The 114,627-nt window shown below is 67.0% G+C and carries 103 protein-coding genes and 2 tRNA genes (2 of these 105 running past the window's edge); 38 read left to right on the top strand and 67 right to left on the bottom strand.

The features are described from left to right. Positions 1-668 carry the 3' end of a glycosyltransferase family 87 protein gene (locus E6C64_RS16225; RefSeq protein ID WP_233255670.1) on the top strand. 802 nt of this gene lie to the left of the window's left edge, so the window shows 668 of its 1,470 coding nt (coding positions 803-1,470); its start codon lies off the left edge, out of view; it ends in the stop codon at positions 666-668. Between the two features lie 131 nt (positions 669-799). Here E6C64_RS16225 and E6C64_RS16220 read toward each other — a convergent pair whose 3' ends face one another. The 4 genes from E6C64_RS16220 to metG form a co-directional block, all read right to left on the bottom strand. Beyond that, positions 800-1,729 carry a 4-(cytidine 5'-diphospho)-2-C-methyl-D-erythritol kinase gene (locus E6C64_RS16220; protein ID WP_136428642.1) on the bottom strand — a complete coding sequence of 310 codons (930 nt, stop codon included), beginning with the start codon at positions 1,727-1,729 and terminating at the stop codon, positions 800-802. 84 nt (positions 1,730-1,813) lie between these two features. Next, complete coding sequence (gene rsmA, locus E6C64_RS16215) at positions 1,814-2,701, bottom strand: 16S rRNA (adenine(1518)-N(6)/adenine(1519)-N(6))-dimethyltransferase RsmA (RefSeq protein ID WP_136428641.1); 888 nt, start codon at positions 2,699-2,701, stop codon at positions 1,814-1,816. A 24-nt stretch (positions 2,702-2,725) separates the two neighbouring features. Beyond that, complete coding sequence (locus tag E6C64_RS16210; protein ID WP_136428750.1) at positions 2,726-3,724, bottom strand: TatD family hydrolase; 999 nt, start codon at positions 3,722-3,724, stop codon at positions 2,726-2,728. 2 nt (positions 3,725-3,726) lie between these two features. Continuing rightward, positions 3,727-5,322, bottom strand: a complete 1,596-nt coding sequence (metG, locus tag E6C64_RS16205; protein WP_136428640.1) for a methionine--tRNA ligase — start codon at positions 5,320-5,322, stop codon at positions 3,727-3,729. Between the two features lie 337 nt (positions 5,323-5,659). Between metG and E6C64_RS16200 the strand changes: the two genes are divergently transcribed. After that, positions 5,660-6,652: a type IV toxin-antitoxin system AbiEi family antitoxin domain-containing protein gene (locus E6C64_RS16200; RefSeq protein ID WP_136428639.1), complete on the top strand. Its 993-nt coding sequence runs from the start codon at positions 5,660-5,662 to the stop codon at positions 6,650-6,652. Positions 6,653-6,752: 100 nt separating this feature from the next. Here the strand turns inward: E6C64_RS16200 and rsmI are convergent, their stop codons facing one another. Next, on the bottom strand, positions 6,753-7,568 hold the full coding sequence (gene rsmI, locus E6C64_RS16195; protein ID WP_136428638.1) for a 16S rRNA (cytidine(1402)-2'-O)-methyltransferase: 816 nt from the start codon (positions 7,566-7,568) through the stop codon (positions 6,753-6,755). A 148-nt stretch (positions 7,569-7,716) separates the two neighbouring features. On the opposite strand from rsmI, the gene E6C64_RS16190 reads away from it, so the two are divergent. Together E6C64_RS16190 and E6C64_RS16185 are read left to right on the top strand one after the other, a co-directional pair. Then, positions 7,717-9,264 (top strand): dolichyl-phosphate-mannose--protein mannosyltransferase, encoded by a 1,548-nt coding sequence (locus tag E6C64_RS16190; protein ID WP_158437903.1) that lies wholly within the window; start codon positions 7,717-7,719, stop codon positions 9,262-9,264. A gap of 50 nt (positions 9,265-9,314) precedes the next feature. Further along, positions 9,315-10,091, top strand: a complete 777-nt coding sequence (locus E6C64_RS16185; protein WP_233255668.1) for a putative protein N(5)-glutamine methyltransferase — start codon at positions 9,315-9,317, stop codon at positions 10,089-10,091. Positions 10,092-10,094: 3 nt separating this feature from the next. Here E6C64_RS16185 and E6C64_RS16180 read toward each other — a convergent pair whose 3' ends face one another. Next, positions 10,095-10,484: an SIP domain-containing protein gene (locus E6C64_RS16180; protein WP_136428636.1), complete on the bottom strand. Its 390-nt coding sequence runs from the start codon at positions 10,482-10,484 to the stop codon at positions 10,095-10,097. A 147-nt stretch (positions 10,485-10,631) separates the two neighbouring features. Between E6C64_RS16180 and E6C64_RS16175 the strand changes: the two genes are divergently transcribed. Continuing rightward, positions 10,632-11,522: a sulfurtransferase gene (locus E6C64_RS16175; protein ID WP_136428635.1), complete on the top strand. Its 891-nt coding sequence runs from the start codon at positions 10,632-10,634 to the stop codon at positions 11,520-11,522. A 128-nt stretch (positions 11,523-11,650) separates the two neighbouring features. Here the strand turns inward: E6C64_RS16175 and E6C64_RS16170 are convergent, their stop codons facing one another. Further along, the gene (locus E6C64_RS16170; protein WP_136428634.1) at positions 11,651-13,573 is read right to left on the bottom strand and encodes a thioredoxin domain-containing protein; all 1,923 of its coding nucleotides are present in this window, start codon (positions 13,571-13,573) and stop codon (positions 11,651-11,653) included. A 3-nt stretch (positions 13,574-13,576) separates the two neighbouring features. Between E6C64_RS16170 and E6C64_RS19140 the strand changes: the two genes are divergently transcribed. After that, on the top strand, positions 13,577-13,720 hold the full coding sequence (locus E6C64_RS19140; protein ID WP_158437902.1) for a hypothetical protein: 144 nt from the start codon (positions 13,577-13,579) through the stop codon (positions 13,718-13,720). Here E6C64_RS19140 and E6C64_RS16165 read toward each other — a convergent pair. Further along, positions 13,711-14,529 carry a sulfite exporter TauE/SafE family protein gene (locus tag E6C64_RS16165; RefSeq protein WP_233255667.1) on the bottom strand — a complete coding sequence of 273 codons (819 nt, stop codon included), beginning with the start codon at positions 14,527-14,529 and terminating at the stop codon, positions 13,711-13,713. The genes E6C64_RS19140 and E6C64_RS16165 overlap by 10 nt on opposite strands. 97 nt (positions 14,530-14,626) lie before the next feature. After that, a complete protein-coding gene (locus E6C64_RS16160) occupies positions 14,627-15,466 on the bottom strand; it encodes an aldo/keto reductase (RefSeq protein ID WP_136428633.1) in 840 nt (279 codons plus the stop codon). Positions 15,467-15,586: 120 nt separating this feature from the next. On the opposite strand from E6C64_RS16160, the gene E6C64_RS16155 reads away from it, so the two are divergent. Together E6C64_RS16155 and hrpA are read left to right on the top strand one after the other, a co-directional pair. Then, positions 15,587-16,138: a thioredoxin family protein gene (locus E6C64_RS16155; RefSeq protein ID WP_136428632.1), complete on the top strand. Its 552-nt coding sequence runs from the start codon at positions 15,587-15,589 to the stop codon at positions 16,136-16,138. A gap of 274 nt (positions 16,139-16,412) precedes the next feature. Further along, a complete protein-coding gene (gene hrpA / locus E6C64_RS16150; protein WP_136428631.1) occupies positions 16,413-20,327 on the top strand; it encodes an ATP-dependent RNA helicase HrpA in 3,915 nt (1,304 codons plus the stop codon). A gap of 393 nt (positions 20,328-20,720) precedes the next feature. Here the strand turns inward: hrpA and E6C64_RS16145 are convergent, their stop codons facing one another. The 4 genes from E6C64_RS16145 to E6C64_RS16130 all read right to left on the bottom strand — a co-directional run bounded on the left by E6C64_RS16145 (position 20,721) and on the right by E6C64_RS16130 (position 26,697). After that, positions 20,721-21,242: a DUF1697 domain-containing protein gene (locus E6C64_RS16145; protein ID WP_136428630.1), complete on the bottom strand. Its 522-nt coding sequence runs from the start codon at positions 21,240-21,242 to the stop codon at positions 20,721-20,723. Between the two features lie 67 nt (positions 21,243-21,309). Further along, entirely contained in the window at positions 21,310-22,818 is a 1,509-nt protein-coding gene (locus E6C64_RS16140) for a DHA2 family efflux MFS transporter permease subunit (protein ID WP_136428629.1), read from the bottom strand. A 201-nt stretch (positions 22,819-23,019) separates the two neighbouring features. Then, positions 23,020-24,009: a ribonucleotide-diphosphate reductase subunit beta gene (locus E6C64_RS16135; RefSeq protein ID WP_136428628.1), complete on the bottom strand. Its 990-nt coding sequence runs from the start codon at positions 24,007-24,009 to the stop codon at positions 23,020-23,022. Positions 24,010-24,207: 198 nt separating this feature from the next. Further along, the gene (locus tag E6C64_RS16130) at positions 24,208-26,697 is read right to left on the bottom strand and encodes a ribonucleoside-diphosphate reductase subunit alpha (protein WP_136428626.1); all 2,490 of its coding nucleotides are present in this window, start codon (positions 26,695-26,697) and stop codon (positions 24,208-24,210) included. A gap of 440 nt (positions 26,698-27,137) precedes the next feature. On the opposite strand from E6C64_RS16130, the gene E6C64_RS16125 reads away from it, so the two are divergent. After that, positions 27,138-28,346: an MFS transporter gene (locus E6C64_RS16125; protein WP_136428623.1), complete on the top strand. Its 1,209-nt coding sequence runs from the start codon at positions 27,138-27,140 to the stop codon at positions 28,344-28,346. 169 nt (positions 28,347-28,515) lie between these two features. Here the strand turns inward: E6C64_RS16125 and E6C64_RS16120 are convergent, their stop codons facing one another. After that, positions 28,516-29,067 (bottom strand): NADPH-dependent FMN reductase, encoded by a 552-nt coding sequence (locus E6C64_RS16120; RefSeq protein WP_199241061.1) that lies wholly within the window; start codon positions 29,065-29,067, stop codon positions 28,516-28,518. Between the two features lie 240 nt (positions 29,068-29,307). Between E6C64_RS16120 and E6C64_RS16115 the strand changes: the two genes are divergently transcribed. Continuing rightward, positions 29,308-30,153 carry an aldo/keto reductase gene (locus E6C64_RS16115; RefSeq protein ID WP_136428619.1) on the top strand — a complete coding sequence of 282 codons (846 nt, stop codon included), beginning with the start codon at positions 29,308-29,310 and terminating at the stop codon, positions 30,151-30,153. Positions 30,154-30,221: 68 nt separating this feature from the next. Here the strand turns inward: E6C64_RS16115 and E6C64_RS16110 are convergent, their stop codons facing one another. Next, positions 30,222-31,205: an aldo/keto reductase gene (locus E6C64_RS16110; protein ID WP_136428617.1), complete on the bottom strand. Its 984-nt coding sequence runs from the start codon at positions 31,203-31,205 to the stop codon at positions 30,222-30,224. A 376-nt stretch (positions 31,206-31,581) separates the two neighbouring features. On the opposite strand from E6C64_RS16110, the gene E6C64_RS16105 reads away from it, so the two are divergent. After that, positions 31,582-32,529 (top strand): DUF4349 domain-containing protein, encoded by a 948-nt coding sequence (locus E6C64_RS16105; protein ID WP_158437901.1) that lies wholly within the window; start codon positions 31,582-31,584, stop codon positions 32,527-32,529. Positions 32,530-32,546: 17 nt separating this feature from the next. Here the strand turns inward: E6C64_RS16105 and E6C64_RS16100 are convergent, their stop codons facing one another. The 4 genes from E6C64_RS16100 to E6C64_RS16085 form a co-directional block, all read right to left on the bottom strand. Next, positions 32,547-33,422: a hypothetical protein gene (locus E6C64_RS16100; RefSeq protein WP_136428613.1), complete on the bottom strand. Its 876-nt coding sequence runs from the start codon at positions 33,420-33,422 to the stop codon at positions 32,547-32,549. Positions 33,423-33,607: 185 nt separating this feature from the next. Next, positions 33,608-34,021 carry a pilus assembly protein CpaE gene (locus E6C64_RS16095; RefSeq protein WP_136428611.1) on the bottom strand — a complete coding sequence of 138 codons (414 nt, stop codon included), beginning with the start codon at positions 34,019-34,021 and terminating at the stop codon, positions 33,608-33,610. Between the two features lie 145 nt (positions 34,022-34,166). After that, on the bottom strand, positions 34,167-35,711 hold the full coding sequence (locus E6C64_RS16090; RefSeq protein WP_136428609.1) for a catalase: 1,545 nt from the start codon (positions 35,709-35,711) through the stop codon (positions 34,167-34,169). 30 nt (positions 35,712-35,741) lie between these two features. Beyond that, positions 35,742-36,194 carry a Fur family transcriptional regulator gene (locus E6C64_RS16085; RefSeq protein WP_136428607.1) on the bottom strand — a complete coding sequence of 151 codons (453 nt, stop codon included), beginning with the start codon at positions 36,192-36,194 and terminating at the stop codon, positions 35,742-35,744. An 82-nt stretch (positions 36,195-36,276) separates the two neighbouring features. On the opposite strand from E6C64_RS16085, the gene E6C64_RS16080 reads away from it, so the two are divergent. Beyond that, positions 36,277-37,545, top strand: coding sequence for an FAD-binding protein (locus tag E6C64_RS16080; protein WP_136428605.1), 1,269 nt, complete (start codon positions 36,277-36,279; stop codon positions 37,543-37,545). Between the two features lie 68 nt (positions 37,546-37,613). On the opposite strand, the gene E6C64_RS16075 is transcribed toward E6C64_RS16080, so the two are convergent. The 4 genes from E6C64_RS16075 to galU form a co-directional block, all read right to left on the bottom strand. Next, positions 37,614-37,689, bottom strand: a tRNA-Ala gene (locus E6C64_RS16075). A gap of 159 nt (positions 37,690-37,848) precedes the next feature. Further along, complete coding sequence (locus E6C64_RS16070) at positions 37,849-38,814, bottom strand: hypothetical protein (RefSeq protein ID WP_136428603.1); 966 nt, start codon at positions 38,812-38,814, stop codon at positions 37,849-37,851. Positions 38,815-38,934: 120 nt separating this feature from the next. Further along, the gene (locus tag E6C64_RS16065; RefSeq protein ID WP_136428601.1) at positions 38,935-39,585 is read right to left on the bottom strand and encodes a GNAT family N-acetyltransferase; all 651 of its coding nucleotides are present in this window, start codon (positions 39,583-39,585) and stop codon (positions 38,935-38,937) included. 58 nt (positions 39,586-39,643) lie between these two features. Then, positions 39,644-40,549: a UTP--glucose-1-phosphate uridylyltransferase GalU gene (gene galU, locus E6C64_RS16060; protein WP_136428599.1), complete on the bottom strand. Its 906-nt coding sequence runs from the start codon at positions 40,547-40,549 to the stop codon at positions 39,644-39,646. 40 nt (positions 40,550-40,589) lie between these two features. Here galU and E6C64_RS16055 point away from each other — a divergent pair, with 40 nt between their 5' ends. Genes E6C64_RS16055 through mscL form a run of 3 tightly spaced genes read left to right on the top strand, consistent with a single transcriptional unit; the run spans position 40,590 to position 42,076 of the window. Further along, positions 40,590-41,189 carry a 5-formyltetrahydrofolate cyclo-ligase gene (locus E6C64_RS16055; RefSeq protein WP_136428596.1) on the top strand — a complete coding sequence of 200 codons (600 nt, stop codon included), beginning with the start codon at positions 40,590-40,592 and terminating at the stop codon, positions 41,187-41,189. Between the two features lie 33 nt (positions 41,190-41,222). Then, positions 41,223-41,579: an FmdB family zinc ribbon protein gene (locus tag E6C64_RS16050; protein WP_136428594.1), complete on the top strand. Its 357-nt coding sequence runs from the start codon at positions 41,223-41,225 to the stop codon at positions 41,577-41,579. Beyond that, a complete protein-coding gene (mscL, locus tag E6C64_RS16045; RefSeq protein ID WP_233255665.1) occupies positions 41,576-42,076 on the top strand; it encodes a large conductance mechanosensitive channel protein MscL in 501 nt (166 codons plus the stop codon). Before E6C64_RS16050 ends, mscL begins: the two co-directional genes overlap by 4 nt. A 118-nt stretch (positions 42,077-42,194) precedes the next feature. Here mscL and E6C64_RS16040 read toward each other — a convergent pair whose 3' ends face one another. From E6C64_RS16040 to E6C64_RS15990, 11 genes are all read right to left on the bottom strand, one after another. Beyond that, the gene (locus tag E6C64_RS16040) at positions 42,195-42,380 is read right to left on the bottom strand and encodes a hypothetical protein (RefSeq protein WP_136428592.1); all 186 of its coding nucleotides are present in this window, start codon (positions 42,378-42,380) and stop codon (positions 42,195-42,197) included. Between the two features lie 136 nt (positions 42,381-42,516). Continuing rightward, positions 42,517-46,281, bottom strand: coding sequence for an ATP-binding protein (locus E6C64_RS16035; protein ID WP_136428590.1), 3,765 nt, complete (start codon positions 46,279-46,281; stop codon positions 42,517-42,519). A gap of 273 nt (positions 46,282-46,554) precedes the next feature. Beyond that, positions 46,555-46,920 carry an iron chaperone gene (locus E6C64_RS16030; protein WP_136428588.1) on the bottom strand — a complete coding sequence of 122 codons (366 nt, stop codon included), beginning with the start codon at positions 46,918-46,920 and terminating at the stop codon, positions 46,555-46,557. A 73-nt stretch (positions 46,921-46,993) separates the two neighbouring features. Then, a complete protein-coding gene (locus tag E6C64_RS16025) occupies positions 46,994-47,878 on the bottom strand; it encodes an endonuclease domain-containing protein (protein ID WP_233255664.1) in 885 nt (294 codons plus the stop codon). 132 nt (positions 47,879-48,010) lie between these two features. Continuing rightward, complete coding sequence (locus E6C64_RS16020) at positions 48,011-48,400, bottom strand: ACT domain-containing protein (protein ID WP_136428586.1); 390 nt, start codon at positions 48,398-48,400, stop codon at positions 48,011-48,013. Positions 48,401-48,443: 43 nt separating this feature from the next. Further along, positions 48,444-49,583, bottom strand: coding sequence for a hypothetical protein (locus E6C64_RS16015; protein WP_136428585.1), 1,140 nt, complete (start codon positions 49,581-49,583; stop codon positions 48,444-48,446). Next, positions 49,580-50,878 carry a DUF2339 domain-containing protein gene (locus E6C64_RS16010; protein WP_136428583.1) on the bottom strand — a complete coding sequence of 433 codons (1,299 nt, stop codon included), beginning with the start codon at positions 50,876-50,878 and terminating at the stop codon, positions 49,580-49,582. Before E6C64_RS16010 ends, E6C64_RS16015 begins: the two co-directional genes overlap by 4 nt. A 33-nt stretch (positions 50,879-50,911) precedes the next feature. Next, complete coding sequence (locus E6C64_RS16005; protein WP_136428581.1) at positions 50,912-51,634, bottom strand: hypothetical protein; 723 nt, start codon at positions 51,632-51,634, stop codon at positions 50,912-50,914. Positions 51,635-51,666: 32 nt separating this feature from the next. Next, the gene (locus tag E6C64_RS16000; RefSeq protein WP_136428579.1) at positions 51,667-52,017 is read right to left on the bottom strand and encodes an STAS domain-containing protein; all 351 of its coding nucleotides are present in this window, start codon (positions 52,015-52,017) and stop codon (positions 51,667-51,669) included. A 70-nt stretch (positions 52,018-52,087) separates the two neighbouring features. Then, complete coding sequence (locus tag E6C64_RS15995; protein WP_136428577.1) at positions 52,088-52,444, bottom strand: STAS domain-containing protein; 357 nt, start codon at positions 52,442-52,444, stop codon at positions 52,088-52,090. Further along, positions 52,441-54,174, bottom strand: a complete 1,734-nt coding sequence (locus E6C64_RS15990; protein ID WP_136428575.1) for an ATP-binding SpoIIE family protein phosphatase — start codon at positions 54,172-54,174, stop codon at positions 52,441-52,443. The genes E6C64_RS15995 and E6C64_RS15990 overlap by 4 nt, the downstream gene beginning before the upstream one ends. 154 nt (positions 54,175-54,328) lie before the next feature. Here E6C64_RS15990 and E6C64_RS15985 point away from each other — a divergent pair, with 154 nt between their 5' ends. Next, entirely contained in the window at positions 54,329-57,085 is a 2,757-nt protein-coding gene (locus tag E6C64_RS15985) for an ATP-binding protein (protein ID WP_158437900.1), read from the top strand. Positions 57,086-57,109: 24 nt separating this feature from the next. Here E6C64_RS15985 and E6C64_RS15980 read toward each other — a convergent pair whose 3' ends face one another. Further along, positions 57,110-57,397 carry a DUF1905 domain-containing protein gene (locus E6C64_RS15980; RefSeq protein ID WP_136428571.1) on the bottom strand — a complete coding sequence of 96 codons (288 nt, stop codon included), beginning with the start codon at positions 57,395-57,397 and terminating at the stop codon, positions 57,110-57,112. 47 nt (positions 57,398-57,444) lie between these two features. Further along, entirely contained in the window at positions 57,445-58,914 is a 1,470-nt protein-coding gene (locus tag E6C64_RS15975; RefSeq protein WP_136428570.1) for an MFS transporter, read from the bottom strand. 229 nt (positions 58,915-59,143) lie between these two features. On the opposite strand from E6C64_RS15975, the gene E6C64_RS15970 reads away from it, so the two are divergent. Beyond that, positions 59,144-60,265, top strand: a complete 1,122-nt coding sequence (locus E6C64_RS15970; protein ID WP_136428568.1) for a glycosyltransferase — start codon at positions 59,144-59,146, stop codon at positions 60,263-60,265. Between the two features lie 34 nt (positions 60,266-60,299). Here the strand turns inward: E6C64_RS15970 and E6C64_RS15965 are convergent, their stop codons facing one another. Next, entirely contained in the window at positions 60,300-60,731 is a 432-nt protein-coding gene (locus tag E6C64_RS15965) for a DUF2000 domain-containing protein (protein WP_136428567.1), read from the bottom strand. A 51-nt stretch (positions 60,732-60,782) separates the two neighbouring features. Here E6C64_RS15965 and E6C64_RS15960 point away from each other — a divergent pair, with 51 nt between their 5' ends. From E6C64_RS15960 to E6C64_RS15950, 3 genes are all read left to right on the top strand, one after another. Then, positions 60,783-61,586 carry an AraC family transcriptional regulator gene (locus E6C64_RS15960; protein ID WP_233255663.1) on the top strand — a complete coding sequence of 268 codons (804 nt, stop codon included), beginning with the start codon at positions 60,783-60,785 and terminating at the stop codon, positions 61,584-61,586. A gap of 122 nt (positions 61,587-61,708) precedes the next feature. Next, on the top strand, positions 61,709-62,149 hold the full coding sequence (locus tag E6C64_RS15955; protein ID WP_158437899.1) for an SRPBCC family protein: 441 nt from the start codon (positions 61,709-61,711) through the stop codon (positions 62,147-62,149). A gap of 224 nt (positions 62,150-62,373) precedes the next feature. Continuing rightward, complete coding sequence (locus tag E6C64_RS15950; protein WP_199241060.1) at positions 62,374-62,781, top strand: DUF7882 family protein; 408 nt, start codon at positions 62,374-62,376, stop codon at positions 62,779-62,781. Between the two features lie 72 nt (positions 62,782-62,853). Here E6C64_RS15950 and E6C64_RS15945 read toward each other — a convergent pair whose 3' ends face one another. Together E6C64_RS15945 and E6C64_RS15940 are read right to left on the bottom strand one after the other, a co-directional pair. Beyond that, positions 62,854-63,213 (bottom strand): hypothetical protein, encoded by a 360-nt coding sequence (locus E6C64_RS15945; protein ID WP_136428565.1) that lies wholly within the window; start codon positions 63,211-63,213, stop codon positions 62,854-62,856. Beyond that, complete coding sequence (locus E6C64_RS15940; RefSeq protein WP_136428563.1) at positions 63,213-63,500, bottom strand: hypothetical protein; 288 nt, start codon at positions 63,498-63,500, stop codon at positions 63,213-63,215. Before E6C64_RS15940 ends, E6C64_RS15945 begins: the two co-directional genes overlap by 1 nt. A 203-nt stretch (positions 63,501-63,703) precedes the next feature. Here E6C64_RS15940 and E6C64_RS15935 point away from each other — a divergent pair, with 203 nt between their 5' ends. After that, positions 63,704-64,009, top strand: a complete 306-nt coding sequence (locus E6C64_RS15935; protein WP_136428561.1) for a hypothetical protein — start codon at positions 63,704-63,706, stop codon at positions 64,007-64,009. Positions 64,010-64,084: 75 nt separating this feature from the next. Here the strand turns inward: E6C64_RS15935 and E6C64_RS15930 are convergent, their stop codons facing one another. From E6C64_RS15930 to E6C64_RS15920, 3 genes are all read right to left on the bottom strand, one after another. Next, positions 64,085-64,741: a class II aldolase/adducin family protein gene (locus tag E6C64_RS15930; protein ID WP_136428559.1), complete on the bottom strand. Its 657-nt coding sequence runs from the start codon at positions 64,739-64,741 to the stop codon at positions 64,085-64,087. Further along, entirely contained in the window at positions 64,738-65,997 is a 1,260-nt protein-coding gene (gene otnK, locus E6C64_RS15925; RefSeq protein ID WP_136428556.1) for a 3-oxo-tetronate kinase, read from the bottom strand. The genes E6C64_RS15930 and otnK overlap by 4 nt, the downstream gene beginning before the upstream one ends. 310 nt (positions 65,998-66,307) lie before the next feature. Then, positions 66,308-67,024, bottom strand: coding sequence for an MBL fold metallo-hydrolase (locus tag E6C64_RS15920; protein WP_233255662.1), 717 nt, complete (start codon positions 67,022-67,024; stop codon positions 66,308-66,310). A gap of 246 nt (positions 67,025-67,270) precedes the next feature. Between E6C64_RS15920 and E6C64_RS15915 the strand changes: the two genes are divergently transcribed. Continuing rightward, positions 67,271-67,342: transfer RNA gene (locus E6C64_RS15915), tRNA-Arg, on the top strand. A gap of 279 nt (positions 67,343-67,621) precedes the next feature. Further along, positions 67,622-70,039, top strand: coding sequence for a hypothetical protein (locus tag E6C64_RS15910; RefSeq protein ID WP_136428552.1), 2,418 nt, complete (start codon positions 67,622-67,624; stop codon positions 70,037-70,039). Here E6C64_RS15910 and E6C64_RS15905 read toward each other — a convergent pair. The 4 genes from E6C64_RS15905 to E6C64_RS15890 all read right to left on the bottom strand — a co-directional run bounded on the left by E6C64_RS15905 (position 70,015) and on the right by E6C64_RS15890 (position 73,890). Next, positions 70,015-71,127 carry a site-specific integrase gene (locus E6C64_RS15905; protein ID WP_136428550.1) on the bottom strand — a complete coding sequence of 371 codons (1,113 nt, stop codon included), beginning with the start codon at positions 71,125-71,127 and terminating at the stop codon, positions 70,015-70,017. The two genes, E6C64_RS15910 and E6C64_RS15905, sit on opposite strands and share 25 nt — an antisense overlap. Next, positions 71,111-71,788, bottom strand: coding sequence for a helix-turn-helix domain-containing protein (locus E6C64_RS15900; protein ID WP_136428548.1), 678 nt, complete (start codon positions 71,786-71,788; stop codon positions 71,111-71,113). Before E6C64_RS15900 ends, E6C64_RS15905 begins: the two co-directional genes overlap by 17 nt. A gap of 48 nt (positions 71,789-71,836) precedes the next feature. Further along, entirely contained in the window at positions 71,837-72,136 is a 300-nt protein-coding gene (locus tag E6C64_RS15895; protein WP_136428546.1) for a hypothetical protein, read from the bottom strand. Between the two features lie 167 nt (positions 72,137-72,303). Then, positions 72,304-73,890: a relaxase/mobilization nuclease domain-containing protein gene (locus E6C64_RS15890; protein WP_136428544.1), complete on the bottom strand. Its 1,587-nt coding sequence runs from the start codon at positions 73,888-73,890 to the stop codon at positions 72,304-72,306. A 696-nt stretch (positions 73,891-74,586) separates the two neighbouring features. Between E6C64_RS15890 and ligM the strand changes: the two genes are divergently transcribed. The 5 genes from ligM to E6C64_RS15865 all read left to right on the top strand — a co-directional run bounded on the left by ligM (position 74,587) and on the right by E6C64_RS15865 (position 80,694). Next, entirely contained in the window at positions 74,587-76,014 is a 1,428-nt protein-coding gene (ligM, locus tag E6C64_RS15885; protein ID WP_233255661.1) for a vanillate/3-O-methylgallate O-demethylase, read from the top strand. Positions 76,015-76,156: 142 nt separating this feature from the next. Next, on the top strand, positions 76,157-77,266 hold the full coding sequence (locus E6C64_RS15880) for an alcohol dehydrogenase catalytic domain-containing protein (RefSeq protein ID WP_136428542.1): 1,110 nt from the start codon (positions 76,157-76,159) through the stop codon (positions 77,264-77,266). A 30-nt stretch (positions 77,267-77,296) separates the two neighbouring features. Next, positions 77,297-77,824, top strand: coding sequence for a cupin domain-containing protein (locus E6C64_RS15875; RefSeq protein WP_136428540.1), 528 nt, complete (start codon positions 77,297-77,299; stop codon positions 77,822-77,824). Positions 77,825-77,917: 93 nt separating this feature from the next. Next, a complete protein-coding gene (locus tag E6C64_RS15870) occupies positions 77,918-79,705 on the top strand; it encodes an FAD-dependent monooxygenase (protein ID WP_158437898.1) in 1,788 nt (595 codons plus the stop codon). Positions 79,706-79,737: 32 nt separating this feature from the next. Next, positions 79,738-80,694, top strand: a complete 957-nt coding sequence (locus E6C64_RS15865) for a LysR family transcriptional regulator (protein ID WP_136428536.1) — start codon at positions 79,738-79,740, stop codon at positions 80,692-80,694. Between the two features lie 62 nt (positions 80,695-80,756). Here the strand turns inward: E6C64_RS15865 and E6C64_RS15860 are convergent, their stop codons facing one another. Together E6C64_RS15860 and E6C64_RS15855 are read right to left on the bottom strand one after the other, a co-directional pair. Continuing rightward, positions 80,757-82,130, bottom strand: a complete 1,374-nt coding sequence (locus E6C64_RS15860; protein ID WP_136428534.1) for an aminomethyltransferase family protein — start codon at positions 82,128-82,130, stop codon at positions 80,757-80,759. A gap of 359 nt (positions 82,131-82,489) precedes the next feature. After that, complete coding sequence (locus E6C64_RS15855; RefSeq protein WP_158437897.1) at positions 82,490-83,410, bottom strand: LysR substrate-binding domain-containing protein; 921 nt, start codon at positions 83,408-83,410, stop codon at positions 82,490-82,492. Positions 83,411-83,525: 115 nt separating this feature from the next. On the opposite strand from E6C64_RS15855, the gene E6C64_RS15850 reads away from it, so the two are divergent. From E6C64_RS15850 to E6C64_RS15830, 5 genes are all read left to right on the top strand, one after another. Then, positions 83,526-84,911, top strand: a complete 1,386-nt coding sequence (locus tag E6C64_RS15850; RefSeq protein WP_136428530.1) for an aminomethyltransferase family protein — start codon at positions 83,526-83,528, stop codon at positions 84,909-84,911. Between the two features lie 81 nt (positions 84,912-84,992). Then, positions 84,993-85,601 (top strand): GTP cyclohydrolase I, encoded by a 609-nt coding sequence (gene folE / locus E6C64_RS15845; RefSeq protein WP_136428527.1) that lies wholly within the window; start codon positions 84,993-84,995, stop codon positions 85,599-85,601. After that, positions 85,598-86,503, top strand: coding sequence for a formyltetrahydrofolate deformylase (gene purU / locus E6C64_RS15840; protein WP_136428525.1), 906 nt, complete (start codon positions 85,598-85,600; stop codon positions 86,501-86,503). Before folE ends, purU begins: the two co-directional genes overlap by 4 nt. Continuing rightward, on the top strand, positions 86,500-87,360 hold the full coding sequence (locus E6C64_RS15835) for a bifunctional 5,10-methylenetetrahydrofolate dehydrogenase/5,10-methenyltetrahydrofolate cyclohydrolase (protein ID WP_136428523.1): 861 nt from the start codon (positions 86,500-86,502) through the stop codon (positions 87,358-87,360). The genes purU and E6C64_RS15835 overlap by 4 nt, the downstream gene beginning before the upstream one ends. A 7-nt stretch (positions 87,361-87,367) precedes the next feature. Further along, positions 87,368-88,717, top strand: coding sequence for a bifunctional folylpolyglutamate synthase/dihydrofolate synthase (locus E6C64_RS15830; protein ID WP_233255659.1), 1,350 nt, complete (start codon positions 87,368-87,370; stop codon positions 88,715-88,717). 110 nt (positions 88,718-88,827) lie between these two features. Here E6C64_RS15830 and E6C64_RS15825 read toward each other — a convergent pair whose 3' ends face one another. From E6C64_RS15825 to E6C64_RS15770, 12 genes are all read right to left on the bottom strand, one after another. Beyond that, positions 88,828-89,700 carry a methylenetetrahydrofolate reductase gene (locus tag E6C64_RS15825; protein ID WP_136428521.1) on the bottom strand — a complete coding sequence of 291 codons (873 nt, stop codon included), beginning with the start codon at positions 89,698-89,700 and terminating at the stop codon, positions 88,828-88,830. Positions 89,701-89,715: 15 nt separating this feature from the next. After that, positions 89,716-90,870 carry an alcohol dehydrogenase catalytic domain-containing protein gene (locus tag E6C64_RS15820; RefSeq protein WP_136428519.1) on the bottom strand — a complete coding sequence of 385 codons (1,155 nt, stop codon included), beginning with the start codon at positions 90,868-90,870 and terminating at the stop codon, positions 89,716-89,718. Positions 90,871-90,917: 47 nt separating this feature from the next. After that, positions 90,918-91,349, bottom strand: coding sequence for a cupin domain-containing protein (locus E6C64_RS15815; RefSeq protein ID WP_199241058.1), 432 nt, complete (start codon positions 91,347-91,349; stop codon positions 90,918-90,920). Positions 91,350-91,458: 109 nt separating this feature from the next. Then, positions 91,459-92,139 carry a 4-carboxy-4-hydroxy-2-oxoadipate aldolase/oxaloacetate decarboxylase gene (locus E6C64_RS15810; RefSeq protein ID WP_136428514.1) on the bottom strand — a complete coding sequence of 227 codons (681 nt, stop codon included), beginning with the start codon at positions 92,137-92,139 and terminating at the stop codon, positions 91,459-91,461. 11 nt (positions 92,140-92,150) lie between these two features. Beyond that, positions 92,151-93,056: an ABC transporter substrate-binding protein gene (locus E6C64_RS15805; RefSeq protein WP_136428512.1), complete on the bottom strand. Its 906-nt coding sequence runs from the start codon at positions 93,054-93,056 to the stop codon at positions 92,151-92,153. A gap of 34 nt (positions 93,057-93,090) precedes the next feature. After that, entirely contained in the window at positions 93,091-94,140 is a 1,050-nt protein-coding gene (locus E6C64_RS15800; protein WP_136428509.1) for an amidohydrolase family protein, read from the bottom strand. Between the two features lie 152 nt (positions 94,141-94,292). Then, positions 94,293-94,895: a TetR/AcrR family transcriptional regulator gene (locus tag E6C64_RS15795; protein ID WP_136428508.1), complete on the bottom strand. Its 603-nt coding sequence runs from the start codon at positions 94,893-94,895 to the stop codon at positions 94,293-94,295. 111 nt (positions 94,896-95,006) lie between these two features. After that, positions 95,007-96,593, bottom strand: coding sequence for an FAD-binding oxidoreductase (locus E6C64_RS15790; RefSeq protein WP_136428506.1), 1,587 nt, complete (start codon positions 96,591-96,593; stop codon positions 95,007-95,009). A 164-nt stretch (positions 96,594-96,757) separates the two neighbouring features. Next, positions 96,758-98,155 carry an aminomethyltransferase family protein gene (locus tag E6C64_RS15785; protein WP_136428504.1) on the bottom strand — a complete coding sequence of 466 codons (1,398 nt, stop codon included), beginning with the start codon at positions 98,153-98,155 and terminating at the stop codon, positions 96,758-96,760. A gap of 66 nt (positions 98,156-98,221) precedes the next feature. Then, positions 98,222-99,289: an ABC transporter permease gene (locus tag E6C64_RS15780; RefSeq protein WP_136428502.1), complete on the bottom strand. Its 1,068-nt coding sequence runs from the start codon at positions 99,287-99,289 to the stop codon at positions 98,222-98,224. Beyond that, on the bottom strand, positions 99,286-100,854 hold the full coding sequence (locus E6C64_RS15775; protein WP_136428500.1) for a sugar ABC transporter ATP-binding protein: 1,569 nt from the start codon (positions 100,852-100,854) through the stop codon (positions 99,286-99,288). Before E6C64_RS15775 ends, E6C64_RS15780 begins: the two co-directional genes overlap by 4 nt. Positions 100,855-100,857: 3 nt before the next feature. After that, positions 100,858-102,027, bottom strand: a complete 1,170-nt coding sequence (locus E6C64_RS15770) for a sugar ABC transporter substrate-binding protein (protein WP_136428497.1) — start codon at positions 102,025-102,027, stop codon at positions 100,858-100,860. A gap of 212 nt (positions 102,028-102,239) precedes the next feature. Here E6C64_RS15770 and E6C64_RS15765 point away from each other — a divergent pair, with 212 nt between their 5' ends. Together E6C64_RS15765 and E6C64_RS15760 are read left to right on the top strand one after the other, a co-directional pair. After that, entirely contained in the window at positions 102,240-103,757 is a 1,518-nt protein-coding gene (locus E6C64_RS15765) for an anthranilate synthase component I family protein (protein WP_233255657.1), read from the top strand. Between the two features lie 328 nt (positions 103,758-104,085). Next, entirely contained in the window at positions 104,086-104,685 is a 600-nt protein-coding gene (locus tag E6C64_RS15760) for a 5-formyltetrahydrofolate cyclo-ligase (RefSeq protein WP_136428495.1), read from the top strand. Positions 104,686-104,707: 22 nt separating this feature from the next. Here E6C64_RS15760 and E6C64_RS15755 read toward each other — a convergent pair whose 3' ends face one another. After that, positions 104,708-105,361, bottom strand: a complete 654-nt coding sequence (locus E6C64_RS15755; protein ID WP_136428493.1) for a cyclodeaminase/cyclohydrolase family protein — start codon at positions 105,359-105,361, stop codon at positions 104,708-104,710. A 714-nt stretch (positions 105,362-106,075) separates the two neighbouring features. Between E6C64_RS15755 and E6C64_RS15750 the strand changes: the two genes are divergently transcribed. Then, on the top strand, positions 106,076-107,164 hold the full coding sequence (locus tag E6C64_RS15750) for an amidohydrolase family protein (RefSeq protein WP_136428490.1): 1,089 nt from the start codon (positions 106,076-106,078) through the stop codon (positions 107,162-107,164). A gap of 19 nt (positions 107,165-107,183) precedes the next feature. Beyond that, positions 107,184-107,654, top strand: coding sequence for a nucleoside deaminase (locus tag E6C64_RS15745; RefSeq protein ID WP_199241057.1), 471 nt, complete (start codon positions 107,184-107,186; stop codon positions 107,652-107,654). 15 nt (positions 107,655-107,669) lie between these two features. Here the strand turns inward: E6C64_RS15745 and E6C64_RS15740 are convergent, their stop codons facing one another. After that, a complete protein-coding gene (locus E6C64_RS15740) occupies positions 107,670-108,416 on the bottom strand; it encodes a glutamine amidotransferase (protein WP_158437896.1) in 747 nt (248 codons plus the stop codon). A gap of 47 nt (positions 108,417-108,463) precedes the next feature. Beyond that, complete coding sequence (locus E6C64_RS15735) at positions 108,464-109,096, bottom strand: M24 family metallopeptidase (RefSeq protein ID WP_158437895.1); 633 nt, start codon at positions 109,094-109,096, stop codon at positions 108,464-108,466. A gap of 136 nt (positions 109,097-109,232) precedes the next feature. Between E6C64_RS15735 and E6C64_RS15730 the strand changes: the two genes are divergently transcribed. Next, the gene (locus E6C64_RS15730) at positions 109,233-110,255 is read left to right on the top strand and encodes a LacI family DNA-binding transcriptional regulator (protein WP_158437894.1); all 1,023 of its coding nucleotides are present in this window, start codon (positions 109,233-109,235) and stop codon (positions 110,253-110,255) included. A 20-nt stretch (positions 110,256-110,275) separates the two neighbouring features. Here E6C64_RS15730 and E6C64_RS15725 read toward each other — a convergent pair whose 3' ends face one another. The 4 genes in view from E6C64_RS15725 to E6C64_RS15710 are tightly spaced (at most 29 nt apart) and all read right to left on the bottom strand, a layout consistent with a single transcriptional unit that may run on beyond the window. Continuing rightward, the gene (locus tag E6C64_RS15725; RefSeq protein ID WP_136428481.1) at positions 110,276-111,241 is read right to left on the bottom strand and encodes an ABC transporter permease; all 966 of its coding nucleotides are present in this window, start codon (positions 111,239-111,241) and stop codon (positions 110,276-110,278) included. Next, complete coding sequence (locus E6C64_RS15720) at positions 111,238-112,374, bottom strand: ABC transporter permease (protein WP_158437893.1); 1,137 nt, start codon at positions 112,372-112,374, stop codon at positions 111,238-111,240. Before E6C64_RS15720 ends, E6C64_RS15725 begins: the two co-directional genes overlap by 4 nt. Next, positions 112,371-113,897 (bottom strand): ABC transporter ATP-binding protein, encoded by a 1,527-nt coding sequence (locus E6C64_RS15715; RefSeq protein ID WP_136428479.1) that lies wholly within the window; start codon positions 113,895-113,897, stop codon positions 112,371-112,373. Before E6C64_RS15715 ends, E6C64_RS15720 begins: the two co-directional genes overlap by 4 nt. A gap of 29 nt (positions 113,898-113,926) precedes the next feature. Next, positions 113,927-114,627, bottom strand: the 3' portion of a protein-coding gene (locus E6C64_RS15710) for a BMP family lipoprotein (RefSeq protein WP_158437892.1). The gene runs 346 nt beyond the window's last position; 701 of the gene's 1,047 nt are visible here — the last part of the coding sequence; its start codon lies beyond the right edge, outside the window; it ends in the stop codon at positions 113,927-113,929.

Below are 114,627 nucleotides of genomic sequence, written 5' to 3'. Positions count from 1 at the left end.
TCGGCGCCGGCCTCGCGCTCATCGCGACGGCGCTGGTGGCGAGCGGACGACCGTGGCGGGGAGGCATCGCCCTCGGGCTCGCCATCGCGGCGAAGCTCATCCCTGTCATCGCGGCGCCTGCCCTTCTCCGGCGCTCCCCCGTCAAGATCATCGGCGCCGCGATCGTCACCTTTGCCCTGCTCTACGTGCCGTACGTGCTGACGACGGGGCTCAAGGTGATCGGCTACCTGCCCGGCTATCTCAGCGAGGAGGGCTACGAGAACGGAACCCGGTTCGTGCTGATCCCGGGCTGGGTGCCGCCGATGCTCGCTGCTGCGATCGTCGCCGCGGTCCTCGCCGTCACGGCTGGGGTCGTGCTGTGGAAGACACCGCCTTCGAACCCGTGGGTGGGTCAGCTCGTGATGATCGGCGTCACGCTGATCGCTGTCAGCCCGCGCTACGCCTGGTACGCGCTGCTGCTCATCCCGTTCATCGCGATGTCGGGGCGTTGGGAATGGTTCGCCGTGGCGCTCGCGCTCACCTTCCGGCTCGTCACTCCCCCGAATGCCGCCTTCGCGACCGCCCTGATAGTCGCCGCGGTCGTCGTCGCCGTCGGCAGCTGGCTGCGCGCGACGCCGGAGCAGCGGGCCCGACTCCTCCGCCGCAGGCCCGCCGTCCCCTCAGCCTGAGGTCCTCTTTCACGGATCAGGGGATGTTGTATCGATCAGGGGATTGCCCCCGAATTGCGTCGGCTCAGGAGACGAGATGCCCCCTTGACGGCGGGATCCCCTGATCCGTGCAACTGGGACGCGGAGACGACTCAGTCGCTGAGCAGGCGAGCGCCGACGACCGGGCCGGTGACCCGGATCACCTCGAGGCGCGATGCCGAGAGGGCGATCTGCAGCGAGATTGCGCTGTCGAGGTCGGAGACGAGGAAGGCGATGGTCGGACCCGAGCCCGAGATGATGCCCGCCAGGGCGCCGTTGCGCTCACCGATCTCGAGGATGCTTGCCAGCCCCGGCGCGATGTGCAGCGCCGGCGCCTGCAGGTCGTTGTGCAGGCTCTCGGCGAGCATCTGCGCGTCTCCTGCCCGCAGGGCCTGAAGGACGGCCGCGTCGACGGTGGGCTTCGTGGTGGCCGGTGCGATGTCGAGGGCATGGCGTTCGCGGTGCCGGTCGAGCTCCTGGTAGACCCGCGGCGTGCTCATCCCGTACTCCGCGATCACCAGCACCCAGTGGAACTGCCCCTTCGCGAGCGCCGGACTGAGCTGATCTCCCCGCCCCGTGCCGACCGCGGTGCCGCCCATCAGGGCGAACGGGACATCGGCGCCGAGCTTGGCCGCGAGCGCGTGCAGCTCATCTCGTCCGAGGTCGGTTCCCCAGAGGGCGTCGCAGGCCACGAGCGTGGCGGCGGCGTCGGCCGATCCCCCGCCCATGCCGCCGGCGATCGGCACGCGCTTGGTGATCTCGAGGTGTACTCCGCCGCGATATCCGGCCTTGCGGGCCAAGAGCCGCGCCGCTTTGATGGCGATGTTCGAGCCGTCGGTCTCGAGCGCCGACGTATCGATCGGGCCGTCGAAGCTCACCGAGAAGTCAGGAGCGCTGAACGCATGCACCTCTTCGCAGAGCGAGACGGCCTGATATGCGGTCGCGACGTCGTGATAGCCGTCGTCGAGGAGGCTGCCGACGCGCATGAACACGTTGACCTTGCCCGGCGCCTTCGCGCGCACCGGCGATCCCGGGGTGCCCATGGATCCAACCTAGACGACCTTGAGGACCTCCCGATCACACCTCAGGAGTCGCCCGAGGGCGCGCACAGGAACTGAAGCACCGGGTCAGGCGGCCGGCAGGTCGCGCACGGCGCGGGCGATGGCGACGAACTCGTCGAGGGTGAGCTCTTCCCCTCGCCGAGTCTCTGCGACGCCTGCCCTGGTGAGGGCCGCAATTGCCCGATCGCTGCCGCCGAGGGCCTGGCCGAGGGCACCGCGCAGCATCTTGCGGCGCTGCTGGAATGCGGCGTCGATCAGCCCGAAGGTCTCGCGACGCAGCGCCTCGTCTCCCGGCTGCCGATCGGCGAGCTCGAAGCCGACGAGCACCGAATCCACGTTCGGCACGGGCCAGAAGACCTGCCTGCTCACAGTTCCCGCGATGCGGAAGGCGCCGTACCAGGCCGCCTTGATGCTCGGCGATCCGTAGATCTTCGATCCGGGGCCCGCAGCGATGCGCTGGCCGACCTCGGCCTGCACCATCACGACTCCCGACCGGATGGTCGGGAAGTGCTCGAGGAAGTGCAGGAGAACGGGCACCGAGACGTTGTAGGGCAGGTTGGCGACGAGTCGGACAGGCACCCCGGGCAGCTCGCGCACCTCGAGGGCGTCCGCCTGCATCACGGTCAGGCCGCCGACCCGGTCACCGGCGATCGACTCCACCGTCCGCGGCAGCTGGGCGGCGAGTCGGTCGTCGATCTCGACGGCGATGACATCTGCGCCCACCTCGAGCAGGCCGAGCGTCAAGGATCCGAGCCCGGGGCCGATCTCGACGACCTGCTCGCGTGCCTGCACGCCCGCGATCCGCACGATCCGACGGACCGTGTTGGGGTCGATGACGAAGTTCTGACCGAGCTTCTTCGTCGGCTGGACTCCGAGGAGCTCGGCGAGATCACGGATCTCGGCGGGTCCGAGCAGACCGGAGGTGGGCTGCTCGCCATCGCTGGGGGCGTTCACGCGAGGCCTTCGGGACGTGACAACTCAGGCCAGCTTGGGTGCATCGCCCGAGTCGGGCCGAGACGGATCGTTCGGCACCGGCGGATCGTCGTTCCACGAGCCATAGACCAGCTCGGTGTTCGAGGAGATCTGCGCGGCCAGGATCGAGGGATCGCTCCCAAGGTAGCCGGCCATGGCACGCAAGGTGTGCGGGATCAGGTAGGGGGCGTTCGGCCGTCCGCGCAGCGGCTCGGGTGTGAGGAACGGTGCATCGGTCTCGATCAGGATCTGCGATCGGGGCAGGATCTCGAGGGCCTCCCGCAGATTGTGCGCGTTCTTGAACGTCACGGTGCCGGCGAAGGAGGCGTACCAGCCGTTCTCGGCGATCGTTCGGGCGAGGCCGGCGCCGCCGGAGAAGCAGTGGAAGACCGTCTTCTCGGGAGCTCCGACGCGCTTCAGGGTCGCGAGCACCTCGTCATGGGCGTCGCGGTCGTGGATCTGCAGCGCGATCCCATTGGCCTTGGCGATCGCGATGTGCGCTTCGAAGCTCGCGTATTGGGCTCCGCGGCCGGCCGCTTCCGTGCGGAAGAAGTCGAGTCCGGTCTCCCCCACGGCGCGCACGCGCGGGCGGGCGGCGAGTTCCGCGATCTCGGCGAGCGCGTCGTCCAGCTCGCCCGCCTCGGCGTAGCGCGGCGCCTCGTTGGGATGGATGGCGACAGCCGCCAGCATCCTCGGCTCGATGGCCGCGATCTCGGCCGACCAGCGGCTGGTCTCGAGGTCGACCCCCACCTGGACGACTCCACGCACGCCGACGCTGGACGCCCGGTCGAGCTGCTCCTGGTAGGTCAGCTCGGGGAACGCGTCGGGGTGGCCGCGGCCCGCCTCGGGCGATGGATCGAGGTGCGTGTGGTTGTCGTAGACGCCGACGGTGAGCGCCTCGGGCAGTGGCGGGTATTGGGCCTTCGGCTTCTGCTGGTTGGACTGCTCGGGGTTCGACTGCTCGGGGTTCGACTGCTCGGAGTTCGACTGCTGCGGGCTGGACATGCTCACGCCGCGGCGCCGCCGCCGACCTCCTGCTCGATGCGCGGGAAGAGCGCCTCGAGCGGGGTGGCCTGGGAGCCGACCGGCAGCACGTTCCATTCGCCTGCCTCGCGGATGGGCTGATCGGCCAGAGCGCCGAGCCCCGCCTCCGCCCCGAGCGCGGTCCAGAGCTTGGCGGTGGCGGTCGGGATCACCGGATTGAGGAGGACCGCGAGCGCGCGCAATCCGTCTGCCGCCGTGTAGAGCACGGTCTGCAGACGCTCACGCGTGGCGGGATCCTTGGCCAGCACCCACGGCTCCTGGGTGGTGATGTAGCCGTTGAGCTCTTCGACGATGGTCCAGATGGCGCCGATTGCCTCGTGGATGGCGAAGCGCTCGATGGCCGCGTCGGCAGCGGCGGCCGCGGTCGCGGCGGTCTGCTGGATGCCGAGGTCGGCCTCGCTGGGCTCGCCCGGCTGGGGCAGGACGCCGTCGAAGTAGCGGTTGATCATGGCGATCACGCGGGAGGCGAGGTTGCCGAATCCGTTGGCGAGCTCGGCCTGATAGCGGGCCGAGAGGTCCTCCCAGCTGAACGATCCGTCCTGGCCGAAGGAGATCGCGCGCAGGAAGTAGTAGCGGAACGCATCCGATCCGAACACGTCGGTGATCTGGTTCGGGGCGATGCCGGTCAGCTTGGACTTGGACATCTTCTCGCCGCCGACGAGCAGCCAGCCGTGGGCGTAGACGTGCTTGGGCGGCTCGACTCCCGCGGCCATGAGCATGGCGGGCCAGATGACCGCGTGGAAGCGGAGGATGTCCTTGCCGACGATGTGCACGGCCGGCCAGCGGCGGGCGAACTCCTCCTCGTCGCGGGCGTAGCCGACGGCCGTGGCGTAGTTGAGCAGCGCATCGAACCAGACGTAGACGACGTGCTCGGGATCCCACGGGACCTGGATGCCCCAATCGAAGGTCGAACGGGAGATCGACAGGTCGTCGAGACCGCCCTTGACGAAGGCGATGACCTCGTTGCGGGCGCTCTCGGGCTGCACGAAATCGGGCCGCTCCTCGTAGAGGGCGAGCAGGCGGTCCTGGAACTCGCTCATCTTGAAGAAGTAGTTGCGCTCCTGCAGCAGCTCGACGGGCCGGGAGTGGATGGCGCAGACCTGCTGGCCCTCGAACGGACCCGTGCCCTCGACGAGCTCGCTCGGCTGCTTGTACTCCTCGCAGCCGACGCAGTAGAAGCCCTCGTAGTCGCCGGTGTAGATGTAGCCGGTGTCATGCAGCTTCTGCAGGAACGCCTGCGCGCTGACCTCGTGCCGCTCCTGCGTGGTGCGGATGAAGTCGTCGTTGGCGATGTTCAGGGTGTCCAGCAGCGGCAGCCACGAGCTCTCGACGAGGCGATCGGCCCACTCCTTGGGCGTCATCCCACCCGCCGCCGCGGTGCGCAGCATCTTCTGGCCGTGCTCGTCGGTGCCGGTCAGCATCCAGGTGTCGTCGCCGGCCTGGCGGTGCCACCGGGCAAGCACGTCGACGGCCACCTCGGTGTAGCCGTGCCCGATGTGCGGCACGTCGCTCGGGTAGAAGATCGGCGTGGTGACGTAGAAGGGCGCGCCGGAAACCATGCCGACCATCCTAATTCCGCCGGACCACCCCGGAATCCCGCATTACACCGGTCCGATGGATGCGGTGGATGCCGGCCGGTCCACGCGGGCGATCGGCTCGGCCACCTTTCGGAAAGGCTCGGCCACCTTTAGCTCCTGACGGCCACCTTTGGCTTTGGTTCGGCCACCCTTCCTACCGTGGGCCCGGTTTCCTTTCCGTGCCGACGGTAGGAAAGGTGGCCGAGCGGATTGCTGGCCCGCCGCGGCGCAGTTCCCAACAGGCGGTCTGCGGGCGGACTTGTCCACAGATGCGGGACCGGCGCTTCCGGGCGCTTGCGTTTCCGGGATCCTTCGGTGCATGCTCGCCCCTCTCGACATCGCATCGCTGCAGCTCGACGGAGTCATGCTGACCCGGGATCTCGAAGCTTTGGGTATCCACCCGACTCGAGTGGCCGAGCTGGTGCGTTCGGGATCGCTGATTCGCATCAGGCGCGGAGCGTACGTCCGCGCATCAGCCTGGGCCTCCGCGTCACGAGACGAGCAGCATCGAATGCTTGTCCGAGCGACCGATGGATTGCATTCAAGGCGGCTCGTTTTCTCCCACTATGCGGCGGCTGCCCTGCATGGTCTGCCATTGATCGGTGCGTGGCCGCAGCGAGTCCACGTTCTGGACTCGGCTGCAGCGGGTGGCAGCTCGATGCCGGGGCTCTTCGTGCACCGAACCACCGCGCCGCGCTCCGTCGAGACGATCGGCTCGCTCACGGTGACAAGCATCGATCGCACCTTGGTGGATATCGGGATCACGGCATCGCACCTCGTCGCCGTCACGATGATGGACTTCGCGCTTCATAGCGGGCTCGCCACCACCGAAACCCTTCTCGAAGAACTCGCCTACGTCTCACCCGGCCGGGGTGGAAAGAAAGCCGCGTCCGCGATCTACTTCGCTGACGGCCGGTCGGAGAGCGTCGGCGAATCGCTGAGTCGAGTGCGAATGCAGCAGCTCGGCTTCGAGCCTCCTGACCTGCAGGTTCGATTCCGTGATCAGCAGGGGCTCAACGCGGTGGTCGACTTCGCGTGGGACGCCGGCCGAGTGGTCGGCGAGTTCGATGGACGCGAGAAGTATCTGAACCCGAAGCTCACCAGAGGTCGTAGCGCAGATCTTGTCGTCCTCGACGAGAAGGCCCGCGAAGACCGCATCCGAACGCAGGTAGACCGTTTCATTCGGTGGGGGTGGGAGATGGCGTTCGATGCATCTCGCTTCGGCCCTTTTCTCGAGAGGAATGGCGTTCCGCGTCGGCGCACGGCCACCTTTCCTACCGTCGGCCAGGTTTCCAAAGGTGGCCGACGGTAGGAAAGGTGGCCGACCGGGGCAGAAAGGTGGCCCGGGATACGAAAGGTGGCCAAGCCGTGGGAAAGGGTGGCCAAGCGGCAGCGGGCGGGTCCGGGGCGGGTCAGCGGGCGCGGAGGGCGGCTTCGTAGAGGTCACGGCGCGAGAGGCCCGTCGAGGCGGCGACCTCGGTCGCGGCGTCCTTCACCCGGGCGCCTGCCGACATGAGGGCGATCACCTGGGCGATCCCGTCGTCCAGGGAGACGACCACCGGGGCGGCGCCCTCGACGACGACGCAGATCTCGCCGCGCGCGCCATCGGCGAACCGCTCCGCGAGCTCCGCCGCAGTGCCGCGGACGACCTCCTCGTAGAGCTTGGTGAGCTCCCGACAGACGACCACCCGCCTGCTCGCGCCGAATGTCGCAGCAAGGTCCGCCAGGAAGTCGCCGATCCGCTGCGGCGACTCGAAGAACACGAGCGTGCGCGGCTCAGCGGCCAGCCCGCCGAGGAAGGAGCGACGCTCCCCCGGCTTGCGGGGCGGGAAGCCCTCGAAGGCGAAGCGGTCCGTCGGGAGCCCCGACACGGCGAGCGCCATCAGCACGGCCGAGGGGCCAGGCAGCGCGGTGACCCGCACGCCAGCCTCGACGCACGCGGCCACCAGGCGATACCCCGGATCGGACACGGTCGGCATCCCGGCATCGCTGACGACCAGCACATCGGAGGCGGCCGCGAGCGGCACGAGCTCCGCGATCCGGTCCCGCTCGTTGTGGTCGTTGAGCGATATCAGTCGCGGACGGTTCTCGACGGCGAGGCCCTGCAGCAGACGATGCACCACCCGGGTGTCCTCCGCCGCGACGACGGTCGCCGACGACAGCGCCTCGACCAGCCTCCGGGTTGCGTCGCCGAGATTGCCGATGGGCGTTGCGGCGAGCACGAGCATGCGGTCATCCTCCCATCCGGCGCCGAGCGACTCCCCACCCGACGAACAGCCGCGCCAGCCACGGGCGTCCGGATCGAGAACCTGCTCCGCATCCCGCGCCCCGCCGAGGCGCGGAGGATGCACGAGGGCGGCGACCTATCATGGGGCGGTGCCGAGCCTCTCCGCGACCGCCCGGCTGCGGCTGTGGACGTGGGGCGCCCCGATCGGCGTCACCCTGCTCGCCCTGATCCTCCGTCTGCAGAATCTCGGCACCCCGTCGAGCCTGATGTTCGACGAGACCTTCTACGTGAAGGACGCCTGGACGCTGGCCAATCTCGGCTACGAGGGCCAGTGGCCGAAGGGCTACTCGGACGACACCTTCAACGCGGGCGACCCCTGGGGCTACACGACAGATCCCCAGTACGTCGCCCATCCCCCGCTCGGCAAATGGCTCATCGCGATCGGCATGGCGCTGTTCGGCCCGTCGAACACCTTCGGCTGGCGCTTCTCGGTCGCGATAGCGGGCACGATCGCGGTCCTGCTGCTCTTCTTCATCGCCAAGCGCCTGTTCCACAGCCCGCTGCTCGCGACCATCGCCGCCGGCTTCTTCGCCATCGACGGGCACGCGATCGTGCTGTCCCGGCTGTCGCTGCTCGACAACTTCCTCATGCTCTTCGGCCTCCTGGGATTCGGCGCGATCCTGCTCGACCGCGAATCCCGCGAGCGTCGGCTCGACACGTGGTTCATGCTGCGCCCGCACCCCGTCGACTCGCCACATCCGCCGATCTTCGGTCCCGCCCTTCTATGGCGGCCGTGGCTCATCGCAGCAGGCCTCGCCTTCGGCCTGATGTCCGGGGTGAAATGGTCGGGCATCTACTACCTCGTGGGCTTCCTCGCCTACGTCGTCATCACCGACTACCTCGCTCGACGAAGCCGCGGCATCCGCTACTCCCTCATCGGTGGGATCCGTACCATCCCAGTCGCCCTCGTCTCAACCGTGCCGATCGCGCTCGCCGCCTACCTGGCCACGTTCTCCGGCTGGTTCCTCAGCACCAACGGATACGACCGCAACTGGATCGCAAAGGGCGGCGAACGCTGGACGGGTCTGACGGCCTGGGTGCCCGACGCGATCCAGAACCTCTGGCACTGGCATGCCTCGATCTATGCGTTCCACACCGGTCTGAGCGTCACCCACCCCTACGCCACCCCGGCGATCCTCTGGCCTCTGCTCGCTCGACCGACGCAGATCTACTACCGGGGAAGCGCAACGGGCCAGAACGGCTGCCAGTTCAACTACTGCGCCGAGATCGTCTGGTCGATCGCCAACCCGATCCTCTGGTGGGCATCGGTCGCCTGCGCGCTGTTCCTCGTCTACCTGCTGTTCCGACGCCGGGACTGGCGGATCGGCCTCATCCTCGCTGGCATCGGCGCCGGCTACCTGCCGTGGCTGGCCTACCCGACGCGCACGATGTTCCAGTTCTACGCGATCGTCTTCGAGCCCTACCTCTTCCTTGCGGCCGTCTACGTGATCGGCTTGCTGCTCGGTCTCGTCGGGCCGCAGCCTGCGCCGGAGCGCGCCCCGATCTACCGACGGATCGTGATCGTCTTCCTGATCCTCGTCGTGGCGGTCAGCGCGTTCTTCTACCCGATGTGGACCGGCATGCAGGTGCCGTTCTGGTTCTGGCAGATTCACGTCTGGTCGCCCACCTGGGTCTAGCGCTGCCCATCAGAGGCACCGTCCGGGGCCGGTCGCGCTAGCGTTCGGAGGTGGACATCGTCGAGCGACTGCGCGCCGCCGGCTGCGTCTTCGCCGAAGACGAGGCGGCCCTGCTGACCGATGCAGCGACGGATTCCGATGACCTCGAACGGATGATCCTCAGTCGAGTGGCGGGTCTCCCCCTCGAGCAGATCGTCGGCTGGGCGGAGTTCGGCGGGCTGCGGATCCTGGTCGACCCCGGCGTCTTCGTGCCGCGGCGCAGGACGGAGATCCTCGCGAACGAGGCGCTGACCTGGACTCGCTCCGGCTCGGTCGTGCTCGACCTCTGCTGCGGCACCGGAGCGGTAGGGGCGGTCCTCGCCGCACGGGTGCCAGGCATCGAGCTCTACGCGTCGGAGCTCGACGCACCCGCGGTCGAGAACGCCCGCCGCAATCTCGAGCCGATCGGCGGATCGGTCTTCGCCGGCGACCTCTTCGGGGCTCTACCCGGCTCGCTGCGCGGTCGGATCGACGTTCTCGTCGTCAACGCCCCCTACGTTCCGACCGCGGCGATCGCTCTGATGCCCCCCGAGGCGCGCGACTGGGAGCCGAGCGTCGCCCTCGACGGAGGAGCGGACGGCCTCGATGTGCATCGCCGCGTTGCCGCCGAGGCGGCCGGGTGGCTGGCTGAAACGGGAATCCTGCTCATCGAGACCAGTCGGCTGCAGGCCCCGACGACCGCTCAGATCTTCGAGACGCGCGGATTCGACACCCGGATCGTGCACGACGACGAGATCGACGGCACGGCCGTTCTCGTCACACGCGGACGAGCAGCCGATGAGGAATGACGCTCAGTAGCCGCCGGAGTGCGCCGCGTCGAGGGAGCGACTGAGGCGTCGGTCCATCGCCGTCACGTTCTGGTTGTCGGAGCAGCCGAGCCAGGTGACGAAGACCCGCGAGCTGCGCTCGACGTCGTCGGGCATCCATTCGGCCATCCATGCCGCGCACGCGCTGACCACGGTGTCTCCGACCAGACCGAAGGGGTCGTGCGGAAGCCGGACGACGTGCACGCGACGGGGAGCTTCGAGCGCACCGTCCCACTCATCCTCGGTGGCCTCGACCATGACCTGGCCGTAGGCGTTCGCCGGAAGCCCGCTGAGCAGAAGCGCGATGGCGTCGAGATCGGACGCGTCACCGGCGATGAAGACATGCAGCGCGGGATCGGGAATGGAGCGGGTCACCTGAACAGCTTAGGTGCGCCTTACCTAATACGCGAGCCCCGATCCTGTCAGTTCGCCCTGATCCGGGAGGACGGAAGCTCGAGGACACGCCCGCCGGGGTCTCGCCGCCTCACCGCTTCGGGCACATGCCCGGCCTAGCCTGTGCGCGTGGACTACTCATCTGCGGCTTCTCCCACCACCCGAACCCGCTCACCGATGGTGGCGACGAGCTGGCTCGCCGATCGCCTGACGGCGACCGGCTTGGTCCTCGTCGACGCCTCCGTGCTGCCGCCGATCCCTGGAGGGGACGGCTATCCGCTCAGCGGGCGCGGCGACTACTTCGTCGAAGGGCACATCCCCGGCGCGGTCTTCGCCGACATGATCAAAGTCTTCAGCGACCAGGACGGCGAGTATCCCTTCCACGCCCCCGGAGTCGACGCCTTCGAGGACGCGGCCGGATCGCTCGGCATCGACAACTCGTCCACCGTGGTGATCTACGACAATCAGCAGGGCCAGTGGGCGGCTCGGCTCTGGTGGCTGTTCCGGACCTTCGGATATGACCGGGTCGGCGTCCTCGACGGCGGGATCACCAAGTGGCGCTCCGAGAACCGCCCGATCCAGACGGGTTACGTCGCCCCGATCGACGCGACCTTCGTCGCCAGCCCCCGGCCCGATCTGTGGGCGGATCGCGCCTACCTCGAGGCCATCGTCGCCGGCGAGCTGGAGGCGGCGCTCGTGTGCGGGTTGCCGCGCGACGAGTACCTCGGTGCCACCGGGGGCCGCAGTCGCGGTGGACACATCCCCGGCAGCATCAGCGCCCCGAACGCGGACATGATCGACCCCGAGACGAACGAGCTGATCTCCTCCCCCGAGCTGACGAAGATGCTGAGCGGCGCCCTCCCCTACGACCGGGTCGTCGTCTACTGCGGGGGCGGCATCGCGTCTGCTCTCGACGCGCTGGCGCTCACGATGCTCGGCCACCGCAACGTCGCCATCTACGACAACTCGATGATGGAGTGGGCGACGCACGACGACCTACCGCTGGTGAGCGTCGGCTGAAGCCCTGCCGACGCCGCCGCGGGCACGCTGGCGTACCGACGGTCACCTTTAGTGCGCTGTGGGCCAGCTTTCCTACCGTCGGCCACCTTTATAAACCGTGCCGTTGGTAGGAAGGGTGGCCGAGCAGCTCAGGCCAGGGCCGCCTTCAGCGCCTCGGGATCGGTGATCGGCAGCAGGCAGCTGAAGTGCTCGCAGAGGTAGGCGGTGGCCGATCCTTCCACCCGCGTGCGCTCGGCGAAGACCTCGAAGCCGGATTCGGCGAAAGCACGGGCCTGATCGGTAGTCACGACGGCGACGAGGTCGATGCCCTGCGCCGACCTCGCAAGCGCGCCGAGCTCTGACCCGTCGCGCTCAGATCGGTCCATCTCCGATCCGCCTGTGTCTGATCCGTCCCGATGCACCGCGTCGTCGATGACGATGAGTTGGCGCAGCGGCGAGCGCGCCCGGGTGATCGCCTCGAGCGCACCGCCCATGGAGATCGATCGGGCTGCCGCGATCGGGGCCAGCACGGCCAGCGCCGTCTCCGCGGCCGTCCGGTAGGAGTCCTGGCCCGTGAGGGCATACAGCGTGAGGGAGCTGGAAGCCAGCTGACTCGTGCCGGACGGGTACGCGCCCTCGCTCGGGTCGATCGGCAGGAGCAGCCCCTGCCCGGCGAGCGTCGGATCACCCCCTCCAGGGATGTCGAAGACGGCGATCCCGGAGCCGGCCGCGAGGGTGGTGTCGACGAGCTCTCGAGCGATGATCGCGTAGCGCACCTCCCCCGTCGCGAGGCTGAGGTCGAGCAGCCCTCGCGCGAGCATGCCGTAGTCCTCGAGCGACGCGACCGCCGTGGAGCGCCGGCCGTCGAGCGAGGCGCGCAGCAGCTGCTCCCCCGAGCGATGCTCGGTCAGCACGAAGTCCGCCGCAGTGCGCGCGGCTCGCAGCCAGTCGGGGCGGTCGAGCAGCGAGCCGGCGATGGCCAGAGCGCCGATGGCGAGTCCGTTCCAGCCCGTCAGCACCTTCCCGTCCACCGCGGGGGGCACGAGGCCCTGTCGATCGGGCGCGGATCGCTGGTAGTAGCCGCCCTCGCTCCGCTGCCCGTCGATCGTGCTCTCGGAGTCCTGCGCCGAGCCGAAGGCTCCCCCTTCTCGGCGAAGGGTGGACAGCAGGAACCGGACGATCCCCTCGGCGACCCCTGCATCGCCTCGATGGGCGTACGCGGCGAGCAGGCCCGCGTTGTCGTAGAGCATCCGCTCGTAGTGCGGATCGGTCCAGTCGCGCCGGGTGGCGTAGCGGAAGAAGCCGCCCTCGACCGGATCGCGGAGGTCGGACGCCGCCATCTGATCCAGGGTGCGTTGGACGAGCGCACCTGTCTCCTGGGCGAGCGCCTGAGGCAGCAGGCCCGAACCTGCGAGCCACTGGGCGAACCGGAGCGCGGGCGCGACCGGGAACTTGGGGGCCGCTCCGAAGCCCCCGAACCGACGGTCCTCGTAGCCCAGAAGCTCGACCGCGATGGACTCGAGATCGACCCCGGCCAGGGCGGCGTCCGTCGACCCCGGGTCGACAGCGGTGAGCGGGGCCGCGATCGCGCGAGCGAGCTGGCCGGCGGTGTCCTGCACCTCGGTCCGTCGCTCCGTCCAGGCATCCGTCACCGCATCGAGCACCTGCCGGAACGACGGCTGACCCGGGTGCGGCACGGGCGGCGAGTAGGTTCCCGCATAGAACGCCTGTCCGTCCGGCGTCGCGAAGACAGTCAGCGGCCAGCCGAGCTGATCCGTGAAGGCAGCAGCCGCGGCGAGATAGCTCGCATCCACCTCCGGATGCTCCTCGCGGTCGACCTTGATGGGCACGAAACGCGAGTTCAGCTCGGCGGCCAGCGCCGGATCGCTGAACGACTCGCGCGCCATCACGTGGCACCAGTGGCAGGTGGAGTAGCCGATCGAGATGAGAACCGGCACGTCGCGGCGTCGCGCTTCGGCGAACGGGGCATCACCCCATGGCCACCAGTCGACCGGATTGTCCGCGTGGCTCAGCAGGTAGGGGCTGACTGCCTCCGCGAGTCGATTGGGCATGTCGTGTTCCTCCTGGATCAGGTCGAGTCGGATCAGGTCTCACTCGATCAGACCTGGCTGGATCAGACCTGGCTGGATCAGACCTGGCTGGATCAGACCTGGATCGAGTCAGGCCTGACGGGATCAGCCGGACCGGATCAGGCCTGAGCGATCGGTTGCCGCTTCGCCGCTCGCTGGAGTCGGATGGCCCGGAGGGCGAGCTGGGTCGAGCTGATAAGCAGCAGTATGCCGAACAGCACCGCCGACAGGCGAGCGGGCATGGCGAGTGCGACGAGCACGCCGACATACGAGATTGCGGTTGCGGCGACGCCGACCACCAGGGCCGCCCGCAGGTCGACGAGGCCGGCGCGACTGTTCGAGACCGTGCCGACCGTGCTGGACGCGATCATCGCGACGAGGGAGGTCCCCTTGGCGACCAGGTCACCCGCGCCGAACCCCGCCACCAGGACGGGAACCATGATCACGCCGCCGCCGACTCCGAACAGGCCAGAGCAGATGCCGGTGACGACTCCGACGAGCACCAGCAGCGCGAACGTCAGGACGTTCTGGTCGACTTCTCCCCCGCGGTCGGCCCCGCCGAAGATCAGCCGAAGGGCGATGATCACGAGCAGGACCACGAACCCCCACCGCAGCACGGAGAGCGGCAGCCGACGGAGAAGACGGGTCCCGATGAGGGCGCCGGGCACCGTGCCGATGGCCAGAGCGAGCGCGGCGAGCAGATCGACCTCGCCGTGGATGAGGTAGCCGATCGACCCCACGACGACCGACGGCACGATGGCCGCCAGCGAGGTGGCGGACGCCCGACGCTGATCCATTCCGGTCAGCCAGATGAGCAGGGGGACCATGACGATCCCGCCGCCCACTCCGAACGATCCGGAGAGGAATCCACCGATCAGGCCGACCACGACGAATGCGATCCACTCGCGCCGAGTTCGTACGGGCGTAGGTGTGGTCACCAGCCCACGCTATCGGGCCGATCTCATGTGCACGTTTCCGGCATCACGTGCACGATGTTTCGCGCACATGGGGCCGGAACGTACACATCGAGCGGGGCTAGCGGCCGGTGAAGGTGGCGGGGTCGGGGCCGACGCGGGTGCCGGCGTCCAGGGCGTCGAAGACGGCCAGCTCGTCCGCGGTGAGCGAGAAGTCGAGGATGTCGAAGTTCTCGGCCTGGCGCTCGGCGCTGTTGGACTTCGGGAAGATGATCCGCCCCTGGTCGAGGTGCCAGCGGAGCGTGACCTGAGCGGGAGTCTTGCCGTACTTCGCCGCGATGGCCGCCACGTCGTCACGGTCCACGATCTGGCCGGAGGCCAGCGGCGACCACGCCTCGATCTCGATGCCGTGCGCCTTCGCGAACTCGACCACGTCGCGCTGCTGGAGCTCGGGATGGAGCTCGATCTGATCGACGGCGGGAACGGTGCCCGTCTCATCGAACAGGCGCTGGAGATGCTCGGGCAGGAAGTTGGAGACGCCGATGGCCTTCGCACGGCCCGAAGCGGCGATCTCCTCGAGTGCCTTCCACGCCTCGAGGTAGAGGTCGCTCCCGGCGACTGGCCAGTGGATGAGGTAGAGGTCGACGTACTCCGTGCCGAGCTTCTCGAGGCTCGAGTCGAAGGCGGCGAGCGCCTTGTCTCGGCTGTGCTCGGAGTTCCAGAGCTTCGTGGTGATCCAGAGGTCGCCGCGATCGATGCCGCTGGCGGCGATCGCCTGGCCGACGCCCTTCTCGTTGCCGTAGATCGCAGCCGTGTCGAGGTGGCGGTAGCCCACCTCGAGGGCGCTGCCCACGACGTCGGAGGTCTTGTCGGGCTCGACCTGGAAGACGCCGAAGCCGAGCTGCGGGATGGCCGTGCCGTTGTTGAGCGTGACGGTGGGGACTGCAGAAGTGGTCGTCATCCCTCCAGCCTGGCACCGCGGGGCTGGGAGCGAAGCTGGGAACCGCTTCCGAAGATCAGGGCGTGCGGGGAACTACCGGGCGGCTTTGATACCGTCGCCGCCGAAGAGAGAAGGCACACGATGACCCTGAACATCGGCAATCGCCCCCCGAGTTTCAGTCTCCCCGCGGCCGGGGGTGGGCACGCGCTCTTCGAACCCGGCGACGGGATCACCGTGGTGGTGTTCACCTGCAACCACTGTCCGTACGCCCGTGCCTGGCACGAGCGCATCCAGAAGGTCGCCCAGGACTACACCGGACGCGTGACCGTGCTCCAGATCAACTCCAACGACTCGAGCCGCCAGCCGCTCGACTCCTTCGAGTCGATGGAAGCGCGAGAGGCGGGCGGCGACTTCTCCTCCCCCTACCTCCGCGATGAGGACCAGTCGGTGGCGAAGGCGTGGGACGCGATGGTCACCCCCGATGTCTTCATCATCGATGCTGAGGGCGAGCTCGCCTACCACGGCGCCCCCGACGGCTCATACGACGACGACTCCGCCAACGCAGAGTGGATCAGGTCGGCACTCGACGACCTGATCGCCGGTCGCCGGGTGGCCGAGCCGGTCACCAGCCCCAAGGGCTGCGGCATCAAGTGGAAGCAGGCGAGCGGCCTCACCATCGGAAGCCGCCCGTAGACCAGCGAGGGGCCTCGATACGCGCCCTAGCGGGCGCTACTCGACCAACGAGCGCGACCCGTTCGTGGAGTAGGCCATGTCAAGGCCCTCGATCGCAGACGGCTCCTCGACCGATGGGTTTTGCGGGCTCCCCGATCACTATGCGCATTTCGCTGGTCGAGGAGGCGCGCCAGCGCCGTCTCGAGACCGGCGGCACACGGCAGCCGGTCTCGAGATGGCCGCAGACGGCCTCCTCGACCAACGGGCTGATGGCCTCGGTAGAATCGGGGTTCCCATGTCGACCGACGAGCTGCAGATCAGCTACCCGCCCGATCTGCCCGTCAGTCAGGTGCGCGGCGAGATCGCCGAGCAGATCCGCGACCACCAGGTCGTCATCGTCGCCGGCGAGACCGGCTCGGGCAAGACCACGCAGCTGCCGAAGATCGCGCTGGAGCTCGGCCGCACCAGCATCGCGCACACCCAGCCTCGCCGGATCGCCGCCCGCACGATCGCCGAGCGGATCGCCGACGAGCTGAACGTCGAGCTCGGCACCCTCGTCGGCTACCAGGTCCGGTTCACCGACAAGGCCAGTGAATCCACCCGGATCAAGTTGATGACGGACGGGATCCTCCTCAACGAGCTCACCCGCGATCCACTGCTGCGGCGCTACGACACGATCATCATCGACGAGGCGCACGAGCGCAGCCTCACCATCGACTTCCTGATCGGCTACCTGCGCCAGCTGCTGCCGAAGCGCCCGGACCTCAAGGTGATCATCACCTCGGCGACGATCGACCCGGGCAGCTTCGCAGCGCACTTCGCCGCACCCGACGGCACGCCGGCGCCCATCGTCGAGGTGTCCGGACGCACCTTCCCGGTCGAGATCCGCTATCGCCCGCTCGCACCCGACAAGGATCCGGACAGCGACGCGCCGTCCCCCGAGCCCCGGGATCTGCTCGAGGCCATCGGCGCCGCTCTCGACGAGCTGGCCGGGCAGGCGCCCGGCGACGTCCTCGTCTTCCTGTCCGGAGAGAACGAGATCCGCGATGCGCAGGACGCGCTCAGCGGTCGGAGCGGCACCGAGATCGTGCCCCTGTACGGCCGGCTCTCCGCCGCCGACCAGCATCGGGTCTTCGAGACGAAGCGCCCGCCGGGCGTCCGCCGACGGGTCGTGCTCGCGACGAACGTCGCCGAGACCAGCCTCACGGTCCCCGGCATCAAGTACGTTATCGATGCCGGCACCGCCCGGATCTCGCGCTACGGCGCTCGATCCAAGGTGCAGCGCCTGCCGATCGAGCCGATCTCGCAGGCCTCCGCCAACCAGCGGTCCGGCCGCGCCGGGCGCACCAGCGACGGCATCGCCATCCGCCTCTACAGCGAGGAGGATTACGGCAAGCGGCCCGCGTTCACCGATCCCGAGATCCTGCGCACCGGCCTCGCCGCGGTCATCCTCCAGATGCTCACCCTCGGGCTGGGCGACATGGCGGACTTCCCCTTCCTCCAGCCGCCCGATGCCCGCGGCATCAAGGACGGCTTCGAGCTGCTCCGGGAGATCGGCGCCGTCACGGCCGCCGGCTCCGTCACCAAGACCGGACGCGACCTCTCCCGCCTGCCGCTCGATCCGCGCTTCGGCCGGATGGTCGTCGAGTCGAAGAAGCACGGGGTCTCCCGAGAGGTGCTGGCCATCGTCTCGGGCCTCAGCATCCAGGATCCGCGGGAGCGCCCGCTCGAGCGCCGAGCCCAGGCGGACGAGAAGCACGCCAGGTTCGCCGACCCGACGAGCGACTTCCTCTCCATCCTCAACCTCTGGAACCACCTCGAGGAGAAGCAGAAGGAGCTGTCCTCGAGCGCATTCCGGAGGCTCTGCAAGGCCGAGTTCCTCAACTACCTGCGGGTGCGCGAGTGGGCGGATGTCTACAGCCAGCTGCGCAGGACCGCCAAGCCGCTCGGCCTGACGATCGGCGAGCCGAAGGCCGACCCCGACGGCGTGCACCGCTCGGTGCTGGCCGGCCTGCTGTCCCAGCTCGGCGTGCTCGACGAGCGCACCGCTCCCCCGCGAGGGACGAATGCGCGCACGCCCGGGGCCAAGCCGCCGCCTGGGCGCCGGCCCAGCGCCGAGTACATCGGCGCTCGCCAGGTCAAGTTCGCGGTGTTCCCCGGATCCGCGCTCGCGAAGAAGGCTCCGACGGCGGTCATGGCTGCCGAGCTGGTCGAGACCTCGCGGCTCTTCGCCCGCACGGTCGCGGCGATCGACCCGGCCTGGGCCGAGCAGCTGGCCGGCGATCTGGTGAAGCGCTCGACCAGCGAGCCGCACTGGGAGGCCAAGCAGGGCGCGGCCGTCGGCTGGGAACGGGTGACCCTGTACGGAGTCCCGCTCGTCGCTCGCCGCCGGATCCAATGGACGCGGATCGACCGCGGCTTCTCCCGGGAGCTGTTCATCCGACATGCACTCGTCGACGGCGAATGGCCGCCGCATCTCGACCGCAGCCGCGACCGCGCCTTCGACTTCGAGCGGGCCAACCTCCGGCTGCGACGCGAGCTCGAAGCGCTCGAGGAGCGATCCCGTCGACGGGACATCCTTGCCGACGATGAGGCGCTCGTGGACTTCTTCGATGAGCGGATCCCGGAGAGCGTCGCCACCGTCCGCGAGTTCGAGACGTGGTGGGCCCAGGCGCGCACGCGCACGCCGAACCTGCTCACCCTGCGGTCGGCCGACCTGCTCGACGAGCCCGCGCAGCAGGACACGACGGCCTATCCGGCCGAATGGCGGCAGCAGGATCAGACCCTCAAGCTCCGCTACCGCTTCGAGCCCGGCAGCGACGATGACGGCGTGACCATTCAGGTGCCCCTCGCGGTCCTCCCCCAGCTCGAGCCGACCGGCTTCGACTGGCAGGTCCCCGGATTCAGGGCAGAACTGGTGACGGCTCTGATCCGGACCCTGCCGAAGGCGATCCGGCGCACGGTGGTCCCCGCTGCTGACTGGGCCGAGCGGCTGCTCGCAGAGCTGCCGGCGGAACCGGACGGAGAGCTGCTCGTCGATCGACTGGCCGCCGCCATCCGACGCAGCACGGGCGCGGTGGTGTCCGGCAGCGATTTCGAACTGGAGCGGGTGCCCCCGCATCTCCGGCCGACGTTTGCAGTGATCGATGACAACGGCCGTCGGGTCGGAGGCGGCAAGGAGCTGACGGCCCTCAAGCTGCAGTTCGCCGCCGCCGCCCGCGACAGCGTCGCCCGAGTGTTCCGTACCACGTCCACGCCGACGAAGGGTGCGACGACGGGTGCGTCGGTCCCCTCCGCCCCAACCGCGCCGGGCGCCGCTGCTCCGGGCAGCGCCTCGGCGCTCGAGCGCGATGGGTTGATCGCCTGGGACTTCGAGAGCCTGCCGCAGAGCGTCGACGTCGAGAGGCGCGGCGGACGGATCCGCGCATATCCCGCACTCGTCGACACGGGCGCCGCGGTCGCCATCCGGCTGGAGAGCTCCCCCGAGTCTCAGGCGGCAGCGCATCGTGCCGGCATCCGGCGTCTGCTCGGTCTCGCCGTTCCCTCCCCGGTCTCGTATCTGCAGGAGCACCTCACATCCGCGGAGAAGCTCACGCTCGCCGCGAGTCCCTATCGGAGCGCTCGCGAACTCATCGACGACGCATTCGCCGCTGTGCTCGACCATCGGATCAGGCGTCATTCGGCGGACGGGCTGGTTTGGACCCGGACCGACTTCGAGACGGTCCGGGACGACGTCTCCGCCCACGTGGTGGATGACCTCTTCGCCGCCGTCGCCCTCGTGGCGGGCATCCTCACTGCCGCGCGCGGAGTGGAGAGCGCGATCCGTGGGGCCACCACCCTGGCGCTGATCGGACCGCTCGGAGACGTGCGCGAGCAGCTCGGCGGCCTTGTCTTCCCGGGGTTCATCAGCACCATCGGGCTCGGTCGGCTGCCGCGCCTTCCGGTGTATCTGGCGGGGATGACGCACCGTGTCCAGAAGCTGCTGGAGAACCCCGGTCGCGACCGGGTCTGGCAGAACGAGGTGCGCACCGCGCAGGATCGCTATCTCGCTGCAGGCGGCACGATCCCGCTGGCGCGCGACGCGGACCCCCGACTCGTCGAACCCCGCTGGATGCTCGAAGAGCTGCGGCTCAGCCTCTTCGCCCAGCAGCTGCGCACGACAGGTCCCGTCTCACTGCAGCGGATCCTCAAGGCCCTTCCGCCGGTCTGAGCACAGTGCGGCTGGGCTTCGACACGCACCTTCGGCGCGGCTCAGCCACCGAAGTAGGTCCACACCCGCCCCGGTAGCTGAGCCGGGCGTTCCGCGCCCGTGTCGAAGCCCACCATTCGCATCAGGGCTTCGACACGCGTCTCCGGCGCGGCTCAGCCACCGAGGTAGGTCCGCACCCGCCCCGGTAGCTGAGCCGGGCGTTCCGCGCCCGTGTCGAAGCCCACCATTCGCATCAGGGCTTCGACACGCACCTCCGGCGCGGCTCAGCCACCGAAGTAGATCCGCACCCGACCCGGTGGCTGAGCCGGGCGTTCCGCGCCCGTGTCGAAGCCCACCATGCGCATCAGGGCTTCGACACGCACCTCCGGCGCGGCTCAACCGCCGGACGGAGAGCTACGCCGCGGCGAGGATCTTGCGCAGGGTTCGCAGGTTGCGCGTCGTGACCACGTCGTCCTTCTGACTCCTGGCGAGCAGCTTGCCGAAGGGCGAATCGAGGGTCTGCCCCTTCGCGACGGTCCAGAAGAGCACCTCTCCGACGCGCTGGATCCGATCCGCGTCGTCTGCCGGGGCCGCTTCGGCGAGGTCGTCGAGCACCCGGGACGTCGAGCCGAACACGACGTAGGGCTGCTGATCGTCCGACTCCTCGAACGGGAACGCGTCGACCGCGATCCGGACCGTATCGATCGGGACCACGATGACGCGTGCCGAGTAGCCGAAGCGCTCGGAGAGCAGCCGCTCGAGATCGCCGGTGACGTCGGCCGACGAGCCGGGACTGTCGAAGACGACATTGCCAGAGGCCAGGACAGTGCGCACGTCGCCATGGCCGGCCGACTCCAGGGCGCTGCGAAGATCGGCCATCGCGATCCGGTTTCCCGAGCCAACATTGATGCCTCGGAGGAGCGCCGCGTATCGCATCCCCCTACGATCGCACGATGCCCGCCGGCTGAACCAGCGACGGGCGTCGAGCGGGACGAGAAGACCTCTAGTGGGTCATCGCCATGTCGGGAGCGTTCACCGGACGCTTCACGAAGAGCCCGGTCACGATCGCGACCATCGAGATGCAGGCACCGACGATGAAGGCGTAATGCGTGCCCGCCGCTGCCTGGGCCGCCGCGTCACCGCCGTCGAGCTCGACACCGGAGCCGGCGATGGAGAGGACGGTGACGAACAGCGCCGCTCCTGCCGCGCCGGCGACCTGCTGCACCGTGCCGATGATGGCGCTGCCGTGAGAGTAGAGGTGCGGCTCGACCGATCCGAGCCCCGAGGTGAAGAGGGGCGTGAAGGTGAACGCCAGTCCGGCGCTGAGCAGCAGGTAGACCGCACCGATGTACAGCGGCGACGCCGCGTCGCCGGCGAACGCCAGCAGCCAGAGCGACCCGCTGACCGCGATCGTGCCGGGCAGCAGCAGCGGCTTGGGGCCGAAACGGTCGAACAGCCGTCCGACGATGGGCCCGAGCACTCCCATCAGCAGCCCGCCCGGCAGCACCAGCAGGCCGGTGACGAGCGGCTCGAGGCCGAGGGCGCTCTGCAGGTAGATGGGCAGCAGGATGATCGTGCCGAAGAGGGCGCTCATGCTGATCGCCATCGTGATGACGGTGGCGGTGAAGGTGCGTGAGCGGAACGTGCGCAGATCGAGCAGCGCGCGGTCGCGACGCTCGAGCCGCTTCTGCCGGAACACGAATCCGGCCAGTGCGAGCGCTCCGACGACGGCAGGGACCCAGGCGGGGAGGACCGCTTCGCTGCCCGATTCGCCCAGCGACGACAGGCCGTAGACCAGGCCGCCGAAGCCGAGGATCGCCAGCGGGATGGAGACGACGTCGATGGGGGCTGCCGTGCGGTCGCCGATGCTGACGACCAGGATCAGCCCGAGGATCAGAGTCGCCACCGCGATGGGCAGCACGATCCAGAAGATGAAGCGCCAGCTCAGCGAGTTGAGGATGAGCCCCGAGATCGTCGGTCCGACGGCGGGCGCCACGGAGATCACGATGGAGATGTTGCCCATCATCCGACCGCGGCTGGACGGCGGGACGAGCGTCATGACCGTCGTCATGAGCAGCGGCAGCATGATGGCCGTTCCGCTGGCCTGAACCACCCGGGCGAGCAGGAGCACCGGAAAGCCCGGCGCGAGCGCCGCGATGAGGGTTCCGCCGCTGAACAGCGACATGGCGACCCCGAAGAGGACCCGGGTGGGGAATCTCTGGATGAGGTATCCGCTGATCGGGATGACCACCGCCATGGTGAGCAGGAACGCCGTCGTCAGCCACTGGCCGACGCTCGCCTCGATGCCGAGATCCTGCATGACGCGGGGCAGGGCGACGCCCATGATCGTCTCGTTGAGGAAGACCACGAAGGTCGCGACGAGCAGCAGGCTGATGAGCGTGCGCGAACGCACACTGAGGCGGCCGTCGAGCGCACCCCGGTCCGCGTCGTTTGCCGCACTCTGAGCTGCCGAGTCGGCGCCGGTCCGGGTATCGGGAATTGTTTCGGTCATGCGGGGCATCCGATCGTTTCGAGAAGGAACGCGAAATGAACGCCGGAACTTCATCGACCGACTCGTCAAGCGTATGGCTGGCCACCGACATCCGTCGGGGCGGTTTCGGCCCACCGCAAGGTGAGCGCTTCATGGGGGAACAGCAGGAAGGGGCACTGCATTCCCGGAGACCCGGAACTGCAGCGCCCCTCTCGAGTGCAGCTACGCGCGGGCGGTGGCCTGCGCGTTGACCTCGTACGAGGTGTTGGTCGACTCGAAGAAGTTGACCAGCTGGAGGGTGTCGTTGGCGGTCGCCATCCACTTGGCCGGGTTGGAGACGTTGTACTCGGGGTCGAAGCCGAGCTCCTCGAGCCGACGGTCGGCCAGGTACTTCACGTACTGGTTGATGTAGTTCGCGTTGAGGCCGAGGATGCCGCCGGGCAGCAGGTCGTGGTTGTACTGCTCCTCCATGGCGACCGCGTCGGTGATCATCTTCTTGATCTCCGCGGCGAACTCCTCGGTCTGCAGATCCTCGTTCTCCTCGAGCACGGTGAGGATGAGGTTGATCCCGAACTTGAGGTGCAGGCTCTCATCGCGCACGATCCAGTCGACGAGCGAGCCGAAGTTGCGCAGCAGGTTCCGCTGACGGAACGACAGCGCGACCATGAAGCCCGAGTAGAACCAGATGCCCTCGAGGATGATGTTGTAGGCGACGAGGTTGCGGACGAAGTCCTTCTTGCCCGCGGTGGTCGAGATGTCGAGCTGCTGCTCGGTCATCCGGCGGATGAATCCGACCTCGAACTCCTCCTTCGCGCGCATCGACGGCACGTCGACGTGGGAGGCGTAGGCCTCTTCGCGGTCGATCGGGAAGGTCTCGAGCACGTACTCGAAGGACATGCAGTGGTTGGCCTCCTCCCACATCTGCTTCGCGAGGTAGAGGTGCGCCTCGGGAGCGTTGAGGTAGGGGTAGACGCCGAACGCGAGCGCCTTGTTCACGAGCAGCTCGCTCGGGTTGAAGTAGCTCATCAGGAACGTGATCGCGTGACGCTCCTCGTCGGTCATCCGCTTGAAGTCGGCGATGTCCTCGCCCAGCTGGATCTCGTTCGGGAACCAGGTGTTGGCCACTGCCTGCTCGTAGAGGTCCATCGCCCACTTGTAGCGGACGGGCTTGAGGAGGAGTCCTTCTTGAATGCCTGTGCCGAGGATGCCCATGGTGTCTGCTCGTTTCTGGTCTGAGGTGGTCCGCGCCGCTCGATCGGCCGCGCTCCGGGTCGTTCCGGGTGAAGTCTGTGCCCCGCCTTCTGGAGTACTCCCCCTACCTGGTTCAACGCCCAGGGAGGCGGGATAGTTCCGGTCTACGGGGTCGGGAACACCCCGCGCGAGGACTCTCGCGCGGGGTGTTCCCGGTTGCTACGCGTTCTCCTTGCTGACGCCGCCGAAGCCGAAGCCACGACGAGCGGGAGCGGTGGCGACCTGGGCGGGCGCCGCCGAGGACGACGTGTTCCCGGCAGGAGCCGCCGAGCCGAAGCCGCGCTTCTGCCCGTCGCCGATGCCCTCGGACTTGTTGACCTTGACCGTGGACTGCTCGGCCGTGTGACGCGGCTTCATGTGCAGGTAGTAGGTCGTCTTCACGCCGCGCTCCCAGGCCGCGAAGTAGATGTCCATCATGTCGCCGAGGTCACGCGTCTCGAGATACATGTTGCGGCTGATCGCCTGGTCGATCCACTTCTGCGCACGGGCCGCGACCTCGAGGAAGGCGTACGGCGAGAGCTGGAAGCTCGTCTTGTACACGGCCTTGATAGAGTCGGGGATCGCGTCGATGCCCTGGATGTCTCCCTGGCTGCGCAGGATCGGCTCCCGCACGCGCTCCCAGAGACCGAGGCCCTGGAGGTCGCTGACCAGATTGCGGTTGACCTCGAGGAACTTGCCCGACGAGGTCGAGCGGCTGAAGATCTGCGAGAACTGCGGGTCGAGGCCAGGCGTGGTGCCGGCGACGAGGCCGATCGACGCCGTGGGGGCGATGGCCATCAGGGTGGCGTTGCGCATGCCGCCCTTGACCTTCTCCCGCAGGGCGTCCCAGTCGAGGCGCGTGGTGCGGTTCACCTTGATGGGCGTTCCGCGGTCCGCCTCGGTGAGCGCGATCGAGTCGAGCGGCACCATGCCCTGCGACCAGCGCGAGCCCGGGAAGTTGGCGTAGGCGCCGCGGCTCTGCGCGAGGTCGGCCGACTCGTCGATCGCCGCGTAGGAGACGTGCTCCATGATCTCGTCGATCAGGTCGTAGGCCGCTTCGCTCTCGTACGAGATGCCGAGCTTCTCCACGACGTCGGTGAAGCCCATGACACCCAGGCCGATCGCGCGGTTCTGCTGGTTGGAGAAGTCCGCCTCGTTCACGCTCGAGAGCGTGATGTCGATGAGGTTGTCCAGCTGACGGACGGCCAGTCGGGCGCTGCGGTCGACCTGCGCCCAGTCGAAGCCGAGCGTTCCGTCTTCGGCCTCGATGAGGTGGCGGGACAGGTTGATCGAGGCCAGGTTGCAGACGGAGACGTTGTCGCGGTCCTGCGGCAGGCAGATCTCGGTGCAGAGGTTGGAGAGATGGATGGTGCCCGTGTTGTTGTTCAGCGCACGGTTGTTGATCGTGTCCTTCCAGGTCAGCCACGGGTGGCTGGTGGTCTGCAGGGCGACGAGGATCGACTTGAACTGCTCACGGGCCTTGATCCGCTTGAACATGTTCATCTCGCCGGCCTCGGCCTTGGCGACGTACTCCTCGTAGCGGGCGCTGAACGCCTTGCCGTAGAGCTCGCCGAGGTCTTGGACCTCGAGCGGGTCGAAGAGGTACCAGTCCTGGTCGTTCTGGACGCGCTTCATGAACTCGTCGGAGATCCAGACGGCCGTGTTGGCGGTGCGGGTGCGGCGGTAGGGGTCGCCGGAGTTGGCACGCAGGTCGAGGAACTCGGGGAAGTCGAGGTGCCAGTTCTCCATGTAGAAGCAGAGGGCGCCGAACTTCTTGCCGCCGCGGCTGACGGCGCGGAGGATCGAGTCGATCGTGTGCATGAACGGGATCGGGCCCGTCGAGGTGGTGTTGTTCGATCGGATGGGCGATCCCTGCGCCCGCAGCTTGCTGACCGACAGGCCGATGCCGCCGGTGCCCTTGGTGAGCCACATGACATCGCGCGTGGTCTTCGCGATGTGCTCGATGTCGTCCTGCATCTCCATGACGAAGCAGTTGGACAGCTGCGGGAACTTGGTGCCCGCGTTGACGAGGGTGCTTCCGGCGGCCAGGTAGTCGAGGCGGCTCATGCTCTCGTAGAACTCGATGGCCGCCGAGGTGGCGTCGGCCTCGTTGAGCGACAGGCCCATGGCGATGCGCATCCAGAAGTACTGGGGCACCTCGAGCGGGTCGTTGTTGCGGGCCTTGATGCCGTAGCGGTTGTTCAGCGTGACGACGCCGATGTACTTGAGCAGCTCGTCGTGGGCCGGCTCGAGGGCGGCGCTCAAGCGGTCGAGGTCGAACAGGTCGGTGAGGCGCGGGTCGAGGAGGTCCTCGGCGACGCCGCGCTCGACGTATCCGCGGAACTTCTCCGCGTGCAGGGCCTTCAGCTCGTCGGCGGTCTCGTAGTCGCCGAGCACGCGCTTGTAGATGGTCTTGAGCAGCAGACGGGCGGCGACCGTGTCGAAGGCCGGGTCGTCCTTGACGTTCTGCAGGGCGACCTGGATGACTGCCTCGTCGAGCTGCTGGGTGGTGATGCCGTCGAAGAGCGTCAGCTCGAGCTCTGAGGCGATCTGGGTGACCCAGGTGATGTTCTCGTCGAGACCGGCGCTCGCACGCTCGATCGCGAGGTTGATCTTGTTGGCGTCATAGGGCTCGCGGCCCCCGTTGCGCTTCACGACGGTTATTGCCATGGTGCCTCCAAAAGACGGGTCGACGAAACGACCTCGGACGACTCCCCCACGAAGCCGTTGCGATGCTGACGGTGGTGCTGATGTTGATGCGCCCGCACTCGATTCACGAGCCGGGATACTCCACGATGCTGCTCAGCCGGTTTTCCATCCGGCTGCCTGTTCAGGACTCGTCTCCGGATGCCGGGCCACCCGAAGGCCGGCACCCGGAAGACGATTCCGATCGATCGAAAACCTGGGCATTCCGAGCCACCCGAAGACCGGAAGACCGTGCGGTTGTTCGACCAGGAATCACTATATATGGGGTCTGATCCATTTCCATCCCCTAGGTGTAGTGGCGTGTCGTGCACATCGTGTGCATAACCGACCGGATTTATCCACACCGTAGGCCACACCCCAGACACTTGCTGGCCCCTAGACTTCAGAGGCTGTGAGTAGGTCCTGTGAGTAGCTACGGAGAACTCCTCCGCACCCCCGGCGTGTCGCGGATCATGGCCGCGCAGCTCACGGCGCGGCTGCCCAGCGGCATGCTCTCGCTGGGTCTGCTGCTGCACATCGAGCGCACGACCGGCTCATACGGAGCGGCCGGACTGGTCCTCGCCGCGCTCAGCGTCGGACAGGCCATCTCCGGTCCTGCGACCAGCCGGCTGATGGTCGAACTGGGCCTCCGGCGCGTGCTGCTGACCAGCACCATCCTCTGCAGCATCTTCGTCACCACGATCGTCCTGGCGGAGCTGCCGGTCTTCGGGTACATGGCGGTGGCGTTCCTCTCGGGCCTCACCTTCCCGCCGGTCTCGTCGGCCGTGCGCACCATCTACCCGAAGATGGTGAACTCGCGTCAGCTCACCCCGCTGTTCTCCCTCGACGCAGCCCTCCAGGAGCTGATCTGGATCGGTGGACCGGTCCTGGTGACGTTCATCTCCACACAGATCAGCACCGTGCTCGGCATCCTCGTGTCGGTGGCCCTCCTGATCGGCGGCGGCATCTGGTTCATCTCCTCGCCGGAGGTCGGACGCGTGCGCATCCCGCGCAGCAAGCGCCGCTTCGGCGTGGTGCTGACCCGACCGACGGTGCTGCTCGCGACCGTGATCGGCTTCCTGCTGATCGGCTCGTGCGCGGCCATCGAGACCTCGGTGGTCGCGACCTTCGGAGACGGCGACGCGTCGGCCGGCATCGTGCTGGCCATCTGGTCGGTCGGCTCCCTGGCGGGCGGACTGCTCTTCGGGCACGTGCCGATCGGGCCGTGGGCGCTGTTCCGCCGGCTGCTGATCGTCACCGTCGGACTCGGCGCCGCGGCCTTCGCCTTCGGCTTCTGGTGGATCGCCCTCACCCTGGTGGTCTCGGGGCTCGGCCTGGCACCCGCGCTGGCGGTGCTGTCGACGATCACCTCGGCGACCGTGAAGTTCAGCGACACCGCCGAGGCCTACGGCTGGGTGAACACGGGCCAGCTGATCGGCGCGGCGCTGGGCTCTGCTCTCGCCGGCGTGATCATCGATCAGAACGGCTCGCAGGGCGGCTTCCTCGTGGCCGTCGGGCTCGTGGCCGCATGCCTGGGCGTCGCCGCGATCGGGTCGCGCTGGTCCCCCGATCTGCGCAACCGCGACGCGGGCCCGATCCCGGACACCGCGCCGGTCCCCGTCCAGCCCAGCTGACCAGCGCCGCCCAGCGAGCTCGGCCCGCTGGCTCCACTCGGCCACCTTTCGCCCGCGCTCGGCCACCTTTGGGTGCCTTCGGCCACCTTTCGAAGGGTGGCCGAACGGACCTCACGGTGGCCGACGGAATCGAAAGGTGGCCGAACGCGCCCCGGGCAGGGCCGAGCGCTCAGCCGCGGAGGGGCTTGAGCGCCTCCGACAGGGCGATGGCCTCGGCGACGGCGACCTCGAGCCGGGTGCGGTGGGTCTCTGTGGGCTCGAAGACGCCCTCGTCGTTGATGTGGTTGGTCGGGAAGTTGATCTCCGGGTTGGTGACCGTCGGAACCAGCCCGACTCCGACCAGAGCCGGCTGGAGTAGCACGACGCCCCGGGTGCCGGCGGAGACGCCGCCGTAGCTCACCGTCACTACTGCCTTGCGCTTCCACTCGTGGTGCAGGAAGTCGAGCGCGTTCTTGATCACCGGCGAGAAGCTGTGGTTGTACTCGGGAACGACGATCACGAATGCGTCCGCCGCAGCCACCCGCTCGCTCCACGCGATGGTGTGCGGCTTGGTGTAGCTGCGCAGGATGGGGTGGTTGGGCTCGTCCATGAACGGCAGAGCCACCTCTGCGAGATCGGCGAGATCGACCTCGACTCCCGCAGTCGCTTCCAGCTCGCTCACGACCCAGGCGCCGATCGGCAGACCGACCCGGCCCGGTCGAACGCTTCCGATGATGACCATGATGCGCGTCATATGCCGCGAGTTCCCTTCGTCGCGGCCTGACGGCCGACGGAATGCTGCGGCGACACCGACACAGGCAGGGCGCGATGCCCTGTCACGCCAACCGTGATCGGACGGGCCGTATTCCTACAGTCGGCCGCGACTGCCGGGTCGCCGATCCGCGGGACCCGACCACCCAGACCCCACCGCCTAAATCCCGCCGCCCGGATCTCACCGGATCGGCTCGGAGATAATCGGACGATGGTCGCTCCCACCCTCTCCCCCGTCCTCCCCCTGCTCGACGGCAACTCGATCCCCCAGCTCGGGCTCGGGGTCTACAAGGTGTCGGACGCCGATGCGGCCACCGCGATCGGACACGCGCTGGAGGTCGGCTACCGACACGTCGACACCGCGTCGCTCTATGAGAACGAAGCGGCCGTGGGTGCCGCGATCCGCTCATCCGACGTGCCTCGGGGCGAGCTGTTCGTGACCACCAAGGTCGGCAACGGCGATCACGGCTACGACGCCGCCCGGCGCGCCTTCGATGTCAGCCTCGGCAAGCTCGGCCTGGACTACGTCGACCTCTATCTCATCCACTGGCCGGTGCCCAGTCAGGATCTGTACGTCGAGACCTGGCGGGCCCTGCAGGCCATCAAGGCCTCAGGCCGTGCGCGTTCGATCGGCGTCTCGAACTTCGCTACCCATCACATCGACCGGCTGATCGCGGACGGCGGAGAGCTTCCCGTGCTCAACCAGGTCGAGCTGCACCCGTGGCTGCCTCAGGCCGACCTGCGGGCGTACGACGCGGAGCACGGCATCCTCACCGAGGCGTGGTCACCGCTCGCCCGTGGTCGGATCCTGGGCGATCCATCCACCGAGACGACCGTCCTCGACGACCTCGCCGAGAAGCACGGCCGCTCCCCCGCGCAGATCGTGATCCGCTGGCACGTCCAGCTCGGCAACGTCGTCATCCCCAAGTCGGTCACCCCCTCGAGGATCGAGGAGAACTTCGCTGTGTTCGACTTCGAGCTGGATGACGACGATCTCGCCGCGATCGCGACCCTCGAGACGGGTGTGCGCACCGGCCGCGACCCCGACGACGACTGAGACGGACCGCGAGTTGCCCAGTTCTGCCGCCTGGAGCGCTCCGCAGGCGGCAGAACTGGGCAGCTCACCTACCAGCGCGGGTGGACGCTCTCGCGGAAGTACTCGTCGTAGATGCGCGTGACGCCCGCGCGGAAGTCCTCGCCCAGATCCGCGAGCTCGCCGGCTGCCGCATTCGACTGCGCCTGCGCGACGCTGCGCGCGCCGGGGATGACCGTGCTGACGCCATCCAGCTGAGCGATCCAGGCGAGCGCCGCCTGGGCGGGTGTGGCGCCCTCGGGAACGAGATCCGCGAAGGCGTGGGCCGCCTCCACGCCCTTCTCGAACGGCACGCCCGAGAACGTCTCGCCGACGTCGAACGCCTCGCCCGAGCGGTTGTAGGTGCGGTGGTCGTCCGCCGCGAACGTGGTCTCGCGGGTGTACTTCCCGCTCAATAGGCCCGACGCGAGCGGCACGCGGGCGATGATGCCGACACCGGCCGCCTGCGCCGCCGGCAGAACCTCGTCGAGGGGCTTGAGCCGGAAGGCGTTGAGGATGATCTGGACCGACGCAGTGCCGGGTCGGGCGATGGCGGACAGCGCCTGGCTCGTCTCCTCGACGCTGACGCCGTAGGCCGCGATCGCACCGTCGGCCACGAGGGTGTCCAGAGCGTCGTAGACGGCGTCCGAATCGATCACCTCGGTCGGAGGGCAGTGCAGCTGGACGAGGTCGAGCGTGTCGACCTTCAGGTTGGCGCGCGACCGGTCGGTCCATGCCCGGAAGTTCGCCAGCGTGTAGTTCTCCGCGAGCTGCGGCATCCGCCGCCCCATCTTGGTCGCCACGGTGATGCCATGGCCGGGGTTGGCGGCGAGATACTCGCCGATGAAGCTCTCGCTGCGGCCGTCGCCATAGACATCCGCGGTGTCGAAGAAGGTGACGCCCGCCTCCACGGCTGCGTCGAGCACGGCGTTCGCCTCTGCGGCATCCACGTCACCCCAGTCGGCGCCGAGCTGCCAGGTGCCGAGTCCGATCACGGAGACGGATCGGCCGGTGCGGCCGAGAGTGCGGTGATCCATGGAGCCTCCTTTTCGTTCTGCGCCGCCGGTGGGTCGGCGGCGTTCCGGGCACAGAAAAGCCGCCCGGCGACTCCATTGTCCCGCGTACCCGAATACGCATCGGACAAGAGTCGAGCCGGACGGCCCGCCGAAGCTGAATGCTTCAGCTCGAAGTGTGGATAAGTTCTGCGAACCCCCCAAACGGGGGCTCGGTTTCCACCGTAACCCCGGTCGTCTCAGCCGGTCCTCGTCTCTCAGGATCCTCACGGACAATGCGGACGAAACACCCGATCTGGCCACGGAACGGTAACGATCACGGCCTTTCCCAGCGCGCGATGGCGGTCGGATCTACCGTCATGCCATGCGCGATCGACGAGGTTCCGCGATAGGCGGATCAGTGGCACTTCTCCTCACCGCACTGCTTCTCAGCGGCTGTGCGATGAACCAGAGCGGAGCGAGCGACACCGGCTCCGGGTCGTCCGGAAGCGGAGTCGCCCCCGGCCTGGCCGAGCCAGGCGTCGCGGTTCCCGCCGAGGGCGACGCAGCGGGTGCATCCGACTCCGCCGTGCGCGACGTGGTCACCACCGGGTCGCTGCAGCTGGTCGTCGACGATCCGATCCGATCCGCGGACGACGTGAGCGCGCTCGTCCTGGCGACGGGCGGGCGCCTCGACTCCATCTCCCAGTACCCGAAGAGCGACTACCGGCCCGCGAGCGCGACTCTGCTCGCCCGGATCCCCGAGGACAGGCTCGACCAGGCGCTGCTCGACCTCAAGGGGCTCGGCACCGTCCAGTCCCTCTCCACCGATTCGACCGACGTCACGCAGCAGACCACTGACTACGAGGTGCGGATCGCCACCCTCCAGGCCGCTGTCGATCGTCTGCGGGCTCTGCTCTCCACCGCGACGGATACATCGGACCTCATCGAGATCGAGACGGCGCTGACCAGCCGGGAGGGCGATCTCGAGAGCCTCAAGGCGCAGCGCGACTCGCTCGCCGAGCAAGTGGCCTTCGCGACCATCTCGATCACGCTGTCGACCCCGGCCGAGGTCGGCACTGCGGCGCCGGGCACCTTCCTCGACGGGCTGCTCGCCGGCTTCAACTCGCTCATGCTGACGCTCGCGGGTCTGCTGATCGCGTTCGGAGCCGCGCTGCCCTGGCTGGTGTTCCTCGCCATCGTCGCCGCGATAGTGCTGCTGATCGTCCGCTTCACCCGGCGCCGGCGCCGGGTACGTCTCGCGGCGGCGCGAGCCGCGGCTGACGCTGCGGCCGTCCGGCGCGAACCGGTGGCCGCGAGTGCGGGCGGCTCGGCGGATGCGGACACGACCGGCGGAACGACGCCGTAGTCGAGTGGGCGACGACCTCAGATGGAGTGGCGGGAGCCGATCTTGCGGCGGCGCAGGACCACGGAGAACGCGGCGCAGCCGATGCTGATGGCCGACATGCCCACCACGATCGCGAGCATGCCCGTGTCATTCGGCGAGACGATCGGCGATCCGGTCGCAGACGCCTGGTCCGAGAGCAGCACAGGGCTGGGGTCGATGCTGACCGGGAGCTGCGAGCGCGTCTCCTTGATGGCATCCGACGCTGCCTCGGTCTGAACCTCGGTGAGCGCGGGAGGGGTCGCGACGGCAGCCGCGATGGAGACGGGTGCCGTTGTGATGGCGCCGCTCGCGGAGGTCGTCGTGGTGCGCGATGTCGACCCACTGCTGCTGGAGTTCGAGGTCGAACCTCCGGAGGTGGATCCGCTGGTGGATCCATTGCTGGTCGAGGCGCCGGATGAACCGCTGCCTGCGGTGCCGCCCGACGTTGCGGGCTGGGACGCCTGCGGCTGGGTGGGAGCAGACGTTGTGGGCGCTTCGGACGGCGCTTCTGAAGGAGCGGTCGACGGAGACTCACTCGGAGCAGCTGATGGCTCGGTGGTCACCGGAGGCTCGGGATTGGTCGGCTCTGTGGTCGGTGGCTGAGAAGCTGGGTAGGTCGTGAACTCGACGAGCCCTGTGTCCGTCGCGCAGGTGGCGGTTCCGCCCGCCAGGACCCACTCCGAGTAGTCGACGACGTTGTCGGGTGAGCTCCCATTGTTCCCGTCGAGTGCAGCGAACTGCGAAGCGTCCGCTGACGTAATGACTGCCGCCGCCGCCCCACAGGTGTCGGCGATCGCGGGCGCGGAGACGGCGAGCGCCATCCCGCTGCCCACCAGGACCGCGAACGTCAGTCCCCCGACTGTTCTCCCCCGCATGCGTGATCGCCTCTCTCAGTGCCCCCTGGCGCATCGACCGTGCTGAGCAGTCGGATCCGCCATCCTCCCCTCATGATCCCCCGTTCGGGGGTGGACCCGCCAGTCCGACCCGCTGTCCGCTTCCGATGGGGGCGTGGAACGGCGGATTCGGGGTCAGCAGAGCGACCGCGGCGGGCTTCTCAGCGTCAGCTCGAGCTGGCCGACACCAGCTGCAGCAGCGCGCGGCCGTAGGCGTCATCCGCCGTGGAGGCCGTGAATTCACGATCGGTCCCCTGGAACACGATGGAGACCGTGTACTCGGCGTCGATCCCGTCACCGATCCGGAGACTGCGGAAGGTGCCGCGCAGCATCGCCCGCAGCTGGTCCTCGCGAGGCAGCCAGAGCGCGTCGTCCACGCCCACCGAGTCGAGCGCCCATTCGGTCGTGCCGTTGAAGCCGAGCACCGTTCCGGATGGGAAGGTGTGCGCTTCGACCGTCATCTCGCTGACGGTGTAGACGTCGAGCATCTCGGCCTGGTCGACGAGGAATCGGTCGCCCGACTCGGGAGTCCAGCGCAGCCCGGACGCTCGCAGCTCTCTTGCGAGCGGCACGGAGATCATCCGCTCATTATGCGCGCCCCACCTCCGCGCCCCACCCTGCTCGCCCACCAGACCAAATCAAGGAGTTTCTCGCCCGAAGGCCCTCCGATCCGCATGACTGCGTCGGCGGGAGGCGGCAACTCCTTGATTCGGTCGGTGTGCGTGGCTAGACGGTCAGCGCGACGTCGCTCTCGGACTCGCGGTTGAGACCGGCCGCGTTCGGCGGCGCAGCCGCTGCGTCGAGCTCACGAGTCGCCAACAGCGCCTCGACCCGCTCGCCCAGGTTCTGGTCGACGTTCTTCCAGTACTGGATCGCGCGCGCCTTGATCTCGGGGATCGTGACCTGGCCGACGTGCCCGGCGATGTTGTTCACCAGTCGCTCACGAGCTGCGTCGTCGAGCACCTCGCGGACGAGGGTGCCGGCCTGGCCGAAGTCGTCGTCCTCGGCGTGCAGGGTTGCTGCAGTCCGCTGCAGCTCGCCGTCGCTCTCCCAGCCGCCGGTGTCGCCGGCGGCCTCAGCGGACGCGGCCGGCCCGCCGAACGAGTTCGGGGCGTACACCGGGGTCGACGCCGCATTGAACGAATATCGGGCCGCACCGTCCTTGGAGTAGGAGTTCACAGGAGCGGCGTGAGGTGCGTTCACCGGCAGCTGGGCATGGTTCGTGCCCACCCGGTAGCGGTGCGCGTCCGCATAGCTGAAGATGCGGGCGAGCAGCATCTTGTCCGGGCTAGCGGCGATGCCGGGCACGAAGTTCGACGGGGCGAAGGTCGCCTGCTCGATCTCGGCGAAGTAGTTCGCCGGGTTGCGGTTGAGGGTCAGCGTGCCGACCTTGTGCAGCGGGTAGTCCCCGTGCGGCCAGACCTTGGTCAGGTCGAACGGATTGAACCGGTAGGTGGCCGCATCCGCGTAGGGCATGATCTGCACCGACAGGGTCCAGCTCGGGAAGTCGCCGCGGTCGATCGCCTCGCCGAGGTCGCGGATGTGGAAGTCCGCGTCCTCGCCGGCGATCTGGTTGGCCTGCTCCTGGGACAGGATCTCGATGCCCTGGTTGGTCTTGAAGTGGTACTTGACCCAGAACCGCTCGCCGGCGGCGTTGATCCACTGGTAGGTGTGCGATCCGAAGCCGTCCATGTGCCGCCATGATGCGGGCAGGCCGCGGTCCCCCATCAGCCAGGTGACCTGGTGCGCCGACTCGGGCGAAAGCGACCAGAAGTCCCACTGCATGTCGTTGTTGCGCAGATGGGATCCGGGCAGCCGCTTCTGCGAGTGGATGAAGTCGGGGAACTTGATGCCGTCGCGGATGAAGAAGATCGGGGTGTTGTTGCCGACGAGGTCGTAGTTGCCCTCGGTCGTGTAGAACTTCAGCGCGAAGCCGCGCGGATCGCGCCAGGTGTCAGGGCTGCCCTGCTCGCCGGCCACGGTCGAGAAGCGGGCGAGGGTCTCGGTGACCACGCCGGGCTGGAAGAGCGCGGCCCGCGTGTAGGCGGACACGTCTTCGGTGACCTCGAGGGTTCCGAAGGCTCCGCCGCCCTTCGCGTGCACGATGCGCTCGGGCACCTTCTCGCGGTTGAACTGGGCGAGCTTCTCGACCAGGTAGTGGTCATGCAGGGCGATGGGGCCATCCGCGCCGACGCTCTGCGAGTGGGCGTCGCTGGCGACGGGTGCACCGGAGTTGGTCGTGGTGGGTGGGTTCGTGGTCGTGTCGGTCATGCGTCCCTATCCGGTCGTTTTCGGTTCGTCCTACGTGGATCGCTCGACCCGTTCCGCCGCCTGGCATGCCGGGCACAGTCCCCAGAAGGTGACCTCCGCGGTCTGGATCCGCCATGCCTGTGCCGATCCGCCGCCTGCATCCGAGGGATGCAGGCAGGGCGCGGAGCCTGCCACGCAATCCACGTCGCCGACGGCGCCGCAGGCGCTGCAGATGACGTGATGGTGGTTGTCCCCGACGCGCCGCTCGTACAGCGCGGGCGAGCCCGCCGGCTCGATGCGGCGGAGGATCCCCGCCTCGGTCAGAGCTGCGAGCACGACGTACACCGATTGCACGGTGATGTCGGGCTGCTGCTCCTGGACGGCGCGGTGGATGCTCTCGGTGTCGGCGTGCGAGCGCGAGTCGAGCGCTGTGAGCACCGCGATCCGCTGGCTCGTCACGCGCAGACCTGCTGCGCGGAGGAGGTCCTGCGGATCGGTGCTCACCCGTTCAGCTAATCAGTAGTTATGAATCATTCATAATCAGCCGTGCATCCCGCGCTCGTCGCCGCCGATTAGGTTGGGCCTCATGACGGACTCCACGAGCGATGCTGGATCGAACTGGGCGGGCACCCACCGGTATGGGGCCGCGGCGCTGCATCGTCCGACGACGATCGGCGAGGCGCAGGCTCTGGTGGCGGGCGCGACGCGCATCCGCGCCCTCGGATCGCGCCACTCGTTCAACGACCTCGCCGACACGGACGGCGTATTGATCAGCCTCGCGGAGCTCGAAGACGAGCCGCTGATCGACGCAGAGGCATCGACCGTGACCGTGACCGGCGGCACCAGCTACGGTGAGCTCGCCGTCTTCCTCGAGCAGCGCGGCTGGGCCCTGCACAACATGGGCTCGCTCCCCCACATCTCCATCGCCGGAGCGACCGCCACCGGAACGCACGGCTCAGGCGATCGCAACGGGAGCCTCTCCTCCGCCGTCGTCGCCGTCGAGCGGATCGGAGCCGACGGCGATCTCGTGCGGCTCAGCGATCGGGATCCGGACTTCGCCGGAGCCGTCATCGCTCTCGGTGCGATCGGCGTCGTCACCCGGCTGACGCTGCGGATCCAGCCCAGCTACCAGGTGCGACAGGACGTCTTCGTCGACCTGCCGTGGTCGACCGCGCGTGCCGAGCTGGACGCCATCATGGCCAGCGCCTACAGCGTGAGCCTGTTCACCGACTGGCGTGAGAGCGCCGTGCAGCAGGTCTGGGTCAAGACGCGGATCGGCGAGGCGGAGCCGGATCCCGGGTCGGGATTCTTCGGGGCCGCCTCCGCGGGCGAGAAGGTGATGTCGCCGGCGGACGAGGGGCATGACAACACCACGACCCAGGGCGGACTGCCGGGGCCGTGGTCCGAGCGCCTCCCCCACTTCCGGCTGGATGCGACGCCGAGCAACGGCGATGAGATCCAGACCGAGTACTTCGTGGATCGCACCCGCGCCATCGAGGCCGTGACCGCCGTGCATGGGCTGCGGGAGCTGCTGCAGCCGCACCTGCTGATCAGCGAGCTGCGATCCGTGGCGGGCGACTCGCAGTGGCTGAGCCCGACCCGCGGTGCTGCCAGCCTGGCCATCCACTTCACCTGGAAGAACCATCCGACCGAGGTCCGCGCCCTGCTGCCCACCCTCGAGGCGGCGCTCGCGCCCTTCGATGCCCGCCCGCACTGGGGCAAGTGGTTCGCGTTGGCTGCTGACGACGTCGTGCCGAAGTATCCGCACCTTGCGGCCTTCCGGAACCTGGCCGACCGGATGGATCCAACGGGCAAGTTCCGCAACGCCTACCTGCAGCGCGTCCTCGGGTTGTAAGCGGCCCCTCATCGGAACATCCGCCCGACAAAAGAAATGGCATCGCCGAGGGGCGATGCCATTTCACTTGGTGGACCTAAGGGGATTCGAACCCCTGACCTCCTCGATGCGAACGAGGCGCGCTACCAACTGCGCCATAGGCCCAAGTGCCCGTCAACGATATCAGGAACGGAACCCGCTCCCCGCCCGCCGACACCCCGGGGTCATCTCAACGATGCGCTTCGGACAAAACGCTCTGGCACCCGATCGCTTTTTGTCCGCACGACCGCGCGGTGTCCGCATTACCGCGTCGTGCCGAACTGCTCAGACGGCGCGACGGCGGCGCAGCACGTCGTTGAGGTCCGTGATGCCCGGCGAGGTCTCGCCGATGTGCCCCATGGCCGCGTAGCCGGATCCGTCGGAGGATTCGGAGGCCGCAGGCGCTGCTGCCTTCTGCTCGCGCTTCGTGGAGAGCTGAGTCACCTCGGGCTCGGCGAGCGCGGCACGGAGCAGCTCATCCGCCTCGGCGGCCGCGGCCGCCTCCGCACGCACCCGCGAGAAGTCGATGCCCGGGGCGTCCTCGCGGTGAGACAGATAGAGCGGCTTCGGCAGCGGGACGGGCGTCCAGGTCGGACGCTCCGGGTCACTGCGCTGCCAGTCGGTGAAGCTCTGCACAGGCGGCGCCACCGTGATCGTGCGGTCGACCTCCTGGGTCGCGCGGCGCGCTGCGGCGACCGTGGCGATCCGCTGGAGCATGCCGAGCGCGCCGAATCCGACGACGACGGACGCCACGAGAGCGATCCATGAACCTGTCGTCAGCACCTCGGTCGCCCCGAAGACCGCGCCGACGATGGCGGCGACGAGGACCACGGTGGACATCAGGCGGGTGCGACGAAGTCGAGAAGCTGCGATTGCGGAGACGGCGGCGGCCTTCTTGATGGGCTCGCGCAGCTCGGCGTCCTTGACCGTCGTCCGCTTCGACTGGCGCTTGCGCGAGAGCTCGCGGGACGCTGCCGCATCGTTGGATCGGGAGACGGACTCGGCCTTCCGCGCGGACTGCCGGAGCGCCCGGTGCTGCTCGGCGACGCTCTTGGCGGTGGCCTCGGCGCGGACCTCATCCGGGATCTCGGCCGTCTCGGCGAGGATCCGGAGGGTCTGCTGCAGGCGTACCGCGTTGCGCTCGGTGGCCATGTACTGCCGCCGGCGGAGCCACGTCGGCATGAGGTAGACGAGCCAGAGCGCTGCAGCGATCGCGATGATCACTCCCCCGCCGACGCCTTCAACTCCCATGTCCCCAAAGGTAGGGGCGTGCGATCCGCGGACCTCGGAAGCGTGGGGCGTGTCCGCCACAAAGTTCCTCGAACTTTGAGGTAAAGGGCACTCCCGACGGCGGAACTGGTGAGAGGCGGTTCAGCGGGGCGGGAACTGCGTGCGGGCCGCCTCGCGGTCGCTCTCCGGAATCTGCGCGTTCTCAGCGGGCACCCGTCCGCCGGCCCAGCGCTCGAGCACGCCCTCGTCCAGCTCCTCCGCCACCAGGGCGAAGCAGAAGTGGTCGCGCCAGTCGCCGTTGATGTGGATGAAGCGCCGCCGCAAGCCCTCATACCGGAAGCCGAGCTTCTCGACCACCCGCAGCGACTTGGCGTTCTCGGGTCGGATGCAGATCTCCATCCGATGCAGTCCGAGCTGCTGGAAGCAGTAGTCCGTCGCCAGCGCCACGGAGGTGGGCGTCGCGCCGGAACCGGCGAAGCGCTCAGCGATCCAGTAGCCGATGGATGCGGACGAGGTGGAGCCGTAGGCGATCCCTGAGACGTTGAGCTGACCGGCGAACTGGTCGTCCACCTCGATGGCGAACGGGAGGCCCTGGCCCGTGCGCGCATTGCCCTGGAGCGCACGGATGGACGCTCGGGTGTCGAAGCTGATCGGGCCCCGCGGGTTCGTGGCCTCCCACTCCCGCAGCCAGCCGCGGTTCTCGATCAGCTCGCGCTCCATCGGCCGCGCATCGCGCAGACGGATGGGTCGGATCGTCGTCCGCCCGGAGCGAAGGGTGGGAATGATCGCCACGTGCGGACGGTCCTCTTCTACTGGGAGTTCTGCGTGACCGGCCTGAGCGGAACGCGCGCTACTTGACGGGCGCGGACAGTGACGCCACGAAGTCCATCAGCCACGGGCGGAGCTCGGGGCCGAGGTCGTCGCGGTCGCACGCCAGCTGCACGATCGCCTTGATGTAGTCGATCTTGTCGCCGGTGTCGTAGCGCCGTCCACGGAAGACAACACCGTAGACGCCGCCCGTCCAGTCAGGAGCCACGGCGAGCCGCTGCAGCGCGTCGGTCAGCTGGATCTCGCCGCCCTTGCCGGGAGCGGTGGTCTCGAGCACGTCGAAGACCTCGGGCCGCAGGACGTAGCGACCGATGATGGCGTAGTTGGACGGCGCGGTCTCAGCGGACGGCTTCTCCACGAGGCCGGTGATGCGCACGACATCCTCCTCGTCGGTGAGCTCCACCGCGGCGGCACCGTAGAGGTGGATCTGCGAGGGGTCGACCTCCATGAGCGCCACGACGGAGGTGCGACGGGCCTGCTGGACCTCGATCATCCGCGACAGCAGCGGGTCGCGCGCGTCGATCAGGTCGTCGCCGAGGAGAACCGCGAATGGCTCGCGGCCGACGTGCATCTTGGCCTGGAGCACCGCGTGGCCGAGCCCCTTCGGGTCGCCCTGACGGGTGTAGTGGAGGTCGGCGAGGCCGGTCGACTCCTGCACGCGCTGGAGCTTGGCGAGGTCGCCCTTCGCCTCGAGGGTGGCCTCGAGCTCGGCGACGCGGTCGAAGTGGTTCTCGAGCGCGTACTTGTTGCGACCGGTGACCATGAGCACATCGTTGAGGCCTGCGGCGACCGCCTCCTCCACCACGTACTGGATGGCGGGCTTGTCGACGACCGGCAGCATCTCCTTGGGCATCGCTTTGGTTGCCGGGAGGAATCGGGTGCCGAGACCGGCGGCAGGGATGACCGCTTTAGTGATGTGGTAAGCCATGGTGGCAAGGCTACCGGCCGGGAAAGCCTAAAATCATGCCATGCCGACCGATCCGACCCACCAAAAGAGGGCACTTCGGGCTGAGTTGCGGGAGCGTCGGCGCAATCTGACCAGCACGGAACGGGCCGCCGCCAGCGAGGGCTTCACCGAGCAGCTGATCCAGCTCGTGGGCAGCCTGGGGGCCACCTCGGTCTCGGCCTACCTGTCGTCGAGCGACGAGCCCGACACCCGCCCGTTCCTGCATTGGGCGCTCGCGAACGACATCCGCGCCCTCCTGCCCATCTCCCGGGTCGACGGGCTGCTCGACTGGACTCTTGCGGACGAGGAGACGGAGGAGGAGGTCGACGCGTTCGGCATGCCGTCCCTCGCCGGCGAGGTGCTCAGTCCGATGGCGATCAACGACGTCGGCCTGATCATCGTGCCCGCCGCCGCCGTCGATGGGCGCGGAACCCGGATGGGATGGGGCCGGGGGTACTTCGACAAGACACTGGGATCGATGGAGAAGTGCCCGCCGGTGTACGCGGTAGTCTTCGACAGCGAGTTGCTCGCTGACGTTCCCCGTGAGCGCCACGACCAGCCGGTGGACGGCGCCGTCACTCCGACGCGGACCGTCCGCTTCGCACCGGTGCGTCGCGGCTGAATCCCGCTCGCTCCCCTTCTCGAGAGACGTCTCATGCCGACCTACTCCTACAAGTGTCCGACGTGCGGAAACGCCTTCGACATCGTCCAGTCCTTCTCGGATGACGCTCTGACCGTGTGCGACGTCTGCGGCGGCTCGCTCCGCAAGGTCTTCTCGCCCATCGGTGTCTCGTTCAACGGATCGGGCTTCTACCGGACCGACTCCCGTCCCGCACCCAAGTCCGAGGGGTCGTCGTCGACGTCCTCCTCCGGCTCCGGCGATTCGGGGTCCAGCTCGGGCTCGGGCTCGAAGTCGTCCGAGTCGGGCGGCTCCGGATCCTCGGGCACCAGCACCACATCCACGTCCACGCCGGCGGCCAAGCCCGCATCGACCTCGGGAGCATCCTCATGAGCGACGAGAAGGGCGGGATCCTGCGCGGCTTCCGCGAGTTCATCCTGCGCGGCAACGTCATCGATCTGGCCGTCGCCGTCGTCATCGGCACGGCGTTCACCGCCATCGTGACCGCGATCGTCACGTTCATCATCACTCCACTCATCGGGGCGATCTTCAACGCGGAGAGCCTGAGCACCGCGCTGGTCGTGAACATTCCGACGACCAGCGGCGGCACGGCCAAGATCATGTTCGGCGCCGCGCTCGCAGCGGTGCTCAACTTCCTGATCGTCGCGGCGGTCGTCTACTTCGCGATCGTCCTGCCCGTCAACCACTTCGCCAAGCTGGCGTTCGCCAAGCAGAAGGCGGTTCCCGAGGCCACCCCCGAGCACCTGCCGCCGACCTCGGAGGAGCTGCTCACAGAGATCCGCGACCTTCTCGCGGCCCAGGCGGACTCGAACCTCCGCTCGACCGCGGGCAAGCACGGCACCGGCGCGATCACCCTCCCCAAGGTCTGACCCGCTCGGGCCCGCCCGGCCACCTTTGGACGCGACTCGGCCACCTTTGGACACCTTCGGCCACCCTTCGAAAGGTGGCCGAACGTCCCGAAAGGTGGCCGTCGGCGTGCGCGTCGACTCAGTAGTGCGGGGGCTTGTCCGCCTTGAGTCGGTCGTCGTTCGGACCGGGCGTATCGCCCCAGCGTCGCTCGTCGTCCTCTGAGGAGAGAACCGGGCGGACCGCCTGCGGCGTCGGATCGGATCCCGGCACGGGCGGGGTGGTCACCCGACGCGGAACCCGGGGACGGCGCGGCTGATCGGTCATGACCTGACGACCCTACCGGCGCCATCCGATCCGAGCCCGGCGAGCAAGCGGACGAACTGCCCACTTCTGCCGCGTGGATCGCACATCAGGCGGCAGAACTGGGCAGTTCGGCCCTGAAACCCGGAGGTGAAGGGGCTCAGTCGCCGTCGATGACGGGGATCGCCTGCGTGTGCGGCTCGAGGTGCCGGGCTCCCAGCGCGACGGCGATCTTGAGTGCGACGGATTCGGGGTCCGCGAAGAGCTCGAAGCTGTGCACGCGCAGGTAGTGCCAGCCGAGGCGCTTGAGCATCTCGGGACGCAGCCGCAGCGATTCGCGCAGGCTCAGCTCCGCGACGGTGGCGTCGGTCTCGATCGCGATCGCACGGCCTTCATACGACGCGACGAGCCCGAGGGTTCCGCGGTAGTTGAGCGCCGTCGTGAGGCCGAGGGCGTCGAGTCGGCGGGACAGGTCCACCAGCATCGCGTCGGCGTGCTCGATGTCGGAGGGATGCTCGGCGATCCGCTCTTCCGCGTCCTCCAGCAGCTCCCCCAGCGCCAGGACGCCGTGCGACATCCGATCGGCTGAGATGTCTCCGGGGCGGAAGCAGGAGAGCACCACGAGGGAGCGACGGGCGCGGGTGACGGCAGACGCGAGCAGACGCTCGCCGCCCGGCTTGCCCAGCGCGCCGAAGTTGGAGAGCATCCGACCGTGCGGGGTGCGCCCGTAGCCGACAGAGAAGATGACCCGGTCGCGGCTGAGCGCCACCGCCTGCTCGAGAGTGGTGACGAGGAACGGCTCCGCCTGCTCGCGCAGGAAGAAGTCGGTGACCTCCATCCGCTTCGCGACGGCGCGCAGCACGGCCGCCTGCACGCGAACGGCGTGCTTCTGCGATGCGGTGACGACGAGCAGCGATTCGCGCGGACGGGTGAGCGCATGCTCGATGACGAGCTCGACGACTCGGGCGACCTCGACGTCGACGCTCTCGACGGCGCCGGTCTCGGGGTCGGGCATGCCGTGACCGTCCTCGATGAACTCGAGGACGAGGCTGCCCCGGCCGAGGAACGTCCCCGCCCATGGCGTCGAGGAGATCTTGCCGCCGTAGAAGCGGCGGTTGACCAGCTCGGCGAGGTCCTGACCGCCGGCCCGGTAGCTGCGGGTGAGCTCGAGCGTCGGCAGCATCTCCCCCAGTCGGGCCAGCGCGGAATCCGCGTGACGCGCGTCGAGTTCGACGCTGTCCACGTACTCGTTGACGTGCGGCGCGGTCAGGTCCTCGACGGCGATGCTGAAGTTGTCGGGAGTCTCGGCGACCGGGTCGCCGAAGACGACCGTCTGCCGCGCACGGCGGATGCCGCCGAGGCTCTCGGCCACGCTGACGGCACCCGCGTCGAGAAGGAAGACGGCGTCGAACGGGATCTCATCCGAGATGGCGTGCACGTCGTAGGGCGACGCCAGCCAGACCGGTGCGACGAGTCGGGACAGGTGCGGCGCCGACGCGTAGAGCGATCCGGCATCGGCGTGCTCGCTGCGCAGCAGGTTCTTGAGTGCGGTCGCCTCATCGGGCCAGTCGACGATCCCGAGCTTCCACGCCTCGGCGAGAGCCCAGGCCAGAGCCGGAGCGGCGCCGGCGGCGTGCGCCTCGTCGACGAGGCGGAAGTCCGCCTCGAGCCGATCGAGCACTCGGGTGTTGCCGCCGAGCAGCGCGCGGTCCTCGCCCAGCATCCGCTCGAGCACCGAGCTCCACCAGGTCAGCTCGAGCTCGATGCCGACGCGGTCCTCGGAGACGTGCCGGCGAGAGAGGTCCTCGAGCAGCGGATCGAGGTCGAGGTTGCGCAGGTTGCCCATGAGCGAGGTGCGCTCCTGCAGGTTCTTGAGCACCTCGGAGTCGGCGGCGAGCGACTTCAGCTTGGCGATCAGCATGCCGATCGGGATGGTCAGCAGGGACTGGCCGGTGGCCGTCAGTCCCAGCGGCTCATCGAGCGACTCGAGATCCGCGGCCACGCGCTGGTAGGCGACTTGGACGTCGCCGATGCCGACGGGGATCTCGGGCGTGACGCCCGCGGTGACGAAGCGCTGGTAGAGCATGCGCTGCTGCTGGATACGCACGAGCGACTCGTGCAGATCGGGCACGTGCACGCCGGGACGCACGTATTCGCGAGCCAGCTTCTTGAGCCGCCGACGGTTGCCGCCGGTCATCGCCTCGGCGTCGCGGCGCGATCCGGTGGCCGCGATGAGCTCGCCGAGCGAGCGGTCGAAGACGACGGGCTGGAAGCGGTCGAGCGTCTCGCGGATGTCGAGCAGCAGGCGCAGGTAGATCCCCAGCTCCTGGATGCTCTCGAACGGCCGCAGGCGGGTCTTGCCGACGAGCTCGTTGGCGCGTTCGAGCAGGCGCGGCAGCTCGGATTCGTTGAGGTGCCGCGCGGTCTGATGCGCGTTCTGCGCGGCGACCGAGGTGGCGAAGTCGGCGCCGTACCAGGGCGAGTCACCCGGTCCGTAGCGGAACTCGCCCAGGCTGGCCGCGCGGATCAGGGTCTCTGCGGCAGCATCGCGGTCGCGGGCCAGGGCCTCGATCGCGCGAGGCGTGAGCCGCGAGGTGGTCTGCGGAGGGTTCTCCATCAGCGACAGGCGGGCGAGCTCGGCCAGGGCGTCGAGCGCGCTCACCCCGAGCACGGGGTCGCGGCGGGCGAGCGCCCCGCGGTAGTCGAGCAGCACGGACCGGAGCCGGACCAGGGCGTCGTCGACCTCGGCGATGTTGGTCTGGGTGGCCTTCTCGTTGCGGCTGATCGCCTGGATGACGTCGCGGCGGACTGTGCGCGGCGAGATCGCGATGCCCTGGAGTCCGATCTCGGCCAGGCGCGTGCTGACCGCGCGCAGGCTGGATCCGCGGGGGCTGACCACGAGCACGCGCTTGTGCTGGGCGACAAGGCAGCCGAGCGCGTTGACGATCGTCTGCGTGCCACCGGTCCCCGGCAGCGTCTTGACGACGACGGAGTTGCCTGCGGCGATCTGGGCGACCACGTTCTCCTGCTCGGAGTCCGCGTCGAGCAGCAGGGTGTCGCTTGCGGGAGGCCGCTGATCCTGGTGGATGGGGTCGGCCGCGACGAAGGCCTCGCCGATCGACCAGCGCGCGGTCGGGTTGCCGGCGAGCGCGTCGAGCACGGGGTGCTCGAGCTTCTTCGCATCCGCCAGCATCTTGGGCGACACCTCGGCGAACGAGGAGGCGACCAGGCGCGGCTGCACGTTGAACCAGGCGAGCTGGCTCGTGAGCGCGCGCAGCCGATCGATGACCGCCTGCGGCTTGAACGATCCACCCGAGGTCGCAAGCGAGACGAACTCGTTCGCGTCGAGGGTCACGCCGAACTGCTCGCGGAGCGTGCGCGCCAAGGCGGGGTTGAGATACGGGGCACCCTTGAGGCGCAGCTCGAAGTCGCGGCCGTAGCGGCGGAGCGCCATCGGCCGGAGCAGGATCGGAGCCCGGTACTCCTTCTTCTCGTGCTTCCACTCGGCGATGCCGATGCCGAGCTGGATGGAGTCGACGCCGCGGGTCGCGCTCAGCTCGACGCCCTTGGCGGTGATGTTCGAGGCGGCGACGGATGCGCTGCGGAAGGCGAGATCGTCGCGGATCAGGCTGGAGAGCAGGGTCGTCTTGCCGGTGATGAACTGCGCGAGGCCGCCGGGGTGGGTGGTGCTCAGCTCGATCCGCACGCGGGGAGAATCGACGAAGTGCAGCAGCGGCGACGGTCCGCCTAGGGCGGCGATCTGCTCGCGCCAGGTCTCCCAGACGGGCTCCGCGACGTTCACGGACGGCACTCGTCCATCCCCTGTGCTCACCGAGACGGGAGAGGTCGAGTTGCTCTGCGGGTGCACGGGAACGGTATCCGCGAGGTTCACCTCGTCACCCAGTCGTCGATCTGCACGCCACACAGTGCAAGAGTATGAGGCGGCGAACGGGAACGCCGGGAGGCCGGCGCGAGTTTCGCGATGTCGCAGGAACGCCGCCGAGCCGCTCGGGCCCGAACAGCTGGTTCGGCGCGCGGCGGTGCGGTTCAAGGGTGCGACATCCCGGTGCGATCCGAGTTCGCATCTCTCGGCGGGTCGGGAAGTCTGGGCTCATGGTTGAGAGTTCGTCCGCCGAGCCGGCTGCGTTCTCGGCTGCGCTTCCGGTCGCGTCGCCGTGGTACGGATCCGTCTGGATCGCTAGTCCGCTGTCTCCTGACCGCGCATCGCGACGATTGCCGCCGCCACCCGGGCGATCAGGTCGTAGTCGATCGGCGTGCTGTGCGGAAAGTTGACCGAGTCCTTGGCCACGCGGAACGGCGCGATCTCGCTCTCCAGCGGCTCAGCCAGGGTGGGAACCGGGTACAGGCCGATGTGCTTCTTCCAGCCGGCGAAGTGGATGGCGTACCGCCCGCCGAGCATCACCGCAGGGATCGCGTAGCGGACCTTCTCCTCACCACCGGGCACGGCCGAGTGGATGGCCGAGCGCACCTTCTGCAGCCGCTCCTGCACCTCGGGAGGAAACCCGGCGATGTACTCGTCCACGGTTGCCGCCGCCTGCGTCATCCCACCATCCTGCCGCGCTCGCGCGAGTTGACAGTAGTGGTGGGTGCAGCGTCCTCAGAACCCACCACTACTGTCAACTCACGTCGCCCAGGGCCTCCCTGACTCGTGCGATCAGCTTTCCCGGGCGCGCCAACAGGCGCTTGTCGACGCGGATCACCCTCCAGCCCGCGGCCATGATGATGTCCAGTCGGTCGACGTCGATGGCGAACTGTCGGTCGTCGGTGCGGTGCTGCTCCCCGTCGTACTCGACGACCACGCGGGCCGATCGGTAGACGAGATCGCCGTGGAAGGGTCCCGACCGTGTCTGGATGACTCCATTCACTTCAGGCTCGCCAAGACCCGCACGCATCAGGACTAGACGAAGGATGGTCTCTTGCGCGGAATCGGTGCCCGGACGAAGCTCGGTTAGGGCGCTTCGAAGGCGAGATGCGCCCCGTTGACCCGCCACTGCGTCGACCGCTCGGGTGAGCTGATCCAGAGTCGCTCGTGGCGACTTGCGGGCAAGCAGACCGTCGCCCATCACGATGAGTTCCCCGATCGGCAGCGTGGCACCGAGAGCGATCCAGGTGTCGATGGGCGCACTCACCCGCATCGATCCACTGGACACGATGGTCGGCACACTGTCGGCGCGATGACCGACGATCCCCTCAACCCGCGGTGCTCGCTGCGGCTTCACCGAGGTGACGTGAAGGACGTCTTCCTGGAACCCACGCGGCATGCGCATCCGGAAGAGGGCTGCCGCCGTGGTGTGGCTGAAGAACTGGTCCCCGCGCAGCAACGGCTCGTACGCGCGTGCGCGCTCCAGCGTGGTCTTCGGCGCAGCGATGACACGGACACCTCGGTGAGGTGCTGCCAAGTCCTTCGCCCGCAGACGCGAGCGCGATGCTCCCAGTTCTGCTGCTGCGCGCACCAGGAAAGCTGGACCTGCATCCTCGGGGAGATCGGACTTCTGCGACACGCGCACATTGTGGGCGTGCCGATCACCCTGTGCGGATTACTCACAGCCCAATGGAGTTACCCACAAGCTCGGCGTTCGTGAGTTGACAGTTGTGGCGGGTGAGAACGGGCTCCACCCACCACAACTGTCAACTCACCGGCGGAGGGCGCGGAGGACCTCCACGGCGTCCTCCGCGCGGAGTTCCGGAACCAGGATGTGGTCGTGGAAGTGTCCGGCGAGCACGTTGCAGCTGATCCCCGCGTCGGTGAGGGCACGGGAGAAGGCAGCGGTGAGGCCGACTCCCTCGAGGGCGGTGTGGACGTCGAGGGTGATCCAGGCGAGCGTGAGCTCGTAGGCGAGGCCGCGGTCGTCGGCATCTTGACGGCGCAGGACGACTGTCGTCCCCTCGGCCTCCGCAATGGTTGCCAGCGAGGGAAGCTCACGCGCAGCGGCGGGATCCACCGTGACGTAGACGACCGATTCCGGCCGGAGCTCCACCTCGAGCGAGGCGAGGATGGCGTCGAGGTCGGTGAGTCCGCTCATCCGCGCAGTCTGCCACGGGCGATGCGGGCGTCGACAGGTCCAGTCATCCCGAAGCGTCCCGGCGCATCCACAGTCCGACGGCGCTCGGCTGGAGGGCCTGTTCGACCGCGTCGACCAGCTCGTCGCCGGCGAGATGCGGGTTCGAGCCGCTGCGCAGCCGGTCCCCGAATGCCTCCACCACCCGGACCGCGTCGTACTGCGCGCGGTTGAAGCGTCGATCGATGAAGTGCTGCACCCGCCGGAGGACGGGCAGGAAGATCCCGGCAGCCACCAGGGTCGCCGATGCGATTCCGACGGCGGGCAGGCTCGGGATGACGGCCGTCGCCGACACCACCACCAGGGAGTAGGCGCCGACGACCAGTGCGGTGACGATCGCGTACGAGGCAGTCCGCGAGATGATCCGGTCGATCGCGTAGAGCCGGTAGCGCAGCACGGCGATCGCGATCGCGATCGGCAGGGCGACCAGAATAGCGGCGATGGCGATCTGGACGAGGACGCTCTCGAAGTAGAAGGCGAACGCGAACGGACCGATCAGCGCGAGGAACGCAGCGCAGAACAGCACCCATTTGAGCTGCTGGCGCTCGAGCAGTCCACCCCGGCGGTAGCGGACCGCGAGGGACGCGATGGCGGCGACCAGGCCCACGACGAGCCCGACCTCGCCGACGCTGAAGGCGAGATCAGCCCATGGCCCTGGGGTGGCGATCGGGTTGACCTCCGTGCTGCCCGTCCGGGTCGTCGTGCGGCTGAAGGTCGAACTGACGACGCTCAGCAGAATCGCGCCCACGGTGATCCAGAACACCGCCCTCCAACGACGGGATGGCAGCCTCCCCGACGGAAAGAGCATCAGCAGGACAGGAATCAAGCCGATGCCGACGTAGGTCAAGGACGCCGACGCCCAACCGGCGACGTCCGAACCGGGCAGCCCGCTGTGTCTCCCCCAGCCTTCGAGCGCCTCGCCGATGCCGCCTTCGAGCCCGATGGCCAACATGAGCCAGCCGATCGGGTTGCCGCGGACGCGAACGGCCACCACGGTTCCGGCGATCGCCATCGACGCGGGGAGGAAGGAGTAGGCGATGGTGTCCCAGACCGCCTCGCCGATGGACAGCGGCACGCTTGCGATGGTGATGAGGAGGGCGACGACGCCGGCGACGACGGGGAGCACCCGCCGACGACCCGCCTTCATGAGGCGTTCACGCTCCGGGGCGGGCTGCTGTGGTCGGCGACCCAGAGCCCCATGGACGAGGGCTGCAGGCTCCTTTCGACCGCAACGCCGAGGTCGGCGGCCGCGGTGTGCGGATCGGCTCCGTTGCGGAGGCGCTCGCCGAAGGCGTGCACCACCTTCTGCGCGTCGTAGCGGGCTCTGTCGAACCGCCGATCCACGATCCGCTGTACCAGCCGAAGCACCGGCAGGAAGAGGGCGGCAGCCGCGAGGGTGGCGAGCGCGACGGAGACGGAGGGCAGATCCGGCAGCACCGCCGTGATGCCGACGACCACCAATGCGTACGTGCCGATCACGACCAGCGTCACGATGGCGTAGGACGCGGTGCGGGAGATGATCCGGTCGATGTCGTACAGGTGGTAGCGGAGGACGGCGATCGCCACGGCGACGGGGATGAGCGCGTAGCCCAGCAGAATCCAGGTCTGGAGGGCCTCAAAACCCGGCAGCCAGGAGAGCAGCAGAACGGTGATCGCGAGTGCGACCGCCCAGAACACCCACCGGAGCTGTGCTGACCTCACCGCGTCCGCTCGTCGGTAGCGGACGAAGAGGGAGACCAGTGAGCCCACGAGGCTGATGAAGAGAGTGACGAACCCGCCGCCGATCAGGGCTTCGACGAGTTCTGAACCCTCGACGCGCGTGGGGTTGGGGAAGCCCGGGGACACCTCGTCGCTGATGGTGGCGAAGACGCTCGAGCTCAGCACGAGCGCGAACACCGTGAACCAGGAGAACCAGCGCCACCGCGGGGACGGCAGGTGTCCGTCGGGGAAGCGCAGCGGGATCTGGGTGAGCAGCAGCCCCACGGGCGGGATCCATGTCCAGGTGTCCTCCCGGTCGTGCCCGTACCAGAAGAGCCAGGTGGCAACACGGGGGGCGCTCGTCTGAATGGACTGGCCGAGCAAGTCGATGGGTGCACCGCTGCAGAAGATTCCCGGCACCGCGAGCAGCAGCCAGCCGAGCGGATTGGACGGGCGCTTCCAGGCGAGGAGCCACCCCACGGCGATGAGGATCCCCAGCATGACGATGAACGGGATGCCGTCGATGCCGAAGCCCGCAGCCCGGATGCCGACGATCGCCGTGATCACGAACGCGGCGAGGATGAGCGCGGCCACCACATGCGCCAGCCAACGGGGACCCGTCCTGCCCTCCCGCTCGGAATTCGGGTCCACCTGGCGCCGTGCGAGCCGCCCGGACTCCGTGGATCCTTCGGACCGGGACGGGGTGGTCGACGCGGTCCCATCGACCGTCAGCTCAGCAGTCACGACGAGATCCCTTCCCGATCGAGCGTTCGGCGTTCACGGGGTGACCCGGGCGGATCGGCGTGACCGGGCCGGCGCGGACACCGTGTGCCAGACGGTGCGGATGGCGCTGTTGTTGCGCACGTTGCGCCAGTTCTTCCAGATCCGTCCGCCGTCCACGCAGATGGTCTCGGAGCTGACCGCCACGTCCTGCACGCCATGGGCGGCGGCCAGGTTGGTCAGGGTGCCGGGCCAGAAGACGTCCTCGGCCCGCTTGGCGACGGGCCACATCAGCTCGAAGAGCGGATCGGAGGTGCGCAGCAGCATCCGGATGTTCGCGACGGTCCCGCCGCTCTCGTCCAGGTCACCCGAGAAGGTGATCATCGCGGCGAACATGTGCCCTTCAGGAGTGAGGAAGGAGAAGGAGGTCGCGTCGGCGTAGAGCACCATGATGCCCGTCGTGACACCGCCGGCCGTCAGCGGTGCCACATCGCCAGGCTGTATCGAGGTGACCGAGCCGTGGAATCTGCCAGTCTTGGGCCAGAAGTCGCCGAATCGCGCCCGCCAGTCGGCGACCAGCTGCTCGGGCGTCACCGCCGATCCGAGATCGACCGAGTAGGTCCGCTGCCAGAGCCGGCCGAAGCCCTGTTGAGGTCCGGCGATCCGCTTCCCCTGGATGTTGTAGCCGTGCTTCTGCTGCGCGTCCGCCACGGTGAGCCGGTCGACCTTCGCCGCCCAGAAGGCGGCATCCCGTGGCCTGCTGTCGTCCTGCTGACTCATCGTCGTCTCCTCGCGATCTCGGCTGGTGCAGGTCAGCGCGCGGCGAGCGCGGATTCGGCGGTGTCGTGCAGGGTGATCGCCTCGTCGAGCCGGGTCAGCTCGAAGATCTGCCGGTAGTGGTCGGTCAGCCCGATCGCGGCCAGGCGCTGCTGCCGTCGCTGGCCCCGCACGAGCAGCGTGACGAGCATGCCGATGCCGCCGCTGTTCATGTACTCCATCTCGGAGAAGTCGAGAACGATCAGCTTGGCGCCCGTATCCGACGCCTTCTCATGGGCGGACATGAGGGCCTGCTCGCAGGCGGCGGTGACGTCGCCGGCGATCACGATCCGGGCGGCACCCGGCCCGAGGGATGCGACCGTCATGGTCGCGGCGGAGACTGCCATCGCGTGCTCTCCTTGCGTATAGGTGCTGAGGGATGTGTAGAGAAGGGGAAGAAGGGGGAAGACGAGCGGCCTAATGCGCGGCTTGTTCGAGCTCCACGTCCTCCACCGGCTCGATCGGCTCGACGATCTCGATGAAGTCGCTGAGCCTCGTGATCTCGAAGATGTGGCGGTAGTGGGCGGTCAGACCTGCCGCCCGGAGCGGGCGCTTCTTGGCGCGGGCCTTGGCGAGGAGTCCGACGATCAGGGCGATCCCGGTCGAGTTGATGTATTCGACCTGCCCGAAGTCGAGCTCGATGATGCTGGCGCTGCTGGCCGCTGCCGCGGTGTAGGACTGGTCGAGCACTCCCCCTGCCTCCCGGTCTATCCGGCCGAGCAGGTGGATGACGACGACGACGCCTCGGGTGCCGAGTGCGAACTGCAGGCTCATGATTCGCTTCCTGTCGGGTCGGTGAGCGGGGTCGCTCCGGAAGTCGTCTGGGGCGTCGGTCCGGCGGCTGCGTGGTCGCTGGTGTGCATGACGAGGCGGACGATGTGCCGGTCGCCTTCGGTGAGCTCCTCCGCGCGATCGGTGAGGTTCTCGACGAGGAACAGGCCCCAACCGCGCGAGGTCTGGAGTCCGGCGAGCTTGAGGTCGATGTCGGGGATGTCGGCGTCGCGCTGCATGCCGCGTCCGTAGTCGCCGATCTCGACCGTCACTGATTCGGCGGTGCGCCGCACGGTGACGGAGATGTCGAGGCTGGCGTCGCCGCGGTTGCCGTGCTCTATGGCGTTCATCGCGGTCTCGCTGACCGCCGTCTTGAGCGCATCCAATCGGGCCTTCGGCAGCAGCCCATCGACGATCGCGGCGACCCGATCCATCACGTCGCGCTCGTTGCCCGGCTCGCTCGGCACGGTGAACGAGACTGTGTCCCGGTGTCCGCCCGACTGCCCGCGATGCAGGGTGACGAGTGTGATGTCGTCCTCCTGCTCGACACCGGCCGAGAACGTGTTGAGGGCGAGCACGCTGCGGTCCACCAGGTCGTCACCCGAGGTCGCCTCTCCGACGAGTTCGGCGGTGCGTCCGAAGCCGAACATCTCCCCGGCCGCGCTGTGCTGCTCGGTGATGCCATCGCTGTAGAGCAGCACGATGTCGCCGGGCTCGATCACCGTCTCGTGCTCGTCGTATGCGCTTCCGGGCATGAGACCGAGCGGCATCCCGCGAGCCTGGAGCTGCAGGACCTCGCCGTCTCGGCGGACGTAGGGCAGGTTGTGGCCGGCGTTGGCGAAGCGGGTGCGGCCCGTGTCGAGGTCTATGACGAGGACCAGGCAGGTGACGAACATGTTCATCGGGATCTGCGGGATGAGCAGCTCGTTGACACGGCGCAGCACCTCGCCGGGAGACGAGGAGAGGTCGGCGGCCGAACGGAGCAGGGCGTAGGTGCTCGCCATCACGAGCGCGGCGGGTACTCCCTTATCGGTGACGTCGCCGACGACGACCATCACCTCGCCGTTCGCGAGCGCGATGAGGTCGTAGAAGTCCCCGCCGACTGTCCGGGCCGGGCGGTAGAAGGCGGCGAGGTGCCAGCCGCGCAGCTCAGGCAGCTCGGAGGGCAGGAACTGCTGCTGGATCAGCTGAGCGACGTGCAGCTCCTGCTCGATCCGCTCGCGCTCGCGGGCCTCCTTCTCCTGGGCGCGCATCAGCTGCCCGAGGCGCAGCGCGGGCGCCGCGTACCGGGCGAGGCTGTCGAGCAATCCCCGATCCGTGCGCGAATAGGTGCGCTCCGAGAGTCGAGGTCCGAGGGCGAGCAGCCCGACCAGCTCGCCGCTGGTGACGAACGGGACGACCATCTGCACGCCCTGCTCCTTCATCCGCACGACTGCGGGCGAGTAGGCGGGGAGTGCGGCGATCTCGAGCGGGCCGGGAGCGGACTGGAGGAAGAGCAGCAGAGGGTCGGACGGATCGATCTGGACGTCGATCACCGCGGCGCGGGTATCTGCGGCGGGGACGGCGCGGCGTGCCGCACCCTTGGTGGCCGTCTTCGAGGCGGTCTTGGCGGCACGGCGATCGGCCCGACGTCGGGCTCGCGACATCGCGCGCTGCCCGACCGGAGGCTCTGCGGGTTCGGAGTTCACCACGGCGTCCGGCGACTCAGGCTCTGCCCGAAGCGTGTCCGTCATGATTCCTCCTCGTCCGTCCGCGTGGTCTGCGACCGGTGGTGCAACGATGATCCCTCGCCGGTCGTTCCGAAAGCGTTACGGCAGAGGTCGATTTCGACGATTCGGAACGCGTATCCTCCGATCACCCGTTACGGCGAAGTCGGAGGTGGCCAGGATGCTCGAGCTGCGCCTGTTCGGCCCGCCCCGGGTGCGTCTCGACGGCACGGATCTGCGATTCGATACGCGGAAGGCCGTGGCACTGTTGGCCTTCCTTGCGGTCTCGGATCGGGAGCACGCACGCGACTCGATCGCCGCGATGCTCTGGCCGGAACTGGAGCGCGGACGAGCGCGCGCCGTGCTCCGTCGCACACTGTCGGTCGCGACGGCGGTCGGCCCTGCGCTGAGGATCGGACCGGACGGGATCGGGCTCGATGCCGACGATCTGAGCTGCGATGTCCGACGGTTCCGCGAGCTGGCGGCGGACTCCGACCCGTCCTCATGGCGCGAAGCCGCGACCATCGCCGCCGACGGATTCCTCGAGGGCTTCTCGTTGCGGGACAGCCCGCCGTTCGAGGACTGGCAGCTCGCCACATCGGAGGGTCTGCGCGACACCCTCTCCCAGGTGCTCGCACGTCTGGTGGCCGACGCGGTCACCCAGGGTGAACTGCCCACCGCGTTGGAGCACGCTCGGCACCGCACGAGGGTGGACCCGCTGTCGGAACCGGCGCATTCCGACCTGATCCGGGTGACCGCGTGGACGGGCGATCGGCCGGGCGCGCTCTCCGCCTACCGTGCCCTCGTCCGCTTACTCGACGCCGAGCTCGGGGTGCCGCCGCTGCCCGAGACGCTGGCGCTGCAGGAGGATATCCGCGGCGATCGGCTGACGCCGCCTGCACTCCCCCGGCCTTCGGCGACGAGGGCCGCGCGGCCATCCGGTTCTGGCTGGATCGCCGACGCTCCGGTCCCAGCGGTCGGCACCGGAGCCCGACTGGTCGGCCGGGCCGTCGAGCTCGCCGCGTTCGAGAGAGCCTGGTCGCATGCCGCGAACGTCGGCCGATGCCTCGGATTGGTAGGTGAGCCCGGGATGGGCAAGTCGACGATCCTCCGTGCCGCATCCGCGACCGTGAAGGCGCAGAGCTTTCCCACCCTGCATATCGAAGGCCGGATCTCTGAACAGCCGCTCGCCTATTCAGCCGCCATCGACCTCATCCGGGGCATGCTGACCCTCCGCCCCGACCTGCCCCAAAAGCTCGGAGCGGCGGGCGAACCCCTCGCGGCACTTGCCGCAGAGTTCGACGGCGCCGGCGCCATCCGCGGCCCCGGCGATCTGCACCGGGTCCACGAGGCGGTCCGCACCGCGATCGAGGCGTGCGTCGACGGCCGCCTGCTCATCACCGTCGACGACGCCCACCTGCTCGATGGCCCGTCGGCAGCGCTGCTTGCCTACGTCGTGCGCCGACCGCCACCGGGTGTCCTGGTGCTCGCGACCTGGACGAGCGGAGCCGGCGGAGCGATGCTCCCCGAAGCGGTGATCGAGCAGGGCGAGGCCATCGCGCTGGGACCGCTCAGTCTCGATGCGGTCGCAGAACTGACCGCCGGAACGGGGCTCGACCCGGCCGAGGTGCTCCGCCGCACCCGCGGCCTCCCCCTGCTCGTCCGCGAATACGGCACATCAGGCGGCGATCTGGAGGTTGACGCGGATGCGCTCGCAGCCGCGCGGGCGGTGGTCGCCGCCCGCTACGACTCGGCCCCCACGATCACACGACAGCTCCTCGCGGCGGCCGCGATCATCGGAACGGTCGCCGATCCTGAGCTCATCCGACTCGCCAGCGGCCGGGACGAGGCCGAAGCCGTCGATGCGATCGAAGACGCCATCGAGCGCGGACTGCTCGTCGAGCGCTCCGACCGGTCGGGCTACGACCTGCCGCACGAGCTGGCCCGTGAGGTGGCGCTCGCGCATCTCTCCCTTGCCCGCTCCCGACTGCTGCACGGCCGGATCGCCGAAGTCCTCGCCCGCCGCCACGCGGTCGACCCGCTGACCTCGCCGGCGGGTGCCGTCGCCCGCCATCTCACGGAGGCGGGCCGAGACGAGGATGCGGGTCGCTGGTTCCTGCGGGCCGCGAAGGAGTCGTCCCGGCTGCTGGCGCACAGCGAGGAGCTCCTGCAGCTCGAGACCGCGCTCGCTCTCGGACAGCGGGGCCCCGATGTGCAGCTCGCGATCGGGCGCACGCGGATCCGGCTGGGACGGTACCGCGATGCGCTCGTCTCCCTCGACCAGGCGGCAGCCCTGGCCGAGGGCGACCCCGTTCTGCAGGCCGAGGTCGAGCACACCATCGCGAGCGTGCACGACCGGTTGGGCGACTGGGATCTCGCGCACGCCCACCTCGACGCTGCCCTTCCGCTCGCGCAGACGGCGCAGCGCGCCCGCATCCTCGCCGACCTTGCCCTGGTCAGCCACCGTCAAGGCCGGCCGATCGATGCCGAGGCAGCGGCGCGGGAGGCCGCCCGAATCGCCGGCGAGACCGACGACCGCATCGCGATCGCTCGGGCGGACAACGTCCTCGGAGTGCTGGCGGCGTCGCGAGGGGATCGAAACGCGGCAGGCGAGCATCTCGCGTCGGCGATCACGGGAGCGAGGGCAATCGCCGACCTCGACCTGCTGATCGCCGCCCTCAACAACTCCTCTCGGGCACTTCAGACGAGCGGCGAGCAGGGCGCCGCTCTCGATGCCGCGCGGGAGGCCGTCGATCTCGCCGAGCGGCAGGGTGATCGGCACCGGCTCGCCGCGCTGCACTCCCACGTCGCGGATCTCCTGCACGAAGCGGGCCGCGAGGCCGAAGCACTGGACGAGCTGAAGCTGTCCGCCGCGGCCTTCGCCGACATCCAGGGGTCGGACGCCCGCCCGGAGGTGTGGACGCTTTCCGAGTGGTGAGAGAGGAGACGACCAGCGCGGTCATCAGGCGCCGACGGTCAGCTCGACATCCACGACGTCGTCCAGATCGAGCCCCTCGGCCACCTGGACCCACTTCTTGATCGGCACGATGTAGCCGCCGTCCTTCGGCCAGAGCGACGTCGTCCACTCGCTGCCGCCCACGCGCACGGTGACGGGGATCATCCCCCAGCCGTAGGTGACGGCCGAGGAGATGTCCTTGATCACCTCGCAGGCGTCGGCGGGAACGCTCACGAAGTGCCAGGGTGCCGGACCACGCCAGAACCAGAGCTCGCCCGCGAACGCGAATTCCATGTCGACAGATTAGGACCCGTGCAGCGCCGCACCGGCACGGATGGACGTCAGCCCTCGGCGCCCTCCGGCCGTCCCTTCTTCGGGAAGAAGAGGCTGAGCACGATGAACCCCACCAGCAGGCCGCCGAGCACATAGAGGACCGCCCGGTAGCTCTCCGCTGCCGAGCCGTCCGCGATCGTGTTGAAGAAGAGGGAGCCGAGGATGGCGACGCCGACCGCGGCGCCGATCGACTGGACCGCGGTGAGCACGCCGGACGCCGATCCGACCTCGTGATCGTCGACGGCGCCGAGGATCACGGTGAACAGGGCCGCGATGACGACACCCGACCCGATGCCCGACAGCACGACGCCGGGCACGATCTGCCAGATCGAGAAGGAGCCGCCGTCGCCGAGCTCGAACCAGAGCAGGACCGCTCCGGCCAGCTGCACGAGCGGTCCGAGCTGCAGCACCGTGCGGCCGAGGCGCTCTGCGAGGACCGCGCCGCTGACCGCACCGCCGATGGCCGACCCGATCGCGAGCGGCAGGTTGCCGAGACCCGCCTCGCCCGCGGTGAACTGATGTCCGACCTGCAGGAAGAGGGTGAGGATGAGCTGGTTGCCCACGAGCCCCGCGAAGAAGATCGCGATGCCGCCGAGCCCGAGCGTGTAAGCGGGCTTGCGGAACAGGCTCGGCGTGATGAGTGGGATGCCGCCGCGCGCCGACAGTGCGCGCTGCTGGAACACGAACACCGTGAAGCCGATCACCGATGCCGCGATGCACAGCCAGGTCCAGAGCGGCCAGCCCAGCGACTGCCCGTAGTTGAGCGGCAGCACGAGCAGCACAGAGGCGATGGCCACGATGGCGGCGCCGACGAGATCGACGGTGATGGCGCGGTTGCCCGGCTTGCGCGGGATGATCCGCCACGCCACCACCAGGGCCGCGATGCCGATGGGCAGGTTGACGAGGAAGACGCTCCTCCAGCCGAGGCCGGCGATGTCCGCCTGGATGAGCGCACCGCCGAGGATCGGGCCGATGATGCCGCCGAGTCCGTAGACCGGCCCGAAGATGCCGAACGCCGCTGCGAGCTCGCGGCCCGACAGGTTCTCGCGCATCAGCCCGAGCCCCTGCGGCAGCAGGATGGCCCCCGCGAAACCCTGCACGAGACGGAGCGCGATCAGCACGCCGATGGTGGGCGCGAGCGCGCAGAGCAGCGAGGCGACCGTGAAGCCGGCAAGACCCAGCAGGAACATCCGACGGCGCCCGAAGCGGTCGCCGAGACGGCCGCCCAGGATGAGGCCGGCGCCGAGGGTCAGCGCGTAGCCGCCGATGACCCACTGCAATCCGATGGGCGTGGAGCCGAGCGACGCCTCGAGCGAGGGACCGGCGACGTTGACGATGGTGCCGTCGAGCAGGTCCATGATCTCGGCGGCGAGCATCACTGCCACGATGAGCCACCGCCAGCGGTAGCCGCCCGGCGCACCCTGCGTGCTGGGACCGTCCGGACGGGTGCTGACGGAGTCGGCAGAGGACGAGGACATGAGTGCTCCTTGGATGGATACGCAGCAAGGCAAGCCCGTCGACGACGGGCTGCGACTGGCTCGTCCGAGGACGAGTGTGTACTCCAAGCAGGAGGCGAGCCGGCGACGGACAATCCCGAATGCCGGCTCTTAAGTCGGGGAAAGATTACACGGCGGCGCCAGCGATGCGGTCGTGCGCCGACGAGCGCGTCGCTCGCGCTGGGCCCGTGCATCGGGCCAGGATCGATCCATGCCGACGTCCCTTCTCTTCGCGACCTGGGACGGCGGCGGCAACGTCGCCCCGCTGCTCGCCATCGCGGCCGAGGCGCAGCGGCGGGGCGCGACGGTCCGCGTGATGGGGCATGCCGGTCAGCGCGGTGCGGTCGAGGCGGCCGGGCTGCGCTTCGAGCCCTACGCGAATGCGAAGCCGTGGTCCGTCACCGCTCCCAGATCGGGTCTCAGCGCAGATCTCGGCTATGCGGCGGTGTTCGCGGATCGCGGGATCGGACGCGATCTCATCGCGTCGCTGACGCGCGAGCCGGCGGACCGGGTCGTGGTGGACGGCCTGCTGGTCGGCGCGCTCTCCGCTCTGCGCCGCAGACGAGTCCGGTACACGATCCTCGTGCACACCCTCAGGTCGGTCATGTTCCGCAGCCTGACCAGCGGTCCGCTCGGGCTGGTGATGACCCTCAGGGGCCACAATCCGCGCTCCCTCTATCGGCGGGCGGATGCGGAACTGATCGTCACCGAGCAGTCGCTCGATCCCGGATCGGGTCGCGTTCCACGCACGGCGCACTACACCGGCGCGATCCTGCCGTCCATCGGCCGGCTCCGACCGGACGAGGTCGACCCCATCGTGCTCGTCAGCCTCAGCACCACCTACGTCGCCGGCCAGGCCGAGCTGCTGCAGCGGATCATCGAGGCCCTCGCCCCGCGTCCCGTGCGCACCGTCGTCACCACCGGTCCGGCGGTCGATCCCGCGGCGCTCACCGTCTCGGAGAACGCGGTGGTCCGCGCCTACATCCCACACACCGAGGCGCTCCCCCGCACCTCCGTGGTGATCGGACACGGCGGGCACGCCACGACCATGCTCGCGCTTGCTCACGGGGTGCCCATGCTGATCCTGCCGACGAACCTGTCGTTCGATCAGCCGACGATCGCGCACGTGGTGGCAGCCAACAGGCTGGGGCGCTCGCTGCCGAAGCGCGCGTCGGTCGAGCAGATCCGCGCCGCCTTCGAAGACGTCCTCGGCAGCACGGAGTACCGAGAGAATGCGCAGCAGCTCGGTGCTCGGATGCGCGCAGGAGACGGACTTACGGCGGCGGTGGATCTGCTTCTCGACGACGATCGGGACGACGACGAGAGCGACTGAGCAGCACGGCTGACGACGGCACAGTCGACACCGGCTACGCGTGCATGCGCGCGCCCTTCATCGCCTTGTCGACCGCATTCTTGGGCCCGTGCACCCCGATCCCGACGAGGTCGAGCGATGCCGTCGGGACCGCGGCGACGGCGGCCCGGTTGTCGCGGTCGTTGCCCGTCGCGAACAGCTGAGCGGTGAAGATCGACGTGGACAGCTGACGTCCGATCGCCCGACCATGAGCAAGGCGGAGCAGTTCCGCGTCGCCGACGAGCACGAGGACTGGCTGGATCATCATCCGCAGGTACTCCTGCCCATCGGCATCCAGATACGGCTCCCCGATCAGCTCGGGATGCGCGCCGGCGATCCCCGTCATCAGGAAGGCGGTGACATTCAGCTCCTGCCAGGGCGGCAGATCCTCACGGAGGAGCACCGCCGTCTTGGTGTCGAAGCGGATGGGGTCGAGGGCGTCGGTCATCTCCTCACTCTCGCCCGGCCGCCCGCCCCTGTCTTGTACGTTTGACGCACCGTGGAGTCGACACGCATCACCGCCTGGAAGCCCGAGGTGCCGGGCATCGGCGAGGTGCTGCACGCGAGTCACCGTGACCACGCCTACCCGATGCACAGCCACGATGCGTGGACTCTGCTGCTCGTCGACCGCGGCAACGTGGTCTACGACCTGGGGCGCTCACGACACGCGACGGAGCGGGGCGTTCTCACCGTGCTTCCCCCGGATGTCTCGCACGATGGTCGCGGAACGACGGAGACCGGGTATCGCAAGCGGGTGCTCTATCTCGAGCGAGGCACCCTCGACGAGCGGCTGATCGGTCGCGCCGTCGACATGCCTGCGCTTCAGGACGCTCGGCTGTTCGAGCGGATGGACGCACTCCATGCGGCACTCGCTCGACGGTCCGATCCCCTCGAGGCCGAGAGTCGGCTCGCGCTCATCCTCGGCCGGATCCGCGCCCGCCTCAGCGGTGGATCCGCGCCAGTCGCCTCGGCCGCCCCCAACGTCCGTCTCGCCGAAGGACTGCGCGAGCTGCTCGACTCCCGCATCGAGACGGGTGTCTCGCTCCATGAGGCCGCGGAGCTCCTGAAGACCAGCTCGGATCGCCTGGTGCGCTCGTTCGTCGGGTCGTTCGGCGTCGCACCGCACAGCTATCTGACCGGTCGTCGGGTCGAGCTCGCGCGTCGTCATCTGCTTGACGGACGGCCGGCGGCGGAGGCTGCAGCCCTTGCCGGGTTCTATGACCAGTCGCATCTCACCCGACACTTCAAGCGGCTGATCGGGGTGCCGCCGGCCACCTTCGCCCGAGCACGCCCGGCGTCCTGACTGCGCCGCGCCTCCGGTCGAGCACCACCTTCCGGATCCGCCAGAACCAATCGGCCACGCTGGACGTCCGCGACCCGCCGACGGCGTCGACGCGCACCCGCTCGGTCCCCCAGAATCGAACCGTGGGGCACACGAGTGAGGACTTCGACAGCGTGCGCGTCTCGATCGTCGTACGGGCTGGCGCGGCCGCAGTATGGCGCGGGCTCACCGACGGCCGCGAGGACTGGTGGCCCGACCTCGAGTTCGATGCCGCCGTCGGCGCCGACCTGAAGGAGTCGTGGGACGAGGACGACGGACCGCACCACGCCGCCGGCCGGGTGACGGAGGTGGTCCCCCGCGAGCTGCTCGCCTTCGAGTGGACCGAGGCCGATTGGCCGAACCACCTGCACGTGCGCATCGAGCTCGACGACCACGACGACCTGACGGAGATCGTCGTCACCGAGACCGGCTTCGAGGCGATCGTGGCGCATCCCGACCTGCGGCACGCGCATGAGGAGAGCTGGCACTTCCACCTGGAGAACCTGCGAGACGCTCTTCGTTTCGCTCCGACCTCACACGACTAGGACGGTGGGGGCGCCGAAAAGCGCTGACCGCGGCCCCAGATGTCAAGCCCCCTTCGTCGAATTTGCTCCACGGCCTACAGTGATGAGTGATTCTGTCGGACCGAACGCAGCCCTCCCAGACCCCGAAGACAGCTGTTCGAGACGACGCACGGGAATTCGATGCACGTCCGGGGTTTCATCACACCCGGCCGGTTCGGCGGGCAGCCGAAGCAGAGGTTGATCCGATGGGTTCGTTGAGATACGACGGAGTTGTCGTGCACGTCGACGACCGCACTCTTTCGCATTTGCAGATCGTGATCGTCAACAAGCTGCGCCGCAATCAGAGCTTCCTGATGTCGTGGAAGGACTCGCCCGAGGTCGGCGACGGCCGAAGCAGCATCTGGCTGCACCCGCAGATGCTGCTGCACTTCAAGTTCGAGGGCAGCAAGGCTCCGACGATCAACGAGGAGTGGCTGAAGACCCTCGCCGAGTCGGCGGACAGCTCGCGTGGGCTCATCGTCACGAGCGAGCTCGGCGGCCTGCGCTCGCTGACCTTCACCGAGAAGGGCCGCGCCGAGACGACCCTCACGCAGACTCCGACGGAGCCGCGGCAGAGACACCACGAGCAGGGCGCCCCCTCGAACCACCACTAGGTTGAGGGCCGCGGCCTAGTCGGCTGATCCGCACCTCGGATTCGCAGGACTGACGTTGCTCGCGTCCAGAGGTCAGCGCCCGTCGAGAATCGCCGTCGGCTGGTCGAAATCGGGGAAATCACTCGGATCGTGCAGGTCCGTCGAGACGATCACGGGCGGAACATCGATCAGCGCCATCTGGCGACGCATGTACTCGACGACGGCTGCATTATCGGGCTCTTCCATGACGGTGGTGGCGGTCTCCGACATCAGACTCGTGCTCGAATCCAACAGCATGTCCGTGTTCACGTCGTTGCCGTCGGTTCCGATGGCGCGCATCTCCACCGAATCCGCGCGTCCTGCATTGGTCAAAGCAGCTGCATAGTCCACAAGCACCTGGGCGGCTTCGTCGCCCATCAGCAATGACTTGTCGCCGAACGTGATGTGTCGCATCAGATTCCTCCCGTGCCCGTCGGCCGCAGCTCGGGCAGCTCGGGCTCGTCCTCGACGCAGTACCGCTCGAGGTAGTGCACGGCCGCGACCAGATCACTGAACTCGGCCGTCTGTCCTGGCTCCTGGACCGCGATGGCTTCGAAGCGATCTTCGGCCCTCTGCACGAACCCGACGACGGCCATCCCATCGGCCTCACGTCGACGGAGGTCGCTCACCCGCCATTCCGTCTCAGAGAGCTCGAGGACGACCACGTCGTCGTCCGTCCACTCGCCGAACTTGATTCGCATGCCGGGTCCCATCCTCGCCACTTCTCGTGTGCTGGTACTCGATGCTAAGAAGGGGCTGACCAGAGCTAAAGGTCTTGACCCGAGGCGAGTGAAGGTGATACCCGCCACTCTGGCCATGCCCATGGGGCGACATTCGTCAAGCCCCTCCCCGCAGGAAAGTCACCGTGTTCCCATGGCGTATCGACAGCTTCAGGGAGCAGCGGATGGGCAGGATATTCGGCCGGCTCGAGATCGTGGCGGTGTCTTCGACGACATGGCACGTCTCGCAGTGCGGCATGGACGACGAGCTGGTGACATCGATCGGCGCAGTGACTGCACTGGGCTCACCACCGACGGGCGATCTCTTCGAGGTGATCGCCTTCGCTCGGCCGCTCGATCGGTGGTACCGCAGCTCCTTCAGCACGGCGGTCGCGGATCTGCTGTCCGCTCAGCCCGTGGAGCTGCTTGCGCCGGCACCCGTCGAGAATCTGAACCCGGCGCCTGAACGCCACCTGCGACTGGTCGGCTGACCGGACCTGTCCGTGCGCGCCTCGCTCATGTCGAGGTCGGCGAGTTGATGTCCGCGAACCAGGCACGCCTGGCCATCAGACGCTCCAGGGGGTTCCCCACCTCTCGCTGAGCGCCGTCACATCCGCTTCCGGAAGCAGCCTGCGTTCGTGACCTGAAGTGAGCAGCACGATCCGGCAGACCTCTTCGAGCTCGACCGCGGCGTCGACCGCCCGGCCCGCATCGACCGCGCTGGTGATCTGTCCGTGGTTCGCGAGCAGGGCGGCGTGGAACGGGAACTCGAGAGCGGCGACGAGCTCCGCCAGCTCGGGACTGCCAGGCACCCGGAACGGGATGAGCGGGGTCTGGCCGACTCGCATCACGAAATAGGGAGTGAGCGGCGGGATCGCGCTCTGCGCGCTCCACGGCTCGAGGCAGGAGACCGCGACGGCCTGCGGTGAGTGCACGTGCACGACGGCGGTGTGCGTCGGGTTCTTCCGGTAGAACGCGAGGTGCAGCGAGACCTCCTTGGAGGCCTTGGGGCCGCTGAGGTGGGCGCCGTCGATGGTCAGCTCGGCCACGTCGCCGGACCCGAATCGACCCAGCTCGGCACCTGTGCCTGACGCGTAGACGCGGTCGCCTGCCCGGATGCTGATGTTGCCGCTCGATCCGGGGCTGATGCCGGCTGCCGCGACCCGCGCAGCGGTGTCGACGAGCAGGCTGCCCGGGTCCAGTGTGTCGGTGAGTGTCGTCATACGAGTGCCTCCCATGCGCCGATGAACATGTCATCGGCGCCGAAGTTGCCGGATTTGAGCGCGAGCGCGATGGAGACGTCGCTCGCAGTGGTGGACAGCGACCAGCAGACGCCCGGGGCGATCTGCGGTCCGATGAGCAGCTGGCGGCAGCCGAGTGCGGTGGCGACGGCCCCCGAGGTCTCGCCTCCGGCGACGATGACGCGGCGGACCGCGAGTCGCTCGACGGCCTGGACCACGATCTGGGACAGCGCCGCTTCGACGGCCTCAGCCGGCGTGAGCCCCGCCGGACCTTCTGCCGCGTCCCGCAGATCGGCGAGCGATCCGACCGAGTAGATGATCGGGATGGCGTCCGCGTCGAGATGATCGAGCCAGGCGAGCACCTCATCGACGACGGCCTGCGGCTCGTCCTGCAGCCGCTCGACGTCGAGCTTGTGGCCCGCGGCACCCGCGGCGAGCGCCGTTGCGATCTGCACGCGGGTCTTCGATGACGCGCTTCCGCAGACCACGAGCCGACGCCCCTCGGGGGCGTCGAATTCTTGAGTCGACGGATCATGCGGCCCGCTCATGCCGAAGGCGAGCCCGGCGCTGCCAGAGAGCAGGCGCCAGTCGGCGGTGGCGGCCTGGATCGTCTGCAGGTCGTCGTTGGTGAGCGCGTCGACCACGAGGTAGGAGGCCTGTCCCCCGGCGCTCGCCGCTTCAAGCGCCTTGCGGAGCCCGTCCACTCCCCCACGCACCGCCTGCAGTCCGACCTCAGCGATGGACCGCTTCGTCTGCGGTCCGAGGATGCGCGCGATCCGCGACTCTGTCATCGGGGTGAGCGGATGGTGGCGCATGGATGACTCGCTGAGCAGGTCGCCGCCGACATAGAGGGTGCCGTCCCGGACCGTGCGGTGGTTGTCGGGGAAAGCCGGGACCACGACGGTGCGGGTCTCGCCGAGCTCCTCGAGCACGGCGTCGAGCACCGGGCCGATGTTGCCCTGCGGGGTGGAGTCGAAGGTGGAGCAGTACTTGACGAAGTACTGCTGGGGTTCGAGAGCGCTGAGCGCGCGGATGGAGTCGAGCGAGTCGCCCACCGCCTCGGCCACTGGGGCCGTCCGCGACTTGAGGGCGACGATCACGGCGTCGAGGTCCTGGGAACCCGTCGGAACGGCGGAGGCGCCCAGCACGACGGCGACTCGAAGGCCGCGCTCGCGGAGGGAGGTCGCGAGGTCGGTGGCGCCGGTGAAGTCATCGGCGATCGCAGCCAGTCGCAACACCCACTGCTCCTCTTCGAGATGGCGAGCGCACCCGCGACGTCCCTCGATTCCACCACACGACTCGCCCCCGCCGGTGGCTGAGCCGGTCGCAGCGACCGCGTCGAAGCCCGCCCGCAAACCGCTCCCCCTCCCCCGGTGGCTGAGCCGGTCACCCAGCGACCAAGTCGAAGACCGCCCGCAAACCGCTCCCCCTCCCCCGGTGGCTGAGCCGGTCGTCCAGCGACCGCGTCGAAGCCCGCTGATCCCTCGGCGGCTGAGCCGGTCGCGAAGCGGCCGTGTCGAAGCCCGACCGAGCTGCCCTCCGCTCCCGTCAGCTCGCGCCGACCTGCTCCGCCACCCTCACGGCGGCACGAATGCCGTACGGCCACTCAGCACCGTGCCCCGGCAGCACGATCTGCGCCTCCGTTTCGGCGAGCACGCGCAGACTCGCGAGAGCCAGCCGACTGTCCGCGGTCGCTGCACCGGAGACGATCTGCGCTCCCTCACCGCCGGTGTAGGGGTTGAAGGTGACGAGCGCATCGCCGCAGAGCAGGACCGACGATTCGCGCAGGAGGAACGCGCACGACCCATAGGTGTGGCCCGGCACCGCCACCACCTCGGGATGCCCGGGCACATCGAGCACCATCCCCGGCTGCATCATCCGCAGCCCGGTCACCCCTTCCACGCGCAGCGCTCCGGCTCGTGTCATCGCGCCGAGTGGCCGGAGGGCGCGCGGATGAGCGATCGGATAGATGAGGCGGGGGTTCTCGTGTGCGTACCGGTAGGGGTGCGCCGCGATGTAGTGATCGTCCGCGTGCGCCCAGATCGGGAGGTTCCACTCCTGCTGCGCGCGGGCCGCGAAGCCCAGATGATCGAAGTGCGCGTGGGTGAGGATGAGCGCAGCGACGTCCTTCGGAGTGCGCCCGATCGCGTCGAGGGCCTTCGCCACGAGTGGCCAGGTGCGCGGATGGGCGGCATCCACGATCGTGACGCGCTCCTCCTCTTCGAGGAGGTAGCAGTTCACGAAGCCGTGTTCCAGGCGATGCACGCCTGGGGCGACGTTCCGGATCAGTCGCCCCCTCATCGGTCGTCCGCCGCGGCGGTATGACGGTGGCCCGTTGACGACAATTTCATGAGACGGCATCTCCTCCCTGCCCACACGCGAGGCCGGGTAATCGACGCTACGAGGCATGGGCGATGAGCACGAGCGGCTTGACGCGCCACGTCCAGTGCCGTATCTGCGACGGCGTCAGCCAGCTCTGAACGACCCGCACCCTCTAAACTGAGCCCGCCAGCCTCTGTAGCTCAATGGAAGAGCAGTTCCGTCCTAAGGAAACGGTTGGGGGTTCGAGTCCCTCCAGGGGCACCGCGTTTACGCCGTAAAATCCCTGATCAAAAGCCCATTGATTCAATGACGACGTATGAATCAGGGCGTTCTGCCCACATTTTGCCCACACTTCGAAACGTTTTCGGGTGATCAGGGGCAACCTTATGTTGACGGCATGATCGAGGAGACGCCTCCCCCGACCGTGGCGACGCGGCGGTTGCGACCTTCTGCTCCACATCTGATGCAGCTGACCGCACCGTCGGGGGTTCAAGGTAGAACTAGCCAGACGTTTTGTCAGAGCATCCGTAGGAGTCCACGATGGCCGCCGAACCGCCCCTCACCCGTGCTGAGCTTGCGGCTAAGTATCCCGACGAGGCCTGGCGAAGAAAGCTGCTCGATGTCCTAGATCTGGTGTCGCTTCTCCGCAACAGCATCATCGATAAGTCCTACAGACCATCCGAAGAACTAAACGCTGCAGTGGTCCTTTCGAAGTCTGGAGTCGTGGTCAGCCGCAGACTGACGACGCAAGAGAATGTCAACGCAAAAGACGCACACGTTCTCGCGCTTCTGGGGCTTGTCCATGTGGACCCGCTCATTGACATCGATGGTTTGGATCTCCCACGCCTCGAACGCGCCATCTCCAACGAGATCATCGCAGGCGCCCTGCGCTATCCGATGACCCTAGGACGCGAGCTCTACGACCGGGCGGCCGAGCTCTTCCCGGAGGAACGCGACTACCTCAACCACATCGACACAATGCGTCTCATGGACGGAATGGACCAAGGTGTCTTCCAGGCTGGTCATTACCTTGTTGGCCCGTACGGCATCCGCAGATTGCCGTTCGCGCGCGCGATGGGACCAACCACGAGTGTCCCCCTGCAGCACTGCGCAGATATGGGTTGCGGGGTCGTGCATCGAGTCCAACTGACAACCAGCATCGAAGCCGGCGTCAACCGATGTCGCCGCGACCTGTCTAAAGTATTGCAGGCCATATCGGACGAACCATCCGCCTGGAACGGGTTTATTTCGGACATCATCGAGGATGATTTCAATTCTTATGAGGTCGACGAGTCCGCAACCATCGAATATATCCTCGGCGATTGCTTTAGTAATGCCGAACTGGCCAGTTTGTGCATCCATGCCGCAGACACGCTCGAAGGGAAATTCCAAGCCAACGCTACGGAACTCGGCCTGAAGGGCAAGGCAAAGACTTTCGTTGACAGCCTTTCGCGCGCACAGACCCTGCAACTCCTTATGATGAGTAGCGATCAAGACTTGGCAACTCTCATAGACTCGGCGGTCCGTGACGGGATCATCGCTGTGCCCGCCGACGAGATACGGCGCCCAAAGGTTAACGGTCGCGTGAGTTCTGGTGCCTGGCGACTTCGTTCGCAGCTGAGCCGCCTCGGCATTCGCGCCTTGAGCCACGACAAAGATTTGCCTCAGCTTCGGCTTTCGGCGCTTGCTCGCGCTCTTTTCGATCCTGACTCCATCGAGGACATGGAGGAGTTGGCATGGATCCTGCGGGGAATCACCGGCGATAATGCCCAGTCGCGGTTGGAGGAATTCCTTCGGACCTCGGACCCAAGGGTCACGATTGAGACTCTGATACTCGCGCGTCGAGCGAACGCAACGAAGGTTTGCGCTGATCTGGGGATCGACCTCCAGCAAGACAACTCGACGTTGCGGGACTCGATCTTGTGGAAGCTTGGGTTCCCGCTTCCAAGATCCCTCGACATCCGCGATGAGTACTGGCGCCTGCACGGCACCCTGGAAGGGCTTGCAAAGACGGCGTCGGTCGATCTCACCAGCACGGCTGAGGGCCTTCGGCAAGCCTCGTCCGACTACTTCGTTTCTCTTGAGAGGTTCCTATTTGATTCCCTCTGCTTCGCAACCTGGGGACTCGTTGAGGACCACTACTCCGCCGAGAACCCTTTCGTGTACTTCGAGCAAAGTGCCCGAGAATTTGCGATCAGAGTTTTAAATGAGTCGATCGATCGGGAAGAAGACCTCAATTCCTTGACCGCAGAACCTACGCTGAGCATCGTCGTCGAAGGGTTTATGCGGTTATCGAAGCTTCTACAGAGACTTCAAGGGAAAGATGAAGAACTGCTCCGCGTATCAACAGCGTCTCCGAAGTGGGCAGAAAAGACCAGTCTTCAGCGGTTCCCATTCAGACACCTTCATCCCTTCCTCGATTTACTTCCCCTGTCGCAGTCAGCAATCATCGAGACCCTCGCCGAGGTTGGTTCGGATCTGAACGACTCCGGCATCATGACCGCCCGCAATGGACTTCTGCATGCGAAACAGCGGATCCCCACCGTCGGTGAGGTGGAAGAAGCAATGCGGAAAGCTCGCACGGCTCTCGACCGACTGGAAAGTATCGGGTGCGTTCGCAACACCTTCGCTGTCACTTCGACCCAGATAAACGCGTGGGGTGGCGCGACGACTGTCTTGGCGTCGAATGGACGAACAATCAGCTTTTCCTCCCCTTCTTCCTTTGAGTGGGCAAAGTTGCCGAGCCTCAACCGCCCTCACTATTTGATGCAGGGCGCCGTTTTCGCGGCCCCGAATGAAATGTTGCGGTTTTCCGAGGGGTTCGCGTCGGAGTACCAGACGTACTGGTCGAAGTTCCCGGTAAGGCCCGAACCCGGGAATCGCGTGGTGTCTACCCAATCCGAATCCCTGGCGGCGTCAGAGGAGACCGGGACTCACTCGGCAGTCCGAGCGGGATGACGCGCCAAGCCAAGTTTCGCGATGTCGAGCGCCGCAGCGACGGCATCCAGGTCGTCATCGAAGAGATCCGCGTAGGTATCGAGCGTCATCGCCGCCGAAGCGTGACCGAGCATCCGCTGCACCGCCTTCACGTTCGCCCCAGCGGAAATCGCCAGCGAAGCAGCCGTGTGCCGTAGGTCGTGCAACGTCAGCATCTCCGGAAACGTCAGATCCTGCAAACAAGAGCGCTTTCGCGCTCCCGCGAACCATCCGTCGCGAGGCGTAGGAGTCGGCTGATACTCCTCGCCGTCACCGAAGAGCAGGTGATTGCGCCCCTTCCCCGCTGCAAGCAGCGCAAGTGGTTCAGCTAGGAACGCGGGGAACGGAACGCTGCGCGCCTCGTGACTCTTTGGCGTTCCGGGGATGATCGTGCCGCGCACGTTTACGGCGTTTGCCTGCACGAGCACGCGACGGCGTCGAAGGTCGAGGCTCTTGACCCGTAGGCCGACAGCTTCACCCCATCGCAGCCCCGTGTAGGCGAGGAAAAGGATCAGCGTCCCGTTGTCGCGGGATTCGTCCGCGAGCAGCTGGACCTGCTCATGACTGAGGTAGTGACGCTCCTTCCCCGACTTGCGAGGGAGGTTCGCACCACGTGCGGGGTTGAAGGGAAGACGTCGATCGCGGACCGCGACGTCGATGATTCCAGCCAGGACGCCGAACGCTCGGATGGTGACTGAAGCGCTCCGACGTGCGGCAAGGTTGCTCACCCACGTCTGCACCTCGCTGTGCTTGATATCGCCGAGCCGGCGATTGCCCCAGACCGGCTGCACATGGATGCGCCACGCGACCTCGATGACTGCCTGCGAGCTGGGCTTCAGATGTTGTTGCGACGCCATCCACACGACGCCGAGCGCATCGATCGTCACGCGTGACTCGCTCGCGTCGATGTACTGTCCAGTCGCCTTGGTGACCTCCGTCGACGCCAGGAAGATCTCCGCTTCACGCTTGGTCCGGAAGCCGCGCTTGTCGGTCTGCGAGTGATCCGGCTTGCGGTACCGAACCCGATATCGCTTGCCGGCAGTCGTGGCGTAGCTACTGATCGTTCCCATGGTCGGGTACCTCGATTCCTGCGTTGCGGAGCATGCCGATCGTCATGCGGAGGCGGTTCTCAAGCAGTCGGAGTTCCTCACGGGTGTCCTCACCGGACCTCGTGCGCAGATGAATGAGGTGGCCTCGGACGTTGGCGATCGCGAGTGTGTCCAGATCATCCAGATACGCATCCACCAGGCGCAGCACCTGATCCACACGCACGGACGACGGCAGCCGCGGCGTGATGTTTGCCTGGCCATGGAGCCGGTGAGTAACAGCGGCGGCGGTCGACCCGCGGGCATACGGCGCGTCGCCAGTGTCCTCGTGCTGTCGCTCGAACGGCTTCTCCAGATCGACAAGCAGAGCGGCCGGCGGGATCTGGAGTGCGAAGCAGATGGCCATGAACTGGCGGACCGTGAGGTCCTCGCGGCGTCCGCTTTCGATGCTGGCGATGATTGAGCGGCTGACCTCTCCCCCGGTGTGGTTGGAGAGCTGTTGCGCACTCCACCGGTTGAGCTTTCGGTAGTGGTGGATGCGGGAGCCGAGTCCGGGCATCGGCAGTTGTGTCATGGCCAGACGGTGGATCGATTGGAAGTGCTCCTCCAGCTCAACTTCTGGCACCGTTCCTTGCACCGGACCATGATCTCTGGGCAGCTCCGGCCGACTCGCCTTGATCTCCATTTCGGTGGATAACTCACCCCGATCGGACGGAGCGAGGTCGACCAGCCCCTATATCCGGTCGAGGATCTGGTGGATCTCGCGGCTGAGCCGCATGTACGTCGGGTAGATCTGGTCGACCTCAGGCGGCAGTCGCTTCTCCGCGTTCGCGAACCGGGCGCACGCATTCGTGAAGGCCGCCAGGTTCCGCAACGGGATCAGGATCATCGACAGCTCCATCCGAGCTCGCCGCTGGTCCTCCGTCAGCGTCGAGGCCGGCGCCATGCTCGTCTCCCAGAGGAAGCGGGCGACCGTCATCTCGTATTTGTCCGCGAGGGCCTGCAGTGCTGCGTCCTCCTCGAGAGTCAGCATCACGACATGGCGGTGAGTCCGAGGCGTCGAAGAGTTCGGACGGCGTCGAGGAGCAGGCATCGGACCTCCGTGAGATGGCAGTTGCCTGCCATCGTCGAGGAGAGACCCGCGCGTGCACGACCGATCTGTGCATTCGAGACACAACCGACCGCTACTTGGCTCGACGCTTAGAGTCCGTAGCCCCGTGTCGACTTGTCGACACGGTCCCTCGCGCGTCGCGCGACCTCATCGTCCGACCACGAGCGCCTGATCGGATTGCCCGATCTCACCGGCCTATTCAGCGATTCAGCAACGGCCTCGTGGAAGTCCGACGCAGCCACCTGAATGGCCCGTATCTCATCTCGCAGAGCAACGACATGCGTCCGCATCGTGTCAGCGAGCTGCTTCGCGCGCTGCGCCTCACCAGCAGCCCGGTGCGCCTCGAGGATCGCAACCACAGCACGTCCCATCTGTTGGATGAGTGCGGCGTCGGCGGCAGCCTGGCTCATCTTCGGATCCGCCAAGGCGAGCAGCGACGCAACCGAGGACAGCGAGTGCAGCTTGAAGGACGGCGACTTCACCTCATGAGCCGGCAGATGTGCGCTCTTCGCGAGCGACCGCGCCGTGGCAGCGAGCTTGCCGGGTGTCGGCTCGAGCTTCGTGGACCAGGCAGCGAAGACGCCAGCTATTTCTCGGGCGGCCAGAGACCAGGCCACGCGGTCGTCGACGGGGATTGCCTTGAGCTGCTGTGCCAGCTTCGCGACCTCCGTAGCAAGCTCCCGCCGATCCGTTGCAAACGGGCGCTTGCTCTGTTGACCAGACTGGGACGAGCCGTAGCGCCAGGGGTTGCGGAACGCGCTTTGCCACTCCTCCACAGCGGCGGCGGCCGCCTCTAACGAATCCGTCCATCCGTCACGCAACCGTGGAAGCGTCAAGTCCCGGGCGAGACGACCTCCTCCGTACCAAACCGGCCGATCACCCTTGGCCGGACGCAGCGCTACCGAGTACCCGGCGACGACGTCATCACGACCGGCAGCAAAACGCGGTCGAATCAGAACACCCTGGCCGCTCATCCGCTGGAGGAAGTCGGCCTCAGTCGTCGACGCTGCCGCGGCGCCGCGAACCAGTCGCTCGAGCCGATGCGAATCCACCTCAACGGCGCCAGAACGCTCGGCCCGCGCTCGCTCCCCCGGCTTCACGCCGCGCTCCCCCAGGCCGTTCTCCCGCGACTCGAGAACCTGCAGCCCGTACCTCGTCTCGAGATCCCGAGCAGCGTTCTTAGCCTTCCGAAAGTCGTTGTGCGTGGACGCCTTCGTGCCGTCCTCACGGACGAGGGAGACGGCGATGTGGATGTGATCGTTGCCGTTCGACGACACCCCGTGACGGATCGCCACCCACCGGCACGGTGCCTCGCCGGAGGTCTCGCTGAAGCCCATTGCGTCGACGAAGTCGTCTGCGATCGCCGCCCACTTCTCATCCGACAGCTGCCCCTCCTCCGCACGCAGCGAGAGGGAGGCATGCCACACAGACGCGGGCACCCGGGCCCTGATCGGCTCGCCGCCATCGGGATCCTGCACAGTCACCAGACGCGTGACCTCGGTACCGAACGCCTTACGCGGCTGGTCAAGCTCTTCAGCTATCGCGAGGGCAGTTGAGCGATCTAGTACGCCGTGACCGAAGTACGTGACGGTGGCTTCGTCGCCTGTGACGAGGTGCTGTTCTTCGTGCTCGTCCTTGCGTCCGTCGCCGGCGAGGTAGACGAGCAGGCCGGCCATCTTGGCGCCGCGAGTGATGTTCGGAATCACTGCCGTCACCGCCTCTGCCCAGCGCAGCGACCGCGAACGCGGCCACACATCAAGTGTGGACAGGACCGCCCCGGCGGGCCAAGGTTACGTGCCCTAAACCTATAGCTTGCTCCGCTTCCCGACCCCGGCAGAGGCCCTCCGACGGGGTCGAGCTCGAAGCGCATCCTCAGGGCGGATCGTCCTTCGGCCGAAGGACTTATTGGCAACTTCGTTGCGTTTCGGCTTCGGAGTGTGTTCGTCGTGCTCGCTCCGGCAAGGGCGCTTCGCGTCGCTACGCGATGCCGACCAAACCCATGTCGGCACCCTTGCCTGCGCTGTGCGCGGCGAAGGCTTCAACTTCTGCCGAAAAGCAATTCAGTTGAGTCGACCCCCGTCTAGCCGGGGTGTCAATTTCCGAGCCATGGCAGGCCCAGCGCACCCAACGCGCGAACCTCGGTTACGAGAATCGGCCAGTCATCACCCACTATCCCTCCTGCACTGTCGCCCGGTGCGCCCTACTCATCAGTGCGAGCAGTTGTCCCGGACCGTCGACGCGCGTTCAAGTTTTTGCCCTCTACGCGTCTAATTCGGGTGAACCGAATTTGCCGGTCGACTTTGCCCGCTTTTCCATCGATACGTCTCGGAGCAGGATGACCACGGATGCCGAGAGCAGCCGACTTCCCACCGATGGAGATGGAACCCATGTCAGATATTCATCAGAGTCTGGAGCACAAGCTCAGCGCCAGCGGGAACACCGTTGAACTCTTGCGCAACCTCCCCGTAGGGAGCTCGGTATTTCCGGTTGTTCCTTCGGAGTTCTCGAACTGGCGTGACGAGCAACTCGCTGTCCGGAACGCGGCGGTCCTACTGGATCAGTCGCACCACATGGTGAGCCTGTTCATCGAAGGTCCGGACGCACTTCGCCTGCTGTCGGGTCTCGCCGTCAACAGCTTCGCGGGGTTCGCCGTCGATAAGGCAAAGCAGTTAGTCGTATGCAACTACGACGGCATGCTCATCGGTGACGGGATCCTGTTCCACCTCGCGGAGAACGAATACTCCTATGTCGGGAACCCCGCCGCGGCCAATTGGATCCGATTCCACGCAGATACAGGCGACTACGACGTCACGATCGAGGTCGAAGATCGCTCTCCTTCCGACCTGCGCAACGCCAACGTGTCGCGTCGCTATTACCGCTACGAGATCCAGGGCCCCCTCGCCAAAGACGTCATCGAGAAGCTCACCGGAGCCCCCTTTCCGGAGATCCGGCTCTTCAACATGGGGACCGTCACCGTTGAAGGGCGGGAAGTACGGGCTCTTCGTCACGGCATGGCGGGGGCGCCGGGTCTCGAGCTGTTCGGGCCGTACGAGGATCGCGAACAGATTCGTCTTGCCATCCTCGCTGCGGGCGAGGAATTCGGCCTTCGTCAGGTTGGCTCGCGTGCCTATCCGACGCTCGCCCTCGAATCCGCGTGGATGGGCTGGCCCCTTCCTGCTGTCTACTCCGGGGAAAGCATGAAGGCGTATCGCGAATGGCTGCCATCCAGCGGCTACGAGGGGTCGTTCGCCACCCTCGGCGGCAGCTTCCTGTCCGAAAACATCGAGGACTACTACGTAACGCCCTATGAGCTGGGCTACGGCGCCTTCATCAAATTCGACCACGAATTCATCGGGCGGGATGCGCTCGAGCGCATGGCCGACCAGACACACCGCCGTAAGGTCACCCTCGCCTGGAACAGGCACGACGTCGCCAAGGTGTTCGCGTCCCTGTTCGACCCTGACACCATTCCGTTCAAGCACATCGAGCTGCCGCGCGCGAACTACACCTCGGTCAGCTTCGACCGGGTCACACTGGGCGACCGCACTGTGGGCTTCTCCTCCTCGAGCGGATACACCCACAATGAGCGATCCATGCTGTCCATGGCGGTCATCGAAGCTGATGTTCCGATCGGCGAAGAGGTAGTCCTCCTCTGGGGCGAGGAGAACGGCGGTACAGCGAAAACGTCGGTTGAGCGGCACCAACAAACGACGATCCGCGCCATCGTCAGCCCGGCACCGTACTCGAAGGTCGCCCGCGAGGATTACGCGAACACCGGCTGGCGCACTGCGGCGCGCTAGCGGCGCGCATCCGCTAAGCCGGCATACCGGCGATCGCACCTCGCGTGGCGCCATGGCGAGTGCCGGAGCATGCCTGCGACGAGCCGACCATGCAGAACGGATCTTGAGCTCTACCCATCCATCCCATCAGAGAGGCTCACCGATGAGCACAATGAAGGCAGCTCGGCTTCACGAGATTGCAACCCCCTTCCAGATCGACACCGTCCCGATCCCCGAAGTGACCGGCCTGGACGTCCTCGTCCGCGTGAGGGCCTGTGGCGTGGTCCCCAACCTGAAGAACGTCACGCACCACTACCCCGAATGGTTCCCGTACCTGCCGCTTCCGGAGCTCCCAGCGATATTCGGCCTGGACCCGGCCGGTGAGATCGCCGCAGTCGGCCCCGACGTCACCGCGCTTGCCGTCGGTCAGCGCGTCTATGTAAACCCGGCGCGCGGCTGCGGCAGCTGCAGCAAGTGCCGAATGGGCAATCTGGTCGATTGTGCAGCATTCACGTTTGGCGGCTATTTCGGATTCGGTCCCGGCTCCCAGGCCGTCTTCCGCCGATACCCGGACGGCGGATTCGCCGAATACATGATCGCCCCTGCACATGCGATCGCACCGTTGACCTCCGCAGTGTCCTACGAGGACGCCAGCCATTTCGGCTACCTGGGCACGAGCTACGCGGCACTGCGACGCGGCGGCGCCGGCCCTGACACGGTGGCCCTGGTCAACGGCGCAACCGGCACTCTCGGTGTCGGCGCCGTGCTCTGCGCACTTGCGATGGGCGTGCCCAAGATCCTGGCAGTGGCCCGCAATCACGAGCTGCTCGACCGCCTCGCCGCGCTCAGCCCTGGACGCATCGCGACCCATTCCACCGAGGACGGCTCGACCCAGGAGTGGGCTCGCGCCCAGACCGGCGGGGCAGGACCGAATCTGATCATCGAAGCGCTCGGCCCCGGGACGCCCCCGTCGGTGACCCTCGATGCCTTCTACTCGATTGCACGTGGCGGCACCATCGTGACGATCGGCGGGATGGATCAAAACCTCGAGCTCAGCCCCATCTGGCTAATGGTCAATCAGCTCAGCTACCTCGGCAGCGCGTGGGTGACCACCGCGCAGTGCGAGGAGATGGCGGGAATGGTGCAGGCCGGGACGCTCGACCTGTCCGTGTACGACCACGTCCGCTTCGACCTCGAGCACGTCAACGACGCGGTCGAGGCCGCGCGCTCCCGTGAGCAGGGCGGCTTCACCAACGTCGTCGTCACCGTCTAAGCAACCGCACCAACGATAGGAACAGAGCCAATGAGCCAACGCATCGTCGCCGTCGAACAAGACGGCAAGTCCACCACCGACCCGCAAGTCAGTCCTTCCCGCGTCATATCTCTTCAGCACACTCCTGGGTTCTCCACCTCGGTGCTCTGGGCCACGGATCCGACCGTCACGCCGGCTGTGCTCGGCGAGGATGCGGCCCTCGCGGTTGAGTCTCTGCATCCTGCGCCGGGCGGTACCGTATTCATGACGATCACCTTCCCTCCCGACACCGTCTACTTCTCCGAAAGCTACGACCCTGCCCGCGCGGGTGCCGAGTACGCCGAGAACGCTCCGGGGATCGCCGAACGGATGGAGCTGGACGCGCCCGGCTTCCATCGCACGGATACCGTCGATTACGTCATCGTGCTCGACGGAGAGGTGATCCTCGAGACCGATCTCGGCGAGACCGTTCTGAGGCAGCATGACTTCGTCGTCCAGAACGCGACGCGGCACGCCTGGCGCAATCGCACCGACAGGCCCGCCACCATCGCGGTCATGTTGATCGGAACCCATTCCTGAGGCACCCTCGCGACGGGTGCTGCTGACTACCTCCGCGGCGCCCGTCGCCAACCACCGATCGGACGCACGACGTCCGAGGGAGAGATGCGTGCAATGTTGCACAACCCGCGATCCGAAGCTGAGCTGCGCGAGTTCGACGCCGACGTCATCGTCGTCGGAACAGGACCAATGGGCGCGACGACCGCACTCGCCCTCGCCACCTACGGCATCACCGTTCTCGCGGTGGGCCGAGCCAATTGGCTCGCTGACTCGCCGCGAGCCCATGTCACCAACCTCCGCACTATGGAGGTTCTGCGCAGCCTCGGACTCGAGCACGAGGTGCTCCGGCAGGCGACGCCATGGGAGCTGATGGGCGACACCACATTCACGACCAGCCTTGAGGGCCCCGAGATCGCACGGATCTCGAGCTACGGGCTGGGGGATGATCGATTCGGGGAGTTCCGCGCGGCCAGCCCCTGCCAGATGGCCGATCTGCCGCAACCGCTGCTGGAGCCGATCCTCGTTAACGCGGCCGCACGACGCGGCGCGGTCTTCACCTTTAACACCCTCTATCACTCGAGCGTCCAAGACGACGAGGGGGTAACGGTAGTCCTGGAAAACCGCCTTACCGGCCAGCGCTACGAGCGCAGGGCGCGCTACCTGGTGGGGGCCGACGGCGCCCGATCACAAGTGGCCGAGGATGCCGGAATTCCGCTTGAGGGAGTCCTGCGCCGCGCCGGCACGGTCTACGCGCAGTTCTCCGGCGATCTCTCCCGGTACATGACTTACCGCCACAGTGTGCTGACCTGGATCGTCAACGAGGCGGCAGCGGTGGGCGAGATCGGGCTCGGTCTACTGCGCGCGATCCGCCCCTGGGACCGTTGGATCGCCGGTTGGGGGTTCGACATCGACGCCGGTGAGCCCGATCTGAGCGTTCAGGCTGCGACCGCGCGGATCAAAGCCTATGTGGGCGACCCCGACTTCGAGCCTGAGGTCACGGCAGTGAATCCCTGGTATGTCAACGAGGCGTGGGCGTCGAGCTATTCGAACGGTCGAATTTTCTGCGGGGGCGACGCGGTGCATCGTCATCCGCCCTCGAACGGGCTCGGGTCGAACACCTGCGTTCAGGACGCATTCAACCTCGCGTGGAAGCTCGCATACGTGCTGAGAGGCTGGGCTGACGCCCGGCTGCTGTCCAGCTATAGCGAGGAGCGAGTGCCAGTGGGAAAGCACGTCGTCACCCGTGCGAACCAGTCCCGCCGCGAGTACGCGCCGCTGCAGGCCGCGCTCGCGGCTACCGCGCCCGGCGGCCCGGCGCGATACCAGAAGCTGAGCGCCCCGACCGACGAGGGCGTTCGGGCGCGTGCGGACCTCTCCGCCGTGCTGCAGCTCAAGGAGAACGAATACAACGCCCTCGGAATCGAGGTCAACCAGCGCTACAGGTCCTCGGCGATCATCCTGGGCGACGAGCCCGCCGAGGTCTGGGCGCGAGATCCAGAGATCTACGCTCAGCACACCACACGGCCGGGTGCGAAGCTTCCCCACGCCTGGCTGGTCGATGCGAGCGGGCGTCGCATCTCCACCCTCGATCTCATAGGCGATGGGGTGTTCACGCTGTTGACCGGCCTTTCAGGCGCCGTGTGGACAGAGGCCGTAGAAGCCTTGAACATCCCATACCTGAGAGCTGTGGTAGTCGGCGCACCCGCCGCGCAGGACCTCTATTTTTCTTGGATGCGTATGCGTGAAGTCGAGGAGGATGGCGCCGTGCTCGTCCGCCCCGACGGTTACGTGGCGTGGCGGTCGGCGTCGGCGCGCGGGATCCCACTCGCGGAGCTGACGTCCCAACTGACCGCCGTGCTATCGACGTTGCTTGAACGCCCGCTTCCCACCGACGGGAGATAGACGCGCGCCCCCGAGTGCGCGAGTCTCATCCCATGAGCGATCTTCCGTGGTCTTCGAGCGTGGCGACTCCTCCGTTCACGCTCCGTCAGCTCGCCTACTTGGTCGCCGCCGCGGAGGCCGGAACGATCGTGGGCGCAGCCGAGCTGGTCCACGTCTCCCCCTCAGCGATGTCAGATGCGATCACCGAGTTGGAGAGACTGGTCGGAGAGCGTCTCTGCGTGCGTCGTAAGGCCCAGGGCCTCACTCTCACGAGCGCGGGCGTTCGCGCCGTCGCCGACGCCCGCCTGCTCCTCCGCGGAGCCCACGAGCTCTACGCGGCGTTGCACACCTCCACGGATGCGCTCGTCGGCCCGTTGGCCATCGGGTGCTTCCCCACTCTCGCACCGACGGTGCTGCCCCCACTCCTGAGCGATTTCGGGGCATCCCACCCCCGCCTGGACATCGAAGTCATCGAGGCCGACCAGGATCACCTGGTCGAGCTGCTGGATTCGGGGCGGATCGATGTCGCGTTCGTCTACGACGTTCGTCTGCCAGGGCGAGTGAAGCGTACGACGCTCTTCGCGTTGCCCCCGCACGTCCTACTGCCGGCCAATCACCCGCGAGCCACCGACCCAGTGGTTCGTCTGAAAGACTTGATCGACGAGGACTTCATCATGCTCGACGCTCCCCCGTCGCGGGAGAACGTGCTGACTACCTTCGCTGCGCAGGGCCTCACCCCCCGCATCCGCCACCGCACCGGAAATCCCGAGGTCGTTCGCTCCCTGGTCGGGCGCGGGTTGGGCTATGGCATGCTGATCCAGCGGCATTCGGACTTCTCCGACGCCAAGGGATTCCCGCTGGTGATGAAGGATGTATCGCCCCCGATTCCCCCGGTCGCCGTGGATGTGATCTGGTCGGCCGACCTCATGCCCACCCCTCGCGCTGAGGCGGTCATAGCCTTTGCGAAGGCCGCGAACTGGCCACTGCCAGCGCCAGTGCCGGTCTCTTGACGAGAGAACGCCGGACGATTAGTGCCCCGGATCGCTGGATCCGAGGCACTAATCGCCAGAGTTCATGCCTTTGTCTTGATGACCTTCTCGAAGTAGGGACTTGGCGCCACGCGTACCCGAATCTGCTTGACTGCGTGGTTGTCGACAGTGGCGCGCTGCGAGTCCGGCTCACCCCAGTCGAGCACCAGCTCGGTGCCCGGCTCGGCCTGGTCGATGTCCACAAGGGCGAGGGAGAGCACGTGGCGAGCGTTGGGCGAATAAGAGGACCACTGCGAGACGCCAACAGGCTTGCCGTTGAGCCGCACGAGGTCTGACTGCCAAGTCGAGTACATGGGCAGCGGGAAACCGACGTAGCGGCTCGGAGTATCTCCGAAGAGCGCTGACGCGGCAACGGCAGCGACGTCGTCATCGTGCCACTCGAGCGTGACCTTTGTGCGTCGGCGGTTGTCCGCTTTAGCTCGCAAGCCCTCCTTGCCGACGAAGTCTCGATCCCAGTCGATCAGACCGCCGTATCCGACTTCGATCGGATCAACGTAGTAGTCCTCGATCCGGTCGGAAACAAGGCTCCCGCCTAGGGACCCGATCGACTCGAGGTGATATGGGCTCAGCCACTCGCGATAGGGCCGCGTATCCTCGCCTGCGTAGATCGCCGGCAGCGGCATGGCCATCCAACCCGACTCCTGGGCACTGAGCGGGTAGGCGTTCGCGCCGACCTTGAACAATCCGTACTTCACACCGGCCTCTTCAACAGCGGCGCGTACCGCCTGCTGCGAGTCCCATGGGCCGTAGATCTCGAAGCCCGGTGTGCCGGCCATGCCGTGGCGTAGCGCCCGAACCGTCTGTCCGGCGATCTGGAACTCACCGATGCCGAAGAACTTGATGTCCGGGAGTGTTCCGTTGGACACCTCCTGGACGAGTGGGAGCGCGTTCGGCCCCTGCAGCTGAAAGCGGAAGACATCACGAGGCGCCTCGAGCACCGTCCAGCTCGGGTTTATCTCTACGGTGACGTTCAGCGAGGTGGACAGCGACTGGAAGAGCAGCCAGTCGCTGGCGAACGGGGCTCCGACGATCCGGAAGAAGTCCTCCGACTCACGGAACACGATCGCGTCGGCAAGCAGGTTGCCATCGGGCGCAGCGAGGACAATCTGCTTGCCTTTGAGCGGAGGGAATTTGCTGTAGTTGTTGACGGAGAACTGAGAGAGGAACTGGATGGCCTCTGGACCCCGGACGTGCAGCTCGAACATGTGGTACGACTGCTCGAGCAGCGCCACGCTCTGCTTCCAGGAGCGTCCCTCGTCACGGAAGTTGGTGAATTCCGTCGGGATGCCCGGGAAGATGTATGGGCCGAGATTGGAGCTGCGAAGCAGTCGAACCGGGCCCCCCGCCTTCTCGATGAGAGTTTCGAGGGTGGTGACTTCCGTGGCAGTAGCTGCCATGACAATTCCTTTCTCTGGTCGGCGACCGCGACCGGTCGCTTCAGGATGATGTGCGTGCCCTGCATCCGAGCCGGCCGTTCCGCCCCGGAATGGTGATGACGTTCAGAGCGTCATTTCGCGCAACTCAGCACGCGAAATAGACCGGCGAGGATGCCCCACTCCGAATGATCGCTCGTCTAATCGGACCAGTCCGACACATGACGTTCCTCCACATTCCGCGACATCGTCGTCTCATGCAGACATCCACGTCTGCATGTGGTCAGAGCTCCATTCGCCAACTGAAATACCGAATGGACTTTACGTACCACGTAGTACATCGATCAGTTCGATGGTTGTCAACATCTACCTCGGAAGGTAGATCACCCTCCTGGGCCGTGAGGGTTACTTGACCCGAGGAGGAACTCGCGCAGGGTCATGTACTTCGCGGTTCGAGGCGCCCCATGCGGGCGCGCCAGCCCGACGACCGCGGACGGCACATCGCCCGCGAGCTCGATGATCGCCACCGCATGCCCGTCGTAGGTGAGTTGAGATGCAGGACGCTGAATCAAGACCGAGTACCCCAGCCCGCGTCCGACGAGGCATCGGGCCAGCTCGTAGTTCGTCGTGGAGTGCCGGACGGCGGGAGGAAGACCCATCGACTTGAAGATGTACTCGGTGTTCTCCTGACTGGGCTGGAGGTCCAGCTGAATCAGCGGCTCCCCCGCCAACTCGCTCAGCTGGATCGGCCCCTTGCCTGCGAGTGGATGCCTTTCAGACACGATGACGTACGGCCGATACTCGTGCAATGGATCGAACTCGAGCTGCGTGGACACATCGACGCCATACATCACTGCGGCATCGAGGCGCCCCTGCAGCAGCCCGTCTTGCAGCTCAGGAGCCGTCGCCTCGGCTACAAATTCGAGGTCGAGGCCGGGGTGCTCGCGCCGAAAGCCATCCATGACGCCGGGCAGGAAGAAGGGCGACAGGGTGGAGAAGCAGCCGATCGCGAACCGTCCCATGAGCTCCGCCGAGTCCTGCGACGCATCAGCGGCAAGGGCATCCGCGGTAGCGAGCAGCTGCCGCGCCTGGGCGAGCAGTCGTGCGCCAGCTGGGGCAATCGTCACACCTCGGCCCTTGCGGCGGACGAACAGCTGCTGACCGAGATGACGCTCCAATTCGCTTAGCGAGAGGGCCAGAGCGGCCGCGCTGAGATGGCAGCGTGCGGCGGCCGCGGTCAGCGATCCCTCACTCGCAATCGCGTCGAAGTGCTCGAGCTGGCGAAGCGTGAATGATAGAGACACTAACAAGCCCTCCTTGTCTTGGACGCTAAGAAAACACGTTTTACATCAGACTAAGGGACGGGGACACTGATCGAGGGTCGAGCAGTCGGTCCATCCATTCAAGGAGGAATAGAACATGGCCAGCACCCTCGAAGAGGCGATCGCCGAGTCGGGCAGCGCTCATACGCTCCTCTGGGAATCGCAGAGCCCGCCAATCGTGAGCACGCCTGTTACCCCGGAGTTCACCAATTGGCGCGACGAACAGCTCGCCTGGCGCAAGACCGCAGTGCTGTTCGATCAGTCGCACCACATGGCAGACCTGAACATCAAGGGCCCGGACGCTCTGCAGCTCATCCGCGATACCGCCGTGAACAGCACCGTGAACTTCCCGATTGACAGCGCCAAGCAGTACGTCGCCGCGAACGCGGAAGGGCAGCTGATCGGGGACAACATCCTTTTCCGCTACGAAGAGGAGGAGTTCCAAGCGGTCGGCATCCCGCCGACCATCAGCTGGCTGCAGTATCACGCGGAGACAGGCGGATACGACGTCGAGATATCCCGCGACAACCCGTCCTACGCCCGCGTCGGCGGAGGCGACCCCGTCTCCTACCGTTACGAGGTGCAGGGGCCCGGAGCCTTCGACGTCATCCGCGAAGCGCTCGGCGAGGAGCCGCCCACCGTCAAGTTCTTCCACGGTGCGCGCTTCACGATCGCCGGCAAGACCGTGCGCGCGCTGCGTCACGGAATGGCAGGCGAGCCGGGCTTCGAGTTCGTCGGCCCCTGGGCGGACCGGGATGCTGTCGTCGACGCTCTGCTCGAGGCAGGCAAGAAGCACGGCCTCACCCGGGTGGGCGGCCGCGCCTACCTCACCAACTCGCTGGAGTCCGGCTGGATGCCGCGTCCGCTTCCCGCGTTCTACTCCGGCGCGAGCACCGAGGGCTTCCGCAACTGGCTCGCTGCCTCCGATGTCGACGCGACCGTCTCGCTGGGCGGGAGCTTCTACTCGGAGAACATCGAGGACTACTTCCTCTCGCCCTACGATGCGGGCTACGGCCGGATCACCAAGTTCGATCACGACTTCATCGGCCGCGACGCCCTCGAGAAGCAGGTTGCGAACGGGCGATCGACTGCGCGTCGCAAGGTCACGCTGGCCTGGAACGGCGAGGACACCGAGAAGGCCTTCGGCTCGATGTTCCATGACGGGGTCGGGGCGAAGTTCATCAACCTGCCGATCGCCCACTACGCGACCTATCACTACGACCGGGTCGAGTCCACCGCCGGCGAGCTTGCCGGTCTGTCGCTGCACACCGGCTACTCGGCCAACTACCGGTCGATGCTGTCCATCGCGACTGTCGACGAGTCGGTCGCCGAGCCGGGCACCGAGGTCACCGTCGTGTGGGGCGAACCCACTCCGTCGTCGAAGGTGGCGGTCGAGGATCACGTGCAGTACAAGATCCGCGCGACCGTCAACCCGGCGCCGATCGACACCAACGCCCGCACCGCATACCGCAACAACAACTGACGCGTCGAACAGACGCTCGATCGTTTCCGGGCTGTCGACTCCGCGTGAGTCGGCGGCCCGGAAACGGCCGGATGGATATCAATGGACGCCGATCGAGTTCGCGATGCGGTCAGGGAACTGATGCTGGCCTTGGGCGAGGATCCGGCCGAGCCACGCCTGGTCGCCACTCCCGCTCGATCGGCAACGGCCTGGGTCGAGCTGCTCTCCGGCAGCGATGAGGATCCGGTCGCCCCGATGTCGGGGATCGCGGCAGAAGAGGGCTTCGGAGAACAGGTCATCGCACTTCGGGACATCGCCTTCCGATCCGTCTGTGAGCATCACCTGCTGCCGTTCGACGGGGTGGCCCACCTCATGTATCGCTCGAGCGGGCCGGTATCAGGGCTCGGCTCTTTCATCCGCAGCATCGACGTCCTCTCCTCGCGACTGCAGCTCCAGGAGCGGCTGACCGACCAGATCGCCGACGCCATCGTCGAGGCGATCGCGCCCATCGGCCTCGTGGTGGTCCTCGTCGCCAGGCACGGCTGCGTGTCGGATCGCGGGGCCAGAAGCATCGCTGCCCGGACCACGACCATCGCGTCACGCGGGAGCTTTTCCGGCCGCGAAGAGGCGGCCGCAGCATCGCTGCTGCTCGCACCTCACTCGCCCGGGACCCCTATCAATACGACCAGCCGCAGTAAGGAAGATGCATGAGCTTGACCCAGTCCGGAACAGCACCCACGACGGCCGGCAGCAGCGCGCACGATCGCCGTGCACGGCTCATCGTCACCGGCGCCGACCAGCCAGGGATCGTGGCGGCGGTCTCGCTGATCCTCCGGGAGATCGGTGCGAACATCGTCTCCCTCGACCAGTTCTCCACCGACGCCGAAGGCGGCCGCTTCTTCCAGCGGACCGTGTTCGACCTCACCCACCTCAACGCTCGCCGCCCCGCTCTTGAGGCCACGCTCAACGAAAGACTCTCGAGCCGATTCGGTCTCGCTTGGACGCTCACTCCGGCGGGAACGCCCAAGCGGGTGGCGATCTTCGCCTCGAAGTCGGATCACTGCCTGCTCGAACTGCTCTGGCGCCACCGCCGCGGTGAACTGGAGATGGATATCGCAATGGTGGTCTCCAACCACCCCGACCTCGCGAACGACGTCCGCCAGTTCGGCATCCCCTTCATCCACGTGCCCGTTAGCGGCGATAAGAAGGAGGCGGAACAGCAGCACCTTCGGCTCCTCAAAGGCAATGTCGACCTGGTGGTGCTCGCTCGCTATATGCAGATCATCTCCGACGACTTCCTGCAGGACGTCGGCGTCCCCGTCATCAACATCCATCACTCGTTCCTGCCCGCCTTTATCGGCGCAGGCCCGTACCAGAAGGCGAAGGAGCGAGGGGTCAAGCTCATCGGCGCCACCGCCCATTACGTCACAAAGGACCTCGACGAGGGCCCGATCATCGAGCAGGACATCGTGCGCGTCTCGCACGTGCAGACCGCCGCGGACTTGGCACGTCAAGGCGCCGACGTCGAGCGCGCCGTCCTCGCCCGAGCGGTCCAGTGGCATTGCGAGGATCGGGTCGTGCGCGACGGCAACAGCACCGTGGTGTTCCGATGATGGCCCAGATCCTCGACGGGACCGCCATCGCGCGAGCGCTACGCACACGGGTCGCCTCGGAAGTCGCGGACTTCGTCGGCACCACGGGGATCGTCCCTGGGCTAGCCACGGTGCTCGTCGGGGAAGACCCCGCCAGCCAGGTGTACGTGCGCAATAAGCGGCAGTCCGCCGTGGCTGCCGGAATTCGGGATCTGCATCGACACGTCGATGCAGATGTCGACCAGGAGACCATCGCGGCGATTATCACCGAGCTCGCGCACAACGACGCGGTGTCAGGCATCCTGCTGCAGCTCCCTCTGCCCGGACGCCTCGACAGCAAGCGCCTCATCAACCTCATCCCCCCGATGAAGGATGTCGATGGGCTCACGACGCTGAGCGCAGGGCTTCTGGCGCGGAGCGAGCCAGGACTGAGACCGTGCACGCCTAGCGGGATCATGTCCCTGATCGACGCGACCGGGATCGACCTCGATGGAGCCGACGCGGTCGTCATCGGTCGGTCCGAGCTGGTCGGCGGGCCGATGGCCCGCATGCTCCTCGATCGCAACACGACCGTGACGACAGCACACTCCCACACGCGGGACCTCGCCGCAGTCACGATGTCCGCCGACGTTCTGGTCGTGGCCGCCGGTGTCCCAGGTCTGATCGGTGCGGAGCACGTGAAGTCGGGCGCCGTGGTGATCGATGTCGGCATCCACCACTCCGAGAACGGCTTGGTCGGCGATGTGCGCTTCGATGAGGCGAGCAAGTACGCCGGCTGGATCACCCCGGTGCCCGGTGGGGTGGGGCCCATGACGATTGCGACGCTCCTCGAGAACACCCTCATTGCGGCGCGCATGCAGGCCGCACGACCTGTCTGAGCTCGACGTGCGCAGCGATCTCGACTCGCGAGGAGTGTTCGCCGCTCTGCTGGAGCGGATCGGGGAGGCTCAGCCCGAACCTCGGCTGAGCGCGACGCGGCGCGCGCTGGAGCTGCTCGGCGATCCACAGAAGCGCTTCCCGTTCATCCACGTCACGGGCACGAATGGCAAGACGAGCACCAGCCGGATGGCAGCCGACCTGCTTCGCCGACACGGCCTGCATGTAGGACTCTTCACGAGTCCGCACCTCGCGCGATACGCCGAGCGCATCGCCATCGACGGTCGCCCCGCTCCTGACAAGACGCTCGGCGAAGCCTGGGATCGGGTGCGCCCGGTGATCGAGCGCGTGGACGCGGAGTTGCAGGCGGGGGCGATGGCGCCGCTGACCTTCTTCGAGGCTCTCACTGCGCTGATGTTCCAGGTCTTCTCCGACTGTGAAGTCGATGCCGCGGTGATCGAGGTCGGCATGGGCGGGGAATGGGATTCGACCAACGTGGGCGATGGACGGGTGGCGGTGATCGCCCCGATCGCACTCGACCACACGCGACAGCTCGGGTCGACCCTGTCGCAGATCGCTCACACGAAGAGCGGGATCATCAAGCCCGGCTCGATCACAGTCACGGCGGTGCAGGCGGAGGCCGCCCACGCGGTGATCGCTGCGACGGCAGAGTCGGTCGGATCGCAGTTGCTCGTCGCAGGCCGCGACTTCGATGGCGCCCCGGTCAGGCATGCGGACAGCGGGCAGGTTGTCACCCTCCGCAGAAGCGACGGCACGATCCTTCCGAATCTGGAGCTGAGTCTCCTCGGCGCTCATCAGTCCTGCAACGCGGCGCTTGCCGTCGCGGCCGTGGACGCGCTGCTCGGCTCCGGCGTTCTGCAGGAGGAGACCGTGAGGGATGCCTTAGCTGCGGCCAGCTCCCCCGGTCGGCTCCAGATCGTCGGTCGTGATCCGTTGATCATCGTCGACGCAGCCCACAACCCTGCCGGCGCTGACTCGCTCAACGAAGCTCTTCGTAACTGGCCTGGCGTCGCCGAGTTTGTCATCGTCCTCGGCGTGCTCGAGGACAAGGATGCCCGCGGCATCATTCGCGCCCTGTCCCCAATGGCGTCGGCGTTCTACGTCACCAGCTCCCCCTCCTCGCGGGCGCTGCCGCACGGCGCACTCTTACGACTTGTACGTGAGATCTCGCCCGCCATCTCCGTGCATGACGCGTCGAATCCTGTAGACGCGGTCGGGGCTGCCACAGCCTGGGCGCGCGCCCGCATGCACGCCGCGGTGGTCGTCACCGGCTCCATCACCCTGATCGGCGACATGGTGCCCGGGCTAAGCCAGACCTCGGCGGCTATACGGCCCTGAACCGCACGGGCTCTGGCCGATCCTTCTTGCCCTTACCGGTCCTCCAACGCTGTATCGACCCTGCGGCGCCGGTCATCCGGCGCCGCAGGGAATCTCAGTGCCAAACGGAGTTAGTGTCGGCCGGTCAGGTAGTCGCGTGCCCACTCCGCGGTGGAAAGCAGACCGCCGAAGGTATAGAAGTGCAGCTTGACGTCGCCCGCATTCTCGCGTGTAGCAAGCAGCGCGGCCAGATCAGTCACGAACCGGTCAGGCCCGGCCGTACCCATCAGATTGGTCAAGGAAAAGCCGTATTTCTTCACGATGAGGGCGTTCGCGCCGATGCCGAACCGTCCCGCGAAGGAAATCAGCCGCTTGATGCCGGCAGGCCCGGGCGTGCCGATGCGGATCGAGTGGTCGATGCCTCGCGCGCGGACAGCATCGATCCAGGCGATTACCGGATCGGTGTCGAAGGAGAACTGGGTGAGGATGACGCCATCGAGACCCTGCTCCTTGAGCGCGGACGCCTTGTCCTCAAGATGGCTCCACAGCACGTCGGTCGGAATATCCGGGTGCCCTTCTGGATAGCCGGCGATCGAGACCTCGCGGACCCCGTACTTCTGCAGCAGGCCGGTGCGGATCACGGTAAGTGCGTCCGGGTAGGGTCCGAGCGGCTCGGCGGGGTCGCCGCCGACGACGAACACATGCTCCGTAGCGCCGACCTCCTGCAAACGGCCGAGGAACTCCTCGAGCTGCTCCTGCGACGCCAAACGACGCGCAGAGATATGCGGCACTGGAGTAAACCCGAAGTCCTTGACCGCCTTAGATGCGGCCACGCGCATGTCGAGATCCTCGTTGCCGAGGAAGGTGACGTTGATCTTGGTGCCGGCAGGAATGGCGCCTCGGGCGGCCTCCAGACCAGGGACATCCTTTCCCGTCATCTCGAGCGAAAAGCTCTCGAGCAGGACGGCGGATTCTGGGTTCGCAGCGGGTGCGGTCTTGGCCATGTTCGTTCCTGTCTTTCAGATTTCGACGAGGTAGCTGGTGAAGCCGCCCTCGCCACTGGTGACGCCGTTGATTGCTTCGTTGATCTGTTCGAAGGGCCATGCCTTCGGAGTCAGGATGGACATGTCGATGACGCCGTGGCGGATCATGTCGACGAGCTCCATGCTTTCGGCCGAGGTGAACCAGGCGGAGCCGACGATCTCGCGGGACTCGTCCATCAGCCACTTGACGTCGAGGCCGAGCTCGCCTGCGGTCCCGCCGACATTGACGATCTTGCCGCCGCGGCGCACGCCGAGCATCGCGTCCTTGAAGTCGTCGAGTGAGGCGACAGCGCCGAGTGCATCGATCATGAAGTCAGCGCCCAGTCCGTCGGTGCGGGAGGCGACCCACTCGGCAGTGCTGCCCGAGAGGTTGGAGAAGGTCTCGATCCGGTTCGGCGCGAGTGCCTTCAACCGCTCCAGAAGGGGGATGCCACGAGCCACCGCCAAGATGCGTGATATGCCGAGAGCGAGGGCGAGCATTGTGATGCCGACGCCGAGAGTGCCGGAGGCACCGTTCACGATGAGCGTCTTGCCTGCGAGGGGGCCGAGCTTCTTCACCGCCCCGTACGCGGTGCCCAGGTAACCGAGGCGAGTCGCCTGGCGGAAGTCGAGGTTGTCGGAGATCTTCACTATGGATGCCTGAGGGGCCTTCATGAATTCGCAGAAGCCGCCGTGCGGGTAGCGCTCGAACATCTCGAGGCTCTTCTGGTTGAAGCCGAAGTAGCCGGCGAACGTCCAATAGTCGCAACTCTGCGGCCGCCCCGAGGTGCAGGCGTGGCAGGCACCGCAGGATCGCGATGGGTTGACGTACACACGATCCCCTGGCTTGATGCCGATGACCTGCTCTCCCACCTCGGCGACGACGCCGACGGGGTCGAGTCCGAAGATGGCGGGGCGCGGGGGAAGCGGTTCGTGGGGATACCAGGTCTCCCAATTAGCCAACACGTTGGCCAGATTCGGCACCATTCCGCACGCTCTGACCTCGACGATGACGTCCGTGCCGGTCGCGGTAGGGCGCTCGATCTCTTCGATCACCATGGGATCGCCCACCTGATGCAGCCGTGCGGCGCGCATGGTGCGTGGTGCTCGGTCGGTGGCACTGGGCGACTGGTCGTGGACGGGAACGGTCATTGACATAGGAGGTCTTTCGGTCGAAGTCGGCTGCAGATGGTGACTGGTCATCGGGGGGTCGCTCCGATGAGGACGAAGCACATGGTCGCTGGGCGGTCGCCGTTGTTGCGCCACGCGTGGCGGGTTCCGGTCTGGATCACAACGTCTCCGGTTCGCAGATGTGCGGTCTCGTCGTCGAGTTCCAGCCAGATCTCCCCGTCGAGGACGATGTCGTAGTCGATGGTCTCCGTCTGATGCTTACCCGGAGCGTCGGGCTCGAAACTCGCAGCGAAGTCGGGAGCGAAGTCGAACTGCTCAGCTCCTGCAGCCGGGCCGTCGAAATCGGCAGACATGAAGACGCTGTCCGGCGGGAAGGTCACGATGACGAGCGACGTCTCCCCCGGGGCGGGCACCAGTCGCCCGCGCGACGGAGCGGTCTCCCCATCTGCGGTGGCGAGGGCCGCTGGCGCGGCCGTGAGATGCAGCACAGACGTCGTCATTCCAGGTATCGACGCATAGTGATGACTATTAGGCGTCGGGCCATCGGACACGAAGACGGACCTGCCGTCGCGGACGCCAGTCACGACGCGGCGAGGAACGTAGGGGTAGTCAAGCGCGCTCATAGCTCATTCCCTTTCTCTCCAGTCCGGTGCGCAGGGCGGGGCTGATGTCGAGACTCGACTGCCCTGCGGCGTAGAGCCCTCTCTTGTGCTCCTCGTCCTCCGCTCGTGCGCGGGCCGCCGCGAGGACGGTGGCAGCCGCGGCACGCGGCACGACGCAGACGCCGTCGTCATCCGCGACGACGACATCGCCGGGGCGGATCACACGGTCGCCGCATACGACCGGCACCTGGACATCGGCGAGTGTCTCCTTGACGGTGCCCTGCGCGCTGATGGTCTTGCTCCATACCGGAAAGCCCAGCTGCCGCAGCACGACGATGTCCCGTACGCCTGCATCGATGACGATGCCGCGGATGCCGCGGGCGATCGCGGAGGTGGCGAGAAGATCGCCGAAGTAGCCGTCGTCGCACGGAGAGGTCGGGGTGACGATGAGGATGTCGCCGGGACGCGCGTGCTCGAGCGCGACGTGAATCATCCAGTTGTCGCCGGGCGGCACCTCGCAGGTGAGCGCGGTACCCGAGATGGACGCACCGGTCTGGCGGGCTGCCAGGCGCGGACTGAGCAGTCCCGAGCGTCCCTGCGCCTCATGGGTCGTGGCGACCCCCAGCGCCGCGAACGCTGCAGCCATCTCAGGATCGGTCCGCGGAGCATCGACGACGACGCGTGCCATGGCCAGGCCCCTCAGCCGATCTCGGTGAAGCGCGGATCGAAGACACCGGCGGCGGCCGCGCGCTGGTCGGGTGACATCAGGCCGGCCTCGATCATGACGTCGATGTTCACGGTGAGCGCATCCGCAGATACCCGCAGGCCCGCCGGCCACATGCCGAGGTCCCGGGTGTACTCGAAACCGCGGCGGGCGAGCTCCGGATCGTCAGGGGTCGTCACCCGCTGGTAGATGGGTACGGAGACGCCATCGTTCGCGGGATCGTTGACGAAGTCGTGCGCTTCGGAAAGAGCGGCGACAAGGCGTCCGACCGTGTCGCCGTTGTCGTCGAGCCACGGCGCGCTGCCGATGACGCCCGCGAAAACGATCTCGGGCAGGGTGTCGGCGACTTCGCCCAGAATCTCGTAGCCTGCGCGCTCGGCGAGGAAGTTCCACGGGGCCGGCTGTGGGGCTGCGTCGATCTCATCGTTCTGCAGGGCAGCCCAGCGTCCCGTGTGCACACCTGCGAAGACGAAGTCATAATCGGCGGGGTAGTGCAGCCCGACGGCCGCGAGCATGCGCCGGGTGTACATCGAGGTTCCCTCGGTCAGCGAGGAGGTGCCGATTCGCTTGCCTCGCAGCGACACGAGCTCGGTGATGCCGGGCCGGGCGACGAGAGACATCGGCAGCCGCTCGGAGTTCGAGGCGATCACCCTGAGCGATCCACCGGCGAGATAGTCCGCGATGGCGCCCTCCGGCGGGGTGATGGCGAGGTCGGCGCTGCCGTCGCGGACCGCCGATGTCGCCTTCTCCACAGAGCCGAGGCGCAGGAGCTCGACATTCAGTCCCCGCGCAGCGAAGAGCCCCCGTTCCTCGGCCACGAAGACGGGCAGCCAGTTGAACCCCTGGGCTCCGCCTGCGAATCGCAGTGTGGTGGCGGTCATGAATCACTCCTTGAGATCGTGGGCTGCATCATGCTCAGCGTCCCTGGGCCGCAAGCAGGGCATCCAACCGGGGGTAGACGCGCCGGGCGTTGCTCGCGAGCACCCGTTCGCGGGTGGCGTCGTCGAGCTCGAGTCCGTCGATGTAGCGCAGGGTGTCATCGAAGTGATGACCGGTCTCCGGGTCGATGGATTTGACCGCCCCCAGCAGCTCGGATCCGAAAAGGATGTTGGCGTCGTCGATGACCTGGAAGAGCAGGTCGATGCCGGGCTGGTGGTAGACGCAGGTGTCGAAGAAGACGTTCTGCATCAGATGCTCGGCCAGCGGAGGCTTCTGCAGAGCAATGCCGAGGCCGCGGAAGCGTCCCCAGTGATACGGGGCCGCTCCCCCGCCGTGTGGGATCACAAGGCGAAGGCGCGGGTGGCGCGCGAAGAGGTCGCCCTCGAGGAGCTGCATGAAGGCGATCGTGTCCGCGGCGAGATAGTGAGCGCCGGTGGTGTGCACTCCGGGGACGCACGAGCCGGACACATGGATCATCGCCGGCACGTCGAGGCGCTCCATCGCGTCCCACAGAGGATCCCACCAGACGTCCGTGAGAGGCGGCGAGTCCCATCGTCCGCCGGACGGGTCGGGGTTGAGGTTGCAGCCGACGAAGCCGGCTTCCACGCACCTCTCGAGCTCGGCGATGACCGGCGCGAGATCGCCATCTACAGTCTGTGGGAGCTGGCAGACGCCGACGAAGTTCTCGGGGAAGAGCGCGCAGATCCGCGCGATCGTGTCGTTGGAAAGGCGCGCCCAGGCGTCAGCCGTGTCCTGTCCGGGAACGTGGTGGCCCATGCCTGACGCGCGCGGCGACAGGATCGTCACATCGGTCCCTCGCTCGCGCTGCAGGCGGAGCTGATTGTCGTTGATGATGGCGCGCAGCTCGACATCGGGGATGCCGGGGAAGTCGTCGGTCAGCGTGTGGCCCGACTCGGCCCGCTCGACCTGCAGCCGACGGTAGTCCTGGAAGGCGGCGGGTTCAGTGGTGAAGTGGCCGTGGCAGTCGATGACGAGACCGCGCCCGCTCCGCTGTCGAGTTGCCACATCTCCTCCATTGCAGACGTTCGGGCCTGCGGCGAGCTGTGGTGAGCGACAGTGCCCGGGATGAGTGCGAAACCACTCGTGAATCCCAACAGGTTTCTAGATACCCGACAGTATCCCTAAAGAGGATGCTCGTCAATCAATGGAGCGAAGTATCAGTTCTCGGAGCGCGGCTCATTCGCCACGACGAACGCAGCGAGGATCTGCCGCACCATCTGGCCAGCCGAGTTGGCTTCCAGGAACACGGAGATTCCGCCGTAGGTGAGGTCAAGGACGATGCCACCGAGATCAACGGGATCGACGCTGGGAGTTTCGCCGGGGAAAAGACGGCTGATCAGGAGGGCGCCTACATCGTGCCATTGCTCGATGAAGGGATGGCGCTGGGCGTCGGTAAGCGAGCCATCCCGGCGCGCGCGTCGCAGGAACTCGATCGCGATGAGCCCCCATTTCAATTCCGCCGCTCGAGCGTCACTCCAACGCGCGACCGCGTCGAGGAGGGCGTCCACATCCTCGAGGCCCTCCATCGCCTCGGTGAGGTCGGTGACATCGCGTCCGGCGTGGCTGGCAAGCAGATGGTCGAGCACGTCCTCTTTGGAGGAGAAGTTGGAGTAGAAAGCTCCCTTCGAGTACCCGGCGGCGTCGGCGATCCTGTCCACGGACGCCCCGTCGTAGCCGTCGCGGGCGACGACATCACCGGCCGCCTGTAGCAGCCTCTCGCGGGTGACCGCCTGACTCTCGTCGCGCGTCAAACGTGCCATGAGTGCTCAACCCCCGCTTCGGCCGGTGTTCGCCGAGTCACCGGTGGCGACTCCAGGCATCCCCAGATTATTGCGCCGCGCCGTCCGTCGACGAACCGTCCCGCTTCTCGGCTAGGCGTCATCCGCTCGACCGTCCTCGCGATATGCCCCCGGCCAGATGCCGTGCCGACCGGGAGAGAGGATGCCGTTGGGGTCCACCGCATCCTTGATGCGCTCGACGAATCGTCGGTAGGCGTGCCCGTTGAATGAGTGCTGGGATGCCGCCGTATCCATGTACAGAAGGTGCGGCCGGCCGTCGCCGTAACCGAGTCGGCCAAGCGACTCCTGCATCCGGCGCCCAAGTTCGAACGCTCCCCGCGCCACCGCCTCGTCGGTCTTGTCGTAGCGGATGCCAGCGATGGCGACAGCGGTGCGTTCACCGGTGACCATGATCCCCACACCGAAGTTCAGGCCCCCCTCGGCATAGAGACGTCGCAGTTCCTCGACCACCATCCGGATCTCGACGCCGCGCAGCGGAACGACCGGTGAGACGTCTACGTGGGCGATATGCGCCGGGGTGCTCTCGATCGCCTTGAGGGTGGGGATGCCGATGCCGATCTGCGCCGCGGAGCCGACGATCGTCGAGTAATCGTCCTTCGTATAGGTGGTGACCGGCTGCATGCGGCCACTCGGCACCGCCGCCCAGGCGGCTTCGATTCTGCGCAGGCGATACGCCACGAGTTCGGGGTCTCCCCATATATAGGAGCGCACCGCCCACGCGCCGACTCCCAGCCGTGCGCCGATCTCCTGAAGCTCGGCCGCAGTGAAAGGCACTGGTCCCGCTTGAACGGGAGCATCCAGAAGCATGTGCGCCGCACGGAGCGTGGAGTAGATCGACGGCACCCCTTCCAGGTGGCCGGCGAGACGCAGCTCACGGATGGTATCGACCGCGATCTCGAGGTCCGCATCGTCGTCGACGATGAGAGTGAGGGGCGCGTATGCATCCGGCAGGCGCTTCAGCCACACGCCCATCCGAGTGACGATGCCGAGATTTGACTGAACGAACAGCGCATCCAGAGAGGGACCGAGGCTGCGCTTGTAGAGGTGCCATGAGGTGCTCTCCGGAATGGCGCCCTGCCCGGTCCTCAGCAGGTCGCCGTCCGGCAGCACGACTTCGAAGCCGGTCGGCATCAGATAGTCAGCACCGTAATGCTGGTAGGTGTGCCCTCCATCCATGGAGTTGCCGATGATGGATCCCCAGCTGAGGTCGGGGCACGGCGTCATCAGGGAGTAGCCGCGCTCTCTCACCGCATCGTGCAGGTCCTGCCAGGTGACGCCCGGCTCGACGACGGCGTAGGCGAGCTCGTCGTTGATCTCCAGCACGCGATTCATCCGCTGGAAGCCGAGCTGGATAGAGCCTCGCACCCGCGGGGACGCTCCACCATGCCCCAGGTTGCGGCCCTGACTGTGCGGCCAGAGTGGAATGCCATGCTCGTTCGCGATTCGAACTATCTCGCGTACCTGCTCGGTGCTCGTCGGCTGAACCACGGCCGCTGCGGCGTACGTCTCGTCTCCTGGGATCCAGTAGTCGTCTTTGAATTCGTCGACCTTGGTGCGCTCGACATGAACGGCCTCCACGCCGACTGCGGCCTGAAGCTGCGCGAGCACGCGATCGGTCAGGCCGGGCAGGTCGACTGCCACATCATTGGCAACGCTCATCGGAGTGCCTTCCTCGCCTCGACTGCGAGGCCGCTATCGATGGAATGCCAGATCTGACATACCGATCGGTTTCTCAATCGTAGATCGAATATTGGGGTGACGCGTCGAGATGATCCCGGCGTGCGGAGGGCAGGCCATGGTGGCCCGCCCTCCGATCCGCTTCGTTAGACGCTTGCGGGCACCTGAGCCGCTCGCTTGATGACCTTGTCGAAGTATGGGGTCGGAGCCACCGTCACCCGAATCTCTCGCAGCTCATTGCGGCCCACGTTGTCGCGCCGGCTGTCGGGTTCGCCCCACATGAGGGTCAGTTCGGTTCCGGGAGTCGCAAGCTCTCGATCCAGGATGCCGTGCGAGAGGATGTGGCCGGCGTTGGCGGAGAAGGACATGTACTGCGAGAAGCCGATGGTCTGGCCGCCGCTCTGCACGGCGTCAGCAGCCCAGGTCGCGTACATCGGCGAGGGAAGCGCGATGAACTGGGCGGGATGTTGCGAATCGAACAACGACGACTGGATCGTCGCCGCCACGTCCTCGTCATTCCAGACCAGGGTCACCTTCTCCCTCTTCTGATTGTCGGCCTTCTCCCGGAGGGCGTCACGTCCGACGAAGCTGCGGTCCCAATCCACCAGTCGTCCGTAGCCGGCTTCGATCGGGTCGACGTAGTAGTCCTCGATCCGGTCGGAGAGCAGGCTTCCTCCAAGCGACCCCATGGACTCGAGCGAGAATGCCGACGTCGCCTGGCGGTAGGACTTGAGCTCCTCTCCGTGGTAGATCGCCGGGAGGGGAAGAGGAAGCCACCCCGACTCCTGGGCCGTAGTCGCGTAGGCGGACGCTCCTACAGTGCGGAGCCCGTACTTCGCGCCAGCCTCTGCAAATGCCGCGCGAACCGCCTGCTGGTCGTCCCATGGACCATAGATCTCGAAGCCGGGAGTGCCTGCCATCCCATGGCGCAGCGCGCGGACGCTTTTGCCTGCAATGGTGACGTCGGCGATCGAGAAGAAGCCGACGTCAGGAAGGGTTCCCTCGACGAGCTCCCTCACGAGCTCGAGCGCGAACGGCCCCTGGATCTGGAAGCGGAACACGTCCCGAGGCGCTTCGACCACTGACCAGTTGTGGTTGAGCTCTGCGGTGACGTCATAATCGCTCTCATTCGCCCGGTATTGCACCCAATCGTGAGCGAACGGGGCCCCGACGATGCGGAAGAAGTCATCGTCTTCATGGAACAGGATCGCGTCACCGATCAGGAACCCGTCGGGGCTCGCGAGGACGACCTGCTTCGCACGACCGACACGGAACGGGTCGAATCGATTAACCGCTATCTCGGAGAGGAACGGGATGACGTCTTTGCCCCGAAGCTGCAGCTCGCTCATGTGATAGGACTGCTCGAGCAGTGCGACGCTGTCCTTCCACGCCCGTACCTCGTCGCGCCAGTTCGTGAACTCGGCGGCGATACCTGGGAATACGTAGGGGCCAAGCTGGCCCGGCCCGCGGAGCAGCTGCACCGGGCTCCCGGCCGCTTGGATTCGGTCCTCCAGCGTGGGGCCGAAGGGTGTGGCGTCTGACATGCGGTTACCTCTCTCATCTGTGCGCTGTCGCACACGTTGTCACGCGGGACTGCTGTCCGCGAGGGTTCAATGGGCCGGAGTTCGCTCTTCAACGGGTGACTGCTCGGGTTTTTCCGGTGCCGAGGTTCGTCGGCGCGGGAGCCAGCGGCGGATCATCGAAGCGCGTCCGGCCACACGCTCCCATTGCGACAAGCCGACGGCAGCGAGAAGCGCAACGCCGTTAAAGAGATCGCTGATCCAGGGTGGCGATCCGATGAGCTGGAGGCCCTTGATACCTGTGGCCAGCACATAGACGGCGAGCACCGTGCCCCAGACATTGAAACGGCCGCCACGGAACTGGGTCGATCCCAAGAACACGGCCGTGAGCGCAGGGAGCAGCAGTCCCGGCCCGACAGTCGGTTCGCCGGTGTTCAGTCGCGAAGTCAGCAGTACCCCTGCGACAGCGGCGATGAAACCGCCAGCGACCAGTGCACCGATTTTCAGGCGGACCACATCGACGCCCGCCAAGCGGGACCCTTCTGGGTTGTATCCAGCTGCGTACATGCGACGGCCGACCGAGGTCCTTTCGAGCACGTACCAGGCGATAAGCGCGACGACGACCATGACGTAGGTGGGCACGGTGATGCCGAAGAAACTCCCTGTCGCGATGCCACGAAAACCGTCTTGCAACCCGATGATCTGCTTGCTCGAAGACATCCAAGCCAGCCCGGCCAGGAGGATCGAACTCAATCCGAGGGTCGCTATGAATGAATCGATGCGCCCCTTCGTGATGATCAGACCCGACACCAGGCCGATCAGCGCTCCCGCCAGCAGTGTCAGCGGGATCGCGGTCATGAATGGCATGCCGAGCTTCACCTGGAGCACGGCTACGAGAATGCCGGCGAAGCCGATCTCGGCGCCGATGGCCAGATTGAACGAGCCCGTGACGAGGGGGATCATTACCGCGATCGCCGCGATGACCGTGATGGATTGGGCGTCGAGAAGAGTTCGCCACACTCCCTGCTGAAGGAAGGTGCGCGGCGTCACGATCGAGAAGATGGCGAAGATCGCGATGAAGATGTAGATCGCGGAGATGTTTCGGAAGGACAGCCGATTCAGCCATTTGGCCCGGGTAGTCATATCGACGGAACTCATCGGTGCTCTCCATCTCGTGCGGTTCTGGGGTTGGTACTCGGTGATACGGAGTCTGCGAGGCCGTAGCCGTGACGAACGAGATCGGTCTCCGTCAGCTGTGCACCAGTGAGCTCGGCGACAGCGACTCCGTCACGCATGACGATCACGCGGTCGCAGAGACGCACGAGCTCTTTGGCGTCCGAGGAGCACACCAGCACGGCAGCCCCTCGCTGAGCGGCGCCGTCGATCTCCGCGTAGATCGCCTGCTTCGCGCCGATGTCGACGCCCTGCGTCGGCTCCTCGAGGATGAGCACGCGCGGATCGTTCCGCAGCCACTTCGCGAAGACGATTTTCTGCTGATTGCCGCCGCTGAACTGTGCGAACGCCTGCTCCACGCGGGCAGGGCGCACGTCGTAGCGATCGAGGAGATCGTGGCTCAGGCGCAGTTCGGCGCGCACACGGATCGAGCCGAATGGACCGGTCACCGCGCGCAGGTCGGGAAGGGTGATGTTCTCTCGGGCGCTCATCGAGCGGATGCCCCCGAAGCGCACGCGATCGCCCGGTACGAATGCGAGCCCTCGCCGCACGCTCTCGCCCGGGCTCCGCGCGCTGTACTCATGGCCGGCGATGTCGAAACGCTCCGCCGTGGAGGGCAGCGATCCGAAGACGAGCGAGGGCAGGATGTCACGGCCGGAGCCAAGCACTCCCGCCACGCCCACTACCTCTCCTGCGCGGATGCCGATGTCGATTCTGCGCACACCGACCCCCGACAGGCCTCGGATATCGACCATCTGCTCACCTCGTTGCAACGTCCGCACCGGCGCCACGGACTCCTCCGCGCTCGCTCCCGTGACGAACTCGACGAGTGCGTCGTGGTCCAGGCCTGCGCCGGCGACGTCGGCCACAACGCGTCCGTCGCGAAGCACCACCACTCGATCGGCTATCTCGAGCACCTCATCCAGCCGATGCGAGATGAACACGACTCCTGCGCCGTCCGCCGCGACGCGGCGCATTGCGCTGAACAGGACGTCCACTTCGCTCGCGTGCAGGGCCTCCGACGGCTCGTCCAAGATCAACACGTTGCGTGGATGCACCCAGCCGTCGAGCGCGCGGGCGATCGCCACGATCGCGCGCTGCGCTGGAGCGAGGCGCCCCACGGGGATGCCGATGTCGAACGCTTCACCGAAGCGGGCGATCAGGGAGAGCGCGTGCGACCGCTCCGCCCGTCCTCGCGTGGGCGCAAAGCCGTGCACACCCGGGACAGCGCCGAGACCGAGGTTTTCGACGGTGCTCAGCTCGGCCACGAGCCCCAGGTCCTGGTGAATGATGTGCAGCCTTGCAGCCTGATCGCCGACTCCGTCGAATTCCACGCTGCCCTGATCCGCGGTGTACACCCCGGCCAAGATCTTCACCAACGTGGACTTGCCAGAGCCGTTGTGCCCGACCAGAGCGACGATCTCGCCGCCCTGCACCCGCAGCGACACATCGTCCAGGGCGCGTAGCCCGGGGAAGTCCTTCACGATGCCGGCCGCCTGCATCAGGGGCTGCGCCTCAGCTGCCTCTGATGCAGGCGGCGTGATGGTCATGGACTACTTGCCCCATAGCGTCGCGAAGTCGGACGCCATGTCCGGGTAGGCGACGAAGCCCTGGGGATAGTCGCCCGCCGTCGACTTCGTGAGGACACGCGAGATCGCCTTGACCCAAGGCTTCCAGTCGTCGTAGACGACGTCCATGCCCTGAGCCCGCCGGAGGCCCTCGTCGAGCATGAACCAGGTGTACTCGTTGTAGTCCACAGCGAATCCAGCGGCCTGCAGCCCGCTGGCGATCTGCTCAACGTTCGGCGGAAGAGACGACTGGCCCATTCCAGGGACGTCGATGCCCGCGAGGTCCATCTTGCCCTTGAGACCGATCTGGATCTGATCCGCCACCGTGATGAAGAAGTCCGTCTCAGGGTGGGCCTGCAGGTCGCTTACGACCGCATCGCCGGCGGTCGTGTCCATGGTGGTGACAGGGATGTCCACCGTGCGAAGCGTGCAGTCCGGGCAGGCGTCCGCGAGATAGGTCTTTGCCGCATCCAGCTGGATGGCGGAGAAGGACAACTCGGGGATGTTGTAAAAGACGAAGTTTTTGCCCGTTCCACATGTCAGTGCGATGGCGGCCGCGCCGAGCACCTGGCCATTGATCTTCGATGCGCCAAGTCCCGACTGCGAGTCGAGGAGACCGAACTGATCGGCGTTGCTCGACCCGGCGTAGACGATGGTCGTGCCGGCTGCCTTGAGGGCGTCGAGCTGGCTTTGGAAGAACGTAGCGTCGACAGCGGCCGCGATCAGGATGTCGGGTGCGTTCTCGACAACCGTGCTCACCGCCGAGTTGATGCTCTGCGCGTCGAGGCCGGTGTCCACGCGAGACAGCTGCACACCGGCCGTGGTCGCGGCCTGCTCGAGTGACGAGTAGATGATGGCGGATACAGCGGATCCGTTGTCGAGGTAAGCGACAGTCGTCGAAGGATCGATCGGCTCAGCCAGAGGCTCGGTGACGGGTAGCCCGTCGGACTCCTCCTCGAAGTAGGAGATGTAGTCGTTCGCCGAGGCGTAGTCGACGCCGTCGCGAGGATCGACGGCACATTTTCCGTCAGCGTCGGGGTAGGTGACCCCATCGGTCGAACCGCCACCGTCACCGGTGTCCGAGCTGCAGCCGGTGAGACCCACGACGAGGGTCATCACCGCCGCCAGCAGTACGCCATTTCGAAAGGTGCGCATGGGTTGCCTCCGGTGACTTCGTTGTCGGGCGCGGAACTTCTCTGTCCGCTCGGTTGTCCGGTTCGGTTCAAGATACCGATTGGACTCCGTATACCGAGCAGTATCCCCTCGGCCTACACTGCTGTCAACCCGCCGACTTGGTGCGGTGTGTCGGATGCGCTCGAGCGCAAGCTCCGTTCGACGAGCGCGGCGGAAGGACGGAGGCACAGCGGATGTCAATCGACTCACATGACTCCGCAGTCGCACTGCTCGCTGAGGTCCAATCCGTGGCGACCTCGCCCCGCGTCTCGCGAGTGATCGAAGCTTGGGTCGACCCTGAGATCGCCTTCGTTGAGCTGCTGGCGAAGGAAGAGAACGCGGCGTGGCTCGATGCCGGAATCAATGTGAGAGAGGGGTGGAGCTATCTCTGCATGACCGGATCGTCGGCCTACACGCTGGTCGGCACTCCGAGCGTCAAGCAGGTCGCCATCGCGCATCTCGCGACCGCACGATCGGCGCGTGTCACGGGCTCAATCCTCGAGGCCCTCGAGTCCGTTACTCTTCCCACCCAACTCGACGAGGATAGAGCGAGCGACGAATCGTTCAGCACGGATCGGTTCGATCTGGGCTGGGTGGGCTGGGTTGGTTTTGAATCCGGAGCATCGGCGATCGGCGTGGACTTCGCAGATTCCACGCGACCCGACTCCGCGATGCTGTTCGTCGATCGACTCGTCGCGTTCGATCACGACCGGGGTCGAATGGTCCTCTCCACCTTCTCGGCAAGCGGTTCGGGATGGCTGGATCATATGGAGCGGCAACTGAGGAGACTGGTCGGCGCGGTCGCACTCCCCCTGGACACCGACGACTCCACGCTCGCCATCGGCGAGCTGCGGCATACCCCCAGCGCTTACCGGTCGATGATTCTCGAGTGCCAGTCGCGCATCGCTGCCGGTGACGCCTATCAGCTCTGCTTGACGAATCAGATCGCCGTCAAGACCAGAGCGGACCCGACGACCGTCTACCGACGGCTGCGGCGCACGAATCCGACGCCTCGCGGAGGGCTGATCAAAATCGCCGGTCTCGCACTGGCGAGCTCGAGTCCCGAGCTCTTCCTCGGGGTGCGCACCGACGGCCTCATCGAGACGCGACCGATCAAGGGCACCCGTCCACGCAGCGCGGCATCCGATGTCGACGCACTGCTGCGCCGTCAGCTTCTTGAGAGCGAAAAGGAACGCGCCGAAAACGTCATGATCGTCGATCTCATGCGTAACGATCTGAGTCGCGTCGCCGTCCTGGGATCCGTCCAGGTCCCGCACCTCTTCACGGTCGAGCCGTATGCGAATGTGTTCCAGCTCGTCAGCACCGTGACGGCCCGTCTGGCCCCGGGTGTTTCTCCGATGACGGTCGTGCGGTCAGCCTTCCCGGCGGGGTCGATGTCGGGTGCTCCCAAGTTCAGCGCCATGACAATCCTCGCGGGCCTCGAGCGTGGACCGCGGGGCGCGTATGCGGGCGCCTTCGGATACATCGGAATTGGTGGAAGCATCCGACTTTCAATGACGATCCGCACTGTCGTCATCGATCGCGCTCACGAGGTGGCGACGATCGGCACCGGGGGCGGAATCACTATCCTGTCCGACCCCGATGAGGAGATCGCCGAGATGCTTCTCAAGCCGGCGCCTGTGCTGACCGCTCTCGGAGCAAGACTCGACATCCCTATCTGGACCGCCGCCGGAAATGACTTCTTCCGTTAGCTCGGCCGAATCGAGGCACGGCTCAGGCGGGTCCGGATTGAGCGGCGGAGCGAACGCGCGCAGGATCTCGACCTCATCGACTTCGATCACCAGCCGAGGTGCGACCCGGCAGCTGACGATTTCTCACCCGTAGCATTCGGGCGGGTCTTTGTGCTGAATCCGTAGCTCGAACTCGCCCCTGACCTGAAGCTAATCAGCCACGGCCACATCGGGGACCGCATTCCAGCGTTGCACCGAGCAACCCAATAAGAAACCTGACCTGCTTAGAGATAACAGGCACGACAAACCGAGGACAATCGCTTTGCGAGGACCTGGAGGTCGACTGCGGATGAATGATGACTTGGTAACGAAGCAACTACTGAGAACGGATATCCGCGCGCGACGAGAGGCTCGCCGCTTCGAGCAGCGAGAGCTCGAGGCGCAAGGGTTCGCGAATCAACTCGCAAGGCTTACGCCGTCGGATCGGCCCACAACCGTTGCGTGCTACCTTTCCATGCCGAATGAGCCGGGCACACGCCCCTACCTCACCTGGGCACGGAGCGCCGGCGTCGCAGTTTTAGTTCCCGTGAGCAGAGCAGACGGGTTGATGGACTGGGTGGAAGTCCGCGGACAACCGGAAGTTGAGGGACTGTTTGGCATCTTCGAGCTGAGCGGCGACCGTCGCGGACCAGCAGCAGTCGCCGACGCCGACCTGGTCATCGTGCCAGCGGCTGCAGTCGATAGAACTGGAATGCGTTTGGGTTGGGGGCGCGGCTACTTCGACCGGGCGCTGGCCACTTTGCAGCACCGCGATCACGTGTACGCCCTGATCCACGACGACGAACTGCTCGATCGAGTTCCCAGCGAGAGCCATGATCTCCCGGTGCGCGGCGCCGTCACGCCACTGCGGACAGTCCAACTTCCGGAGAAGCCGATCCCGAATCCCTAGGCAACACCCCAGCGAGAGCGCTTTACTCGGTTTCGAGAGTCGGGGCCACCCTCCCGTCCAGCCCTGTCGTGATCGCGTCGATCTGAGTCAGCGCCGCGTCGAACTCCAGCACCAGACCCCACAGCTGAGGGTGACCATTCCGCACCTCGGCCAAGTCCTCTCCGGCAGAGGTGAGAGATGCCAGATCGAAGCTCACATTGGTCCGCGCCCCGACGATCGCCGCGCGGAGGGCACCGAAAGCGACGGCCACATCGGCGATGAGGGCTGGGTTGCCATGGGCACCAAGCCAATGCAGATCGGCCACTGCACTCATCGCCGATCTTCCCAACTCTGCAGATACACCTGCCGCGTCAACCGAAGCGACCTGGATGGCCCGTTTCCGCTCATCCCCCGACGGTTGCGCGAATGCAGCGCCGAAGGCCTTAGACGCAGCGGCATCATCGTCAGCCAGGGCCAGCGCGCGCGACCTCAGCCCCCTCGCCCGTTCAACGATCTCGGATATCCGTTCCGGGTCGCCGTGCTCGGAAGAGTAGCCCGCGACCATCGACGTCAGCCCAGCCGATATTGCGAGCATCACGCCGGTAGCCGCGCCGCCCCCTGGCGAACCTGTCGATTCCGCGAGAGCCATCGTCCAGTCGTCGACCGTCGCGATATGAGTGAGGCGAGATCCCGTCATTCTTCTGCTTCCCCGTCCATGAGAGTGCGTCCGTGGACCTCAGCGTGATCGGTCGGCGCCCGTACAACATCAGAATGGAGTCTTACACCCCCGCCGCTGTTGCTTCGCGACCCGAAAGCACCATCCGACTAAGTCTCACCTCGCTTCGACGGCCAACACCGTCTGCCATGAAGCACAGAGGCGGACGTGCGCCCCTAGGGCAGTGCATCACCGTCCCGCGCTCGCCGCGTCGAGCGAGAGCCACTTCCTCCTCTTCGTGCCCACATTTTGCCCACACTTCGGGAAATATCGGTGTGATCGAGGCTTCTGTGGGTGAACCAAAAACCGCATGTTTTCGCGGTTTTTGCATACATAACACTTGATCCGGGGCGGTTTTTGGAGTTCGAGTCCCTCCAGGGGCACCGCGCTCCGGCTGCGTAAGCCCTGATCAGGGCCAGTCCGATTGGTCACCAGGTGCAGAACAAGGTGCCGCTCGTCCCGCGTCGATCAGAGTTCTTTCCGCGCATTCATCACATTTCGCGATCCTTCATCGGGCACGCTCTGGACTGGTCACTGTCCGTTGCTACGCGATGCTCACCGGCGCGAGCCCGGCCCCTTCCCAGCCGCTCAGGTCGGCTTTGACCGCATCGCGATCAGCAGGGTGATTGCGAAACGTTTCGCCGTAGATGGGCACGGCGGCTTCCGCCGAGAGGGTTTGCCCCGTAGACAGGAACCATGCTTCCTACGAGCGACCCATCTTCGCTCCTCGACAGCGGCGAGTGGGTGAAGCTTCCTCCTCTCATCGACGCCCATGTACACCTCGACAAAACGCTGTTCGGGTCGCGTTGGGTTCCGCACCACGAGTCACCGGTCCTCAGGGAGCGCATCGACCACGAGCAGCACGTGCTCGACGCCCAGCCGGATGACCTTCGCACCCGTGCGGGCAGGCTGTTGCAACGCCTGTCGTCTCGCGGTGTGACGGGCATCCGTGCTCAGGTCGACGTCACCGATGCCACCGGCCTGACCAATCTCACCCGGGTGCTCGAGCTCAAGCAGCAGTGGGCCGACCGTATGGCATTCGACGTCGTCGCCTTCCCACAGGCCGGCATCCTCTCCCAGACGCACGCGGCTCGCCTGATGCGCGAGGGCCTCGAACTAGGCGCTGACACCGTGGGCGGGCTGGATCCCGAGGGTTTCGACGGCGACAGGGGCGGTCAGCTTGCCGCGGTGTTCGACCTCGCGACGACCTTCGGCAGCAGGATCGACATCCACCTGCACGAGCGCGGCCTTCCGGGGGATGTCACGTTGCGCGAGATCGCCGCACGGACTCGTGACAACGGTCTCGGCGGCCGGGTCGCCGTCAGCCATGCCTTCTCGCTCGCGGACCTCGCCCGCACCGACATCTCACGACTGGCAGTCACTGCGGAAATGCTCGCCGAAGCCGATGTCTCGATACACACGAGCCTGCCCGAGGTCGAGGTGCTCCCGCCCGTGCCGGCCTTGCTCGCCGCGGGCGTCAACGTGGCCGTGGTGAGCGACAACATCCGTGACAGTTGGTCGCCCTACGGCAAGGGGGACGCGCTAGAGCGGGCGAACCTCGCCGGCCTCCTCTTCGCATGGCGGCGCGATGAGGACCTCACCCGGGCGCTCGACCTGGTGACCACCGCCCCCGCCCGCTCCACCGGCCTCGGCGACTTCACCACAGGCGACTACGTCTTGGTGCGCGCGGGAAGTGTCGGCGAGGCGATCGTCGACCAGCCCCCCGATCGCGTCGTCGTTCGGGCCGGGTGCGTTGTGTCCGGCAGTCAGCATCTCGATGCCTGACACACAGAGAAGGAGAGACATGGGCCTCACCGAGAACGACCGCGTGCACCTGCGCGCGACCATCGAACTGGCACGGGCATCCCGCGAGCACGGCAACCATCCGTTCGGCTCGCTCCTCGTTGACGGCACGGGTGCGGTCGTCGCGCGCAGCGAGAACGTCGTCGTGACGGAATCGGATCTGACCGGACATCCAGAAATACGTCTTGCGCGGGAAGCCGCGGCTCAACGAGCACCCGAGCACCTGGCACTGTTCACTCTCTACACGAGCTGCGAGCCCTGTTTGATGTGTGCCGGCGCTCTTTACTGGTCGGGCATCGGACGCATCGTTTACGCGCTTTCGGAGGAGACGCTGGGGGCGACCCGCGGTGGCGGCATCGAGATGCCCGCCGTCCGACTGCGGGATGTCTTCCCGCCCGCGTCACCCGTCGAGATCGATGGCCCCGCGCTTGAGGAGGAGGCCAGCGCGCCGCACGTCGACTTCTGGGTCTAGGCGGCGCGCCCCCTCTTAGATCGCGCCCGAAACCCAGTCGATCGCGCGCGGCCAGAACTGCCGGTACGCCGGGGAGTCGAGAAAGGCCTGGGGGGCCCAGTGCGGGCCGATGTCGGTGGTGAACGCAAGCGTCCGGCCCTGGCCGTAGGCGCCAGCGACGATGAAGGGGTCCTCCCCCACGGTGGCGATGACCTGCGACCCGGACTTCGCCTTCACGCGGTTGTAGCCGAAGATCGCCGGCCAGTCGTCGGGAAGGCCCCGGGCGAGGGGATGCGCCCCGTCGACCGTCACGGGAACGTTGAACTCGGGGTTCTCGACCCGGTCGTCGTACGGCAGAACAGTCACGGGCAGCACTTCCTCGACCGGGGTGTTCGCGTACTTGCCCTTCCCGTCGATGCCAGCGAAGCTCAGGTACCCGCCACACATGACGATGGCGCCGCCAGAGCGCACCCACTCGCGAAGCGCGACCATGGAGTTGTTGCCCGGTCCGCCGAGCCACACGGTGAGGGGCACGGCGAGCGAACTCGACCCGATGTCGGAGAGCACGATGACGTCGTACTCGGCGAGCTGCTCGGCCGTCGATGGCATGTTCTGTGGCACGAGATGCGCGGGAAGGTTCGTCACCTCATGCCCACCCGCTTCGACGGTCGCGGTCCAGTCCACTCCCCCCACTCCGAAACGGGAGGTGGAGAACGAGTCGAACCCCTTGATGTGGGTCTCTTGAATGATCCAGGTCTCTCCAACGAGCAGGACTTTAGACACGGTGTTACTCCTTATGGTGCTGGTGAATTGGGACGAATGCTGAGGTGTCACACGACGACCGGCGACCGGCCGGGCGCGAGCCAGATGATCTCCTCGAACTTGGCGCCGCGCCCGTGTCGGCCGAGCTGCGGTTCGACCGTCCACCCGCCCCACATAGGCGCGTGATTCGTCGAATCGATGAAGCCGTGTGCGGCGAAGGCCGAATCCTGGGAGTGGCCGAAGTTGTCGAGCAGGTCGAGCACCTTCAGATTGCGCTCGGCGACGAGGGCGGCACCGATGGCGTACAACTCCGAGGCGGGCATCCCGGGAACAACCAGCTCGATCATGGCCAGCTGGATCTCTCGAACCGCAGCGACGAGCGCGTCCGCTTCACTGTCGGCCCCGACCACGAAGCTCTCGCAGTAGTCACCCAGCCAGCCGTCGAGCACCGGGTTCACGTCGATGATCACCGTGTCGCCGAGCACGGCGGCGCGATCCTGCATGGGGAAGGCGGGATGGCATACCGTCGTGCCGATTCCGATGCGCGTCGTGGGCGTTGTCCACGGGGCGTCCGAGCCGAGCTCTCGGCCTAGGCGCAGCACGTCCCGCTCGAGCTCGAGCTCGGTCACGCCCTCGACTATGAGGGGCTCCACCCTGCGCACGATCTCTCGGGCCAGATCCTGCGCCGCGATGAGTCCCATTGGCGGCTGATCAGGGGTTCCCTGTTCGGGGTCATACATGGATGAGCGTCCCTTCTTTGTCGGAGCGAAACGTTTCCGGAGCGGGCACCGCTTCGCTACTATGAGCGCGACCTGCCAGCTGACCGAGGAGGGTGATGTGAACGATCCGAGTGAACCCGCGACCCTCAAGGACGTGGCCCGCGTGGCGGGTGTCGCACTCAGCACGGTCTCCGCTTACCTCAACTCGACCCGCAAGGTGTCGCCGGCCCTGCAGGTGCGCATCCGTGACGCCGTGCGGGAGCTGGACTACATCCCCAACTTCCAGGCCCGCAACCTCCGGATGAAGCGTGCGGCCTCGATCGGCCTCGTGGTGCCGGAGCTCGCGAACCCGTACTTCGCAGCCCTTGCGGAGGGAATCGAGTCCCGCCTCTCTGGGACCGGTGTCACCCTCACCCTCAGCCTCACTGGATCGACCGGTGACCGCGAGGAGGCCCACGCCAGCCTGCTGCGCCGCGCCCGCCTCGATGGACTGGTCGTCATCTCCGCCACGGGGCGCACTACGTCGGCGCTCCTCGATCTCATCGAGCGTTTCCCGGTCGTGCTCGCCGACGAGCAGCTGCCCTCGCTCAATGCCGCGTTCGTCGGCAGCGACAACCGACGGGGTGCCCGCAGCGTCGCCGATGTCGCGCTGGCCTCCGGCGGCAGGCGCCCGGCGATCATCGCCGGTCCACGCTCGCTCTGGACAGCGGAGGCGCGCCTGAGCGGGTACCGTGAGGCACTGGCCGGCTCCGGCATCGAGGAGCACGACGTCATCCTGGAACGCGGCGATTACACCTTCGCGTCCGGGCTCGCCGCGGCGATGAGGCTGTACCCCCTGGAACGGTACGACGGCTCCGGACCGGACATCGTCATCGCGTCCAACGACCTCATGGCACTCGGGGTCCTCCGTCACCTCCGACGCATCGGAGCGAGTGTTCCTGAGGACGTCGTCGTGGTCGGCTTCGACGACATCCCTGTCGCCGACATGATCACCCCGACGTTGACGACAGTCTCCCAACCAGCCCATGACATCGGGTTCACTGCGACCGACCTGCTGCTGCGCACCATCGACGGCGAAGCACTCGCCGACGAGCGGGTCGAGTTGCCCACCGAGCTCCGGGTGCGCGAATCCACGCGCTGACGGCGCGTTGATCATCTGTCTCATCGCAGCGGCTTGCCCAGCGATGCGGGGGCGGACGCGGACTCACGGAACACCACGATCGCGATGAGGGTCAGGAGGTAGGGCATCCCAGCCGTCAGGTCTGCGCTGATGCCGGCAGATACCTGGAAGCCGTTCCCCAGCGCCGAGACCACCGCGAACAGGAGGCAGGCGGCGAGAGCGCCGAAGGGGTTCCAGCGGCCGACGATCACGGCGGCGAGGGCGATGAAGCCGCGGCCGTTGGTCATTCCCTCGCTGAAGCTGCCGAGGGAGCCAACCGAGAGGTACGCCCCGCCGATGCCCGCCAGCACACCGGAAAGGATCACCGCGGCGAACCGCAGCTTGACCACGTGGATCGCGACAGTCTGAGCCGCCAGAGGATTCTCACCAACCGAGCGCAGACGGAGTCCGACCGGCGTGCGGAACATCACGAAGGCGAGAACGGGCACCGCCACCACCGCAACGATCGTGATGATGTTGAGAGACCCGAGGCCCGGGAAGGCCAGGGTGGGTGCTCGTTGGATCGCCGGCAGCTCGCTGCCCAGCCCGAAGAAGGTGCGGAACACGTACTCGGTTCCGAACAGGCCGAGCAGGTTCACGGCCGTTCCCGAGATGACCTGATCGGCGTTGAGGACGATCGAGACGAAGGCGTGCACGAGGGCGAGAAGCCCGGCTGCGATCGCCCCGCCGGCGACCCCGGCGACCCAGGATCCGGTGGCGTTGGAGATCAGGAACCCCGCGAGCGCGCCGACGATCATCATGCCCTCGAGGCCGATGTTGACTACTCCCGCACGCTCGGAGATCAGCCCGCCCATTGCCGCGAGGAGCAGTGGCGTTGCGATGGCCAAGGTTGACACGAGGATGGCGGCGGGCGCGAGGCCACTGCCGTTGGTCACGAACACAAGGATGACGACGCCGATCAGGACGCCGACGGCCACCGTGACGGTGGAACGTGTGAGGTGTCTCATTCGACCGCTCCCTGGGTCTTGCGGATCGGGAGTCGTGCGGCAATCCCGTTCAGCCCGCCGAGGTAGGAGAACAGGCTGTTCGCGCCGATAAGGAAGACGATGACGGCCTGCAGCACGCCACTCAGCGAGCTCGCGAGCTCGGGCGGAAAGCTGCCGGAGAGGAAGCGCGACCCGGACTGCAGCGCCGCGAACAGGAGTGCGGCGAGCAGCACGCCGACGGCGGAGTTGCGGCCCAGAAGTGCGACCGCGATCCCCGCGAAGGCGAAGCTCGACGACCCGACGATGTTGGATCCGGTGATCTGGCCGGTGGTTCCCGTGATCTCGACGAAGCCGGCGAGACCGGCGAAGGCGCCGCCGATGCCCATCACCAGCACGGTAAGGCGCTTGGTCGGCATCCCGGCGTAGTGCGCCGCGTGCCGGTTGCTGCCCAGCGTGCGAACGCTGAAGCCGAAACCGGTGCGCGACATGAGCACGCCGAAGACAGCGACGGCGACCAGTGCGACGAGGATGCCCGCATGCAGCGTGATGCCGCTCTTGAGCAGCTCAGGCAGCCGCATGCCCTCCGGGAACGGCACCGATACCGGCTGCTGCGTGACCGGGTTCGCGAACGGGCCGGCGTACCCGTAGAGGAAGTGCCCGGTGTATACGACGAGCCAGTTGATCATGATGGTCGTCACCACCTCGTTGGCCCCGCGAAGCGCTTTGAGCGCACCGGCGATCGCACCGCACACGGCACCGCCGACGATTGCGCCGAGGAATGCCGCGAGGAGGCCCCCGTTGCTCCCGATGGTGATGCCGAGTTGCACTCCCAGGATTGCGCCGAACCAGTACTGGCCCTGGCTGCCGACGTTGAACAGTCCTGCGCGGAACGGCAGCGCGGCCGACAGACCCAGCAGGATCAGCGGGCCCCACACGTTGATGGTCGCGAAGAGATTGCCCGCAGCGATGTTGGTCGAGATGCCGGCCGGGTTGCCCGGGATGATCGCCAGCACGAGGTTGAAGCCGGCGCCGGCGAGCAGCTCGCCGTAGACGGCGAACGGGTTGTACCCGGCGAGCACGATGAACAGGCCACCGACGACCAGCGCGACGACGAGCAGCGCGACCTGGCGAAGCGCCACCTGAAGGCGGTTCACGCGGCCACCGCCCCGGTCATGGCCGCTCCGAGGATCTCGCGCGACACCTCCGACCGCGGTCGGTCGAGAACGACGCGGCCCTCGAACAGCACGACGACGCGGGTGGATAGGGCGAGTATCTCGTCCAGCTCGAAGGAGACAAGAAGGATGCCGCATCCCTCGTCACGGTGCTTGAGCAGTCGTCCATGCACCGTCTCGATCGACCCGACGTCGAGGCCGCGGGTCGGCTGAGAGGCAAGCAGCAGCCGGGGGCTCGTGAACATCTCCCGGGCGAGGATCAGCTTCTGCTGATTGCCGCCCGAGAGCTCCTTCGCCAGCGCGTCGACGCCGCGGGCCTTCACCCCGTAGTGCGCCATGTTCTCGGCGCACAGGGAGTCGATGACTCCCCGCTGCAGGAATCCGCGCTTCGAGAATGGCGCGGTGTAGTAGCCGCGCAGAGCGAAATTGTCGGCGAGCGTGAAGTCGGCCACAAGGCCGTACTTGCGACGATCGGCGGGCACGTGCGCGACCCCCTGGCGCGCGATGGACCGGGGATGTTCGAATGCGAGCGGCTCGCCTGCCACGGTTGCCCGGCCCGAGTTCGGGGTGACCAGCCCGGCGAGCACGCCGACCAGCTCTGCCTGGCCGTTGCCGTCGACCCCGGCGATTCCCACGATCTCCGACTCGCCGACCTCGAAGCTCACACCCCGAAGCGCCGGGACGCCCCGGCTGTCGTCGACCTCGAGATCGGTGACAGAGAGCACCGTGGCACCCACCGCGTGCGGCCGCGCGACGACGGTGTGGATCTCTCGGCCTACCATCTCTTGGGCAAGCTCGGCGGGTGAGGCGTCACCCCGGTCGAACCTCGCCACGATCTCACCGCTGCGCAGCACCGAGAGCCGATCGGCGACCAGCGTCGCCTCGTCGAGCTTGTGGGTGATGAGCACGATCCCGACCCCGCTGTCCGCGAGGCTCCGGATCACCGTGAGCAGGTCGCGCACCTCGGCCGGCGCGAGCACGGCCGTGGGTTCGTCCAGCAGCAGCACGTCGGCCTTGCGGTAGAGCGTCTTCAGGATCTCGACCCGCTGCTGCATCGCGACACTGATGTCGGCCACCAGCGCCTTCGGATCGACCGGCAGCCCCATCCTCTCGCTGAGGTCACGCACCTCGCCGTTGGCCGCCTTGTAGTCGATGAGCACCGCCGATCCCGGCTCATCGTTCAGCACGATGTTCTCTGCGACGGTGAGGCGGTCGACGAGATGAAAGTGCTGGTGCACCATCCCGATCCCCGCTGCGATCGCGTCCGCGGGGAGCCGGAACTCCTGAGGCACCCCGCGGACTTCGATTCTGCCCTCATCCGCACGGGCGTAGCCCGCAGCGATGTTCATGAGGGTCGACTTTCCTGCGCCGTTCTCCCCCAGGAGTGCGTGGATCTCACCGGGACGCACATCCAGGCTTACATCGCTGTTCGCGACGAGGTTTCCGAATCTCTTAGTGATGCCGGTGAGGCTGAGAAGCGGGACCGTGGGGAGAGCTGAGAACATGGCGCGGTGATTCCTCGCTGCTAGTGCGGCTACTTGATGGTGAGGTCGATCACGACGGAACCGTCGATGATCCCAGCGCGGGCTGCCTCAACGGCGGCCTGGACATCGGCGGGAACCGCGTCGGACATCGCAGGGATGCCGACGCCATCGTTCTCGATGCCGTAGAGGACGTCGGTGCCGCCCTCGAACGAACCATCGGCGAACGACTTCAAGACAGTGGAAACCGCGACGTCGACCTTCTTCACGACCGAGGTGAGGATGAAGTCGCCCAGGAACGCCTGGTCTGCGTCCACGCCGATACCCCACGCGCCGGCCTGGTCCGCCGCATCGAGGGCACCGAGACCGCAACCACCGGCGACGGCGAAGATGGCGTCCGCACCCTGGTCGAGCTGAGCGTTGGCGAGCTGCTTGCACGCGTCCTGGTCGGCGAAGGTCTGCGAGTAGCCGTTCAGCAGCACGGTGTCTGGCGACTGGGAGATGATTCCCTGCTGGAATCCGGCGATGAACCGGTCGACCGACGGCTGCTTCTCGCCACCGACGGTTCCGATCGCGTCACCGTCGAACTTCTCGAAGCCGCTCGCACGCAGGCCTCCGACGAGGACGCCGGCGAGGTAGGCGCCTTCCTGCTCCTTGAAGGTGATGCCCTGCACGTTATCGAGATCCTCGAGCGCCGGGTCGCCCTCGGTCGCCACGTCCACGATCGCGAAATCCACGTCCGGGTAGTCAGCGG

Origin of the sequence: Naasia lichenicola (genome assembly GCF_004801885.1) — a bacterium.
Classification (GTDB): domain Bacteria; phylum Actinomycetota; class Actinomycetes; order Actinomycetales; family Microbacteriaceae; genus Naasia; species Naasia lichenicola.
The sequence above is the reverse complement of the archived record's forward strand: the minus strand, read 5'-3'. Positions and strand labels throughout refer to the sequence as shown.

Excerpts from the sequence above, each read along its gene's own strand:
- E6C64_RS15745 (WP_199241057.1), top strand. The coding sequence starts at position 107,184 with ATGGGCCTCACCGAGAACGACCGCGTGCACCTGCGCGCGACCATCGAA.
- E6C64_RS16030 (WP_136428588.1), bottom strand. The coding sequence starts at position 46,920 with ATGACGCAGGCGGCGGCAACCGTGGACGAGTACATCGCCGGGTTTCCT.
- E6C64_RS15805 (WP_136428512.1), bottom strand. The coding sequence starts at position 93,056 with ATGACCGCCACCACACTGCGATTCGCAGGCGGAGCCCAGGGGTTCAAC.
- E6C64_RS16200 (WP_136428639.1), top strand. The coding sequence starts at position 5,660 with ATGCTCGCCCCTCTCGACATCGCATCGCTGCAGCTCGACGGAGTCATG.
- E6C64_RS16080 (WP_136428605.1), top strand. The coding sequence starts at position 36,277 with ATGACGGACTCCACGAGCGATGCTGGATCGAACTGGGCGGGCACCCAC.
- E6C64_RS16120 (WP_199241061.1), bottom strand. The coding sequence starts at position 29,067 with ATGGTCATCATCGGAAGCGTTCGACCGGGCCGGGTCGGTCTGCCGATC.
- E6C64_RS15980 (WP_136428571.1), bottom strand. The coding sequence starts at position 57,397 with ATGGAATTCGCGTTCGCGGGCGAGCTCTGGTTCTGGCGTGGTCCGGCA.
- E6C64_RS15900 (WP_136428548.1), bottom strand. The coding sequence starts at position 71,788 with ATGGAGATCAAGGCGAGTCGGCCGGAGCTGCCCAGAGATCATGGTCCG.
- E6C64_RS15895 (WP_136428546.1), bottom strand. The coding sequence starts at position 72,136 with ATGCTGACTCTCGAGGAGGACGCAGCACTGCAGGCCCTCGCGGACAAA.
- E6C64_RS15750 (WP_136428490.1), top strand. The coding sequence starts at position 106,076 with ATGCTTCCTACGAGCGACCCATCTTCGCTCCTCGACAGCGGCGAGTGG.
- E6C64_RS15735 (WP_158437895.1), bottom strand. The coding sequence starts at position 109,096 with ATGGGACTCATCGCGGCGCAGGATCTGGCCCGAGAGATCGTGCGCAGG.
- E6C64_RS15975 (WP_136428570.1), bottom strand. The coding sequence starts at position 58,914 with ATGTCCTCGTCCTCTGCCGACTCCGTCAGCACCCGTCCGGACGGTCCC.
- E6C64_RS15990 (WP_136428575.1), bottom strand. The coding sequence starts at position 54,174 with ATGACGGACACGCTTCGGGCAGAGCCTGAGTCGCCGGACGCCGTGGTG.
- E6C64_RS16220 (WP_136428642.1), bottom strand. The coding sequence starts at position 1,729 with ATGGGCACCCCGGGATCGCCGGTGCGCGCGAAGGCGCCGGGCAAGGTC.
- E6C64_RS15880 (WP_136428542.1), top strand. The coding sequence starts at position 76,157 with ATGAGCACAATGAAGGCAGCTCGGCTTCACGAGATTGCAACCCCCTTC.
- E6C64_RS16050 (WP_136428594.1), top strand. The coding sequence starts at position 41,223 with ATGCCGACCTACTCCTACAAGTGTCCGACGTGCGGAAACGCCTTCGAC.
- E6C64_RS16145 (WP_136428630.1), bottom strand. The coding sequence starts at position 21,242 with ATGCGATACGCGGCGCTCCTCCGAGGCATCAATGTTGGCTCGGGAAAC.
- E6C64_RS16140 (WP_136428629.1), bottom strand. The coding sequence starts at position 22,818 with ATGACCGAAACAATTCCCGATACCCGGACCGGCGCCGACTCGGCAGCT.
- E6C64_RS15890 (WP_136428544.1), bottom strand. The coding sequence starts at position 73,890 with ATGGCCGGCCTGCTCGTCTACCTCGCCGGCGACGGACGCAAGGACGAG.
- E6C64_RS15795 (WP_136428508.1), bottom strand. The coding sequence starts at position 94,895 with ATGGCACGTTTGACGCGCGACGAGAGTCAGGCGGTCACCCGCGAGAGG.
- E6C64_RS15785 (WP_136428504.1), bottom strand. The coding sequence starts at position 98,155 with ATGTCAGACGCCACACCCTTCGGCCCCACGCTGGAGGACCGAATCCAA.
- E6C64_RS15950 (WP_199241060.1), top strand. The coding sequence starts at position 62,374 with ATGGGTTCGTTGAGATACGACGGAGTTGTCGTGCACGTCGACGACCGC.
- E6C64_RS16040 (WP_136428592.1), bottom strand. The coding sequence starts at position 42,380 with ATGACCGATCAGCCGCGCCGTCCCCGGGTTCCGCGTCGGGTGACCACC.
- E6C64_RS15810 (WP_136428514.1), bottom strand. The coding sequence starts at position 92,139 with ATGGCACGCGTCGTCGTCGATGCTCCGCGGACCGATCCTGAGATGGCT.
- E6C64_RS16100 (WP_136428613.1), bottom strand. The coding sequence starts at position 33,422 with ATGCGGGGGAGAACAGTCGGGGGACTGACGTTCGCGGTCCTGGTGGGC.
- E6C64_RS15765 (WP_233255657.1), top strand. The coding sequence starts at position 102,240 with ATGTCAATCGACTCACATGACTCCGCAGTCGCACTGCTCGCTGAGGTC.
- E6C64_RS16135 (WP_136428628.1), bottom strand. The coding sequence starts at position 24,009 with ATGGGCATCCTCGGCACAGGCATTCAAGAAGGACTCCTCCTCAAGCCC.
- E6C64_RS16170 (WP_136428634.1), bottom strand. The coding sequence starts at position 13,573 with ATGCCCAATCGACTCGCGGAGGCAGTCAGCCCCTACCTGCTGAGCCAC.
- E6C64_RS15835 (WP_136428523.1), top strand. The coding sequence starts at position 86,500 with ATGATGGCCCAGATCCTCGACGGGACCGCCATCGCGCGAGCGCTACGC.
- E6C64_RS15905 (WP_136428550.1), bottom strand. The coding sequence starts at position 71,127 with ATGGGAACGATCAGTAGCTACGCCACGACTGCCGGCAAGCGATATCGG.
- E6C64_RS15985 (WP_158437900.1), top strand. The coding sequence starts at position 54,329 with ATGCTCGAGCTGCGCCTGTTCGGCCCGCCCCGGGTGCGTCTCGACGGC.
- mscL (WP_233255665.1), top strand. The coding sequence starts at position 41,576 with ATGAGCGACGAGAAGGGCGGGATCCTGCGCGGCTTCCGCGAGTTCATC.
- E6C64_RS15770 (WP_136428497.1), bottom strand. The coding sequence starts at position 102,027 with ATGCGCACCTTTCGAAATGGCGTACTGCTGGCGGCGGTGATGACCCTC.
- E6C64_RS16020 (WP_136428586.1), bottom strand. The coding sequence starts at position 48,400 with ATGAGCGGACTCACCGACCTCGACGCCATCCTCGCCTCGCTCGAGGTG.
- E6C64_RS15715 (WP_136428479.1), bottom strand. The coding sequence starts at position 113,897 with ATGTTCTCAGCTCTCCCCACGGTCCCGCTTCTCAGCCTCACCGGCATC.
- E6C64_RS16095 (WP_136428611.1), bottom strand. The coding sequence starts at position 34,021 with ATGATCTCCGTGCCGCTCGCAAGAGAGCTGCGAGCGTCCGGGCTGCGC.
- purU (WP_136428525.1), top strand. The coding sequence starts at position 85,598 with ATGAGCTTGACCCAGTCCGGAACAGCACCCACGACGGCCGGCAGCAGC.
- E6C64_RS15965 (WP_136428567.1), bottom strand. The coding sequence starts at position 60,731 with ATGACCGACGCCCTCGACCCCATCCGCTTCGACACCAAGACGGCGGTG.
- E6C64_RS16160 (WP_136428633.1), bottom strand. The coding sequence starts at position 15,466 with ATGACGACCACTTCTGCAGTCCCCACCGTCACGCTCAACAACGGCACG.
- E6C64_RS16130 (WP_136428626.1), bottom strand. The coding sequence starts at position 26,697 with ATGGCAATAACCGTCGTGAAGCGCAACGGGGGCCGCGAGCCCTATGAC.
- E6C64_RS15760 (WP_136428495.1), top strand. The coding sequence starts at position 104,086 with ATGAATGATGACTTGGTAACGAAGCAACTACTGAGAACGGATATCCGC.
- E6C64_RS15865 (WP_136428536.1), top strand. The coding sequence starts at position 79,738 with ATGAGCGATCTTCCGTGGTCTTCGAGCGTGGCGACTCCTCCGTTCACG.
- E6C64_RS15940 (WP_136428563.1), bottom strand. The coding sequence starts at position 63,500 with ATGCGAATCAAGTTCGGCGAGTGGACGGACGACGACGTGGTCGTCCTC.
- rsmI (WP_136428638.1), bottom strand. The coding sequence starts at position 7,568 with ATGCTCGTGCTCGCCGCAACGCCCATCGGCAATCTCGGCGACGCAACC.
- E6C64_RS15790 (WP_136428506.1), bottom strand. The coding sequence starts at position 96,593 with ATGAGCGTTGCCAATGATGTGGCAGTCGACCTGCCCGGCCTGACCGAT.
- E6C64_RS16015 (WP_136428585.1), bottom strand. The coding sequence starts at position 49,583 with ATGAAGGCGGGTCGTCGGCGGGTGCTCCCCGTCGTCGCCGGCGTCGTC.
- E6C64_RS16070 (WP_136428603.1), bottom strand. The coding sequence starts at position 38,814 with ATGGGAGTTGAAGGCGTCGGCGGGGGAGTGATCATCGCGATCGCTGCA.
- E6C64_RS15875 (WP_136428540.1), top strand. The coding sequence starts at position 77,297 with ATGAGCCAACGCATCGTCGCCGTCGAACAAGACGGCAAGTCCACCACC.
- E6C64_RS15910 (WP_136428552.1), top strand. The coding sequence starts at position 67,622 with ATGGCCGCCGAACCGCCCCTCACCCGTGCTGAGCTTGCGGCTAAGTAT.
- E6C64_RS15755 (WP_136428493.1), bottom strand. The coding sequence starts at position 105,361 with ATGACGGGATCTCGCCTCACTCATATCGCGACGGTCGACGACTGGACG.
- E6C64_RS15870 (WP_158437898.1), top strand. The coding sequence starts at position 77,918 with ATGTTGCACAACCCGCGATCCGAAGCTGAGCTGCGCGAGTTCGACGCC.
- E6C64_RS15945 (WP_136428565.1), bottom strand. The coding sequence starts at position 63,213 with ATGCGACACATCACGTTCGGCGACAAGTCATTGCTGATGGGCGACGAA.
- E6C64_RS16110 (WP_136428617.1), bottom strand. The coding sequence starts at position 31,205 with ATGGATCACCGCACTCTCGGCCGCACCGGCCGATCCGTCTCCGTGATC.
- E6C64_RS15995 (WP_136428577.1), bottom strand. The coding sequence starts at position 52,444 with ATGAGCCTGCAGTTCGCACTCGGCACCCGAGGCGTCGTCGTCGTCATC.
- E6C64_RS15860 (WP_136428534.1), bottom strand. The coding sequence starts at position 82,130 with ATGGCAGCTACTGCCACGGAAGTCACCACCCTCGAAACTCTCATCGAG.
- E6C64_RS16055 (WP_136428596.1), top strand. The coding sequence starts at position 40,590 with ATGCCGACCGATCCGACCCACCAAAAGAGGGCACTTCGGGCTGAGTTG.
- E6C64_RS15775 (WP_136428500.1), bottom strand. The coding sequence starts at position 100,854 with ATGACCATCACGCCGCCTGCATCAGAGGCAGCTGAGGCGCAGCCCCTG.
- ligM (WP_233255661.1), top strand. The coding sequence starts at position 74,587 with ATGGAGATGGAACCCATGTCAGATATTCATCAGAGTCTGGAGCACAAG.
- E6C64_RS15930 (WP_136428559.1), bottom strand. The coding sequence starts at position 64,741 with ATGACGACACTCACCGACACACTGGACCCGGGCAGCCTGCTCGTCGAC.
- metG (WP_136428640.1), bottom strand. The coding sequence starts at position 5,322 with ATGGTTTCCGGCGCGCCCTTCTACGTCACCACGCCGATCTTCTACCCG.
- E6C64_RS15970 (WP_136428568.1), top strand. The coding sequence starts at position 59,144 with ATGCCGACGTCCCTTCTCTTCGCGACCTGGGACGGCGGCGGCAACGTC.
- hrpA (WP_136428631.1), top strand. The coding sequence starts at position 16,413 with ATGTCGACCGACGAGCTGCAGATCAGCTACCCGCCCGATCTGCCCGTC.
- E6C64_RS16155 (WP_136428632.1), top strand. The coding sequence starts at position 15,587 with ATGACCCTGAACATCGGCAATCGCCCCCCGAGTTTCAGTCTCCCCGCG.
- E6C64_RS16210 (WP_136428750.1), bottom strand. The coding sequence starts at position 3,724 with ATGTCCAGCCCGCAGCAGTCGAACTCCGAGCAGTCGAACCCCGAGCAG.
- E6C64_RS16090 (WP_136428609.1), bottom strand. The coding sequence starts at position 35,711 with ATGACCGACACGACCACGAACCCACCCACCACGACCAACTCCGGTGCA.
- E6C64_RS15820 (WP_136428519.1), bottom strand. The coding sequence starts at position 90,870 with ATGACCGTTCCCGTCCACGACCAGTCGCCCAGTGCCACCGACCGAGCA.
- E6C64_RS16000 (WP_136428579.1), bottom strand. The coding sequence starts at position 52,017 with ATGGCAGTCTCCGCCGCGACCATGACGGTCGCATCCCTCGGGCCGGGT.
- E6C64_RS16115 (WP_136428619.1), top strand. The coding sequence starts at position 29,308 with ATGGTCGCTCCCACCCTCTCCCCCGTCCTCCCCCTGCTCGACGGCAAC.
- E6C64_RS15825 (WP_136428521.1), bottom strand. The coding sequence starts at position 89,700 with ATGGCCAAGACCGCACCCGCTGCGAACCCAGAATCCGCCGTCCTGCTC.
- E6C64_RS15850 (WP_136428530.1), top strand. The coding sequence starts at position 83,526 with ATGGCCAGCACCCTCGAAGAGGCGATCGCCGAGTCGGGCAGCGCTCAT.
- E6C64_RS15780 (WP_136428502.1), bottom strand. The coding sequence starts at position 99,289 with ATGAGTTCCGTCGATATGACTACCCGGGCCAAATGGCTGAATCGGCTG.
- E6C64_RS16005 (WP_136428581.1), bottom strand. The coding sequence starts at position 51,634 with ATGAGTCAGCAGGACGACAGCAGGCCACGGGATGCCGCCTTCTGGGCG.
- folE (WP_136428527.1), top strand. The coding sequence starts at position 84,993 with ATGGACGCCGATCGAGTTCGCGATGCGGTCAGGGAACTGATGCTGGCC.
- galU (WP_136428599.1), bottom strand. The coding sequence starts at position 40,549 with ATGGCTTACCACATCACTAAAGCGGTCATCCCTGCCGCCGGTCTCGGC.
- E6C64_RS15935 (WP_136428561.1), top strand. The coding sequence starts at position 63,704 with ATGGGCAGGATATTCGGCCGGCTCGAGATCGTGGCGGTGTCTTCGACG.
- E6C64_RS15815 (WP_199241058.1), bottom strand. The coding sequence starts at position 91,349 with ATGACGACGTCTGTGCTGCATCTCACGGCCGCGCCAGCGGCCCTCGCC.
- E6C64_RS15725 (WP_136428481.1), bottom strand. The coding sequence starts at position 111,241 with ATGAGACACCTCACACGTTCCACCGTCACGGTGGCCGTCGGCGTCCTG.